Annotated in this window: 73 protein-coding genes, 3 pseudogenes and 1 riboswitch; of the genes and pseudogenes, 42 read left to right on the top strand and 34 right to left on the bottom strand. The window is 64.4% G+C overall.

Annotated features, from left to right (window positions below; all coding sequences use genetic code 11):
• Positions 1 to 76: 76 nt before the first annotated feature.
• Entirely contained in the window at positions 77 to 823 is a 747-nt protein-coding gene (locus V7Q53_RS05895; protein ID WP_333827535.1) for an SDR family oxidoreductase, read from the bottom strand.
• A 246-nt stretch (positions 824 to 1,069) separates the two neighbouring features.
• Positions 1,070 to 1,501 carry a DUF1489 family protein gene (locus tag V7Q53_RS05890; RefSeq protein ID WP_333827534.1) on the bottom strand — a complete coding sequence of 144 codons (432 nt, stop codon included), beginning with the start codon at positions 1,499 to 1,501 and terminating at the stop codon, positions 1,070 to 1,072.
• 181 nt (positions 1,502 to 1,682) lie between these two features.
• Here V7Q53_RS05890 and V7Q53_RS05885 point away from each other — a divergent pair, with 181 nt between their 5' ends.
• From V7Q53_RS05885 to V7Q53_RS05820, 14 genes are all read left to right on the top strand, one after another.
• The gene (locus V7Q53_RS05885; RefSeq protein WP_333827533.1) at positions 1,683 to 3,947 is read left to right on the top strand and encodes an adenosylcobalamin-dependent ribonucleoside-diphosphate reductase; all 2,265 of its coding nucleotides are present in this window, start codon (positions 1,683 to 1,685) and stop codon (positions 3,945 to 3,947) included.
• A gap of 160 nt (positions 3,948 to 4,107) precedes the next feature.
• Positions 4,108 to 4,596: a hypothetical protein gene (locus V7Q53_RS05880; protein ID WP_333827532.1), complete on the top strand. Its 489-nt coding sequence runs from the start codon at positions 4,108 to 4,110 to the stop codon at positions 4,594 to 4,596.
• Positions 4,593 to 4,679, top strand: coding sequence for a hypothetical protein (locus tag V7Q53_RS05875; RefSeq protein WP_333827537.1), 87 nt, complete (start codon positions 4,593 to 4,595; stop codon positions 4,677 to 4,679). The genes V7Q53_RS05880 and V7Q53_RS05875 overlap by 4 nt, the downstream gene beginning before the upstream one ends.
• Before the next feature lie 87 nt (positions 4,680 to 4,766).
• Complete coding sequence (locus V7Q53_RS05870; RefSeq protein WP_333827531.1) at positions 4,767 to 6,023, top strand: TRAP transporter large permease; 1,257 nt, start codon at positions 4,767 to 4,769, stop codon at positions 6,021 to 6,023.
• Positions 6,024 to 6,531: 508 nt separating this feature from the next.
• The gene (locus V7Q53_RS05865; protein ID WP_333827530.1) at positions 6,532 to 8,688 is read left to right on the top strand and encodes a TonB-dependent receptor domain-containing protein; all 2,157 of its coding nucleotides are present in this window, start codon (positions 6,532 to 6,534) and stop codon (positions 8,686 to 8,688) included.
• Positions 8,689 to 9,224: 536 nt separating this feature from the next.
• On the top strand, positions 9,225 to 10,310 hold the full coding sequence (locus tag V7Q53_RS05860; RefSeq protein WP_333827529.1) for an ABC transporter substrate-binding protein: 1,086 nt from the start codon (positions 9,225 to 9,227) through the stop codon (positions 10,308 to 10,310).
• Positions 10,311 to 10,411: 101 nt separating this feature from the next.
• Positions 10,412 to 11,851, top strand: coding sequence for an aldehyde dehydrogenase family protein (locus tag V7Q53_RS05855; protein WP_333827528.1), 1,440 nt, complete (start codon positions 10,412 to 10,414; stop codon positions 11,849 to 11,851).
• Complete coding sequence (locus V7Q53_RS05850) at positions 11,851 to 12,663, top strand: enoyl-CoA hydratase (protein WP_333827527.1); 813 nt, start codon at positions 11,851 to 11,853, stop codon at positions 12,661 to 12,663. The genes V7Q53_RS05855 and V7Q53_RS05850 overlap by 1 nt, the downstream gene beginning before the upstream one ends.
• Before the next feature lie 25 nt (positions 12,664 to 12,688).
• On the top strand, positions 12,689 to 13,570 hold the full coding sequence (locus tag V7Q53_RS05845; protein ID WP_333827526.1) for a sulfurtransferase: 882 nt from the start codon (positions 12,689 to 12,691) through the stop codon (positions 13,568 to 13,570).
• Between the two features lie 157 nt (positions 13,571 to 13,727).
• A complete protein-coding gene (locus tag V7Q53_RS05840; protein WP_333827525.1) occupies positions 13,728 to 14,546 on the top strand; it encodes an ABC transporter ATP-binding protein in 819 nt (272 codons plus the stop codon).
• A complete protein-coding gene (locus tag V7Q53_RS05835) occupies positions 14,546 to 15,334 on the top strand; it encodes an ABC transporter permease (protein ID WP_333827524.1) in 789 nt (262 codons plus the stop codon). Before V7Q53_RS05840 ends, V7Q53_RS05835 begins: the two co-directional genes overlap by 1 nt.
• Before the next feature lie 5 nt (positions 15,335 to 15,339).
• Positions 15,340 to 16,218 (top strand): IclR family transcriptional regulator domain-containing protein, encoded by an 879-nt coding sequence (locus V7Q53_RS05830; RefSeq protein ID WP_333827523.1) that lies wholly within the window; start codon positions 15,340 to 15,342, stop codon positions 16,216 to 16,218.
• A 48-nt stretch (positions 16,219 to 16,266) separates the two neighbouring features.
• Positions 16,267 to 17,151, top strand: a complete 885-nt coding sequence (locus V7Q53_RS05825) for a 3-keto-5-aminohexanoate cleavage protein (protein WP_333827522.1) — start codon at positions 16,267 to 16,269, stop codon at positions 17,149 to 17,151.
• 18 nt (positions 17,152 to 17,169) lie between these two features.
• The gene (locus tag V7Q53_RS05820) at positions 17,170 to 17,904 is read left to right on the top strand and encodes an enoyl-CoA hydratase/isomerase family protein (RefSeq protein ID WP_333827521.1); all 735 of its coding nucleotides are present in this window, start codon (positions 17,170 to 17,172) and stop codon (positions 17,902 to 17,904) included.
• A 120-nt stretch (positions 17,905 to 18,024) separates the two neighbouring features.
• On the opposite strand, the gene V7Q53_RS05815 is transcribed toward V7Q53_RS05820, so the two are convergent.
• The 10 genes and pseudogenes from V7Q53_RS05815 to V7Q53_RS05780 all read right to left on the bottom strand — a co-directional run bounded on the left by V7Q53_RS05815 (position 18,025) and on the right by V7Q53_RS05780 (position 26,129).
• Positions 18,025 to 19,470, bottom strand: coding sequence for an FAD-binding oxidoreductase (locus V7Q53_RS05815; protein ID WP_333827520.1), 1,446 nt, complete (start codon positions 19,468 to 19,470; stop codon positions 18,025 to 18,027).
• A 30-nt stretch (positions 19,471 to 19,500) separates the two neighbouring features.
• Positions 19,501 to 20,430, bottom strand: coding sequence for a DUF6282 family protein (locus V7Q53_RS05810; RefSeq protein WP_333827519.1), 930 nt, complete (start codon positions 20,428 to 20,430; stop codon positions 19,501 to 19,503).
• A 34-nt stretch (positions 20,431 to 20,464) separates the two neighbouring features.
• Complete coding sequence (locus V7Q53_RS05805; RefSeq protein ID WP_333827518.1) at positions 20,465 to 21,361, bottom strand: hypothetical protein; 897 nt, start codon at positions 21,359 to 21,361, stop codon at positions 20,465 to 20,467.
• Between the two features lie 38 nt (positions 21,362 to 21,399).
• Complete coding sequence (locus V7Q53_RS05800; RefSeq protein ID WP_333827517.1) at positions 21,400 to 22,176, bottom strand: HpcH/HpaI aldolase family protein; 777 nt, start codon at positions 22,174 to 22,176, stop codon at positions 21,400 to 21,402.
• Between the two features lie 30 nt (positions 22,177 to 22,206).
• Positions 22,207 to 22,428, bottom strand: coding sequence for a hypothetical protein (locus V7Q53_RS05795; RefSeq protein WP_333827516.1), 222 nt, complete (start codon positions 22,426 to 22,428; stop codon positions 22,207 to 22,209).
• Positions 22,429 to 22,555: 127 nt separating this feature from the next.
• Positions 22,556 to 22,687: pseudogene (locus V7Q53_RS23405) on the bottom strand (autoinducer binding domain-containing protein); the annotation flags it as partial.
• Positions 22,624 to 22,851 carry an autoinducer binding domain-containing protein gene (locus V7Q53_RS23400; protein WP_442954418.1) on the bottom strand — a complete coding sequence of 76 codons (228 nt, stop codon included), beginning with the start codon at positions 22,849 to 22,851 and terminating at the stop codon, positions 22,624 to 22,626. The gene V7Q53_RS23400 and the pseudogene V7Q53_RS23405, both read right to left, overlap by 64 nt.
• Before the next feature lie 439 nt (positions 22,852 to 23,290).
• Entirely contained in the window at positions 23,291 to 23,887 is a 597-nt protein-coding gene (locus tag V7Q53_RS05790) for a helix-turn-helix domain-containing protein (protein WP_333827515.1), read from the bottom strand.
• Between the two features lie 40 nt (positions 23,888 to 23,927).
• Positions 23,928 to 24,743, bottom strand: a complete 816-nt coding sequence (locus V7Q53_RS05785; RefSeq protein ID WP_333827514.1) for an N-formylglutamate amidohydrolase — start codon at positions 24,741 to 24,743, stop codon at positions 23,928 to 23,930.
• 3 nt (positions 24,744 to 24,746) lie between these two features.
• Positions 24,747 to 26,129 carry an aldehyde dehydrogenase family protein gene (locus tag V7Q53_RS05780; RefSeq protein WP_333827513.1) on the bottom strand — a complete coding sequence of 461 codons (1,383 nt, stop codon included), beginning with the start codon at positions 26,127 to 26,129 and terminating at the stop codon, positions 24,747 to 24,749.
• 138 nt (positions 26,130 to 26,267) lie between these two features.
• On the opposite strand from V7Q53_RS05780, the gene V7Q53_RS05775 reads away from it, so the two are divergent.
• From V7Q53_RS05775 to V7Q53_RS05740, 8 genes and pseudogenes are all read left to right on the top strand, one after another.
• On the top strand, positions 26,268 to 27,026 hold the full coding sequence (locus V7Q53_RS05775) for an SDR family NAD(P)-dependent oxidoreductase (protein WP_333827512.1): 759 nt from the start codon (positions 26,268 to 26,270) through the stop codon (positions 27,024 to 27,026).
• A gap of 149 nt (positions 27,027 to 27,175) precedes the next feature.
• Positions 27,176 to 27,949: an ABC transporter ATP-binding protein gene (locus V7Q53_RS05770; RefSeq protein ID WP_333827511.1), complete on the top strand. Its 774-nt coding sequence runs from the start codon at positions 27,176 to 27,178 to the stop codon at positions 27,947 to 27,949.
• Positions 27,950 to 27,966: 17 nt separating this feature from the next.
• A complete protein-coding gene (locus V7Q53_RS05765) occupies positions 27,967 to 29,118 on the top strand; it encodes an ABC transporter substrate-binding protein (RefSeq protein WP_333827510.1) in 1,152 nt (383 codons plus the stop codon).
• 24 nt (positions 29,119 to 29,142) lie between these two features.
• Complete coding sequence (locus V7Q53_RS05760) at positions 29,143 to 29,841, top strand: ABC transporter ATP-binding protein (RefSeq protein ID WP_333827509.1); 699 nt, start codon at positions 29,143 to 29,145, stop codon at positions 29,839 to 29,841.
• Between the two features lie 7 nt (positions 29,842 to 29,848).
• Positions 29,849 to 30,748: a branched-chain amino acid ABC transporter permease gene (locus tag V7Q53_RS05755; RefSeq protein ID WP_333827508.1), complete on the top strand. Its 900-nt coding sequence runs from the start codon at positions 29,849 to 29,851 to the stop codon at positions 30,746 to 30,748.
• A 3-nt stretch (positions 30,749 to 30,751) separates the two neighbouring features.
• A complete protein-coding gene (locus V7Q53_RS05750) occupies positions 30,752 to 31,852 on the top strand; it encodes a branched-chain amino acid ABC transporter permease (RefSeq protein WP_333827507.1) in 1,101 nt (366 codons plus the stop codon).
• Positions 31,849 to 33,246 (top strand): glutamine synthetase family protein, encoded by a 1,398-nt coding sequence (locus V7Q53_RS05745; protein ID WP_333827506.1) that lies wholly within the window; start codon positions 31,849 to 31,851, stop codon positions 33,244 to 33,246. Before V7Q53_RS05750 ends, V7Q53_RS05745 begins: the two co-directional genes overlap by 4 nt.
• 40 nt (positions 33,247 to 33,286) lie before the next feature.
• A pseudogene (locus tag V7Q53_RS05740) lies at positions 33,287 to 34,031 on the top strand (IS66 family transposase); the annotation flags it as partial.
• Between the two features lie 214 nt (positions 34,032 to 34,245).
• On the opposite strand, the gene V7Q53_RS05735 reads toward V7Q53_RS05740, so the two are convergent.
• The 4 genes from V7Q53_RS05735 to V7Q53_RS05720 all read right to left on the bottom strand — a co-directional run bounded on the left by V7Q53_RS05735 (position 34,246) and on the right by V7Q53_RS05720 (position 38,122).
• The gene (locus V7Q53_RS05735; protein WP_333827505.1) at positions 34,246 to 35,223 is read right to left on the bottom strand and encodes an NAD(P)-dependent oxidoreductase; all 978 of its coding nucleotides are present in this window, start codon (positions 35,221 to 35,223) and stop codon (positions 34,246 to 34,248) included.
• An 86-nt stretch (positions 35,224 to 35,309) separates the two neighbouring features.
• Positions 35,310 to 36,278 (bottom strand): Bug family tripartite tricarboxylate transporter substrate binding protein, encoded by a 969-nt coding sequence (locus V7Q53_RS05730; RefSeq protein ID WP_333827504.1) that lies wholly within the window; start codon positions 36,276 to 36,278, stop codon positions 35,310 to 35,312.
• 106 nt (positions 36,279 to 36,384) lie between these two features.
• Entirely contained in the window at positions 36,385 to 37,113 is a 729-nt protein-coding gene (locus V7Q53_RS05725; protein WP_333827503.1) for a FadR/GntR family transcriptional regulator, read from the bottom strand.
• Between the two features lie 25 nt (positions 37,114 to 37,138).
• Positions 37,139 to 38,122, bottom strand: coding sequence for a dihydrodipicolinate synthase family protein (locus V7Q53_RS05720; protein ID WP_333827502.1), 984 nt, complete (start codon positions 38,120 to 38,122; stop codon positions 37,139 to 37,141).
• A gap of 112 nt (positions 38,123 to 38,234) precedes the next feature.
• Between V7Q53_RS05720 and V7Q53_RS05715 the strand changes: the two genes are divergently transcribed.
• From V7Q53_RS05715 to V7Q53_RS05705, 3 genes are read left to right on the top strand one after another with little or no spacing between them, the layout of a single operon-like run.
• Positions 38,235 to 39,374, top strand: coding sequence for a mandelate racemase/muconate lactonizing enzyme family protein (locus tag V7Q53_RS05715; protein WP_333827501.1), 1,140 nt, complete (start codon positions 38,235 to 38,237; stop codon positions 39,372 to 39,374).
• Positions 39,367 to 39,840 (top strand): tripartite tricarboxylate transporter TctB family protein, encoded by a 474-nt coding sequence (locus tag V7Q53_RS05710; protein WP_333827500.1) that lies wholly within the window; start codon positions 39,367 to 39,369, stop codon positions 39,838 to 39,840. The genes V7Q53_RS05715 and V7Q53_RS05710 overlap by 8 nt, the downstream gene beginning before the upstream one ends.
• On the top strand, positions 39,840 to 41,372 hold the full coding sequence (locus V7Q53_RS05705; protein WP_333827499.1) for a tripartite tricarboxylate transporter permease: 1,533 nt from the start codon (positions 39,840 to 39,842) through the stop codon (positions 41,370 to 41,372). Before V7Q53_RS05710 ends, V7Q53_RS05705 begins: the two co-directional genes overlap by 1 nt.
• A gap of 51 nt (positions 41,373 to 41,423) precedes the next feature.
• Here the strand turns inward: V7Q53_RS05705 and V7Q53_RS23395 are convergent.
• From V7Q53_RS23395 to V7Q53_RS05695, 3 genes and pseudogenes are all read right to left on the bottom strand, one after another.
• Positions 41,424 to 41,513 (bottom strand): annotated as a pseudogene (locus V7Q53_RS23395) (integrase core domain-containing protein); the annotation flags it as partial.
• Between the two features lie 302 nt (positions 41,514 to 41,815).
• Positions 41,816 to 43,180, bottom strand: a complete 1,365-nt coding sequence (locus V7Q53_RS05700) for a voltage-gated chloride channel family protein (RefSeq protein ID WP_333827498.1) — start codon at positions 43,178 to 43,180, stop codon at positions 41,816 to 41,818.
• A 440-nt stretch (positions 43,181 to 43,620) separates the two neighbouring features.
• The gene (locus V7Q53_RS05695; protein ID WP_333827497.1) at positions 43,621 to 44,733 is read right to left on the bottom strand and encodes an SLC13 family permease; all 1,113 of its coding nucleotides are present in this window, start codon (positions 44,731 to 44,733) and stop codon (positions 43,621 to 43,623) included.
• 282 nt (positions 44,734 to 45,015) lie between these two features.
• Here V7Q53_RS05695 and V7Q53_RS05690 point away from each other — a divergent pair, with 282 nt between their 5' ends.
• The 8 genes from V7Q53_RS05690 to V7Q53_RS05655 all read left to right on the top strand — a co-directional run bounded on the left by V7Q53_RS05690 (position 45,016) and on the right by V7Q53_RS05655 (position 55,493).
• Positions 45,016 to 45,999, top strand: coding sequence for a GntR family transcriptional regulator (locus V7Q53_RS05690; RefSeq protein WP_333827536.1), 984 nt, complete (start codon positions 45,016 to 45,018; stop codon positions 45,997 to 45,999).
• 9 nt (positions 46,000 to 46,008) lie between these two features.
• On the top strand, positions 46,009 to 47,160 hold the full coding sequence (locus tag V7Q53_RS05685) for an ABC transporter substrate-binding protein (protein WP_333827496.1): 1,152 nt from the start codon (positions 46,009 to 46,011) through the stop codon (positions 47,158 to 47,160).
• Positions 47,161 to 47,643: 483 nt separating this feature from the next.
• Positions 47,644 to 49,080 (top strand): amidohydrolase family protein, encoded by a 1,437-nt coding sequence (locus V7Q53_RS05680; protein WP_333827495.1) that lies wholly within the window; start codon positions 47,644 to 47,646, stop codon positions 49,078 to 49,080.
• Between the two features lie 153 nt (positions 49,081 to 49,233).
• The gene (locus tag V7Q53_RS05675; protein ID WP_333827494.1) at positions 49,234 to 50,718 is read left to right on the top strand and encodes an ABC transporter substrate-binding protein; all 1,485 of its coding nucleotides are present in this window, start codon (positions 49,234 to 49,236) and stop codon (positions 50,716 to 50,718) included.
• A gap of 4 nt (positions 50,719 to 50,722) precedes the next feature.
• Positions 50,723 to 51,664 carry an ABC transporter permease gene (locus V7Q53_RS05670; RefSeq protein WP_333827493.1) on the top strand — a complete coding sequence of 314 codons (942 nt, stop codon included), beginning with the start codon at positions 50,723 to 50,725 and terminating at the stop codon, positions 51,662 to 51,664.
• A gap of 18 nt (positions 51,665 to 51,682) precedes the next feature.
• Positions 51,683 to 52,564: an ABC transporter permease gene (locus tag V7Q53_RS05665; RefSeq protein WP_333827492.1), complete on the top strand. Its 882-nt coding sequence runs from the start codon at positions 51,683 to 51,685 to the stop codon at positions 52,562 to 52,564.
• A 3-nt stretch (positions 52,565 to 52,567) separates the two neighbouring features.
• Positions 52,568 to 54,190: an ABC transporter ATP-binding protein gene (locus V7Q53_RS05660; RefSeq protein ID WP_333827491.1), complete on the top strand. Its 1,623-nt coding sequence runs from the start codon at positions 52,568 to 52,570 to the stop codon at positions 54,188 to 54,190.
• A 106-nt stretch (positions 54,191 to 54,296) separates the two neighbouring features.
• Positions 54,297 to 55,493: an MFS transporter gene (locus V7Q53_RS05655; protein WP_333827490.1), complete on the top strand. Its 1,197-nt coding sequence runs from the start codon at positions 54,297 to 54,299 to the stop codon at positions 55,491 to 55,493.
• A gap of 60 nt (positions 55,494 to 55,553) precedes the next feature.
• On the opposite strand, the gene V7Q53_RS05650 is transcribed toward V7Q53_RS05655, so the two are convergent.
• The 4 genes from V7Q53_RS05650 to dsbD are packed head-to-tail and all read right to left on the bottom strand — an operon-like array spanning position 55,554 to position 59,588.
• Entirely contained in the window at positions 55,554 to 56,180 is a 627-nt protein-coding gene (locus V7Q53_RS05650; RefSeq protein ID WP_333827489.1) for a DsbA family protein, read from the bottom strand.
• A gap of 21 nt (positions 56,181 to 56,201) precedes the next feature.
• Positions 56,202 to 57,017, bottom strand: a complete 816-nt coding sequence (locus V7Q53_RS05645; RefSeq protein WP_333827488.1) for a L,D-transpeptidase — start codon at positions 57,015 to 57,017, stop codon at positions 56,202 to 56,204.
• Between the two features lie 4 nt (positions 57,018 to 57,021).
• Positions 57,022 to 57,825 (bottom strand): TlpA disulfide reductase family protein, encoded by an 804-nt coding sequence (locus V7Q53_RS05640; protein WP_333827487.1) that lies wholly within the window; start codon positions 57,823 to 57,825, stop codon positions 57,022 to 57,024.
• Entirely contained in the window at positions 57,822 to 59,588 is a 1,767-nt protein-coding gene (gene dsbD / locus V7Q53_RS05635) for a protein-disulfide reductase DsbD (RefSeq protein ID WP_333827486.1), read from the bottom strand. Before dsbD ends, V7Q53_RS05640 begins: the two co-directional genes overlap by 4 nt.
• A gap of 89 nt (positions 59,589 to 59,677) precedes the next feature.
• Between dsbD and V7Q53_RS05630 the strand changes: the two genes are divergently transcribed.
• The 4 genes from V7Q53_RS05630 to V7Q53_RS05615 all read left to right on the top strand — a co-directional run bounded on the left by V7Q53_RS05630 (position 59,678) and on the right by V7Q53_RS05615 (position 64,150).
• Positions 59,678 to 60,343 carry a winged helix-turn-helix domain-containing protein gene (locus V7Q53_RS05630; RefSeq protein ID WP_333827485.1) on the top strand — a complete coding sequence of 222 codons (666 nt, stop codon included), beginning with the start codon at positions 59,678 to 59,680 and terminating at the stop codon, positions 60,341 to 60,343.
• Positions 60,340 to 61,686 carry an ATP-binding protein gene (locus tag V7Q53_RS05625; RefSeq protein WP_333827484.1) on the top strand — a complete coding sequence of 449 codons (1,347 nt, stop codon included), beginning with the start codon at positions 60,340 to 60,342 and terminating at the stop codon, positions 61,684 to 61,686. Before V7Q53_RS05630 ends, V7Q53_RS05625 begins: the two co-directional genes overlap by 4 nt.
• 103 nt (positions 61,687 to 61,789) lie before the next feature.
• On the top strand, positions 61,790 to 63,238 hold the full coding sequence (locus V7Q53_RS05620) for a DUF6880 family protein (RefSeq protein ID WP_333827483.1): 1,449 nt from the start codon (positions 61,790 to 61,792) through the stop codon (positions 63,236 to 63,238).
• An 84-nt stretch (positions 63,239 to 63,322) separates the two neighbouring features.
• Positions 63,323 to 64,150, top strand: a complete 828-nt coding sequence (locus tag V7Q53_RS05615) for an SDR family NAD(P)-dependent oxidoreductase (protein ID WP_333827482.1) — start codon at positions 63,323 to 63,325, stop codon at positions 64,148 to 64,150.
• Positions 64,151 to 64,200: 50 nt separating this feature from the next.
• On the opposite strand, the gene V7Q53_RS05610 is transcribed toward V7Q53_RS05615, so the two are convergent.
• From V7Q53_RS05610 to V7Q53_RS05595, 4 genes are all read right to left on the bottom strand, one after another.
• The gene (locus V7Q53_RS05610) at positions 64,201 to 66,714 is read right to left on the bottom strand and encodes a fused MFS/spermidine synthase (RefSeq protein ID WP_333827481.1); all 2,514 of its coding nucleotides are present in this window, start codon (positions 66,712 to 66,714) and stop codon (positions 64,201 to 64,203) included.
• A 24-nt stretch (positions 66,715 to 66,738) separates the two neighbouring features.
• Positions 66,739 to 68,262, bottom strand: a complete 1,524-nt coding sequence (locus V7Q53_RS05605; RefSeq protein ID WP_333827480.1) for a copper resistance CopC/CopD family protein — start codon at positions 68,260 to 68,262, stop codon at positions 66,739 to 66,741.
• A gap of 93 nt (positions 68,263 to 68,355) precedes the next feature.
• The gene (locus V7Q53_RS05600; RefSeq protein WP_333827479.1) at positions 68,356 to 68,910 is read right to left on the bottom strand and encodes a YcnI family copper-binding membrane protein; all 555 of its coding nucleotides are present in this window, start codon (positions 68,908 to 68,910) and stop codon (positions 68,356 to 68,358) included.
• A 293-nt stretch (positions 68,911 to 69,203) separates the two neighbouring features.
• A complete protein-coding gene (locus tag V7Q53_RS05595; protein WP_333827478.1) occupies positions 69,204 to 69,575 on the bottom strand; it encodes a hypothetical protein in 372 nt (123 codons plus the stop codon).
• Positions 69,576 to 69,747: 172 nt separating this feature from the next.
• On the opposite strand from V7Q53_RS05595, the gene V7Q53_RS05590 reads away from it, so the two are divergent.
• The 3 genes from V7Q53_RS05590 (at position 69,748) to V7Q53_RS05580 (ending at position 72,332) form a co-directional block, all read left to right on the top strand.
• Positions 69,748 to 70,869 (top strand): CobW family GTP-binding protein, encoded by a 1,122-nt coding sequence (locus V7Q53_RS05590; RefSeq protein WP_333827477.1) that lies wholly within the window; start codon positions 69,748 to 69,750, stop codon positions 70,867 to 70,869.
• Between the two features lie 55 nt (positions 70,870 to 70,924).
• Positions 70,925 to 71,130: riboswitch (cobalamin riboswitch) on the top strand.
• Between the two features lie 118 nt (positions 71,131 to 71,248).
• A complete protein-coding gene (locus V7Q53_RS05585; protein WP_333827476.1) occupies positions 71,249 to 71,551 on the top strand; it encodes a hypothetical protein in 303 nt (100 codons plus the stop codon).
• A 4-nt stretch (positions 71,552 to 71,555) separates the two neighbouring features.
• Entirely contained in the window at positions 71,556 to 72,332 is a 777-nt protein-coding gene (locus V7Q53_RS05580) for a cobalamin-binding protein (protein WP_333827475.1), read from the top strand.
• Between the two features lie 6 nt (positions 72,333 to 72,338).
• On the opposite strand, the gene V7Q53_RS05575 is transcribed toward V7Q53_RS05580, so the two are convergent.
• From V7Q53_RS05575 to V7Q53_RS05560, 4 genes are all read right to left on the bottom strand, one after another.
• The gene (locus V7Q53_RS05575; protein WP_333827474.1) at positions 72,339 to 73,385 is read right to left on the bottom strand and encodes an AbrB family transcriptional regulator; all 1,047 of its coding nucleotides are present in this window, start codon (positions 73,383 to 73,385) and stop codon (positions 72,339 to 72,341) included.
• A gap of 120 nt (positions 73,386 to 73,505) precedes the next feature.
• Complete coding sequence (locus V7Q53_RS05570) at positions 73,506 to 74,090, bottom strand: HNH endonuclease (protein WP_333827473.1); 585 nt, start codon at positions 74,088 to 74,090, stop codon at positions 73,506 to 73,508.
• 144 nt (positions 74,091 to 74,234) lie between these two features.
• A complete protein-coding gene (locus tag V7Q53_RS05565; protein WP_333827472.1) occupies positions 74,235 to 74,897 on the bottom strand; it encodes an alpha/beta hydrolase in 663 nt (220 codons plus the stop codon).
• Positions 74,898 to 74,909: 12 nt separating this feature from the next.
• Complete coding sequence (locus V7Q53_RS05560) at positions 74,910 to 75,542, bottom strand: DNA-3-methyladenine glycosylase family protein (RefSeq protein WP_333827471.1); 633 nt, start codon at positions 75,540 to 75,542, stop codon at positions 74,910 to 74,912.
• A 180-nt stretch (positions 75,543 to 75,722) separates the two neighbouring features.
• On the opposite strand from V7Q53_RS05560, the gene pgi reads away from it, so the two are divergent.
• A complete protein-coding gene (pgi, locus tag V7Q53_RS05555) occupies positions 75,723 to 77,345 on the top strand; it encodes a glucose-6-phosphate isomerase (protein WP_333827470.1) in 1,623 nt (540 codons plus the stop codon).
• Between the two features lie 112 nt (positions 77,346 to 77,457).
• Here the strand turns inward: pgi and purB are convergent, their stop codons facing one another.
• The 3 genes from purB to V7Q53_RS05540 all read right to left on the bottom strand — a co-directional run bounded on the left by purB (position 77,458) and on the right by V7Q53_RS05540 (position 79,837).
• Positions 77,458 to 78,765: an adenylosuccinate lyase gene (purB, locus tag V7Q53_RS05550; RefSeq protein ID WP_333827469.1), complete on the bottom strand. Its 1,308-nt coding sequence runs from the start codon at positions 78,763 to 78,765 to the stop codon at positions 77,458 to 77,460.
• Positions 78,766 to 78,868: 103 nt separating this feature from the next.
• Entirely contained in the window at positions 78,869 to 79,300 is a 432-nt protein-coding gene (locus V7Q53_RS05545; RefSeq protein WP_333827468.1) for a cupin domain-containing protein, read from the bottom strand.
• 42 nt (positions 79,301 to 79,342) lie between these two features.
• Positions 79,343 to 79,837, bottom strand: a complete 495-nt coding sequence (locus tag V7Q53_RS05540) for a D-galactarate dehydratase (RefSeq protein WP_333827467.1) — start codon at positions 79,835 to 79,837, stop codon at positions 79,343 to 79,345.
• Positions 79,838 to 79,937: 100 nt separating this feature from the next.
• Here V7Q53_RS05540 and moaA point away from each other — a divergent pair, with 100 nt between their 5' ends.
• Positions 79,938 to 80,942, top strand: coding sequence for a GTP 3',8-cyclase MoaA (gene moaA, locus V7Q53_RS05535; RefSeq protein WP_333827466.1), 1,005 nt, complete (start codon positions 79,938 to 79,940; stop codon positions 80,940 to 80,942).
• Positions 80,943 to 81,085: the final 143 nt, after the last annotated feature.

Below are 81,085 nucleotides of genomic sequence, written 5' to 3'. Positions count from 1 at the left end.
GGCGTTGCCCCCTCTTGGCCTGCGGCCAATTCACCCCCCAGGATATTTTTGAACAGATGAAGGGGCGGGCTGCGCTTTATTCCAGCCGCAACACCTGCCCGGTGACGGCGCCGCCATCGACCACAAACTCGCTGCCGGTGGAATAACTGGCCTCGCAGAGCATGAAACGCGCCATGCGGGCGACCTCGTCGGGTTCGCCAAAGCGGGGCATGGGCTGGGCGGCGGCGGTCTCGTCGGGCATCTTGTCGGTCATGGGCGTGCGGATCGGGCCGGGGTGGAGCGAGAGCACGCGGATATTGTCCGGTGCCAGATCGAGCGCTGCGGCTTTGTTCAGCCCGCGCAGGCCCCATTTGCTGGTGACATAGGCCGCAAGCCCCCCGTAACCCTGAAGCCCGGCGGTGGAGGAGGTGTTGACGATCACCCCGCCGCCCGCGCGTTTCAGTGCCGGGGCCACCTGCCGGATGCCCAGCCAGGCGCCGGTCAGGTTGATGTCGATGACACGGCGGAAATCTTCCGGTGTGCAACCGGTCACGGTGCCGAGCGCCAGGATACCGGCATTGTTGAAAAGCGCGTTGAGGCCGCCAAAGGCCGCTTCCGCTTCCGCGATGGCGGCGTCCCAGTCGGCTTGCGCGGTGACATCAAGGCGGCGGTAACGGGTGGGCGCGCTAAGTTCAGCGGCGAGCGCCGCGCCCTCGTCATCGATCACATCGGTGATCATCACGCGCGCGCCTTGTGCCGCCAGAAGCCGGGCGGTCGCCGCGCCGATTCCGCGCGCGCCGCCGGTGATGAGCAGTCTGAGGTCGCTGGGGGCGATCATGGGCATGGAAAATTCCTTTCGTCCTGAAAAATTCCGGCCAGCAGGCCGGGGTTGCAGGCAGATTCTACGCCGCTATCGTTCCGTGGCCCTTGATCTGTCGCAAGGCGCCGCCCCTTTTCATCTTGCCGGAAATACGCGGGGGTGAATGGGCCGCAGGCCCAGAGGGGGCAACGCCCCCTGATCTTTTCATTGAAATGAGAGGGGGCGCAGCCCTCTCAAGGGCGCGTGCGCGCCCTTCCTCCGCCCGGCGGGTCAGCGCAGGCCGAGATCGGCCAGCGCGGCGCTGAGTTCGGGGGGCAGGCTGTCATCGCCGGGGCGATGGGCGGGCAGATCGCGCGGCGCGTCCTCGCCCTTGAGGTAGCGCCAGCCCTGAAAGGGGCGGCGGGGCTGGGGTTCGGTGCGGATGATCGGCGCATCCATGACGATGCCGCAGCGGGTGATGCCGTCTTCCCCCTCCACCGCTTCCAGCCGCAGGATACGCTGACGCGCAAGCACCACGCCCTTGAACACCCAGTAAAGCGAGCCGCCCTCAAGCAGTTCCGCCTCGCGTTTTGGCCACATGCGGGTGACATGGCGCGTGCAGCCCTCGGGCCAGCGGTGGCGCTGGCTGTCCTGCCAGTGCACCAGATCCTCGACGCTTTCGGCGCCGACACAGAGTTTGAGCAGGTTGAGCGGGGCGTTCATGGCCCTGCTATCTAGGCCGCCGCACCGGCGGAGGCAACCGGGCGCGCGGCGTTTTCAGCCGGTTCTGCGCAGGGCGGCGCGCGGGCGCGGATTTTCCGCCGGGCACCCGCCTCAGGGTTTGACCCGCGCCCCGGGGGGGCCTATCTTGGCAGGTCTCTCACCAGCACCACAGGATTTGCGCATGAACCGCTTCGCCGCCCCCATCGCCGAGCAGATCTGGGACATGAAATACCGGCTGAAGGATGCGGCCGGGAAACCTGTCGATGTCACGCTGGAAGACAGCTGGCGGCGTATTGCCCGTGCGCTGGCCGAGGTGGAAGCCGACCCCGCGCATTGGGAAGAACGCTTTTACACCGCGCTGGAGGATTTCAGGTTCCTGCCCGCTGGCCGCATTACCGCAGGCGCGGGTACCGGCCGGGCGGTAACGCTGTTCAACTGTTTTGTCATGGGCACGATCCCTGACAGCATGGGCGGTATTTTCGACATGCTCAAGGAGGCCGCGCTGACCATGCAGCAGGGCGGCGGCATCGGCTATGATTTCTCCACCATCCGCCCGCGCGGTGCGCCGGTGACGGGGGTGGCGGCCGATGCCTCGGGCCCGCTGTCGTTCATGGATGTCTGGGATGCGATGTGCCGCACCATCATGTCGGCGGGTTCGCGCCGTGGGGCGATGATGGCCACCATGCGTTGCGATCACCCGGATATCGAGGATTTCATCATCGCCAAACAGGATGCCGCCCGGCTGCGGATGTTCAACCTGTCGGTTCTGGTGACCGACCCGTTCATGGAGGCGGTCAAGGCCGACAGCGCCTGGGATCTGATGTTCGGCGGCAAGGTCTATCGCAGCGTTCAGGCGCGCGATTTGTGGAACCGGATCATGCGCGCCACCTATGATTACGCCGAGCCGGGGGTGATTTTCATCGACCGGATCAATGCGGCCAACAACCTGAATTATTGCGAGACCATCGCCGCCACCAACCCCTGCGGTGAGCAGCCGCTGCCGCCCTATGGCGCCTGCCTGCTGGGTTCGGTCAACCTTGCGCGGCTGGTCAGCGAACCCTTCACCGGGGCGGCTGCGCTGGATATGGAAGCGCTGGACGATCTGGTGCGCACCGCCGTGCGGATGATGGACAATGTAGTTGACGCCAGCCGCTTCCCCCTGCCGCAACAGGCCGAAGAGGCGCGGCTGAAGCGCCGGATCGGGCTGGGCGTCACCGGGCTGGCCGACGCGCTGCTGATGCTGGGCCTGCGCTACGGATCGGATGGTGCGGTGGCGCAGACCGAGGACTGGATGAAAGCGATTGCGCGGGCGGCCTATCTGGCCTCGGTCGATCTGGCGCGCGAAAAGGGGGCTTTCCCGCTGTTCGATGCCGAGAAGTTCCTGAATTCCGGAAATATGCGCGCCATGGATGACGATGTGCGCGAGGCGGTGCGCGAACACGGGATCCGCAACGCGCTTCTGACCTCTATCGCGCCCACCGGCACCATCAGCCTTTATGCGGGCAATGTCAGCTCAGGCATCGAGCCGGTCTTTGCCTATGCCTACAAACGCAAGGTGCTGCAAAACGATGGCTCGCGCAGCGAGGAGGAGGTGGTGGATTACGCCGTGCAGATGTGGCGTGACCTGAAGGGCGATGCGCCGCTGCCGGAGTACTTCGTCAATGCCCAGACGCTGGCACCCATCGACCATGTGAAGATGCAGGCGGCGGCGCAGAAATGGGTGGACAGCTCGATCTCGAAAACCATCAACTGCCCGGAAGATATCACTTTTGATGCCTTCAAGGATATCTATCTGGCAGCCTGGGACATGGGCTGCAAGGGCTGCACCACCTACCGGCCCAATGATGTCACGGGTTCAGTGCTGACCGTCTCCGAGGCTACTGAGGCCGCGCCGCAGGCCGATACCGGCGCCGAGGTGATCTATCTGTCCGAGCCGCTGGGCCGGCCAGAGGCGCTGGAGGGCCAGACCTATAAACTGAAATGGCCGGTCAGCGAGCATGCGATCTATATCACCATCAACGATATCATCGTCGGTGGCCGGCGGCGGCCGTTCGAGGTGTTCATCAACTCCAAGAACATGGAGCATTACGCCTGGACCGTGGCGCTGACGCGGATGATCTCGGCGGTGTTCCGGCGCGGGGGCGATGTGTCTTTCGTGGTGGAGGAACTGAAGGCCGTGTTCGACCCGCGCGGTGGGGCGTGGATGCAGGGCCGCTATGTGCCCTCGATCCTTGCCGCGATCGGCGGGGTGATCGAGGAGCATCTGGTGCGCATCGGCTTTATCGAGGGCGCCGGTCTGGGCCTGAAATCTGACCCCAAGGCCAAGGTGGCGGCAATGGGCGCGGGCAAGCGCGGCGCGGCCTGTCCGTCCTGCGGGGCCTATGAGATGGTCATGATCGAAGGCTGCATGACCTGCCGCGCCTGCGGCCATTCGAAATGCGGCTAGTCCGGATGTGTGTGGGCCCTGTGTTCCGGCGGGTGCAACTCTGCCAGACGGGCCATTTCGGCGAGATGCGGGCGGGGGATTTCCTGCCACCACGTCGTGAATCGTTGAAATTTAATGGGCCTGGCTGACGGGAAAGGCGGCGCGCCTGTTTGGTCATGATGTGAGCACCTTCCCGCTGGACGTGCACACGACATCGCCAGCTGTTTCGCCTGAAGAGCGATGCCCCGTCTGCGAAATCACTTGGGAGCCCGCCGAGTTTCGCGCTGTGGTGGAGGCTCAGCGCGAGCAACTGCAGGCGGCAGTTGCCGATCGCAAACGGGTCGAGGAACTGATCCAACCTGTGGTCGTCGCGTTGGAAGGGCTGCGGCCGATGTTGCGCCAATTGGCGGTCTATGCCCGCGACCTGCCCACCCCACTCGCATTTGAGCCGTTCGCGGTAGTGGCCGAAGAATCGAGACTGGAACGCGGTCGAGATGCTGGAAGGATGGCGCGAGGACTTCGGGAAATGGGCTCCAAGCGGGCCATCTGCGCCTCGCTTAGCCAGAAGAGATCAGACATGTCACCGCTCAGTTTTAGGAGCGGTGAATCACGCGACGGACCAGAAATCGATGGGTCCTTTGCCTGGCGCACCTGGGCAATCCCGACATGAGCACAGCAGTCGGATATGCTCTGGCCTACCCGTCGCGTCCACAGCTCAACGTTCAACGGCTCGACTTCGCCAAACTTGGTTGACTCGATTTCGAAGCTCCTGATGAAGTTGCTTTCCCCGCCTTGCGGACTGCGCGACTTGCGCTCAACCGGGGCGGCCGACAAAGCGCGGTGTTTCTGTTCGCCATCGGCGTTCCCATCGCCATTTCCATCGGCCTGACCTGCCTTGCGGTGCTGGTGATCCGCGAGGGCATCACCGCCATCCCGGCCGAGTTGTTCGCGCTGCAGATGCTGCGCGGGCTCAACAACTTTCCCATTCTCGCCATTCCGTTCTTCATCTTTGCCGCCGCGCTGATGAATGTCGGCACCGTCGCCGCGCGGATATTTGATTTCGCCAATGCGCTGGTGGGGTCGGTGCGGGGCGGGCTGGGGCATGTGAATGTGCTGGCCTCGATGATGTTTTCCGGCATGTCCTCGACCGCCGTGGCCGATGTCGCCGGGCTGGGCCAGCTTGAGCTGAAGGCGATGCGCGAGCGTGGTTATCCGCGCAGCTTTGCGGTGGGCATCACCGGGGCCAGCGCGGTGATTTCGCCGATGATTCCGCCGTCGATCGCGCTGGTGGTCTATGGCTGGCAATCGGGCACCTCGGTGGCGTCGATGTTTCTGGCCGGGCTGGTGCCGGGGCTGATGGTGGGCCTGAGTTTCATGATCACCAGTTTCATCATGTCGTTCTGGCTGCCCATGCCGCTGTCGCCACGTCCCGCCGCACGCGAACTGGCGCGGCTGTTCTGGCGCGCGCTGCCGCCGCTTCTGACGCCGGGCATCATCGTCGGCGGCATCTGGACCGGGATGTTCACCCCGACCGAGGCCGGGGCGATTGCCTGTGTCTACGCGATGTTTCTGGGCACGGTGGTGTACCGGGAGCTGAACTGGAAGCTTCTCCTGGGCGTTCTGTCCAGCACCGTGCGCTTTTCCTCCATCATCCTCTTTATCATCGGCATCGCCACCTTCTATGGCTGGCTTCTGGTACGGCTGCGCATTCCGCAGGAACTGGCCATACTGATGACCGGGCTTGAGGTGGGCAACACCACGATCCTGCTGGCGATCGTGCTGTTCTTTCTGGCCGTCGGCTGTTTCATGAGCGTGGTCGAGGCGATCCTGATCTTCACGCCGATCTTCATGCTGACCATTCAGGCGCTGGGGATCGACCCGGTGTATTTCGGCGTGCTGATGGTGCTGACCCTGTCTTGTGGAGTGATCACGCCACCCTTCGGCAATGTGCTGTTCGTACTGACCGAAATTACCGGCCTGCCGTTTGAAAAGGTGGCGCTGGCGGTGGTGCCGTTTTTGTTGCCGATCTTTGCGGTCATCCTGTTGATGGTCTTTTTCCCGCAGATCGCCACCTTTCTGCCCGCGCTGGCGCGTTAGAGAAATTAAAAGAAGGCTGGCAGCGTTTTTTGGTTGGGGGGTTCGACAGGTCGGAAACAGATTACGCATCTTCTGATTCAACGAAAGCCGGAACACTGTAGAGCGGCCCCGTTTTTTCCTGCTGTTCCGCTGTTCTGGCCCGGTACCGGCGGGATCATCCGCTTGACATAGCTGAGTAATTCAGTCAGTAACTGCCCGGCAAGCAACAGGCCAGCTCAATTGCCCGCATAGCGGGTTCCGCAAGGGCGGCGGATCGCCGAAGAGCAGATTCCGCCAGCAGGTCTGGCCGACAGACTTGTATGCGGCGTGGATCTGTCACGTCTCCCCAGCCAATCAAAGGGTAAACGGGCCGTCAGGAATGAAGGCCCGCCGGATATGTCCGGCTGCACCCTTATTCACTTAACAGGCGGCAAGCGGTCAGGCGCATTGCCGTACACCCAGGAATGTATTGTGACCATTCACCAGACACACCAAGGCATCCCGTTTCCCGTAAACTCAGGAGGTCTGAATGTCAGGTCGTCTATCCGCATATTATTTGCGGGCATCCGCCATCGCGCTATTCGCGGCGGCAGCCATCCCGTTTCCCTTGCTTGCCCAGCAGGTTGACGAAGAAACCCGTGACGCCGCGCCAGAGCGCGGCCGGACCGTGCTTCCGCCGCTGGTTCTCAATCAAGCGCCGGGCACGGTATCCGGGCCCGGGCCGGTCAGTTCGACCGATGGCGAGGACGTGCAGCTAAGGTTCGGGGGCAACCCGCAGGAGGCGCTGCGCGCCACACCCGGCACCTTTACCCGGCAGGTCAGCAACCAGCCGGGGATCGAGGTGAATATCCGCGGGCTCAGCGGGTTCGGGCGGGTCAATGCCATGATTGACGGCGTGCCCCAAACCTTCAGGAACGTCGCGGGCCATGCCTCGTCCGGCGGCTCGATGCTGTATGTGCAGCCAGAGCTTCTGGGCGGTATCGATGTCGTCCGCGGGCCGGTTTCGGGGGCTGCCGGGGCCGGCACATTGGCAGGTGCCGCCAACTTCCGGACGCTCAGCGCCGATGACGTGCTGCTTGAGGGCCGTAACAGCGGTATATTGACGCGCCAGACCATTGGCACCAACGGCTATGATTATTCCGGCATGGTTGCGGGGGCGATGCGCGGCGCCCTGCGTGCGGATGGTTCGGGGCGGTTCAGCATCATGGCCGGGTTCGCCCGCTCGAACTTTTCGAACTATGAGAGAGGACGCGGCGATCGACCGGGCGACGGCGAAGAGCTGCCAGCGGGCCTGAACGCCGCCAACAGCCCGACGGGCGCCATCCTGAAAGTGGAAATCGCGCCGGACAGCCAGCATGAGTTCCGCCTTGGCTGGCGGGGATATGACAATGAATTCGATTATGGCTCTTACCGGCAGGGGCTGACAAATTCGACCTTCACCGCCGATTATTCATACCGTTCGGGGCATCCGCTTCTGAACCTTGATTTCAGCGCATATTATAACGACACCGATATGACCTATGACGGTGAGATCGGTGGCTCTTACCGGGGGCGCGAGACAGAGAACCTGGGATACGGCTTTAACCTGACCAACACCGCGCGTTTCTCGCTCGGCGGGGCATCCGGAACCATGGTTACGGGAATTTCCTATGGGGCAGATGATTACCGCGTGAACGCGCTGCGCGGCGGCAACCCGCCGGGAGAGCTCAGGCGTTCCAGCGCCTTCTCCGAGGCGACGCTGCAGAGCGGTATCTACACGCTGAACGCGGGTCTGCGCTATGACCATTGGCGCATGTCGGGCTATCAACCGCCGATTGCGCCCGGGGTTGGTGACTGCCCGCCGGGCGGTCCGACCTGCGGTGATGCGACGGTCAACCGCTCGGGCGGACGGGTGCTGCCGCGGCTGCAACTTGCTGCCGAGCCGATACAGGGATTGCAGTTCAGCGCAGGCTATTCGCATACCTTCCGGCCACCAACCGTGCAGGAGATGCTGTTCTCGCTCATTCCGATCGGCGCGGGTGTTGGCACGGGCGCTGCCAACAACCTGAACCTTGAGCCTGAAACTGCCCGAAGCTGGGAACTGGGCGCCAACCTTGCCCGGGATAATGTCTTCAGCCATGGCGATGCCCTGCGCTTGCGCGTCGGTTATTTCAGCAGCCGGATCGACAACTTCATTGTCAATGATTTTGTCAATGTGCCGGGGCGTGGCGTGACAGCGATGTGGGTCAACAGGCCCGGAACCACGCATATGCGCGGTTGGGAGATTGAAGGCAGCTATGATATGCGGAACGCCTTTGTGAATGCCTCCTTTACCAAAGCGCGGACCGATCAGCCCGTGGGGCAGGGCGCCGGTATCGGCAACGGCGACTCCGGTATCCTGCCCGATACCTATTACACCCTCGGCGGTGGTGTGCGCCTCTTTGACGAGCGGCTGACACTGGGCGCGCAGATGCGCTATGTCGGAGAAGGGCAGGCGGCCTATTTCGGCAGTGTCCAGCCGACAGATTCCTACCGGCTGTATGATCTCTATGCCTCCTATGACGTGACAGATACCATCCGCGCGCATTTCAGCGTCGAAAACGTGACCAACGTGGCCTATAGCTATGCCGGTTCCGGTATGGAGGCGCGTGAACTCCGCAGCGGGCGCGGGCTTACCGCCCGGCTGGGGTTCACGGCCCGGTTCTAAGGCGATTTCAGAAAAAGATCGCAGACTTTTTCGTTTGAAATCATGCCAATACAATAGCCTACAGCGCTTCTTCGTTTTCGGCGAAAAGGAGAAGCGCTGTAGCGCGTGTCGCGAAAGCACCGAAGCCGGATTGTCGCATAATATAAGCACTGGACAGAAGACAGAGCGGCCCTTGCCCAGGGGCCGCTCTGTCTGGTTTCCTGATGCGCCCGGTCCTCATGCAAGTGTTTGCCTGTCCCGGTTGAGCAACGTCATGGCTCCGACGGTTTTGACCCGGCCAAATGCCTCCTCGATCCGCTTTCGGTGCCTTTGAGACAGGGCGAAACCTTCGTGCCGGGCGGCGCGGTCAGCAATGGGCCCGGAACCTGATCTGGAGCATGAAGGCGCCGATGGCGCACAGGGCCGCGTGGCGGGCCGTTTCATGGTCAGAAACGGCGCAGTTCAGCCCTCACCCTTTCCGCGCGCACACAACTACAGTCAAATGCGCAGGAGCGGTCACTGACACCGCCCGCGCATATCCATTGGGAGGATCGACCATGTTCAATACGATAGCCAGAAGGCAGCTCTTCGGTGCGGCCCTTGTCTCTGGCATGGCCTGCCTGTCGGCGGCGCCCGGCGCGGCAACAGATCTGGAGACCGTCCGCATCGGCTGGTGCACGAATGTCATCAACAGCGGCGCCGTGCCCTGGGCGGTCGCGCAAAGCGAAGGCTACTTCGCCGAGGAAGGGCTTGAACTCAGGCTGGTGCCGGTCTCATCCGGCAATGACTGTGTGACCTTCGTGGCCAATGGCGAGCTTCCCTATGCGCTGCCCGCGCTGGAGCCCGTCGTGTCCATCGTCGCCCGGGGGTTTGAGGGCCGCAGCTTCTTTACCCTCTATAGCGGGCCGACATGGCGCGTGGCCGTCCCCGAGGCATCGGATGCGCAGGCCGTGGCCGATCTTCGCGGCAGGCGGGTCGGCGTTACCTCCATGTCTTCGGTCATGGTGACGCTTGTCAAAGGCCTGTTCACCAACGCCGGGCTTGATCCCGAAGCTGATGTCTCGCTGATCGCCGTTGGCGCACCGGCCAACGCGGCCCTTGCGCTGCGCCGCAACGAGGTCGATGCGATTGCCATGTGGGATATTGCCAATGCGGTGATCGGGCGTCTTGGCAGCCCGTTGCGCGAACTGGATGTGCCCGAGTTGGACGCACCCTCGCTGGCGTTATTCTCGTCAGCCGAGTATTTCGAGGCCAACAGGGACCAGGCGACGAGAATAGCGCGCGCCTATGCCAAGGGTGCGACCTTCACCCTCGCCAACCCCGAAGCCGCGCTGAACATCCTTTACGAGGTCTATCCTGAAACCCGCACGCCGGGGATGGACCGGGCCGAGCTGATGCAGAACGATCTGGATTTCATTGCGATGCGCCGCGCGATCTGGGAGCCGACCGAGGCGATGAACCATCAATGGGGCTATGGCGCCATACCGATGTATGGGGCCTATCTTGAGAATCTGGCCAACTGGGGGCTGGTGGACCGGGTTGTTCAGCCCGAGGAGTTCATCACCAACGAGCTGATCGACGAGATCAACAACTTCGACGCCGAAGCGATCCGCGCCGACGCCATGGCGCGCCAGCCCGGCTGACTCAGTCCGGCTCGGCCGTGACGCAGATCCCCGGTGGCCATCAAGCCGCCGGGGAACGGCCCCGGCCCCTTTTTCCCCTTTCCCACCCTCAAGGAGCGCAGATGCCCTGTGACCGCAGTTTCTTTGTCGATGGCGCCTGGCAGCGCCCCGCAGCGCCGGTGCCGTTCGATGTGACCGAAGCCGCAACCGGCGCCGTCCTGCAAACGCTGTCGCTGGCCGGAGAGGCCGAGGTCGCGGTGGCCTGTCTGGCCGCGCGGCGCGCCTTTGCCGGTTGGGCCGCGCTGCCGGTCGCGGTGCGGGTGGATTATCTGCACGCCATTGCCGACGCGCTGGAAGCCGGTCAGGACGATCTGGCCCGCGCCATCAGCCGCGAGACGGGGATGCCGCTGAAACTGTCCGTGCGCATTCAGGTCGCAGCCCCTGTCGCGGCGTTGCGCGCTTCGGCCAACGCTGCCCCGGCGTTTGCCTGGGCGGGGCAGTGCGGCCATTCGCTGGTAGAGCGGGTGCCGCTGGGGGTCGCGGGCTGCGTCACGCCCTGGAACTATCCGCTGCACCAGATCATTGCCAAGATCGCAACGGCGCTTGTCTGCGGTTGCACCGTGGTCCTGAAGCCCTCGGAAATCGCACCGTCAGCGGCCATCGCGCTGGCCGAGGCCGTGATCAGCGCCAAGCTGCCAGCGGGCGTGTTCAACATGGTGATCGGCGACGGCGCGGTCTGCGGTGCGGCGTTGGTCGCGCATCCTGAGGTTGACGTGGTCTCGTTCACCGGCTCCACCACCGTGGGCCGGCAGGTGGCGGCCAGTGCGGCAGGTGCCATGAAGCGGGTGAGCATGGAGCTGGGCGGCAAATCTGCGGCAATCCTGCTGCCCGGCTGCGATGCGCCGCTGGCCGTGCGCGCCACCCTTGGCAGCGCCTTCCTGAACGCCGGCCAGACCTGTTCGGCCATCACCCGCCTGATCGTGCCCGCAACAATGCAGGCGGCGATTGTGGAACTTGCGCGCACTGCGGCGGCGCGCTTCACCCCGGGTGATCCCCTCGATCCGGCAACGCGACTCGGGCCGCTGGCCACCCCTGCCCAGAAGGCACGGGTCATCGCCCATATCGAGGCCGCGCTGGCCGGGGGCGCCGAACTGGTCTGTGGCGGCACCGAGCCGCCCGAAGGGCTGGAAGCGGGCAATTTCGTCCGTCCCACCATCTTTTCCGGGGTCAATCCGGCCGCGCGCATTGCGCGGGACGAGGTTTTCGGCCCCGTCCTGTGCATCATCCCCTATGCCGACACGGATGAGGTCATCCGGATCGCAAACGGCACCGGGTTCGGGCTGGCGGGCGCGGTCTGGGGCCCCGATGATGTCAGTGCGATGGCGGTGGCCCGGCAGATGCGCGCAGGCCAGATCGACATCAACGGCGCCCCCTTCAACCCCGAGGCCCCCTTTGGCGGCTTCGGCCTTTCGGGGATGGGGCGCGAAAACGGCACCTACGGATTCGCCTCTTTCCTTGAATACCGCTCCCTGCAACTGCCCCCGGCCATTGGAACCGCATGATGAACCTGACCCAGCTCCGCTACACAATCGACGATCACGTCGCCGTCATCCGCTTCGCCCGCCCCGACCAGATGAACGGCATCACCCGCGTCATGGAGGGCGAGCTGCGCGCAGCGATGGCCGCCGCCGATGCCGATGACACCGTGCGGGTGATCGTGCTGACCGGCGAGGGGCGCGCCTTCTGCGCCGGGATGGACATGGGCGAGCTGGAAACCCTTGCGCCCGGCGACATCCATGATCCGGCCATGATGCGCCCCTTTGACACGCAGGCGCGGCCAGATTTTCAGGCGCGCTATCTGTATTTCCCCGCGCTCTCCAAGCCGGTGATCGCCGCGATCAATGGCGCGGCGGCGGGGCTGGGTATCGTGTTTGCGCTGACCTGCGACATGCGGTTTGCCTCGGACAAGGCGGTGTTCTCCACCGCGTTCTCGCGCCGTGGCCTGATTGCCGAGCATGGCATCGCATGGCTGATGCAGCACAGCATGGCGCCCGGGGTGGCCGCCGATCTGCTCTATTCCGCCCGCCGTTTCGACGCCGCCGAGGCGCTGCGCATCGGGTTGGTCGACCGGCTTTACCCGCGCGAGTCGCTTCTGGATGAAACCCTCGCCTATGCCCGCGACCTCGCCGCCAATGCGTCGCCGCGCTCGGTTCGGGTGATGAAACGGCAGCTCTGGAATGCCCGGTTCCAGACGCTGTGGGAAAACGTGGCCGAGGCCAACCGTGAAATGGTCGAAAGTTTTCGCAGCGAGGACTTCCGCGAAGGGGTCCGCCATTTTGTCGAAAAGCGCCCGGCCGCCTTTACCGGCCGCTGAGCCCGCTGCAACCGGAGTTGCCCGAATGGTTCCTGACCTTTCCCGAAACAGCCCGCTGATCAACCCGGCGGCGCTCTATGGTTCGTGGTCGCGCTCGGATGTGATCCTTGATGCAAGCTGGTATCTGCCCGCCCATGACCGCGATCCCGATGCCGAATATCTGGCCGGACACATCCCGCATGCCCAACGCTTCGATTTTGACTGGGTGGTGGTGGATCAGATGTCAGAACTGCCCCACATGCTGCCCTCGCCCGCCGAGTTTCAGAGCCACGCGCGCAGGCTTGGCATCTGCGCTGACAGCCGGGTCGTGGTCTATGACGGCGCGGGCATCTTTGCCGCGCCGCGGGCCTGGTGGATGTTCCGCGCCATGGGGCACGACAATGTGGTGGTGCTGGACGGCGGGTTGCCCGCCTGGAAGGCTGCGGGCTATCCGCTGCAGAAAGGAACGCCGGAACTTGTGCGGCTGGGCAGTTTCACCGCGCGCCCGCAGCGGGAGCGTGTAGCTTCGGCAGAAACGATCCGCCGGGCCATCGCGGAGGGCCAGCACCAGATTGTCGATGCGCGCCCGCCCGCGCGCTTTGCGGGCAGCGCGCCCGAACCGCGCGCCGGCCTGCGCCCGGGACATATGCCCGGCGCGCTCAACCTGCCCTTCGACCGGCTGCTTGAAAACGGGCGGTTTCGTGGCATCCGGGCGATCTCAGAGGCATTCACCGATGCCGGGTTTGACCCTGAACGCCCCGCTGTGGCGAGTTGCGGGTCGGGCGTGACGGCGTGCATTCTGGCGTTCGCGGGTGAACGCGCTTTCGGGCGCCCGTTCGCGGTCTATGATGGCTCATGGGCCGAATGGGGCGCAGGTGATCCGGCCACGATGCCGGTTGCCACAGCCGCCGATCTGTCCGAGAGTTGAAACGCAGTGTTTCATCTGCTGAAATGCTTCGACCCAGTTCTTTGTGTCAAAGCGCGCGGGTTCTAAGATCGGTTGCAGCAAGAGACGGCGTTTGACGCACCGCATTGGCCTGAGGAGGGGCCGCGGGCGGGACAGCGCCAGGGGGAGGGAGGAGACCATGGCAACAGCCGTGTTGAATGCGCCTGCGACGGAGAACCCGCCAGCGAGGGCCGAGGCGATCGGTATCCGTGACCTGACACGAAGGTTCGGCACCGGCGCGGATGAGGTTGTAGCGCTTGATCAGGTCAATCTGTCGGTCGCGGAGAGCGAGTTCATCGCCATTGTCGGGCCCTCGGGCTGTGGCAAGACCACCTTGCTCAAGATCCTTGCCGGGCTTGATCAGCCGACATCGGGCGAGGCCCGGCTGCGCGGCACAAAGATCACCGGCCCGCGCAAGGATATCGGCATTGTCTTTCAGTCGCCGGTCCTCTTTCCCTGGCGCACGGTGCTGGACAACGTGATGCTGCCGGTTGACGTGCAGAAACTCAACCGGAGCGAAGGCCGCGCCCGCGCCGAGGGGCTGATCGAGATGGTCGGCCTTTCCGGTTTCGCCAATCGCTATCCGTCGGAGCTGTCCGGCGGGATGCAGCAGCGTGTCGGACTGGCGCGCGCGCTGGTGCACGAACCCGCCATGCTGCTGATGGATGAACCCTTCGGCGCCCTGGATGCGCTGACGCGCGAGAACATGAACCTTGAACTGCAGCGCATCTGGATGGAACGCCCGCGCGCCGTGGTCTTCATCACCCATTCGATCTCGGAAGCGATCTTTCTGGCCGACCGGGTGCTGGTCATGACGCCACGCCCCGGCCGGGTCAGGATCGAGCTGGAAATCGACCTGCCGCGCCCGCGCGACCTGTCGGTGATGTCCTCGCCAAAGTTCGGGGAATACGCCGCCGAAATACGTAGTCTTCTGAACGCGAAAGGATCGGTGGGCTGATGCTGGTTCAAAAAATCAAGACTGTCGGCATCAGCCTCGTGGTCTTTGCCGCGCTCATGCTGACCTGGGAAACCGTGGTGCGGGTAAAGCAAATCCCGTCCTATCTGATCCCCACGCCAAGCGACGTCTACTTCGCGCTGGTCCGGGGGCTGGGCGAGGGGCTTTACACACGCCATATCGTCACGACGATGACCGAAGTCTTCGTCGGCTTCGGCATTGCGCTGGTGCTGGCGCTGGTGCTGGGGGTCTTCATTGCCCTCAACCGCACGATCGAAACCTATGTCTATCCCTACATCATCATGTTCCAGTCGATGCCCAAAGTCGCGCTGGCGCCGGTTCTGGTGATCTGGTTCGGTCTGGGCATCACCTCCAAGATCGTGACCGTCGCGCTGATTACCTTCTTTCCGATCCTGGTCAATACCATCGCCGGGCTGCGTTCAGCCGATCTGGACCGCATCAACCTCATGCGCTCACTCGGTGCGACACGCTGGCAGGTCTTCCGGATGCTGCAGTTTCCCGGCGCACTGCCCTTCATCATGGCCGGGATTGAGGTGGGCATCATCATGGCGCTTCTCGGGGCCATCGTGGCCGAGTTCATCGGGGCCGAGGCCGGGCTGGGGATGCTGCTGCAAAGCATGAACGCCACGCTTGATGTGGCCGGGCAGTTCTCGATCCTGATCATCCTGTCGGCCATCGGCCTGACAATGAACAAGGCCGTGGGCTTTCTGGGTGACCGGCTGCTGTTCTGGGATGCCTCGCGCAAGTCAAGATCGAAAAAAGTGATGTAAGCGTCATGTATCCCAATCCCGTCCCCTTGATCGACACCACTCAGGCGACCGATCCCGCCGATCAGCCACGCTCCTATCAGCCGGTTGAGGCGGTCATGCGGGCGCTGGCACTGCTCAAGCTGGTCAACATGCTGCGCGTCGCGTCAGTCAGCGACCTGCACAAGATCAGCGGCATCGCGAAGCCGACCGTGGTGCGCATGCTGGAGACGCTGATGGCCGCAGGCTATGTCACCCGCGACAAGGCCTTCGGCGGATACCGGGTTACCGCCAATGTGCAGCATCTGAGCGACGGCTATTTCGGTGCGCCCATGGTGATCGAGGCAGCCCATCCCCACGCGCTGGATCTGACCCTGCGGATCAAGTGGGGCGTCGGTGTCGGCATGCTGGAGGGGTATTGCATGCGCCTCCAGTTCACCACCGCGCGTCATAGTCCGTGGTCGATGCCGATGACCAGCCTGCGCATGAAACTGCCGCTTTTCACCAGCTCAATGGGCCGGACCTATCTGTCCTTCTGCCCTGACCACGAGCGGGAATCCTTGCTGGAATTCGAGCTGAACCGCGGGCCCGCAAATGAGCGTTCGGAACGCGAGAAAGCCATCCGGCACCTCATCGACCGCGTGCGCGCCAAGGGCTACGCGCACAAGGCCCCGCACCGCAAGCTGCTCAATGTCGATACGATCTCGGTGCCGATCCGGTTTCAGGGCAAGGTGCTGGGAACCATCGGGCTGGGCTATTTCACCTCTGCCGTCCCGCAAAGCGAGGTCGAAGCAACACTGTTCCGCCCGCTGCGCGACACCGCCGACGCGATCGAGCGTAGCGTTGCCGAGAATTACGGCACCGTCACGCCCACTGAGCCGAGGGCACCGGGCGAGCCGGATTTCTGACCCGGGCAGCCACCCGAACAATCTGAACCTGACCTGAACGGAGTGAACATGACACGCAACGTAATCATATCGTGTGCGCTGACGGGCGGTGCGCGCCTGAACGACCAGGGGCGCCAGTTCGTTCCGGTCACGCCGCGCCAGCTTGCCGATGAAACCGTCGCCGCCGCGCGTGCAGGCGCCGCAATCGCCCATATCCATGTCCGCGATCCGGAGACGGGCGCGCCCTCCATGTCGCTCGATCTCTACCGCGAGACGGTGGAGCTGATCCGCGCAGCCGGAACCGACATCCTGATCAACCTGACAACCGGGCCGGGTGCGCGCCATATGCCGCGTCTGGATGAGCCGACCTTGTCGCAGGACGGATCGGTGCCGCAGACGCCGCAGGACCGCACCCGGCATATCACCGAATTGCGCCCCGATCTGTGCAGCCTCGACGTGGCGACGATGAATTTCGGTGAGGCTGCCATCGTCAATCTGGGATCGCATCTGCGCCCGATGGCCGAGACAATCCGCGCCGCCGGGGTGAAGCCCGAGGTCGAGGTGTTTGATCTGGGTCACGTCTGGCAGGCGGCAGATATGGTCAGGCGCGGCGAGTTGCCGTCTGATGCACTGTTCCAGCTTTGCATGGGCATTCCCTGGGGCGCGCCGCCCACGGTCGAGGCGCTGTTGCAGATGCGCGCGCTGCTGCCCGAGGGTGCCGTCTGGTCGGCCTTCGGCATCGGACGTCACCAGATGCCGATGGTCGCGCAATCGGCGTTGCTGGGCGGGCATGTGCGCGTCGGGCTGGAAGACAATCTCTATCTCAGAAAGGGCGTTCTTTCCCCCGGCAACGCGCCGCTGGTCGAGCGTGCCGTAAGCATCATCGAAAGCCTTGGCCTTGATGTCGCCACCCCTGATCAGGCCCGCGACATCCTGAACCTTGCCAGAGCCTGAACCAACGGAGAAACCGCCATGTCCACCATCCAGATCACCGATACGGGCAAAGTCCGGCTGATCACCATCAACCGCCCGGAAAAGCTCAACGCGATCGACGCGCAGACGGCGCTGGACCTTCAGGCGGCCTTCGTCGCGTTCGAGGCTTCAGACCAGCGTGTCGCCGTGCTGACCGGCGCGGGCGAGAAGGCCTTTTCCACAGGCGCCGACATCAAGGACCCGCCCGAGATCTGGCGGATCATGCCCAATGTCGGCTTTGTCAGCGAAAAGCCGGTTATCTGCGCCGTGGCGGGCCATTGCATTGGCGGGGCGCTGATGACGATGGTGATGTCGGACCTGTGCATCGCCAGCGAAACCGCAAGTTTCTCCTATCCGGAAGCCCGCGTGGGCGTGACCGGGGGTGTCGCTGCGGCGCTGGCCACGCGCATCCCCCACAAGATTGCCATGGAGATCCTGTTTATGGGCGGCCGCATCCCGGCGCAGCGTGCGCTGGAAATCGGGCTGATCAACCGCGTGGTGCCGGAGGGAAAGCAGGTGGAGGCCGCGCTGGAGATGGCTGCCGAGCTTGCCGGGGCTGCGCCGATGGTGTTGCGCACGATCAAGCGCTTTGTCGCGCGGACCATGCCCCGGGGGCCGTCAGAGCTGATGCTTGAAGCGCAGCAGGAAATCTCGGCGATTTTCGCCAGTCAGGACAAGCGCGAGGGTGAGATGGCCTTTGCCGAGCGGCGCGCGCCGCAGTTCACCGGCAGCTGAGCGGGCGAGGGTGCAAAGCGCAAGCGGGGTCTGCGGGCCCCGCTTTTCACATAGCGTCTGTCGCGCAAAAATGGGGACTGGTTCTGCGCCGCCCGGTCACGCAAAATCAATAGTCGCCGGTCAGTCGGGATAGATCTTGCCGGGGTTCATCAGATTGCCGGGGTCGAGCGCCCGTTTGACGGCCGACATCAGACTGACCTCCAGCGGCGGGCGGCTGCGCACCAGCCGGTGGCGATAGGTCAGGCCGATGCCGTGCTCGGCGGTCACGCTGCCTCCCATCCCGACAAGGATTTCGTCGATCACCGCCTCGGCAGCAGCGCGGGTTGCCTGCCACGCCCCGGGGGCGGGGGCCGTAGGGCCGGGGCAACAGACCATCACATGCAGGTTGCCGTCGCCGATATGGCCAAAGACAAGGATCGTCAGCTCCGGCCACTGGCTGCCGAGGCGCGCGCGCAAGGTGGTGACGAAATCTTGCTGTGCGTCGACGGGCACGGAAATGTCGTTGGCAAACCGGGGGCCGCAATGGCGCATGACCTCGGATGTGTCATGGCGCAGTTTCCACAGCGCCGCTGACTGCGCCTGCCCCCGGGCGACCACCGCATCGCGCACCAACCCGGCCTCAAGGCCTTCGGCAAGTGCCTCTTCCAGCGCATCGCTCAGAAGCGCGGCGGGGTCTACATCGGCCAGTTCGATCAGCAGTTGCCACGGACAGAGCCTGTCAAACGGCAGGCGGCTGCCCGGTATGTGCTGATGCACCAGCGCTAGTGTCGCCTCGTCGATCAGTTCCAGGCTTGTCAGCCGTGTGCCGAACCGCTCCTGCAAATGCTGCATCAGCGCCAGCGCGTCACCGATGCTGCCAAGCCCCGCCATCGCCGTCGCCCCGGCCCGGTGCGCCGGGAACAGCTTCAGCACCGCGCCGGTGACCACGCCCAGCGTGCCATTGGCGCCGATGAAAAGCTGCTTGAGGTCAAGCCCGGCATTGTCCTTGAACAGCCGCCGGTTCATGTCGAGGATCTGCCCGTCAGGCAGCACCACCTCCAGCCCCAGCACCAGATCGCGCATCACCCCGTAGCGCAGCGCGTTGACCCCGCCGGCATTGGTCGAAATCGCGCCGCCGATCTGGCAGCTTCCCTCAGAGGTCAGGCTCAGCGGAAACAGCCTTCCCCGCTCCGCGGCGGCCTGCTGCACTTCGGCCAGAATGCAGCCCGCATCGACAGTGATGCTTTGGCCGGTCGGAGCGATCTCGCGGATGCGGCGCATCCGGCGCAGGGACAGCGTCACGCAGCGCCCGTCAGGCTGCGCCACCGCACCGCCCGCAAGCCCGGTGTTCCCACCCATCGGAACGACCGGCACACCATGGGCGGCACACAGGCGCACCACCTGCGCGACCTCCTGAGTGGTGGCAGGCGCGACCATGCAGAGCGGTGCGGTGCGATAAAGCCCAAGCACATCGCGCAGCGACTGGCGCAGTTCGTCGGCATCCGTCGTCACATGCCGGGCGCCGACGATTGCGGCAAGCGCGCTGGTCAGCGTTTCTGTTCTGCCATCCGGCGCGCTTGTTGTCATCGGCTCATTCCCCGGTCGCAGGCCTGCCCCCTATGCCAGGTTCAGCAGATGCAGGCCATTGGTGCTGATCATGGTGCGGATCTGCGCATGGGTGAACTGCTGATCCAGCAGCGTGTTCAGCACCCGGCGGAAGCCTTCGACCGGCCGGGGCGAGCCCGTCAGGCCCAGATCCGACGATAACACCGTCCTGTCGATCCCGGCCAGACCGATCAGTTCGGCCAGCCGGTCGCCCCCCCATTTGTAGCCGCGCCCATCCACGAACATGCAGATCGAATGCTCCATATGAACGCCCATGGACGCAAAGCTGCGGATATCCTCGTCGCTGCATTCGATCACATAGGTCGGATGGTTCACCAGCATCTTGCGCACACCGCGCGCAATCGCTTCCTCGAACAGCTTGACCTGCTCGCTCACATGCAGATGGCCGCCGGCAAGGATGATGTCACCCTCTGCGATAAGGTCAAGCACCTGCTTGGTTTCATCGGTCAGCGCGCCGTTGGCATCAAGCACCGTCAGCGGAATGGCCTTGAGCATCGGTTTGCTGGCAGAGGGAAAGTTCTTGGTCGCTTTGGCGCTCTGATCGATGTGGTTCTTCGCCGCGAGGGTCGGCATCCAGACGATCTTGCCGTCCAGCCGGATCGCATGATCGACCGCATGCGGATTGATGCCGCCGCAGGCGTTGTTGAGCGCGATCCCCGAGAACAGCCGCACCTTCAGGTCCGGCATCAGCTTTTCCATCATCGCGCAATGGTTGCTGCCTAGGTAGTAGTGATCCTTGAACACCAGCGCGCTGAATCCTGCCGCCTCGGCATCAAGCGTTGCTTCAAGGTGGTCAAGGATGCGCGGCATCGCGGCGGGGCCGCTGTGGCAATGCAGATCGACCGCATCCACCATCAGTGCGGCAATCTCGGCCTCGCGCGCGGGCGGAAAGACCTGTGTTTCATCAATCGGAGTGGTCATCTTGGTGTCCTTCGACAGGGCGAGGCGCGCAGCCTCAGGGCATCGGATAATCGGCAGCGTTCAGCACCCAGCCGGGCTTTTCGGAAAAGTCGCGGCGCGGGGGCGAGAAGATGTCGAACAGCCGGTTGCCATCCGCCGATATCCCCTGCGAGGTGTGCAGGCTGGGCGGCGGGATGATCGCCACCGAGGGCGAGGCACAATGCTCATGGTGGTCGTCGATCCACCGGGTGGAATCTGACACCCAGGGCCAGCGGATATGGTGGATATAGGCGCCGTCAAGCGCCAGCGAGCATTGCTCGAAATCCTCGTGCAGATGCGGCGACAGCGCGGTGACATCCCGCGGTGGTTTCACCTCGAACGCATTCACCATGAAGGTCGTGCAGCGGTAGATGCAGCCAAACCGCCCCCCCTCTGGTGGCACGTTCAGCGGATAGAGCCGCAGGGCAAAGCCCGCAGGCGGGTCAGGCCAGGGCACGAAGGGCGGAATATTGGGATGTGCCTGCGCATACTCCGTGGCATTGGCGCATTTTGCACAGAGATCCGGTGAGCGGGTGGTGAAAAGCAGCGTCAGCCTGCCCTGCCCACGCGCCGTCATGCGGCTGTCACCGGGCGGCACGACGAGCATTGATGCCGCGCGCGTCGCCTTTGTATCACCCCCCGCCCGCAGCTCGACATTGAGCGTTCCATCATCGGGAACCAGCACCACCCACTCATCCGGCTGGCCACTGCGCTCAAGGCTGGCCTCGCCCGATATCTCGACATAAACGACGATAAAATTCTGCGCCCGATGATACCAGAAGCGTCCGCCGTCGCGTTCCTCCTGCGGGGCGGTTTCATAGAACTTTCCATAGCTTGCAGGAACAAATTCTGTGGCTGCGGGGCTGGCGGATGCGGTGTTCAGCGCCGCGCGGGGGTCATTCTTGGCATACATTGATGGGTTCCTCCTCTGTGCGCCCGTGACGGGCGGCCTTAAAGTTCAGCAAAGTCGCGCAGCACCCGCGCGGCGGCCTGCTTCATCAGCCCCTGATCCGACGAGACGATGAAAGCGCTGGCCCCCATCGCGCGAAACCGCGCGCTGTCTGCGGCCGAGCCGACCATGACGGCGACCGGCTTGCCCCGTCGTTTTGCAGCGGCGCAGATCTGTTCGACCGCCGCCGTCACTTCGGGTGCATTGGCATTTTCGGCCTTCATCGCCACGGCCAGATCGCCCCGGCCGATGAACACGCCGTCCAGATCCTCCACCGCGAGGATCTCGTCGATCTCGTCCAGCGCCTCGACATCCTCGATCATGGCGATCAGGGTGACCGCCGCATCGGACAGGCGGATATGTTCGGCCATCGTGCGCGTGCCATAGCCCCCGGCGCGCGGACTGTTGGAAAAGCCCCGGTTGCCGCGCCCGAAGCGTGTGGCGGCGGCGATCTTACGCGCCTTTTCAGCGCTGTTGACATGCGGCACCAGCACTCCGGTCGCGCCGCAATCAAGCGCACTCAGGATTCTGGCCGCTGTCGGCTCGGACACCCGCACCAGACCCGCTATCCCGGAATAAAGGCAACCCAGCAGAATCGAGTCAATCTGGGCCCGGTCAAAGGGCGCGTGTTCCTCGTCGATGACGACAAAATCCATTCCGAGGGCGCCGAGTATCTCGCAGGCGTGGCTGGTGGGGGTCTTGATGAACGTGCCGACAAGGCGCTCTTTCGCGATGAGCCGGTCACGGAATCCGACATTTTCTGTTGATTGGCTGGCCATGGAAATCCTCATCTGTGCTCTGCGCCACTATCAGGCGTGCAGCACCGAGAGGCGCGGTGAATTTCGGCTCGTTTCTCTGACTGAAACGAGCGTTCGCGCGGCACGGGTGCTTCCGGCATGGACCCGGGTGATGGCGAGTTGGTAGGATTGCTGATGCGCAACCACGTTCTGGAGGTGCGCCGCCGCCTGCCGGCAGCGCTGAATACCGACCGCCAACCACATTTGCAGCAGGTAATGATGATGCAGGGGCATGCCGATGCGCCATTCGCCATCCCGCTGCGTGCCCGGTGTCGCCTGGCGCCGCTTCCAACCGAAACGCTCTGCCCCCTCCCGTGCGCTTGAGCCAGTGCGCGCTGTTCCCCTCGTCATGCTCCCACAATACGCGGCGGCCAAGCCCAACACCCGTCACGGTGGCAAAATCGCCCCCGGGCAGATGAATGGGAATGGTCACCCCTGAAAACACCCCATGCTCGCGCAGGAATTGGCAGGCGGGGCGCGTTTCATCGGACAGATGGGGGTGCTGGCTGATTCGATTGTGTCGTCATAGCGCCAGCCGAATGGAACCGTCGTGGTGGCCGCCAAGCGCTGCACGGGATCGATCTGAAAATAACTGCGGCTTCGGTGGTGCGGCTTTGCACCGTCCGTTCGCCGTCGTCCCTCTTGGCGGAGCGCCATTTTGAGGCGAAACCAGAACACAGGCAGGTTGCCGTCATCGTCGCCACTATCAAAGCTGTTTGCCCACCACACGGTGCAAAAAACGAAACAGCGGGCCGGTGACGAGGCAACAAGGTAGTCTGCCGGATTTTTCGGCAGCCGGAAAACGGCGTGCTGGCTGCTTGCCTAACGGTGATGCGGATATTGCGCCCGCCGTTCGAGAACACGTAAATCCCGAATACGGGTTATGACGAGCGGGGAGCCGTTGCCGGCGGTTACGTCCCGGCTCAGCACTTCGGGCAGTTGCCCGCAGCAAAGGCTTCACGGTTTCTGGCGCGAGGGCGCTTCTTTCAGGTTGCCGCCGCCGTTGCCGTCGCGGGCTCGGTGCTGAGAAACCCGCAGGCCGTCTCATCCGCACCGAGGTGAAGCGGGAGTGGACGGAACCACCTACGGGCAAGGGTCAGGCGTTGCGCGCGTCTTCCGGCATCAGCATCGACATCTCACGAAGTGTCGAGTTTGACATCAGAATTTCAGCCGGTTCTTCGCCGGTACTGACATAGGCATGTTCCATCTCACCGTCGAACAGGATGCTGTCACCCGGCGCCATCACCAGCGGCTCATAGAATGCGGTGTGCAGTTCAAGCTGACCGGCAAGAACATGAATGAATTCCTGCCCCGCATGGGCGCGCCAGCCACCGGCCTCGTCCAGCGTGCGCGCCCGCACGGTCACCCGCCAGAACAGATTGGCCTTGTCGCGGATATCATTGCACAGCACCTCGAATGTCAGGTTTCCGGCCTCATGGCGCAGGCCCTGCCCGGCGCGGGTGATGGCGCGGCGGGCTTGCGAATTGGGGCGGGGCGGCGACAGAAAGGTGGTGACCGGCACCCGCAGGGCCCCGGCCAGCTTGAGCGCCAGATCGACCGAGATGCGCTGCTTGCCGTTCTCCAGCTTCGACAATTGCGAGATCGACAGGCCGGTGCCCTCGCTCAGGGCGCGCAACGTCAGCCCCTGCTGCTTGCGCACCTTGCGTATCATCTCACCCAGCAACGGCTCCATACGGCTTTCCTTGATCCAACGCGGGTGTCATATCGGAGCATCAGCCCGCCCGTCCAGCACTTGTGCCCGAAGCGGCCACCGGATGCGACCGAAACCCGAGGTTTTCCACCACTTCCGCAAGGGTTGTGCCCATCAACGCGCGGATCGCGGCGAAAGTACCGGCATCGGCAAGCGCGGCATTGTTGAATTCCAGCGCGACGCAGGGCAGGGCGCGGGCCTCGGCGTGGTGATGCAGGCAAAACGCCTCCACCTGATGCCAGTCATAGGGCGCGTTCGCCGCCACCCGCAACCCGCCCGCCGCGCGCTGCAGCGCGTCAACCAGCGCGCGCAGAAAACGGCAGTCCCGCCGGCCCAGAACGCCGATATCCAGCGCCCGGGTATGGCCGTTCATCACCGGGGTAAAGGAATGCACCCCCACCATCGCCGCCCGCCCCTGCGCCGCACTGTCGATGGCGGCGGCCAGCGGGGCGGCTGCGATCTGGTGGCGCAGCGCGCGCTCGGCGTCATCCGGCGCCAGATTGCCGGGCACGGGAATGCCGCCCATGTCAGGGCGCATCTGCTCCCTGTCCTGCGGGTAGCGGTTGTAATCCAGAAACAGCCGCGAATAGCGCGCCAGCACCCCCGGCGCACCCAGATCAGCGCAAAGCGCGCGCGTCATGGCCCCCGCGCCGGGGTCAAAGGCGAAATGTGTTTTCAGATACGCCTTGTCGAGGCCCAGATCGCGCCAGGGCGCGGGCACCAGCGCTCCGGCATGTTCGCAGACCATGACCAGCGGATGCCCTGCCGCGCCGGGCAGGCATTCCACCGCCGCGTCGCGCAGCGCGTTCAGGTTGATGCCGTCCACATCAGGCGCCACCGCTCAGGCTCCCGGTTTGCGGATGTGGAATGCCTTGACATAGGTGGTTCCGGCCAGCCCCAGCCGCCCGTTGGTCCGCCCCATGCCCGAGGTCTTCACCCCGCCCCAGGGCAGGTAAAGATCGGCATGATCGCAGCGGTTCAGATAGACGGTCCCGGCCTCTACCTGATCCAGCAGCGCCAGCCCGCGTTCCTCATCGGCGGTCCAGATGCTGGCGCTCAGGCCATAGTCGCTGTCATTCATCAGGGCCAGCGCCTCGGCATCGCCACGCACCCGCTGCACGCAGGCGACCGGGCCGAACAGCTCGTCACGCATGATGGTCATCGAATGGTCCAGCCCGGCCAGCACCGTCGGCGCGACATAGGCAGGCCCCGGGGTTTCAGCGGTGGCCGTGACGCGCTGCGCCCCCTGGGCCACCGCTGCGTCGCACAGCGCGCGGATGCGGGTTGCGGCCTCGGGGCGCACCACCGGGCCCAGCATGGCGCGGTCTTCAACCGGGTGGCCAAGCGTCCATTTCGCGGTCTCGGCGTTCAGCGCCTCGACAAAGCGGTCATGCACGGCGTCATCGACATACAGCCGCTCAACGGAGCAGCAGGATTGCCCGGCGTTGGAATAACAGCCCTCGGCGATATCGGCGACGATCGCATCGACATCGGCATCGGCGCGGATATAGGCCGGGTCCTTGCCGCCCAGCTCCAGATGGACGGTGGTAAAGGTGCCCGCCGCCGCCGCATGCACCCGCCGCCCGCCCCCGACCGAGCCGATGAAGCTGACAGTATCGAACGCACCCGCGCCGATCAGCCTTTCAGCGTCAGGATGCGACAGATGCAGGCTCTGAAACACACCCTCGGGGCCGCCAGCAGCGGCAAAGGCGGCTTCGGCTATTTCGGCAATCAGCGGCGTCTGGGGCGAGTGTTTGAAGATCACCACATTGCCCGAAACCAGCGGCGCAATCACCAGCGAGCCCATCATCGCCGTCGGATAGTTCCAGGCGCAGATCGATAGTTGCAGTCCGCCGGGTTGCGGGCGCACGAAGCGGCGGATCTGAGCATCGCTTTCCAGCGGTGCATCGGTCAGCACCTCGGCGGCGAAACCCGCGATCTGGGTGGTGATCAGGCTCAACCGCCCGGTTTCATCCGCCTGCCAGAGGGGGCGGCCCATCTGCCATGTCACGGCCTGCGCCAGTTCATCCGCCTTGTCCCGCATCGCGGCATCAAAGCGCGCCACCACTTCCAGCCGCTCTTCCAGCGGGGTGCGCGCCCAGCTTCGCTGCGCCTTGCGCGCGCGTTCCAGCGCGGCGTCGATCTGCCGCGCGGTGGCATAGGGGCGCTCGGCATAGACCGACAGGTCAATGGGGGAGATGACGGTGAAACGATCTGTGTTCATCTGTGCTGTGTCTTTCGCGGAGGAGGGGTCCGGGGCCAGCATATGCAGATTTTCTATTTTGGCAAATTATTTCTCTTTTTGCTTGATGGAATTCGTTTCAAGGATATCCTGCATGAAATATCAAGAGATGAGGCAAGGATGATCCGATTCGATTTTACTGGCAGGTACGCCGTGGTGACCGGGGCAGGCGGCGGAATGGGCGAGGCGATTGCCCGTGAGCTGCTGAAGGCCGGGGCAAGCGTAACCGCGCTGGATCTCAAACCGCAGCCCGAAAGCCTTGGCGGTTTCGGCGCTGCGCTGCGCTACCGGCAGGGCGACATCGCGGATGACGCTTTCGTGGCCAGCGCGATATCCGAGGCCGGTGCGGCGCAGGGTGGGATCGATTATCTGGCCAATGTCGCGGGGGTGCTCTGGTTCGGGCGCGACCGTTCGGCGCTGGAAATGGATATGGATGTCTGGGACCAGGTCTTCGCCATAAACCTGCGCGCCATGGTGCTGACCGCCCGCCATGCCGTTCCTTTCATGCGGAAAACCGGGCGGGGCGGGGCGATGGTGCATTTTTCCACCGTCCAGTGGTATCGCGGCGATCCCAACCCGCAGGACGCCTATCAGGCGTCAAAGGCCGGGGTTTGCGCGCTGTCAAAATCGCTGGCGATGCAGTTGGCGGCTGAAAACATCCGCTCGAACGCGATCTGCCCGGGCATGGCGCTGACCCCGTTGCAGGCCCGCTGGGACACTGACGAAACCCTTCAGGCGGTCGCCCGCTACGCCCCCCTGGGCCGGATTGGCACGGCCCAGGACATGGCGATGGCCACGCTTTTTCTGCTGTCTGATGCCGCCAGCTATATCACCGGCATCGAACTGGCGGTGGATGGCGGGCTGCTGATGCGGATGTAACCACGGCCCCGGGCGGAAGGTGTTTTCACAAATGACAAAAGTTGCACTTTTAGAAAATATTTCTTGCCAGCCCGGAAGCCGCTGTCTAGTCTCCCTCAGACAGGGCGGCTTTCAACAGCAAGCTTCGCGCCCGGCACCGGGGGAAACGGATGCTTGAAGTCAGTGATATCGGCAAGCGGTTCGGCGGTGTTGCGGCGCTCTCAGGGGTTTCGCTCAGCTGCGCGCAGGGCGAGCTGATTGGGCTGATCGGCCCCAATGGTGCCGGGAAATCGACGCTGGTGAATGTCATCTCGGGGTTTCTGAAGCCTGACACCGGGCGCATCCGTGTCGATGGCGCCGAAGTGGCGGGGAATGATGCGATGGCCGGGGTGCGCGCAGGCATTGCGCGCACGTTCCAGACAAGCCGTCTGTTCGGTGACATGAGTGTGCGCCAGAACGTGGAAGTGGCGCATTCTCGCTGCCTTGAACTGCGCCGCTCCCAGGGCGCGGCCATCGATCCTGATGCACTGCTGGCCGAATGTGGCCTGACGCATGAGGCCGACACCCTTGCCGCCACGCTCGCCTATGGCAGCCAGCGCCTGTTGGAAATCGCCCGCGCGCTGGCGCTGGCCCCGGCCTATCTGTTGCTGGATGAGCCTGCGGCGGGCCTCAATGACGCAGAAACTGCCGCACTGGCCGGGCGGATTGCCGAAATCCGGCAGAAGCACGGCTGCGGGATCGTGGTGATCGATCATGACCTGTCCTTCATCAACACGCTGTGCGAACGGCTGGTGGTCATGGACCATGGCAAGGTCATCGCCAGCGGCCCGCCTGCGGTGATCTGGAAAGACCCGCAGGTGATTGAAATCTACGTCGGCGCATCGCCACCGACGACTCCGGCCGCGGCTCCGGCTGTATCCGGCAATACAAACAGAACGCATTGATCAACACGGAGGATGAGATGAAGGTACCCTACAAGGCAGTGCTGGCGGCATCGGTTGCCACGGCGGCGCTGGCAGCCCCGCTGAAGGCGCAGGACATCACCATCGGCATGGCCGTTTCGCTGACCGGCGCCTATGCGCCCTATGCCGAATCCGAGGGCGCGCGCTGCATGGCCGAGCGGCTCAATGCGGCGGGCGAGGGGCCGCGCATCCGCCTGCTGATCGAGGATACACGCTCGGACCCGCAACTTTCGGTGGCGCTGGCGCAGCGGTTTCTGGATGAGGGCGCGCAGGTGGTGTCCGGCATCCCTTTCCCTGACTCGCTGATCCCCATGACCCAGCTTGCCGAACCCTATGGTGCAACGGTGTTTTCGGCGCCCAACACGCAAGTCGAAATGCAGGTGGCGGGGTTTGAGAATTTCATCGCCGGGGCGGTGCCCGATCCGATCAACGCCGCCGCCACGGCGCAGGCCGCCTATAATGCGGGTGCCCGGCGCGCGGTGATCATCACCTCGGCCGATGCCGGATCCTGGAGCGAGATGCTGCCGCGCTGGTTCGGTGAGGCCTTCACGCATCTGGGCGGCGAGGTGGTGGGGCAACTGACCCATTCTTTCGGCACCTCGGACTGGTCGCCCCAGATCGCCCGCATCCGCGCCATCGACCCGGCCCCGGATGCGATCCATCTTTCGGCGATGCTGCCGGATGTCGGCATCCTGATCCGGCAGTTGCGCGCCAATGGCTATGAGGGCTGGGTTATCGGCTCTGACGGGTTCGACGACCCGTCGCTTGAGGGCACAGTGGCTGACCCTGCGGCGCTGGAGCGCGTAATGTTCGCCACCCATGGCATGACCGGTATGGACAGCGCGATTGATGCGTTTCTGGCTGAATGCGCGGCGGCAGGCTTCGGGGTCAGCGGGATATTCGATGCGCTGGGGGCCGATATGGTGCAGGTCATCCATTCCGCCGCCATGATGGCCAACAGCACAGACCCGCAGGCCCTGCGCACCGCCATCCGCGCCGAGGGCGGGCATGCCGGGGTCACCGCGCCGAATATCTCTTACGCCGAAAACCCCGGATTTCCGCTCAAATCGGTTCCGGTGATCGGCTTTCGCGAGGGCGCGCGGGTGCTGATCGGTGACGAGGCGCCGGCCTATGTTCCGGCCTGGAACTGAGCCGCTGATGGGCGGGGCAGCGCGGTGCTGACGCTGGAGAACCTTTCGGTGCGCTATGGTGCCGTGCAGGCGCTGCAGGGGCTGAACCTGACGGTCGGCGCGGGTGAGCTGGTGGCGCTTCTGGGGCCGAACGGGGCGGGCAAATCCTCGACCATCGGGGCGATTACCGGCCTCGTGCCGGCAACCGGGCGCGTGGTTCTGGACGGGCGGGACATTTCCGCCCTGCCGCCTGAATCGCGCGTCCGGCACGGGTTGGCCCTCTCGCCCGAGGGGCGGCGCGTGTTCGCCAACCTGACGGTGGCCGAGAACCTGCGCCTTGCCGCCGCCACACGGCGTGACCGGGTGGGCGTGAAGCGCGATACCGAGCAGTTTCTGACCCTGTTTCCGGTGCTGCGCGCGCGGCTGCGTCAATACGCGGGCACGCTTTCGGGCGGAGAGCAGCAGATGCTGGCCATCGCCCGCGCGCTGATGACCCGCCCGCGGCTTTTACTGCTTGATGAGCCATCGCTGGGGCTGGCGCCAAAGATCGTGCAGCGCATTTTCGAGGTCATCGCCGATCTGAAGGCCGAAGGGATGACCACGCTTCTGGTGGAACAGAATGCCGCCCATGCGCTGCGGCTGGCTGACCGGGCCTATGTGCTGGGCGCGGGCAGGCTGCGCTATGCGGGGGAAGCGCAGGCGCTGGCCCCGGACACGCTGATGACGCTCTATATCGGGGGATAGGCGGGCCATGGAATATTTCCTGCAACAGTTTCTCAACGCGCTGGCGTTTGGCGCTGAATATGCCCTTGTGGCACTTGGTCTGGCGGTGGTGTTCTCCATCATGGGGCTGGTCAATTTCGCCTATGGCGAGATCATCGCGGCCTCGGCCTATGCGGTGCTGCTGGCGGTGGCGGTGGGCCTGGCCTCGCCCATTGGGGCGATCGTGCTGGCGCTGGCGATGGGGGTTGCGGCCTCGGTCCTGCTGGAGCGGGTGGCGTTCCGCCCGGTGCGCAAGGCCCCGCTGACAACCGGGCTGCTGACCGCTTTCGGGGTCAGCATCATCCTGCAAAACCTGTTCCAGCTTCTGATATCGCCCCGCCCGCAGGCGATGCCGCTGCTCAACGGCCTGAATCAGACGCTGATGATCGGCCCCTATGCGGTGTCGTCGCTGCAACTGATGCAGCTTGCCACAGCGGTTGTCGCCGGGGGTGGGCTGGTGTGGTTTCTCAACCACTCCACGCTGGGCATTGCGATGCGCGCGGCCGCCGGTGATTTTGCCATGGTGCGCCTGCAGGGCATCCGCGCCAACCGGGTGATCGCGGGGGCCTTTGCGCTGTCAGGGCTGCTGGCCGGGGTGGCGGCGGTGTTCATTCTGGCGCGGCGCGGCAGCGTGGCGCCGGATATGGGCTTTGTGCTGGTGCTCAAGGCGTTTGTGGCCTGCGTGATCGGCGGCTTCGGCTCGCTGGCCGGGGCGGCGCTGGGGGGCATGGTGCTGGGCTTCATCGAGGTGGGGTTGCTGGTGGCACTGCCTGCCGAATACGGCGGCATCAAGGAAACCCTGACCTATTGCATCGTCATCGCGCTGTTGCTTGTTCGCCCTGAGGGGCTGATCGGCGCGCGGCGCGAACTGGGCGACAAGGAAGCCTGAGCGATGACAACATCCGCACTCTTCCCCGCTACGCGCCGCCGCTGGCTGAAGCGCGCCCTTGTCGGCGGGCTGATCACGGCGCTGCCGGTGCTGGCACTGGCGCTGCTGATCGACGTCGCGGCACCGGGCTATTACCGCCACCTTGCGGCGTCGGCGATGATCAATCTGATGATCGTGCTGGGCTTGCAGGTCTACATGGGCAATTCGGGCGTCGTGCATCTGGGGCACAGCGCCTTTGTCGGGCTGGGCGCTTACGGCGCGGCGATTCTGGCAACCCCGTTGGCGATGAAGGCGCTGTCGATCCCGAACGCACCCTTCGGGCTGGCACATGTCCAGTTTTCGCCGTTGATGGCAGCGGTTCTGGCGCTGGCGGTGGTGGGGGTGATTGCGCTGGTGAGCGGGCTGATCATCTCCCGGCTTTCGGGCGTGGCGGCAACCATTGTCAGCCTTGCCTTTCTGATCATCTGCCACGGCATGTTCCTGAACTGGCCCGCGCTGTTCAAGGGCAATCAGGCCTTCTTCGGCATCCCGCGGGAACTGGGCCTGTGGGGCGTGGCGCTTGGCGCGGCGGCTACCGTGGTGCTGGCGCGTGTGTTCCGCGAAAGCCGCTCCGGCATGCAGCTGCGCGCCACGGCGCAAGACCCGCAGGCGGCGCGCGCCATCGGGCTGGATGTTACCGGCCTGCGCCGCCGCGCGTGGATTGTCTCGGCGCTGATTTGCGGCGGGGCAGGGGTAATGTTTGCCTATCTGACCGGCACCATCAGCCCGCGCGCCTTTTACTTTCAGCAGGTTTTCCTGACGCTTGCCATGCTGATCCTTGGCGGGATGGGCACGGTCACCGGCGCGGTTCTGGGAACCGTGCTGCTGTCGGCAGGGCTGGAGGTGATCCGCCATGCTGAAAGCGGCGTCGATCTGGGGGTGATCGCACTGCCGCAGATGCTGGGCCTGTCAGGCGTGGCGCTGGGGTTCGTGATCGTGCTGGGCATGGCGCTGCGGCCGCAGGGGCTGGCCGGGCGGATGGAACTGGATGAGTACATACGCAGCAAGGCCGCGCGGCGCCGCAGCGGCAATGCCACACGCACAACGGGAGAGGCAGACCAATGAATATGGCCGAACAGGCAGCCGCCAATGCGCCGCAGATCGAGGCGCTGGTGAAACGGTTGAAAAACGACGGGGTGCAGTTTCTGCAAAGCCATGTGGTCGATACCAATGGCGGCCTGCGCTCCAAACTGTCGCCGCTCAAGGTGTCAGTCAGTGGCGATGCGCTCAATGCCATCCTCTATTGCGTGACCTATGGCGACGGCGAGCCCATCGGCGACACCGCTTTTCCCAGCCCGCTGGCCTGCGATGAGAACGGCTATCCCAACATCTGCGCCCTGTCCGATCCGTCAAGCCTGCGCCAGCATGGCTGGCAGCGCGATACGGCCTCGGTCATTTCCAGCGGCTATATGCTGGATGGCACCCCTTGCCCGATGGACCCGCGCCATATCCTGACCGCCGCTGATGCGCGGCTGCGCGCGCTGGGGTATGAGGCCCGGGTGGCGCTGGAATACGAATTCGGCATCTTCTTCGCTGATCAGGATCTGATGCGCGAGGGCCGGTTCAGCAGCCTGAAGCCCTGGGGCGGGACGCTGACCAATTATGATCTCGTGCGCTCGGGCGATTATCAGGATCTGGTGCGCGAATTCATGCTGCGGCTGGAGTCCCTGGGCATCGGCGTGGCCTCGTTCGTGACCGAATACGGCTACGGCATGTATGAATTCGCCCTGACCCCGAAACCCGCACTGGAGGCCGCCGATGACGCGGTTCGCGCCAAGCTGCATCTGCGCGAGTTGTGTGCCGAACGCGGGCTGGTCGCCACCTTCATGACCCGCTTTCAGCCGCCGGGCAAGCACAGTGCCTGCGGCGCGCATCACCACATCAGCCTGTGGCAGGGGGATAAGCCCGCGCTGGCAGCCGGGCAGGGCGCGATCAGCGCGCCGGGGCGGCAGTTTCTGGCCGGGATGCTGGCGCATATGGAGGAAACGCATGTGTTCTTCCGGCCCAACATCAACTCATACCGGCGGTTTGACCGGGGCGCATGGTCGCCGCAGGATGTGTCCTGGGGGTATGAGAACCGCATGACCGCCATTCGCGCCATCACCACCCCTAATGCCGGGGCCTGCCGGTTCGAGCACCGCCTCGCCGGGGCCGATGTGAACCCCTATCTGACCACCGCCGCCATTCTCCATGCCGGGGCAGACGGGATCGAACGCGCGCTGGAGCCTGCGCCCGCCTGCGCCGGTGATCCGCAGGGTTGCGAGGGCGTCACGCCACTGCCCGCCGATCTGGCCGGATCGCTTGCCGCCTTCGAGGCCTCCGCCTTCTGCCGCGATAGCTTTGGCCCCGCTTTTCACAGCCATTACGCCGCCAGCCGCCGCAACGAGATGGAGGCCTTTGCAACCTGGCAGGCTCAACGCATCACCGAATTTGAGTGGCAGCGCTATTTTAGCTGCTAACCGGGGACAAAAACCGCTTCTTGACGACGAGGAGGAACCGATGAGTCTGCATGCTCATTTCGCGGAGTGGGCACTGCATCCCGGCAACAACGCGCGCCTGGCGGTCAGCACCGGGCAGAGCGACGTCAGAGCCGTATTGCTGCGCTTCGTCGGCCGCAGGGGCGACCTGATTAAGCTTTTGTGGCAACTTCGGCGCGAGCAATATGGCCACAGCGCCGAACGTCATGCCCGGCTGTCGAGCAACTCGAAATGCAGCTTGAGGACCTCAAGACGGACCTTGAGCAGGATCGGGCAAAGGCGGATGCCGCTGCTGCGAAGACCACGGTCGCGGCTTTTGATCGCCACCGTCCCGCCCGCAAGCCGTTCCCCGAGCATCTGCCGGGATTGTGAGAGGATCAGCCAGCCGCCGGCGGCCATTCCACCCCACGGGGATGGGCCGGTCCCAGCCTGCCGGCCATGGTGCTGTTTGAGAAGTTTGGCCAGCACCAACCCCTGAACCGGCAGGCCGAGCGCTGCCGCCGGCAGCGCTCTATTCCTTCTCAATCGACCGCAGGAAAGAACACCCAACCCGTCATCTGGCGGGCCGGACCGGCACCCTGCAAGCCGATGCCTACGGCAGTTACAACGATCTCTATCATGCCAGCCACAGGCCCGCGCCGGTCCTGAGCGCGCTGTGCTGGTCGCATGCACGGCGCAAGTTCTTCGAACTGGCCGACATCAAGGCCACAGCCCGCAAGGGCAAGAAGGGGGCCGAAGAGATCTCGCCTATCGCGCTGGAAGCGGTCGGCTGCATGCGGTGGTCCAGGCGGCAATGGGCAGGGCCGGTGGCGCCGGCTTCCGCGGCCCGGCAAACCCAAAGCGCCCAAAGGCACACCCTGAGCACCGCCACCGTCCACGGCCTTGGCCGGATGCTTACGCCTTTCGGGGTGTAGCTCAACAATGCCGGGTCAAATTTCAGTGGCAATCAACAGATGCTCGACCGGTTGTCGCGGGGTGGTTCTATCTTTCATGCCATCTCGCGGTGATCTGCTCCCACGCGTCTGGGTTCACGAGATTAATGGGGCGCTTCAATTTAAGAACGCGCATTGCTTCTTCGACCGACAAATCGCTCATCCTGCGCATCGCTTCACGGGTTATGCCTGCGGTATGCGGTGACATCACGACATTTTCCAGCGCGAGCAACGGATTTTGCGCATGAGGCGGCTGTTGGTCGAAGACATCCAGCGCCGCGAAGGCCAGATGTTTGGTGCGCAGCGCCGCAATGAGCGCGGCTTCGTCAACAACCGGTCCGCGCGCGATATTGATCAGCGCCGCCCCTCGCTTCATGCGTGCGAGGGCTGCGCCGTCGATCATTCCGCGTGTCTGATCGTTGAGGGGGCACGCAAGAATGATGACATCGCTGCTGGACAGGACGTCATCCAGGTTTGTCGCGCGCGCAATCGCAGTCTCGGTGTGCCCCGACCGGCTGACCGCGCTCACCTCCATACCGAAGCCAAAATGGGCGATCCGCGCGATTTCGCGGGCGATGGCGCCATATCCAACAAGCCCAAGCTTCATTCCGGAGATCTCGCGCTCGTGGAAAGCGGCCTGCCGCAAGTCCTGCCATTGGCCGACACGGATCATCCGGTCCTTGTGTGCAAGGCCGCGAAAGCCTGCCAGCATCAAGCCGATGCTGGCCTCGGCAACACTTCTTGCATTGACGCCGGGCGTATTGACCACCGCGATGCCTTGCCTGGAGGCAAGTTCGACCGGAATGAAATCCAGTCCGACACCGTTCCTGATCAGCGCGCGCAGGCGCGTCGCGCTCGCGAGGGTCTCAGGCGGTATGTTCCTGCGCACGATCACCACCTCCGCCTTCGGCATGGCGCGATCGAACGTTTCAAAGCCGGGCTCCCCCAGCGTGACAACCGTCGCAATCGCCTTGAGCGGCGCGATCGCGACGGAGTCTATCGGGTCGGTCAAGAGGACGATCGGCATGGTGGGGCGCCCGCCCGGCCTGTCGTGGCTGATCTGTGATCCGTTCACTTCATGGTCCTCTCGATGTCCGGTTCAGGCGGATCGGTTCAGTCGACGGACATTTCGACTTCTTCAGCGATCGGGCGCCACTGCTCGACCTGCCTGCGCACATAGGCTTCCGCATCTTCCGGGCTGCCACCGATGATGGTTGCGCCTTCGCGGGCAAACGCCTGGATGGTGGATTCGGCCTGGAGGAACGCGTTCAGCGCCTGATTCAGGGTGCCCATGGCTTCCTCGGAAAGGCCCGCCGGTGCGAGGACGCCCCACCAGGTTGTGACCTCGTATCCTTCCAGAGCATCAGAAACCGGCGCAATTCCCGGCATGAGATCGCTTTCTTCCTGCAGTGTGATGCCGAGCGCCTTGATATCGCCGTTGGCAACGAGTTCGGCAAGGTTCGTGTAGTTGTCGAACATCACGTCGACCCGCCCTGCGATCAGGTCTGTGCGCGCGGGCGCGCTGCCACCGTAGGGAATATGGACCATGTCGGTCCCTGCCAGATAGTTGAAGAGTTCAGCGGAAAGGTGGTTTGAAGACCCGTTTCCGGCTGAAGCATAGTTGATGTCACCAGGATTTTCGCGCGCATAGGCGACCAACTCGGCAGTATTGTCCGCCGGGAAGTCATTGCGGGCGGCCAGGACGTTAAACGAATCCCCCAGTATGATGACGTGATCGAAGTCCGTGTCAGTGTCATAGGGAAGATCGTCGAACAGGCCGGGGTTCACGGCAAAAGCGAAAGGCGAGATGCCGATAGTGTATCCGTCGGGTGCGGCCCGTGCCACAACATCCGTTCCCACAACCGTGCCACCACCGGGTCGGTTATCGACCACGGTTGACACACCCAGCGTTTGACTGAGGCTTTCCGCGATCATCCGGGCCACGGTATCGTTGAAGCCGCCGGGTGGGTAGGCCACGACGACGGTTATGGTGTCATTCGGAAAATTCTGCGCCACGATGGGCGAGCCCGCCAGCATGGCAATCCCCGCCAGCACGCCAAGAAATGGCTTTCTGTATGTCATTATATTTCCTCCCGCTGATGTCTTCATATGGTTCGCCTCCCGCGCCCCTAAAGCTGTTATCTGTTATTACAGCTTTGACGTCAACAGCCCTGTGGCTTAAGGACTCTCAATAGGCAGTCGCACCCACCGCCTCGCCGCGAGCGATCACCCGGGCCTGAGCATACTCCAGATGGCGGAGCATGGCGGCCTCAGCCCCTTCAGGGTCCTGATTGCGGATCGCATCGACGATGGCCTTATGCTCGACAAAGATGGCGCGGCGACGCTCCTCATGGCCGATCTTGCTGAGATGTGTGGCAAGCGTGATGCCCAGATCGATATCATAACCGATCAGTGCTATCGCCTGAACGAAGTGATCATTGAGCGAGGCTGCCGCCACAGCCGTGTGGAAAAGAAAATCGACACGCGATGGATCCGGTCCACTCACGGATGTCCTGAAAGCATCGAGGGCCTTGTCAAGGGCGCGCAACTCATCGCTGCCGCGGCGCAGCGCCGCATAGCGTGCGGCCGCCGGTTCAACGCTTCTTCGGTATTCGAGCGCATGGAGCGTCAATTTGAGACGCAGTGCTGCGGCATTGGGTGGCTCATGAAACGGCCTGTCGGTCGAAACGAAAGACCCGGAGCCCTTGCGTGATACGATAAAGCCCTGTTCACGCAATTGCTTGAGCGCCGCGCGCACCACAGGCCGCGACACTTCAAACCGATTGCTCAACTCTTCTTCCGAGGCCAGCTTCTGGCCCGCGCGCAACTCACCGTTTCGGATCAGGCGCTCAAGTGCTTCATAAACCGCATCACCGAGGCGTCGCTGTTGAGCCGGCTTTATACTTGTCCATGTCAACGTGGCATACCTCGCCAAGGTCTGGTTACCGATGCAGATAGCCCGCCTCTGCAAGGTCGATCATTTCAGCACATATGTCTGCAGCCTGTGCAATCAGGCTTTGCGACAGGCGTTCACCGTTTTGCTTATAGGGCGCGGGTGCGGATTTCCAGCTTTTCCCATAGGCGCGAAGATGGTCAGCGGCCCTGTTCGCGTTGGAGAATGCATTCGCCCCACTCTCATCGCTGGCTGCGGCAAAGAGGCGTGAAATAAGTTTGCCCAAGGTGTCAGACAGGCGCGTTGCCTTTTCCATGTCACCCTGGCGCAGTGCCGCCTCGATTTCGCGCAACTCTTTGCCAAAGGCATTGGCGGAACTCAGAAGCCAGCCTCCGTATCCCTGACCACTGACAGCCTCTGCGTAACCTCCTTCGGCGCCGCGAAGCATGGACACCTGCCCGCAATCCGCCACACTTTCGGCAACCTCATCAGAGCCGCCACTATCCTTGAACATGATGACACGCGGGTTGGTTGCGAGCTTGCTGAACGTTTCAGGCATGATCGTGCATCCGGTTACCTGCGGCAACTGATACACCGATACCTGACTTGATGTGCGCGCGAACACCGCGTTGTAATGCGCCATAATCCTCTCCTGATCTGCACCGGGCTCAACCGGCGGGCAAACCGTAACCCCTACAAAACGCTCAGCAAGGGCAGGGTCGGCGGCAACCTGGCTTTCAACAAGATTGACGCGCGCAATAACATCATCGGTGCCCGGCGCCAGCGTTCCGACCATCAGGCGCGTGCCTGCGCCCATCGCGCGCGCCGCGAAATCGACCAGTGAGGAAAGGCGGTCGTTTCCGATCTCCCAGCCATCTCCGGTTGAGCCTGCCAGCATGATCTGCGTCACGTGCGCGGCAAGTTGATCCAGATGCGCTTTCATGCGGTCATGATCAATGCTGCCATCGTCGCGATAATGCGAGAGCAACGGGACCCATAAGGGATCGCGCTTCATCAGGGTCTGTTTGGGCATCGAAGAACCTCGCTGTTTTGTCTTGCTAAAGCTGTTATGGAATATTACAGCTTTTGGCAAGAGAGACTTTGCGGAGCCGGAAAATGCACCGCGACAACATGAGGGAACGGATATGAAGATAACGCGAATCGATGTGTTTCCGGTTTCGCATCTGATGCCTGAAAACGCCGAATTCAGGATGGGGGTCGGTCGCATGGTCAAGCGCGACGCCGTTCTGGTGAAGGTGAGCGGCGAAGATGGCCTTGTCGGCTGGGGAGAGGCCCATCACGGTCGCTCACCCGGCGCCATTGCCAAGCTTATCGAGACGACCTTGGCGCCAATGATCATCGGCAAGGATGCTTTTGATGTGGTGGGTGCCTGGACGACCTTGCATCGTGGCCATCTTTCATCCCATGGCTTTGGGGCAGGGACCGCAATTGCCATGAGCGGCATCGATATGGCAATCTGGGACCTGCGCGGCAAGGCTGTCGGTTGGCCTCTCTACCGGATGCTCGGCGGTGGGCGGCGGGCTGTGAAAGCTTATGGCGGGGGGCTGAGCCTCGGATACCAGGCTCCGGAAGCACTTCTGGATGAGGCGAAGCAGCACATCGCCAATGGTTACCGTGCGCTCAAGCTGCGCGTTGGCGACAGGATCGACAGGGATGCACAACGCATCAACTTCGTGCGCAATGGCATCGACGACGGGATCGGACTGCTATGCGATGCGAACACAGCGTATAGCATATCCGATGTGCGCGCTATGGCGCCCGTTCTGGAAGGGGCCAATATCGGCTGGCTCGAAGAGCCATTCTCACCGTATGACGACGACGCCTACGCCCGCGCGGCAAGGGCCACAACGGTGCCTATCGCCGCAGGTGAGAACCACTACACCCGGTTCGAGTTCCAGCGTCTGTTCGATCAGGGCGCCGTGCAGATCATTCAGCCTGACATCTCTAAATCGGGAGGCGTAACCGAAGTCATGCGTATTGCAGCGATGGCCTCGGCCAAAAGTATGGCCCTCAATCCGCACAGCTCGATGACCTCGCTCAACATGGCTGCTTCGCTGCATGTTCTGTCCGCGATCGACAATCCAGGCTATTTCGAAGCCGATGTGTCCGGTCATAACCTGTTCAGGACGGAACTGGCCGATACGAGGTTCGATGTCGATGCGGAGGGGCTTGTGCTTGCACCCGAAGGGCCCGGCCTGGGCGTGGAGGTCGATGAGGACTTCGTGCGCCGTCACCCGCTGATCGAAGGACCCTGCTATGTCTGAGGGCGGACAGGCCTGGTCAATGAGATTGCGGAGCAAGGACTTCGCAGCAGGCCTCGTGTTCGCCTTTATCGGTCTTTCATTTGCCTACATGGGCACCAGCTATGGTTTAGGTACTGCAAGGCGGATGGGTCCCGGCTATCTGCCGGTCGGTATTGGCGGTGTATTGTGCCTCGTGGGCACCGCGATGATGGTGAAGGCGCTTGTGCAGGCCGCAGCCGGCACCGCCGTTCCGCGGCTTTATCTTCGCCCGCTCATATTGCTTACCGCGTCGGTATTTGCCTTTGCGTTGACGATCAACAGGTTCGGCTTGGTGGTGGCCTGTGTCCTGTGCGTCGTTCTGGCGGGTGCCGCCAGCACCACGACGCGCTGGCGCGAGATTGTGCTGGTTGCAATCGGCATGGCGGCGTTTTCATGGGTGGTTTTCATTGAACTGCTTGGTTTGCCCATGCGCATCTGGAGGTGGTGATGGAACTCGTCGACAATATCGCACTCGGCTTCACCGTCGCGCTCAGTTGGGAAAACCTGTTCTATTGCCTGGTTGGCGTCGTCGTCGGTACGCTGGTCGGTGTGCTGCCCGGTCTGGGCGCCGTCACCGCAATCTCGATGCTGCTTCCCTTCACCTTCGGGCTGGATCCGGTCGGTGCGGTGATCATGCTTTCGGGCATTCTCTACGGGGCACTCTACGGCGGTTCAACATCATCCATCCTGCTCAATATGCCGGGCACCCCGGCCTCGGCTGTGGTGTCTCTGGATGGCTATCCGATGGCCCAGCAGGGGCGCGCAGGGGTTGCGCTGTTCATGACCGCCGTGGCCTCATTCGTTGGCGGATGCGTGGCGCTGCTGGCAGTGTTCCTCGTCGCGCCGTCCATCGTGCGCGTGGCGCTCAGCTTCGGTGCGCCCGAATACTTCAGCATGATGCTTCTGGGGCTTGTTGCGGCGGCAGCGGCGGCAAGCGGTGATCTGTTGCGTTCGATCGGCATGGTGCTTCTGGGCTTGCTGATGGGTCTGGTGGGCACGGATATCGTTTCCGGTGCGCGCCGCTTCACCTTCGGCACGCCCATTCTGTCTGAGGGGCTAAGCTTCATCGTTGTCGCGATGGCATTCTTTGGCCTCACCGAGGTCATCAGAAACCTTGAATCGAATCAAGAGCCGCGAAAGATCAGGCCGGAACTGAACTGGCGCGGTTTACTGCCCAGCCGTGACGAGGCCCGGCGCTCGGTCGGTGCGATGTTGCGCGGGACCGGTGTCGGCGCCTTTCTGGGGGCGCTGCCCGGCGCGGGGCCGACGGTATCTTCGTTCATTGCCTATATGGTCGAAAGGCGCGTCTCATCCAGACCCGAAACATTCGGCACGGGCGCGATTGAGGGAGTGGTCGCACCGGAAGCGGCAAACAACGCCGCCGCCCAGACCGGATATGTCCCGACGCTGACGCTTGGAATTCCCGGGGACGCTGTCGGCGCCCTCATACTCGGTACGCTGATTATGCACGGCATTGCGCCGGGCCCTCGCGTTATTTCGCAGCATCCTGAGCTTTTCTGGGGTCTGCTCGCCAGCATGCTTGTTGCAAACATCCTGCTGCTCCTGGTGAATATTCCCTTTATCGGGATTTGGGTGCGCATCCTGTCGATCCCGTACCGGCTGCTTTTTCCCGCGATCATGGTCTTTCTGTGCATCGGCGTGTTCAGCGTTGCGAACAGCCCGTTTCAGGTCATGCTTCTCGCTGGCCTCGGCGCGGTGGGATATCTTCTGTCGAAGCTTGACTGCCCCGCTTCTCCGCTCCTGCTCGGCCTCATCCTCGGCCCGATGATGGAGGAAAACCTCAGGCGGGCGCTTTTGATCAGCCGTGGCGATCCTGTTGTGTTTCTGACCTCTCCGGTCAGCGCATTGTTTCTGGCGACAGCCGTGCTTGTCGTCGTCCTGAGCGTGCTGTCAACGATCCGACACAAGCGCCGGACAAGTGCGGAAGATTTACGTCGGGCTTCGCGCGGCACACGATAGCAAAGTCAGACGATGGTGCGCCGTTGCCTTGCCGCTAGGACTGAACTTATCGCCAACGCGGCTTGAATGCGGGCGGTGATGGTTGAAGCCGTCGCGCCATGCCGCCACTAAATTGCGAGCATGGCGCAGGCTTCGTAGAAGCACTTTGGCACAACCGCAGCGAATTTACGCTAAATCCGCAAAACCGCCCTCCGTCAAGCCAGGGTCACGTGAGAGTGCTTGCTGGCGGCAATTCGCCTATCAGAGTGGCTTCATTGTTTCTGCGGACGCATCGTCGTGGCAGAAAATGACCCGACGAAGTGGCAAGACTGTCCGCCGCCGGAGCGACATAACCTCAGAAAAAATATGGGTGCTGCAGGTTCGCGATGGCAGAGATGGACCCGTCGCGACAGTAAGGACAGGCTGTCGGCGTTTTCTGCGATCCACCCTGCCGGGTCGGAAGATCAGTCATCGGCCGGATCCTTTTTGTTCGCGCCAGACCGGCGCGAGCGGCGCCATTGGTTGAGGGGTGTTGCGGTGTCGGGCTGCCGGGCGATGCGCGTCTTGGGGACCGCGATCCGCTGCGTGCCATAAATCGACGCATGGCCGGAGGCGGCATAGGCCACGAAGCAGCCGATGGCCAGCGGCACGGCGTGAGTTGCGCCAAACAGCTCGATCCCCATGATCACGCAGGCCAGCGGCGTGTTGGTGGCCCCGGCAAAGACGGCAACAAAGCCGATGGCGGCCATCAGATCGGTGGGCACCCCCATCAGCGAGCCAAGCGCCACACCAAGGGCGGCGCCGATGAAGAACAGGGGCGTCACCTCGCCACCCTTGAACCCGGCGGACAGGGTGATCACGGTGAAGAGGAACTTCCAGAACCAGCTGGTGTAATCTGTCTGGTCCGGCTGCAGAAACCCGATCAGCGTGGGGTCGCCGGGGATCGCGCTCCAGACGCCAAGGCCCAGGTAGGCGCGGGTGTCCAGCAGATAGACCAGGCCGATGATCAGCACCGAGGCGATGACCGGGCGCAGCGGCGCGTAAGGCACGAACCGCGACCACAGTGCCGTCAGCCCGTGCGATACCTCGGCAAAGGCGCGTGCGCACAGGCCGAAGATCAGCCCCGCCACGGCGACCTTGGACAAGAGCAGCATGTCCACCCCGAACCAGCCGACCACATCGGTGGGGATGAAGCTGATCTCGTAATGCACATGGCCAACGCCCCATGCCAGAACCGTCCAGTCGCCGATCAGCGCCGCCAGCAGCGCGGGCAGCAGCGCGTCATACTGGATGCGCCCGATCATCAGCACCTCCAGCGCAAAGATAGCGCCGGCCAGCGGCGTGCCGAAGACCGCGCCAAAGCCTGCCGCGATCCCGCAGATCAGGAGAATGCGCATGGTTGGCGCGTCCAGATGAAGCCACCGTCCGAGGCCCCCGGCCAGTGCGCCGCCGATCTGGACCGCTGTCCCCTCACGCCCGGCCGAGCCGCCGACCAGATGGGTCAGCACCGTCGAGACCAGAATGAAAGGTGCCATGCGCAAGGGCACGCCGCCGCCGGGCTGGTGGATTTCATCGACAATCAGGTTGTTGCCGCCGCCCGAAGCGCCGCCGAACCGCTGATAGGCCCAGACCATCGCAAAGCCTGCCACCGGCATCAGAAAGATCAGCCAGGGCAGATCAAACCGCGCCTGCGTCGCCCGCTCCAGCGACCACAGAAACAGCGCGACCGCCGATCCGATCGCCACCGACAAGGGCAGCAGAACCGCCAGCCAGAAGGCCAGACGTGACACCTTGAGCCATTGCCGCTGAAGAAAGCTGTGATTGTGCAAGAGCGGGTCTCCGTCGTTCCGTGCAGCCCCGTTTTTCCGGGACTGCCCTTTTGTTCTAACCGCTTGGCCTTCGGGCACAAGGCCCCGACGTGAACGGACACCGCTTCACGCCGTGTCACCGGGCAGTGCCAGACCGCAGAATTTGTCGCGCAACCTTGACCACGTGCTCACGGAGGCGACCCCGGCTCATGTCCTCGTTGCAACCCGCCGCATGCGACAGCGGTGGCCGAAGGTAACGGGCAGGTATCTGCTTCCGTCTTCCCTCATGGCCTCCGTTGACGCGCCAGCGTCGCTTGGCGCGATGAACGGCGCCGCCTGAACGGACAGGCGCCGCATGTCAAGGCAAAGGCGGCGCAGGGGCACGTCTGCCGCCGTGCTGCATCCCGGACTGCATGCGCGCGTTGCCGCGTTGCCCTGCAGGTCCGTTGCGGCGGGATCTTTTAAAGCGCGGTCAGGAGCAGTCCGGCAGCGAAGCTCAGGGCGAACATCGGCACTGACCAGAGGTGGAACTGCCGCCACAGACCCGCCTCCCGCACAAGGCGCAGTGCGATCAGGTTGGCGAGCGAGCCGATCGCCAGCCCGAAGCCGCCGACGCTGACGCCCCATGCCAGCGCGCGCCAGTCCCCGGTGAATGGTGCCAGGAAGATCGCGGCCGGCACGTTTGACATTCCCTGTGACAGCGCCGCGCTCACCGCATAGACGCCGCCGGGCAGTTCCAGCGCCGCCGGCACCGCTGCGGCAATGGCGGGCATCCGGCCCAGAAGACCCAGATTGACGAACATCAGGAAAAAGACCAGCAGCAGCGGCCAGTCCACCCAGCGCAGCACCGCCCGGAAGGCGATGAGGTAGAGCACGATCACGACCCCGGCAGCCGGTACCGCCAGGCCTGCGTTCACCAGAAACAGGAACAGCGGATAGGCCGCCAGCGACACTGCCATCAGCCCTGGCTGCAACGCCAGCGGCGTCTCCATTCTGGTCAGGGCCAGTTGCCGTCTGCCGAAGGCCAGAGGGACCAGCGCCAACAGGATCGCCATCATGACGGTGGTCAGCGGCGCCATTGCCAGCAAAAACTCTCCGAACCCAACGCCCGAGACCTGCCACAGGAACAGGTTCTGCGGGTTGCCCACCGGCGAGAGGGCAGAGCCCGCATTGACCGCCAGTGCCTGAAAGATCACCAACCGTCCGGTCGGCAGGGCCACGTGGCGCGAAAGGGCAAGCGTCAGCGGCACAGTGACAAAAAGGGCAACGTCATTGGTCACCACTGCCGAAAGCATCGCCGCGAACAAGACCAGTGCTGTCGCCAGCCTGCGCTCGCTGCGCAATCGCGCGATAACCGTCCGGCCGGCCCGGTCAATCAGCCCACTCGCCTCAAGCCCTCTGCTGAGCACCATCAGCCCGGCAAGCGCGCCGATCGTCTTCCAGTCCACCAGCGCGACAATTGCCCTGGGTCCGGTCGGCACCTGCCACAGCATGACCGGCAACAGGGCAAGAAGCAGCACGAGCAGCCACTCCTCCCGCAGCCAGCGGCGGGTCAGGATCAGGCGGACAGACATGGCACGGACCTGCCCGAAGGCGTGGCGTCGAATACTTCCGGGCGGTTCAAAACGGACACAATCCTTGACAGCTGCGCGCAGCAGACTGCCACTTTCGCCGCGCGCGCAACAGCGCTAATCGCGCAGGGCGCCCGACGGCAGAAGGACCCTGAGGGGCGCGTCTGGTTGCACCGCGCGGCCTGGCGCGAGGATGGCCCGCGCAATGTGCGGTTGCGAGGCAAATGACAACTGTCATCGCGCATGCTAGACGCGCAGAGCTAGTTGCTTAACACCGGGCTTGCCATGCGCCAGAACTATTATGAGATGGTCAGGGATGTCTTGGCTCATAACATCACAATCGGAAAGCTTCCGCCGGGGATGCGGTTGTTCACGGCGGCTGTGGCCGAGCGCCTTGGCGTAAGCCGTCCGCCTGCGAAACGCGCAATGGAATTGCTGATGCAGGAGGGGATGTTGAGCGCCCTTCCGGGGCAGGGGTATTGCGTCGGAAGCGCCGATTTCCAGACAGCGCTCGTGCGCGAGAACCTGCATCTGCTCGACCTTGATCTGTCGATGATGGACAATCTCAACAGCACGCCTCTGGCGCCGCGCTGGGGGCAGGTGCATGAAGAGCTCAAGGATCAGCTTCTCAAGGTTATTCCCTTCGGGAAGTTCCAGATTTCTGAAAGTGCCGTCGCCGAGGCCTTTGGTGTCTCGCGCACGGTGGCACATGAGGCGCTGGCGCGGCTGGATTCCGAAGGTCTGGTCAGCAAAAGCCGGTCCTCGCACTGGACGACGGGCCCGCTTTCCGTGCAGATGCTGGATGATGCGCATGCCGTGCGCATTCTGCTTGAGCCTGCCGCCCTGGCGCAAGTCGCGCGAAACCTGCCGCGTGCCGAGCTGGTGAATATGCGCACCGTCCTGCGCAATGCCGCGAATGAGGGACCGGCGCTTTCGCCGCCGAGACTGATGGAGCTTGAGAGCGCGCTGCATATCAGTTGCCTTGAAGCGCTGAAAAATCGCCAGATGTTCGATATATTGATGCGTCTGCAACTGGATCATGTCGTGAATGACTCCTTTCGCAAGTATGTCACCACGCCCGATGATCGTGACATGATCGCCGAGCATCTGCTGGTGGTCGATCATCTGTTGCTGGGTGACGGGTGCGGCGCGGCAGCGGCCCTGCGCCATCATCTGCATGAAGACCATGCGCGCACCCGGTCGCGGTTGAAGGTTCTGTCGCTGTTCGAGGACAGCAAGACGCCGTCGTGGCTCAGTCTTTCGAACTAAGGAGTTGTGATGAACACCCGCCAAAGACCCGCGCTGCGCATCATCGTCCGCAGTGAAATGGTCGCGCAGCCGATCATGGACCGTGCGAAGAGCGAGCTGCCGTTTCCGATCCAGTTCGAGATGATCGACAGCCTGAAAGGCCTGCAAAGGGTTGTCAGCCAGCCGGACAGTTTTGACGTTTATCATCAGTGGCATACGGTTGACCTGATGTGGACTGCCAAGGCCATTCAGCCGTTTGATCTGGACAAGCTCAGGTTCGGAAAGGCGCTGCTCGCAAGGGCGCGGCGCCCGCTTGGCGCCCATCCGTTCGCGGGGATATTCGTTCAGCCGGACGGACGGCTCGGAAGTGCGCCGACCAGCCGCACGGCGATCCTGCCGATCACGCAGGGGGTGGACTGCTTCGGCTACCACCGCTCGCTACGCGAGAAAATCGGAGCGGATGAACCGGAAAGCTGGAGCTGGCTGCTGGATTCGCGCCTGCGCGGGCATGTGGCTTTGGTCGCCGACCCGGTTCTGGGCATGATCGAGGCGGCACTGGCAACCGAGGCTGCTGACGGGATCCAGTTCAGCAACCTCGCCAATCTTGCGATCGAGGAAATTGATCATGTCGTTGACGGCCTGATCCAGCGCAAGAAGCAGGGCCATTTCAAAGGGTTCTGGGCGGATTCCGAGGAATCGGCGCGGTTGATGCGCCGGGGGGGCGTTCTGGCCCAGAGCATTTTCGGGCCGACCGTGCAGCGGCTGCGCGGCGAAGGGTATCCGTTGGTGATCGCCAATGCTGTCGAGGGCGGGCGGGGATGGCACAGCGACCTGTGCATCTCGACGACGACGCGGGGTGAGTTGCTGGAAGCCGCCTATGCCTATGCCGACTGGTGGCTTTCCGGCTATCCGGGGGCCGCAGCATCGCGGCAGGGTTACTACACGATCCTGCCGGAAACCGCGAAGCCTTATCTCAGCGCGGCGGAATGGGGCTACTGGTATGATGGGCAGGAAGCATCCGAGGCGTTGAGCGATGTCTATGGACGGCCGGTGATCGCCCGGGGCCAACGGCGCGATGGTGGTTCCTACAGCGAACGGATGGCCAGTGTCCGCGTCTGGAATGCGTTCATGGATGAGCACACCTACCTCACCCATCGCTGGCGCGAGTTCATGGAAGCCTAGGGTTCCCTCTCGTGATTCCCGCCGCAAACAGGGCACGGATGCGGTGCGCCTATGCCCGCGATTCGCGAAACAGTCGGTATGTTCCGGTTTTTCTATTTCTGATTTCGGTGCGCATTGTGCACAAATATTCGCCAGCGCCGCCTGTGTGAGGATTCTTTGACCGGGCAGCCGGGGCGCATGTCGGCTGCCTTTAAGGCGCATCCTCGGGCCGCCGCTGGGCGATAGCCTGAAAGGCCACCCCTCGCTTTCCGCAACGTAAGCAGTTGATTTTGAGGTTTTTTGCGCGATTTTCCGCTTTCTGAGCGACCCCGTGCTCTCGTCGCATCTGTCTCCGGCGGTGCGGCAGGCTTCAGGGCGGGCTGGGGGCAGGCGGTGCCGCAAGGGGAGGCTCAGCGGCGCAAATGGCTGCAACCTGAAATAAAAGTGTTGATCGAATGCAAACTGCATTTTAGGCTCCGTTCGAACAGGACAGGAGATCAGGGAATGACAGTTAAGCTCATCAAGGCAGGGCACATCGTCGCCTACCAGAACGGCACCCATACGCATCTGCGCGACGGGGTGATTGTGGTAGAGAATGACAGCATCACTTTCGTCGGCAAAAGCTTCGACGGGCACGCCGACGAGATCATTGATGCCAGCGACAAGATCGTGACGCCGGGCTTCATCAACACCCATGTCCACATGAGCGAGAGCCCGCTTGACCGCTCCTTTGTCGAGGATCGCGGGCCGCGCAATTTCTATCTGTCGGGCCTGTTCGAGTTCCTCACCGCCCGTGACGGCGCCATCACCGACCAGGCGCGCCGTGCGTCAGTGGCCATGTCGGTGCCCGAGATGATCCGCACGGGCACGACCACTGTCGTGGAAATGGGAAGCCACGGCGACTACGTTGCAGAGCAATGCGAGAAGGTCGGTCTGCGCGCCTATATCGGTGAAATGTACCGCTCCGGCCGGTGGTTTACCGATGACGGGCGCAGCGTGAAATACGAATGGGCGGAAGATGACGGCCGCGAGCGGATGGACCACGCGGTGCGCTTCATCGAAAAGCTTGAGGGGCGGGCGAATGGCTTGCTCAAGGGCTTCCTGACCCCCGCACAGGTCGATACCTGCTCGGCGGCACTTCTGCAGCGTACCGCCGAGATCGGGCGCGACATGAAGGTACCCGTCGCCCTCCATGTCTCGCAATCTGTGCCGGAATTTCAGGAAATGGTGCGCCGGAACGGGTGCTCACCCGTGGAGTGGCTGCACCAGCTTGGCTTTCTGGGCGAAAACGTGCTGCTGGGTCATGTCATCATGCCCACCGGGTCAAGCTGGGTGAATTACCACGGCAATGATCTTGAACTGCTGGCGGAAACCGGCACGCATGTGGCACATAACGTCTGGGTCTTTGCCCGTCGCGGTATCGCGATGGAGAGCTATTCAAAGTATCTCGCCAAAGGGATCAACATGGCCCTTGGTACCGATACCTGCCCGCAAAGCATGATCGAGGCCCTGCGCTGGACGGCGGTCATTTCAAAGATCCAGGATCGCCGTACCGAGGTTGCCACGGCTGCCGATGTCTTCAACTCGGCCACGGTCGGAGGGGCGAAGTCGTTGGGCCGCGACGATCTGGGCCGGATCGCCAAGGGTGCGAAGGCGGATCTGCTGTTCTGGGCGGGCCGCGGCCTGTTCATGACCCCGATGCGCGATCCGATCCGCAATATCGTCTATTCGGCGACGCCCGAGGATCTGCACTCCACAATGATCAATGGCCGGATGGTGATGGAAAACCGCATCATTCCGGGCGTCGATGTTGAAAAACTTGCGTCAGACCTTCAGGCCGGCGCCCAGCATATGTGGGAGCATATGCATGTGACCGACTGGGGCAAGCGCGATATCGAGCAGCTCTCACCCTCCAGTTTTCCCGAATTCCGCGCGCTCTGAAGCGCGAAATCGTTGCCGCGCCGCCTGACCGGCGCGGCGAAATCATCTGTCCAACCAACAGGGAATGAAAAGATGAAACGCACCGGTATTGCCGCAATCCTCATGTCTACCTGCTTTTGGGGGGCGGCGTCTGCGCAGGATCTCAGAATTGCGATGGAAACGCGTCTGGGCAACCTTGACCCGATTCTTTCGGCAGCGCACCAGACCCGCGAACACGGTTACATGATCTACGACACGCTGTTCAGCGAAGACGCTGACGGCACGCCGCAGCCCCAGATGGTCGAAAGCCACACTCTTTCCGAGGATGGCAGAACCTACACGTTCACCCTGCGTGAGGGGCTGGCGTTTCATGACGGCTCGCCGGTGACCAGCGAGGATGTGGTGGCCTCCATTCAGCGCTGGGGGCAGCGTGACCGCATGGGCATGGCGATCATGGGCCTGACGGACAGCATCACCGCCGAGGATGATCTGACTTTCGTGATGGAGCTGAACACCCCTTCCGGTGTCGTCATCGAGGCCTTTGCGAAACCCAGCGGGGTGCCGCTTTTCATCATGCCGGCGTCAGTTGCGGCGACCCCGGTGACTGAGGCGATCACGGATTACACCGGCTCAGGGCCTTTCATGTTCGTCGAAGCCGAATATGTGCCGGGCGTGAGAAGCGTCTATCAGAGGAATGAAGCCTACCAGCCGAGGTCGGAAGAGCCGAGCGGAATGGCCGGTGGCAAGGTGCCGCGGGTAGAGCGGATCGAACGCATCGAGATTGCCGATGCGCTGACGGCGGTCAATGCGCTCAATGAAGGCGAGATCGACTTTGTTCAGACCGTGCCGCTTGACCTTGCCCCTCTGGTAGAGGCCAACCCTTCCATCACGTCCGGGCATCTTGATGAGAACGGCTATCAATACGGCTACCGGCTGAATTTTCTGCACGCGCCATTCGACAACCGGCTTGTGCGGCTTGCAGCACTGAACGCAATCGGACAGCGTGAAATCCTGCAAGCCCAGTATGGCGATGCCGAGAACCACATGGTCTGCGGCGCGGTGTTCGGCTGTGGCACGACCTACGAGTCTGACGAACTGGCCGAGATCGCCATTGAGGCCAACCCCGAAGAAGCGAGGGCACTGCTGGAAGAGGCAGGATATAACGGTGAACCCGTGATGATCCTGCATGTCACCGACAGCGAGGCGATGGCTGCTGTCGCGCCGGTCATGGCGCAGCAACTGCGCGCTGCGGGGTTCACTGTCGAGATGCAGGCGATGGATTTCATGTCCATGCTCTCGCGGCGAGCGTCGCAGGAATCGGTGCAGAACGGAGGGTGGAGCATTTTCGTAACCTCTTGGCAGGTCAACGAAATCTCTGACCCGCTGCGCTCCTTCATGATCCTGGCAGGCGGTGAGGAAAGCTACGCAGGCTGGGGCGATGTGCCCGAGATTCAGGAAAATATCGATGCCTTCCTGACCGAGCCGGACCTCGACGACCGCCGCGAAATCGCGGCGCGTATTCAGCGGATCGTCTATGAAGAGGGTATCTATGCGCCGCTGGGTCAGAGCAGCCGCCTGAACGCATGGCGGACCGAAGTGGAAGGGCTGATTCCGAACGGCCCGACCGTGTTCTGGAACGTTTCCAAGGCTGCGGAATAAACGGATGATTTTCTATATCCTTCGCAGGATCGTCGCGACCATCCCCGTCATGGGGGTGGTCGCGCTGCTGGTCTTCAGTATGCTTTTCCTGGCGCCGGGCGATCCGGCGGTCATCATCGCCGGTGAATCCGCCAGCGCCGAGCAACTGGCGCGGATGCGTCAGAATATGGGGCTGGACCAGCCGCTGCCTGTGCAGTTCGCCAGATGGGTGGGGCGGGTTGTGACCGGCGATATGGGCACGTCGCTGCATTCGGGCAGGCCCGTCACCGAGATGATCGGGGCGCGGGTCAGCACAACGCTTTCACTGGCGATCGTGACGATCATCTTCTCGTTGCTCCTTGCGATTCCGATGGGAATCCTTGCGGCATGGGCGCGCGGGCGGTTCATCGACAAGGCCGTGATGTCTGTCGCGGTTCTGGGCTTCTCCACGCCGGTGTTTGTGGTCGGCTATGCGTTCATCTTCATTTTTGCCGTGAAGGCAGGCTGGTTTCCGGTGCAGGGCTTCACGCCACTGGCCGATGATCCGCTTCGCTTTGTGCGCACGGTGACGTTGCCTGCCATCACGCTCTCGCTGGCCTATATCGCGCTTGTTTCGCGTATCACGCGCTCCAGCCTGCTTGAAACGCTTGGCGAAGATTTCATCCGGACTGCACGCGCGAAAGGCGCTACCGAGCGCCGCGTTCTGTTGCGCCATGCGCTGCGCAATGCCGCGGTGCCGATCATAACCGTTGCCGGGTCTGCTGCTGCTTTTCTTATCGGCGGGGTGGTGGTTACGGAAAGCGTGTTCAACCTTCCGGGGATGGGGCGCCTTGTGGTCGAGTCGGTTCTGGCACGGGACTATCCCCTGATCCAGGGGCTGATCCTGCTGCTCTCGCTGATCTACATCGGCATCAATCTTCTCACCGACATTCTCTACTCGGTGTTCGATCCGCGCATCCGGTATTGAGATGCGACTGGGGGACAAATGACTTCGATTTCTCATCCGCAAGGCGGCGAGGGGCAGAATATCCATGCCATTCGCCTGCGCCGCGTCGGGATGTTTCTGCGGCAGAACGTGTTCGCCGTAACCGTGCTCGGACTGGTGATTCTGGCGGGTATCTTCGCGCCCATGCTCAGCTCGACCGATCCGCACTTCATCAACCCGGCGGTGCGTCTGCGGCCACCCTCGGCAGAGTTCCTCTTTGGCACAGATCCGATGGGGCGCGATATCTGGGCGAGGGTTCTTATCGGCACCCGGGCGTCGCTGGCCGTCGGCCTTCTGGTGGCCCTGATCGCGCTGGTGGTGGGGCTCATGATCGGTTTGGTGAGCGGTTACTTCCCGGCGCTGGACGGGGTCATCATGCGGCTGATGGACGGGATTATGGCCATCCCCGCGATCATTCTTGCGGTGGCACTGGTCGCCGTCATGGGGGCCAATTTTACCACGGTGGTCACCGCGATCGTGGTGCCCGAGGTGCCGCGCGTTGCGCGCCTTGTGCGCTCAGTGGTGCTGTCATTGCGCAGCGAACCGTTTGTCGAGGCGGCCATTTCGATGGCCACGCCGACATGGCGGATACTGTTGCTGCACATGCTGCCCAACACCCTGGCTCCGCTGACCGTTCAGGGCAGCTTCATCATTGCCTCGGCCATCCTGACTGAATCAGCGCTCAGCTTCCTCGGTGTGGGCCTGCCGCCGGAAATTCCGACCTGGGGCAATATCATGGCTGAGGGGCGCCGGTTCTTCCAGCTTTTCCCCGGGCTGGTGCTGTTCCCCGGCATCTTTCTGTCGCTAACGGTGCTGGCGATCAATCTGCTGGGTGATGGCTTGCGCGACACTCTTGACCCCAAGCTCGTGAAACGGATCTGACACATGACCGCAGCCAAAGAACAAGACGTGGTGCTGGAAGTTGAGAACCTCTCGGTTTCGCTGCATGGCGGGCCTGAAATCGTCTCGGGAATCAACTTCAAGGTCCACGCGGGCGAGACCCTTTGCATTGTGGGCGAAAGCGGTTCGGGGAAATCCGTAACCAGCCTTGCGGTGATGCAGATTCTTGACGCCGCCGCTCTTCGGGCCAGCTCAGGATCAATTCGCCTTGAAGGCGTGGATCTTCTGAAAGCAAGCCCGGCCAAGCTTCGCAGCCTGCGCGCGGCGCGGATGTCGATGATCTTTCAGGAGCCGATGACCGCCCTCAATCCTGTCGAAAGGATAGGCGATCAGGTCCTTGAGGTGCTCGACATCCATAACGACGGGGACCGCAGGGGCCGTCATGAGCGGGTGCTGGAGATGTTCCGCTCGGTAAAGCTGCCAGACCCTGAACGGATATTCAGCTCCTACCCGCACGAGCTTTCGGGCGGCCAGCGGCAGCGCGTGGTGATCGCCATGGCGCTCATTCTGCGGCCCAGGCTGCTGATTGCCGATGAGCCCACAACGGCGCTGGATGTGACGACACAGGCGCAGATCCTGCATCTGATCTCTGAGCTGCAGCGCGAGATGTGCACGGCGGTGCTTTTCATCACCCATGACTTTGGCGTGGTGCATGATATCGCCGACCGCATTCTGGTGATGAACAAGGGGCATGTCGTGGAAGAGGGCGCCCGGCTCGACATTCTGACACGCCCCAAGGACGACTACACCCGCATGCTGATTTCGTCTGTGCCAAGTCTCGTGCCGGTGCCGCCGCGTGACATGGCGGAAGATCTGGTGCTCGAAGTTGCGGGCATGGCCAAGCAATACACCATCGGAAGCTTCGGCAAACGGCGGCAGCTCAACGCCCTGCATCCCACAGACTTTTCGCTGCGCAAAGGCGAAATTCTGGGCGTTGTCGGAGAGAGCGGTTCGGGCAAAACCACGCTGGCGCGCTGTGTTGCGCGGCTGGTCAAGGCTAGTGCGGGAAGTGTGCGGCTGGTCGGCACCGATATTGCCAGCCTCTCGGCGGCCAAGATGCGCAGTGCCCGGCGGGATGTTCAGATCGTGTTTCAGGATCCCTACCGCTCGATGAACGCGCGCATGAAACTGCGCGATGTGATCGCGGAAGGGATGGTCAATTTCGGTGTTCCGGCTGCTGAAATCCGGCGGCGCTGCGTTGAACTGATTGAGGCGGTGGGCCTGCAGGCGGCGATGCTTGACCGCTATCCACATCAGCTTTCAGGGGGACAGCGCCAGCGGATCTGCATTGCGCGGGCACTGGCGCTTGATCCATCGGTGCTGATCTGTGACGAGGCGGTCTCGGCCCTTGATGTCTCGGTGCAAGCTCAGGTGATCCGCCTGCTGCTTGATCTGCGTGATCGCCTGGGCGTGTCCATCCTGTTCATCACCCATGATCTGCGTGTGGCCGCCCAGCTTTGCGACAGCGTTATTGTCATGCACAACGGGCAGGTGGTTGAAGCGGGGCGCGCGGTCGATATTCTGACCACGCCTGAGCATGAATATACCCGCTACCTGATTGATGCGGTGCCCGCACGCGGCTGGAATTTCCAGGAACGCGTCGCCTGAGGCCAGCGAACGGCCCTCAACCTAAAGCCCTGATCTGCTCCTGAGCGTCTTTCCGACGGTCAGGAGCGTGATCAATGACGCGCCTGTTTTCAGGCCGGGAGCCCCTATGACCACCACCGAGGCTTACTTTCCGAAATCCGCGCAGTTGCAGCGGACGTCATGGGGTGCCGTTCTGGCGCTGGCTTTCGGGGCCGCAAGTCTTGTCACATCAGAACTGCTCCCCGCCAGCCTGCTCAGTCCCATGGCGCAGGGCCTTGGCGTGTCGGAAGGTATGGCGGGGCAGGCCATCTCGATGTCCGCTTTCGTGGCGATCTTCGCCAGTCTCTTCGCCTCCACCCTCACCCGCAGACTGGACCGGCGCATCGTGGTGCTGGCCTGCACCGGCCTTGTTGCGCTGGGCGCGCTCACCGTCGGGCTGGCGCCGGGATATGGTGTCATGCTGGCCGGGCGCGTGCTGTTCGGCCTTGGCCTTGGCGCATTCTGGGCGATGTCTGTGTCGCTGGTGCTGCGCCTGACGCTGCCGAGGGACGTGCCGAAGGCGCTGTCGCTGATTTTCGGTGCCGTGCCGGTAGCGATGATGATTTCGGTGCCCGCGGGTAGTCTTCTGGGTGAGCTTCTGGGTTGGCGCGGCGTCTTTCTGCTGGCGGCGGCCTTCGGCGCGCTCTGTCTGCTGTTGCAGACCCTGACCCTGCCTCCGCTCCCCGCGAAGCATGGAGGCAATATTGCCGGAATCTATGCCTTGCGCAGGCACAAAGGGCTTGCGCTGGCCATGGCGGCCTTGTTCTGCACCTTTGCGGGCAAATTCTCGCTTTTCGCGTATATCCGCCCGCTTCTGGAGCAGTATGGCGGGTTCGGGATCGCTGATATCTCCTCGGTTCTTCTTGTATTCGGGGCGGCCAATTTCATTGGGACGGCGATTTCCTCATGGATGATCGTGCGCAATCTGAAGATGACTCTGGCGGTGCCACCGGTTCTGGTCGCTCTTTGCGCCATCGGGTTCCTGCTGGGAGAGCCGACATTCGGGCTTTACTGCGGGCTTATGGCAGCATGGGGGTTTTCGGTTGGCTTTATTCCGGTGGCCTGGACAACCTGGGTAACGCGCGAGCTGGGGCATGACGCCGAAAACGCCGGATGCATGCAATTCGCGATCATGCAGAGCGCGATTGCCACAGGCGTGCTCTGCGGGGGATTTCTGATTGATCTGGGCGGCCCGCAACTGCCCTTTCTTTTCGGGGCGGCTTTGCTGACAATGGCCGGGTTGCTGGTCGCTCTGTGTCTGCGCGCAAAGGGTGATCACGCGTAGTCGCCTGCGCGGGTCCGGCACGCGGAAAACGCGCAACGCCGGGGAGGGAGCCAGACAGGATCACCCCCGCGCCTCACGGATGGCGCGATCCAGATCATCGGCGCGCATGGCACCGGGATAGATTACCGGGCCGATAATGAAGGCCGGTGTGCCGGAGAGGCCAAAGGCCGCGGCCTGCCGCGCGTTGCGGATCAGCAGCGCATCGAGGCGCTCACGCGCGCCACGATAGCCATTTTGCAAGGTATCGGGCGAAAGGCCCGCGGCCTGAAGCGTGTCATCAACCTGCCGGAAGCTCAGCCGCCCTTCGGTAGCCATCAACGCGTCGTGCGCGCGGGCATAGCTGCCATCAGCGAGTCCGCCGAGTGCAAGCTGTGCTGCGCGGGTCGATGTGGCGCCGAAGATTGGCCAGTCCTTCATCAGAAGCCGGATATTTCCGTCGCGTTCCACCGCGCGCATCAGGTCGGGGTGGTATCGTTTGCAGAACGGGCATTGATAGTCGAAATACTCGACGATGGTCAGATCACCCTCCGGGTTGCCCAGCACCGGCTGGTCGGGGTCATGCAGGACCTCCTCAACCGTCGGGCCCGCGCCAGCCTCGGCGCTGTTCTGGGCAAAGCCCCGCAGGGCAAGCGCGCCGCCCACAAGTCCGGTCGCGGCGGCAAGGGCAAAGGTCCGGCGTGTCAGCATGTCATTCTCTCCGTCTTGGGGTCAGTCGCTGCCAAGCAGCATGTCGAGTGTCAGATCGTTCTCATTGGCCATGCGCTGCAGGGTCTGTGCTTCGGCCATGGGAATTGTGCCTTGGTTGGTGTCGGGCGGCCGGGCTCCCGGCGGCACGGTGCCGCGCCCTGCCTGATCTTCGCGCAGGACGGTGACGCGGGCGCGCGCTGTGCCGACGCGCCCATACAGGTCGATCACATCTTGCTGGAACATGCGGATGCAGCCCGAGGAACTCGCCTCGCCCACCGTCCAGGGATAGGGCGTGCCGTGGATGCGATAGAGCGTGTCGCGCCCGCCGCGATGCAGATAGAGCGCGCGCGCGCCCAGCGGGTTGTCAACGCCGCCTTCCATACCGTGCCGGAAACGCTCATTCGTTTCGGGGTCACGCCTGAGCATGTTCTCGGTTGGCGTCCAGCGCGGCCATTCGCGCCCGTAGGGAATGTGGGCATCACCCGCGAACTGGCGGCCCTGATCGCCTACGCCGACTGTATAGCGCATCGCCCGGTTGCCCCCGAGGATCAGGTAAAGCCGTCTGTCCCAAGGGTCCACGATGATGGAACCGGGGCGGGCGTCGGTCCAGTAATCGACCTCCTGGCGGATTGTGTCCATCGTCAGGTAGCGCGGATCGACCGGTTCGATCCAGATGTCGCCGTCCTGGCGACCCGCATACATCGCCAGCACGTCGGGCGGCAGGGGTTGAGGGGCTTGGACAACGGGTTCATCCGCTTGCATGGGTGGGGTCGGTGCGGCGCATGCGGAAAGCAGCGCGGCCAGCGCTAGGCCGATCAGGGCAGGGTGGTGTTTCACGAAATTACCTCAGGGATTGCAGGCGCGACTGGAACGCCGCGCGCGAGATCTCGCCCAGATGCACGTCTTCGAGCGTGCCATCGGATGAGAAGAAAAGGGTGGCGGGCAGGCCCGGCGTTTCAAAATGCGCCATGGCCTCGCGCGCAGGGTCCAGAAGCACGCGGTCGGTGGCGAGGTCTTCGCGCAGCAGATATTGGCGCACGTCAGGGCCGAACTCGCCTTGATTGAGGAAGACCACCCGCACCTCTGGCTGGGCCTCGGCAATTTCCATCATCATCGGCAGTTCGCGCCGGCAGGGCGGGCACCATGTGGCCCAGAGGTTGATGACGACCGGACCGCCCGCCACGCCCGCCAGTGTCGCGGGCGGACCATCGAGCGCGGCGAAACGGGTGGCGGGCAACGGCATATCCGGCGCGGGGGCCATCTGCAGGATACCCTGCCAGACCAGCAGGCCCGCAAGGCTTGCCGCCACCAGCCCCTCGGCGACGCGCGTTCGCCGCCGCAGCGCCAGAACGGCAAGCAAAAGCGCCACCGCCCCCAGCCCGGCCAGAGCATCGAAGCCGCCTTGCCAGAAGGCAAAAGCGGTCAACGGGTCTTGCGCATAGACATCGAGATTGCGCGCGACATGGCTCAGCCGTGCTGCGAAGGCGCCGGTCAGCAGGGTCAGCGTTCCCCAGCCGTCCAGCCCCGGATCGGCGTGGCGGAAGCGCCGGATGAGGTTGATCACCATCAGAAAGGCGACGGCCCCGGCGATGAAGGCAAAGCGATCCACCGACAGCACAAGCGGCCCAAGGGTGATCCCGCTCATGGCGTTACCCGCTGCGCTGATTGGAGCACCGGGGCAATGCGGGTTTCGCCCACCAGCCGGGTTCCGGGCAGCTCGCGCCGATCGGCATCAAGGAAGATCATGGTCGGCGGCCCCGCTGCACCCAGAAGGGCCATAAGCGCCTGAGCGTCGCTGTCAAATTCGGTCAGATCGACCTTGATGCGGCGCAGGGGCGTGAGCGCGGCGACGACATCCGCATCGGGCAGCACCCGGCGGTCAATCGTGCGGCAGGTGATGCACCAGTCGGCGGTGAGATAGATCACGGTCGGGCCTTCCATGGCTGCAAGCGCGGCCTCAAACCCGGCACCAGCAGAGACCGTCTGCCAGCGCAGGGGTGCCACCTGTCCGTTTGAAGCGGCGTCGAAAGGGCGCAACGGGTCTTGCGCACCCCGCGCGGCCATCACGCCCAGCAGCAGCGCGGGCACCAGCACCAGCGCCGCCAGCAGCCGCACCGCTCCACGCCCGACCGGCGTTTGCGCATCGGCCAGCACGGCGCGCAGCAGGAAGATGCCGATTGCGGCCAGCCACAGCGCCCAGAAGGCCACCAACCACGGGCCGGGCGCGACGCGTTCCGCCAGCCACAGCGCGAGGCCCAGAAAGACAAAGCCGAAGCCCTGTTTCACGCGCACCATCCACGGGCCGGAGCGCGGCAGGTAGCGGCCCCCCAGCGTGCCAAAGATGATCAGCGGCGCGCCCTTGCCCAGCCCCAGCATGAACAGCGCAGCGGAACCCAGCGCCATGTCGCCCGTCTGCGCGATGTAAAGAAGCGCTGCGGCCAGCGGTGCCGTTACGCAAGGCCCGACCACCAGTGCCGAGGTGAACCCCAGCCCCAGCGCGCCGCCCAGCGTGCCGCGCCGCGCACCGACCGGGCCTTGCAGCCGTGCAAGCCATGCACCCGGCAGGCTGACCTCGAACAGGCCGAACATCGACAGGGCAAGGACCGCGAACAGGCCGATGATCAGCCCCAGCGCGACGGGCGATTGCAGCGCCATCTGCAGGTTCTGCCCCGTCGCCGCTGCCGCAAGCCCGAGCAGGCCAAAAGCGCCCGCCATGGCAAAGACATAGGCCGAAGACAGCATGAACCCGCGCCGCCGGGTCAGCCCGGCACCATCGCGCGCCAGCAACCCGCCCAGGATAGGCACCATCGGCAGCACGCAGGGCGTAAAGGCCAGTGCCAGCCCGAAGCCGAAGAACGCCGCCAGAAGGATCGGCAGGCCCCGCGCGCCCAGCCGGTCTATCAACCCCGGTTCGTCGGCCAATGTCATCGTAGTTTGCGTAAGGCTTTGTGGGGCGGTCGAGGCGCTGGCAAGGCTGATCTCGGCCGATTGCGGCGGATAGCAGATGCCGCCGTCCTGGCATCCCTGCCATTCAACGGTCAGAGTGCCTGCTTGGGATGGCAGCGTCAGAAGAACGTCGTCGCGATAGACCCATGTTTCGCCAAAGGTCAGGTCCTCGGTCGTCTCGGCTTGCGGCAGATCAAGCGCAACTGGCCCGTTCGGGCCACTGACCTGAAGCGAATCCTGATAGAGGTAATAGCCCGGCGTCACCGACCAGCTGAGTTGCAGCGCGCCGTCCGGCATCACCGCATGCTCATGCACGAAGGCTTCCTGCGGGGGCAGGGGGGCCCCGCCGGCGGGCGTGGACCATTGGATCGGCTGGGCTGCCGCGGCACCGGCAAGGAGCACGATACCAAGGAGGGCAAAGCCAAGACGCTTGATCTGGGGCAGGCGTGGTTCATTTGTCATGCCGCCCCGATCAGGGGCGCAGCTTAAGGCAGGCTTAAGCTGGCCGCGCCACATCTGGCCCTCGTCCGGGAAAGCCGATACGAGGTTTCATGAGAATTCTGATCGTCGAAGATGATGAAACGCTGGCCGACGGGCTGGTCGCCGGTTTGCGCTTGGGCGGATTTGTCCCTGAATTGACAGGCACTTGCGCGGATGCCGACAGCGCCTTGCGGGCTGGCGGCTTTGCGGCGGTGGTGCTGGATCTGATGCTGCCCGACGGCTCTGGCCTCGATCTTCTGAAGCGCTGGCGGCAGGCGGGGCTTCACATCCCGGTGATCCTGCTGACCGCGCTGGATAGCGTGGCCGACCGGATTGCCGGGCTCGATCGCGGTGCGGATGATTATCTGGGCAAACCGTTCGATCTGGACGAACTCGCCGCCCGCCTGCGCGCCATCGCCCGCAGGCAGGAGGGGCGGGCCGAGCCGGTCATGCGGTTTGGCACCCTGGCGCTGGACCCAGCGCGGCAGGTCGCGTTTCGCAAGGATCAGCCGGTCAGCCTGTCGCGGCGCGAGTATGCGCTGCTGGCGGCCCTGATGGAACGGCCCGGCGCAATTGTTGCGCGCGCCCGTCTGGAAGACCGGCTGTATGGCTGGCAGGAGGGCGTGGAAAGCAACGCGCTGGAAGTGCATGTGCACAATCTGCGCGCCAAACTGGGCGCCGGGGTGATCCGCACGGTGCGCGGCGTGGGCTATCAGTTGCAGGGGGGCGCGCTGTGACATCCATAAGGTGGCGGCTCTTTGCGATCCTGCTTCTGGCGACAGGGGTGATCTGGCTTTCGGCAGTGGTCTGGCTGCAGCATTCGACCCGCGCGCAGATCGAGCGTGTGCTGGATTCGCGGCTGGCCGAGGCGGGGCATATGGTGTCCTCGCTTTTGTCCGATCAGGGGCTGGCGCAGGCTGTCAGCCAGGACGTCGAGGGCGCGCTGGCGCTGCCGGATTTCCGGGTGTTCAACGGCGGGATCGAGAGGCAGTTGCATTGTCAGGTCTGGTCACTGCGCGGCACGTTGCTGGGCCAATCCGGCGGCGCGCCGCAGGTGCGGCTGGCCGAAGCGGTGGAAGGGTTCAGCGAGGCCCGGACGCAAAGCGGCAACTGGCGCGTCTATACCGTCATCAACCATGATCTTGGCGTCGAGATCGTGGTAGGTGAAAGCCTGAACATGCGCGAAAATCTGGTGGCCGATGTGCGGGCCGGGCTTCTCTGGCCCATCGGGGTGATCGCGCCGTTGCTTGCGCTGGCGATCTGGCTGAGCGTCGGGCGGGGGCTGCGCCCGCTGAGTGTGTTTGCCAGCGCGCTGGCGGGCCGCAATGATGACAATCTCGCGCCGGTCGCCCCGGGCCCGCTGCCGCCTGAAATTCAGCCGATGGGCGCGGCCCTGAACGGGCTTCTGGCACGGCTGGCGCAGGCGCGGCAGCGTGAGCGCGATTTCATTGTCTATGCGGCGCATGAGCTGAAAACGCCGCTCGCCGGAATCCGCACGCAGGCGCAGGTTGCAAGGACGGCACCCGAAGGCCCGGTGCAGCAGCATGCGCTGGATCAGCTGGTCGGCGCGGTGGACCGCACGGCGCGGCTGGTGGGCCAGCTTCTGGATCTGGCGCGGGTGGAGGATGATCAGCCCGCGCCCGTCCTGCCAGAGCGGCTGGAGACCATCGCCGGAAGGGTGGTGAACGCGTTGCAGGATCTGGCGCGCGGCCGCAACGTTGTCTTGCAGATCAGTGGCGGTGCCAGCAACCTGACCGCCGACCCGGTGCATCTGGGGCTGGCGCTGCGTAATGTGGTTGAAAACGCCGTGCTTGCCGCGCCCGCCGGTTCTGCGGTGGATGTCGTGCTTTCACAAAACGGGGTGACGGTGCGCGATTGTGGGCCGGGCATTGCCCCCTGCGACCTGCCGCATGTGACAGCCCGCTTCTTTACCGGCACGAACAGCAAGGGCAGCGGGCTTGGCCTTGCAATCGCCGAGGCCGCTCTGGCGCGGGCAGGCTGGTCGCTGACCTTTCCCGCCGCCCGGCCCTCAGGCCAGAGTGTGCACTTGTCAGCGCCGCGCGACACTGTCATTTGCTGAGCGCTTCGCCCGTTCCCCTTTGCGCATACGGCTGCCCTTGCGCGTTGACATTGCTCCCTGTCGCCCGCCAGTTAGGGCACTCCTGAAACAGTGGGCCGCGTTCATGTCCAAGAAGACCCTCAACAAGGCGAATCTCGAAAACCTCGGCGCGGAAAAGCTCGCCGCGCTGGTGATGGAACTGGTGCAGGGCAGCGCGGCGCTTCAGCGGCGCGCGCGGATGGCGCTGAGCGCGGCGCAGGGGCCGAAAGAGGTGGCCGATGATATCCGCAAGCGGTTCGTGTCCCTCCGGCGCGCGACCAGCTCGCTGAACGGGCGCAAGCAGCGCGCGTTGGTGAAGGATCTTGAAGCCACGCTGGCAATGATCGCGAACACCATCGCGCCGCAAGATGGCGCTGACGCGTTTGAACTTCTCTGGTCATTTCTGCAACTCGCCCCCGCGCTGCTGGCGCGCACCGATGACAGCAACGGGGCGATCGGCGGTGTGATGGATCAGACCATGGCGCTCATCGCCAGCCTCGCGCCCCGTATTTCGCAAGATCCGGAAATACTGGCCGCCCGTATTCTTGAGGCCGTGGCCGATGCCGGTTACGGCGAGTTCGACGGCATCATCCCCGCAACCGCCGGGGCGCTGGGCGCTGAGGGCCTTGAGCACCTCAAGCAGATCACCAACGCATGGGCCGCGCAGCCGCCGACGGCGCAGGAGCTGGCGCGATACCGCGAGAGCGGTCTGTCAGCCGCGCCGGGGCAGAGCATTCAGCGCAACAGGCAGGCCATCCGGTCAATCATTCTGGCCGATATTGCCGACGCGCAGGGCGATGTTGACGCCTATATGGCGCGCTACACGGCAGAACAGCTGACCTTTGGCACCATCGCGCCGGATGTTGCACGCCGCCTGCTGGATGCAGGCCGGATCGACGAGGCCTTTGGCATCGTCACCCGCGCGCGCGCGGCGGAAGAGGGAAAGCCGTTCAGGATGTTCCGCCATGATCTTGATGTGGTCTATGAGGAATGCCTTGAAAAGCTGGGCAGGGTGGATGCGCTGAAACAACACCTGTGGCAGACGTTCCATCAGACCCTGAACGCGCGCAGCCTGCGCAAATACCTGAAACTGCTGCCGGATTTTGATGATATGGAGGCCGAGGAAAAGGCGCTGGATTTCGCTGAGACCTTCCCCCACCCCGGCGCCGCGATCAGTTTCCTGATCGGCTGGCCCGCCCACGCGCATGCAGCAAGGGTTGTGCTGGCGCGCGCAGGGGCGCTGGACGGCAATGCCTATGACACCCTCTCAACCGCCGCCACTGCGCTGGAGACCGGGCATCCGCTCGCCGCCACCCTGATGCGCCGCGCGATGATCAAAGACACCCTCGATGGCGCGAAATCGAAACGCTACCGCCATGCCGCCCGCCATCTGGCCGAATCCCGGTTCTGCGATGCGGCCATCAGCGATTATGGTGATTTCCCCACGCATGATCAGTTCGTGGAGGCGCTGCGGCAGAAGCACGGGCGCAAATACGGCTTCTGGAGGCTGGTGGACGGGCAGGGCGCGCGGTAGCGCGTGGCTACAACGGAACGCCCTTGATGCTCCGGGCGGTTCGTGTAGCGATGCCCGGGTAATTCCACTCCGGGGGACTGTGAGATGAGACCACTGGAAGGCAAAGTCGCGCTGGTGACAGGCGTATCCGCGCCACAGGGAATTGGCCGCGCCATCGCCCGCAGACTTGCGCAGGAGGGTGCCGCCGTCGTTGTGACGGATGTTGGTGGCGTCATGGATGTTGACGGAAAGGCCGTGTCGCGGTCTGATCTGCTGGCAGGGCTTGTGTCCGATATTGTGGCGGGTGGTGGGGCGGCACTTGCGCTGGCCCTTGATGTCACCAGCGCCACGGATATCGCGGCGGCCATTGAAAAAACGCTCTCGACCTTTGGAAAGCTTGATATCCTCGTTAACAATGCCGGGTCGCTGGCCGGTTCAGACAGCTTTCTGTCCACCACGCCGGAGCAGTGGAAGCTCAGCTTCAGTGTCAATCTGCTGGGCCCGATGATGCTTGCACAAGCGGCAATCCCGGCCATGCGCAAAGCCGGGGGCGGGCGGATCATCAATATCGGATCGACGGGCAGCCTTGGCGCCGAACCGGGTTTCGGTGCCTACACGGCGATGAAACATGGCCTCGTCGGCCTGACAAAAACCCTCGCGGCCGAGTTCGGGCCGGATGGCATTTTGTGCAACATCGTTTGCCCCGGGTATATCGCGACCGATATGCACAGGGCCGCGAATGTCCGCTTGGCGAAAGAGCGCGGCCTGTCGGTGGCCGAGGTTCAGAAAGAGCGGTATGCGCATGTGGCGCTGCGCGATGCAGGCCTGCCCGGGGATGTGGCCAATGCCGTGGCCTATCTGGCCGGGCCGCAAGCCAATTACGTCACCGGCATCAGTCTTCCCGTGTCCGGCGGCGTTCCCTTCGGTATCTGAGCGTCCGGGAGGCCAGGAACCAGCGCGCCGCCGTCCTGATTTTCAGTGCCTCACTCCACCGCATCGCCGAACGCCATGCCACCCCGCGCAACCTGTCCGGCCGGGCTGTCAGGGTTGCGGGCATGGGGCGTGGTGAGGGACAGGAAGGTCTGCCATTCGGCGGGTGCCTGCGGGTCGTTGGCGGCGCGCAGGCCGCGCCATTGCGCGTAAACGGCCCCGGCGCGCACAAGGTCACGCTGCGCGGGGGTGAGTTGCGCCAGATAGGGGTCCTCTTCGGGCGGCAGGGCGCTGAGCAGTTCGGCATAGAGCCGGTCGCGCTGTGCACCCGTCAGCCAGCGCGCGCGCCCGGCGATCACCGCGCGGTGGGTGCGCGGCGCGAGGTATTCGATCAGCGGACGGTCGTCGGTATTGACGGGTGCCTCCGCGAACAGCCCGGATGCCGCATTGCCCGCGTAGAGTTTCAGTGCGCGGTCGCTCAGCACTGCGTCCGGGGACGCGTCGCCTGTCATCGCGCGCCATTGTGCGGCCAGCGTCCCCGGATCCAGCGGTGCGGCGTCATTGCGCCCCACCAGCGCGAGGATCGAGCGCTCAGGATACAGATCGCCGCGCCACAGCGTCAGTTCCGGGAAGACCTGCGCCATGGTGTTGGCGATGATGGCAAATTCAGCGCGCGAGACCTGATAGAGCGGCATCCATTGCACATAGGCGCCACCCGGGTTCAGGCGTGAGGCCGCCAGCCGGTAATGCTCAACCGTATAGACATTGCCCACCCCGGTGCGCCAGGGCGTGAACAGATCGGCGATGATCATGTCATAGGTTGCGCGCGAACGGGTGAGGCACTGGCGCCCGTCCTCAGGGTGGATGGTCACGCGCGGGTCACTGAACAGCCCGTTGACATAGGGCGCGAACCAGTCGCGCGCGAAGGTCACCACATCGGGCAGCAGTTCACAGACCGTTATCCGCTCAGGCTCTGCAAACAGCCCCGCGCCCGCTGAAATGCCGGTGCCCATGCCCAGAAAGAAAATCTCGCGCGGGGCGGGGTGGGTCAGAAGCGGGATCATGGTCTGGTTGCGCTCAGGCACCAGCGCGCCGGAGCCGCCCAAAGTGTAGAAATTGTTGACCCGCAGAAAGCGCGCCTCTCCGCGTTCCACTTCGGCGACATGGGCCGAGGGGCCTTCGCGGAAGGCCAGCAGGCTTTCGCCGCTGTTGAGCCGCGTGGCCTGCAACCCCGGCTGGCCCGCCAGCAGCACAACCGCCCCGGCCAGCGCCGCAAACCGGGCAAGCCGCGCGGCCGGTCCGTAGCCCGGGCGCCAGAGCGCGAGCACCAGCAAGCCATAGACCGCGCCCAGCAGCCACAGCCCCTTCCACGCGCCCGCCAGCGGCAGGATCACGAAGCCCGCCGCCAGCGCGCCCAGAATCGCCCCCGTGGTATTGACCGCGATCAGGCGGCCCAGCACCGCGCCCGGCGCGGCCCCGCCCTGCATCAGCCGCAGAAGATAGGGCAGCACGGCGCCCAGAATGGTGCCGGGAATCAGCATGGTCAGCACCGCCACGCGCCCCACCTCCCAGACATAGCCCGCAAAATCGGCCCGCCCGCCGAGATAGGCCATGCCGCCGGTCAGATGGTGGAACAGATGCGGCGTGGCGGCGATCACCGCGCCGGAGGCCAGCAAGAGGCCCGTCATCACCCCTTCAGGGCGCAGAGGCAGGCGTCCCAGCGCATTCGCCAGCGCCGCACCCAGCGAGAGCGCTGCCAGAAACACCGTCAGCACCAGCGCATAGGTATAGACCGAGTTTTGCAGCACCTGCGCGAAAGCGCGGGTCCAGATCACCTCAACCCCGAGGGTGGCAAAGCCCGAGGCGAAGGCAATCAGCCACAGGCGCGTGGGGATGGAAGCGCGGGCAGGCGCGGGGGCGGCGATGAGCGGCAGCGCCCGGCGCGCAAGCAGCAGCGCTGACAGGCCTACGAACAGATCGAACCCCACCGCCAGCAGATAGGCGCCCGAAAACCCCAGCCACATCGGCAGGAAAAAACCCGCCGCCAGCGCGCCCATCGCCCCGCCCGCGGTGTTGAGCGCATAGAGGAGGGAACCCATCCGCCCCAGATCGGCCCGCGCGCGGATGACGTGCTGGCCCATCAGCGGCAGCGTGCCGCCCATCAGGATGGCCGAGGGCAGCAGGATCGTTGCCGCCACCCCCGCCTTGAGCGCGATCTCCAGCACCGGCACGCCGCCGACCACCGCATAAAGCGCGGGGTAGAGGCTGACATAGGCATCCGCCACCAGAAAATGCCCCAGCGCCGTGGCCGCCACACCCACCTCCACCAGCCCGAAGGCGCGCAGGGGGCGTCGCATGCGCCCGGCCCAACGCCCGAACAGCCAGCCCCCCAGCGCGATGCCGGTGAAGAAGATGGCGATGGTCAGTGCCGCCGCCTGCGCCGTGGAGCCAAACAGCTGCCCCAGTTCGCGCACCCAGAGCACCTGATAGATCAGCGCCGCCGCCCCCGAGAGGGTGAAAAGCGCGCCAAGGGTGGCGGTCTGGCGGAGGGGAAGGGGCAGGGTCATGGCGGCGCTGTTACAGTATCACATTCAGGGCAACAAGCGTATCTCGCCGCCGATCAGCGCCTTGCGGAAATCGCTGATCAGGATATCGGCGACCACATCCCATGCACCACCCTGCGGCAGATGAAAGGGGGCCGCATGCCAGATGCCGTCTTCGCCCGGCTCGGCGCGTAGTTCTATCGGCTCCAGCCCCTCGGCAGGACGGCTGAGGAAGAGGGTGATTTCCAGCGGCGTGAAGGGCTGGAAATCACCGTCCAGCGGCACAATCTCGGCGCGGTTGGGGCCGGGGCGACCGGGGATCAGGGTGATATCGGCCATGGCATCAATGCCATGCAGATGTACCTCTGCGCGCGTCTCAGGCAGAGTGCCCAGTGCGCGGGGCGGGGGTGTCAGGCGGAAGGCGGCGGTCAGCGCGAGGATTGCCACCATCAGCCAAAGCTCCAGCCGCAATGAGCGGTGAAAGGCCGGGCGGGCGCGCGCCGGGTTGCGCGCCAGCGCCGGGGTCAGCACCAGCCGGTGGCGGGCGGCCAGCGCCAGCACCACGGCCACCAGCACCAGTTTTGCCAGCAGCACAGTGCCATAGGCGGTGCCGGTCAGCGCGGCGGGGGTTTCCAGCTGCCGCCATGCAAGCAGGCTGCCGCTGACCACCAGCAGCGCCACCATCGGCAGCGCCAGCCGCGAAAACCGCGCCATCTGCGCCGCTGCATCCGGCCCGCGCAGCGCCATGATCAGCCCCGGCAACGCGCCCGCCCAGAAGATCAGCGCCGCCGCATGGGCAAAAACCAGCGCCCCCATCAGCGCCACCGGCTCAGCCCGCGCAGCATGGCCTGCAACGGCGAAAGACAGTGCTGCCAGTCCCCATGCCGCGAAAGCCATGACCCGCAGGTCGCGCGCGCCAAAGGCGATCAGGCCCGCGAGCGCTGCCAGCAGCGCGGCCAGCCCATAGGGGCTGTGCAGCGCCACGGACCATGCCGCCGGGCTGGCCAGCGCCGCCGTGCCCTGTCCCGCCATGTCCATCGCCTGCGCGGCCAGCATCAGCGCGGCGGCGGGCAGGGCGGCCAGTGCCAGAATGCGCGCCCGCCGCCCGGCCCGGCGCGCCAGCGCAGACCAGAGCACACCGCCCACGCCAAAGGCCAGCGCCAGCGTCACCAGCCCCCGGGCAATCGCGGCGGGCCAGGGGACGGGGGCGGTGGCGGTGTCCGGCGCGCCGCTCTCGAACCCGATGGAAAAGACATGCGTGCCACCCACCGGGTGCCCGTCGGTGGAGACCACCCGCCAGCTCAGCGCATGGGTGCCCGGGCTCAGGCCCGGGGGCGGGGCGATGATCAGCGCCGTGTTCTCGCTGCGCGCCTCCGCCTCGGTGGCGGTGCCGTCGGGCGCAAACCAGCGCGCCTGCAACAGGGCCACGGGTTCGTTGAAGGTGAGGGTCACCTGCGCCGGGGCCACGGCCATCAGCGCCCCTGCCGCAGGGTCTGCGGATTGCAGTTGGGCATGGGCCGCAGCCTGCTGGGGCAAGAGGGCAAGCAGGGTCAGAAGAAGGATGCGCAGCATGATGTGTTGATCCGCAATAGCCCGCCGGTCCCGGTGTTGCGCCCGGCGGGGAGGGAGGCGCGCAGGGGAACGGGTGCCTGCGCGCCTCTGCATTCAGTTTCCGTGGGTATGGCCGTGCGAATGACCGTGATCATGGTCGGCGGCGGTCACCACCATTACCCCCGGCGCGGGATAGCGCAGGTCGTCGCCTGATTCCCCGGCGGCGGGAATTTCGATCCAGCGCTCGGCAGCGCTCGCGCATTCCTGTACGACGGGAATATAAAGGGTCTCACCCGCAGGGACATCGCTGGTGACATAGGCGCGGAAGATGAACTCGTCGTAGAAATCGCTGCGCAATTCGCCCGCCCAGACGATCTCGCGCACGCCCTCAGTGATCTCGCGGCCATAGCGCTCATAGGTTGCGCCCAGCGGGCCGCGGACTGTCTCAAGCGCCCAGCCGCCCTTGGGCATGGGCTGGACGGAATGGATGCCGTCAGGGATAGCGATGCGGACCCGCAAGGTGGCCTCGGCGCCGCAGCCATGGGGTACGCGCAGAACCATGCGCGCGGTTGCATCCTGCGTGACCTCGGTCTGCTCGAAGGTCGCATGGGCAAGGGCGGCGGGTGCGGAAAGCGCCAGAATGGCAAGCGTGTTCAGGGTTTTCTTCATGGTTTTTCTCCTGTTCATGAAGGGTTTGTATCGGGCGGGGCCAAGGCCCCGGCATGGACCGGACCGGCAAGGAAATCCTTGTCGGGCTGGCGTTCTGGTGAGCCGATCATCAATGTGAAAGGGAATGCACCGGGCGCGCGGGTGATCTTATCGAGAGCGGCCTGTCGCAGGCGCGGCAGCAGCCGGCAAAGCCTGTGCATCGGGATCACCGGCCATCAGGCGGGCGCAATGCGCCGCCAGTGACGTGCTGAACCTGAATGCGACGGGCCGCAGGGCCGCGCCGGTGTCAGGTTTCAGACGAAAGAGGCAGGAGGGCCGCGTGCAGGTGGTGCGCGGGGGGTATGGCCGGCGGTGAGAGGCGCAACTGCATGCGGCAGAGGCATCGCGACAAGGCGGGTGCCGGGCCGGGGTGCCGTGGTGGAGGCGGCCAGCGCGAAAGCCTTGGTCAACGCGCAGACCGGGCAATCCTGATACAGGTTGTGATCAGAATTGCCGGGGTCGGCAACGCAGAGATCGTCCAGCACTCCGCCCGCCTGCAGATACGCCGCCATCATCGGGTCGGACGGCGCTGCCGGTGCGGGGCTGTGCGCAAAGCCCAGAACAGCCAGCGCCAGCGCGACAAGCGCGGCGGCAAGGCGGTTTGCAAGGGGCTGCTTCACGGACATGGGCAATGCTTAGCAGCGGGGTCAGCTTTGGTCAATCGGCAACCATGCGGCGCGGTTTTCTGGCAGTCCGACGGGCGAGGAAGCGGAGGAGGGGCCACGGGCGGGCTTGTCGATGTTAGTGTAATAATATAACAATATCACCCGTGCCCCGCTACAGGAACCGATGCCCGCCATGTCCGATCCGATCCCTGTCACCCTGCTCACCGGCTTTCTTGGCGCAGGAAAGACAACGCTTCTGAACCGGCTGCTGCATGACCCGGCCGCCGGGCGCGTCGCCGTGGTGGTGAACGAATTTGGCGAGGCCGGGCTGGACCATGACCTGATCGAAAACGCCGCCGAGGATGTGGTTCTGATGCCGGGCGGTTGCCTGTGCTGCTCCATCCGCGGCGATCTGTCGAAAACCCTGATCGGGCTGCTGGAGCGGCGGCGGCGCGGGGAGCTGGCCTTTGACCGCGTGGTGATTGAGACCACCGGCCTTGCCGACCCGGGCCCGGTGCATCACACGCTGCTGGTCGATCCGGTGCTGGCGCCCAATTTCGCGCTCGACGGGATTGTCACCGCGGTGGATGGCGCGCTGGGGCTTTCGACGCTGGCGCGGCATACCGAAGCGCAGGCGCAGGTGGCGATGGCCGACCGCCTTGTGCTGACCAAGCGCGACCTTACCACCGCCGCCACCCGCCGGGCGCTGGAGGCGCGGCTTGCACAGTTCAACCCCGGCGCGGGGCGGATATGGGCCGAGAGGGGGGCGGTGCCCTCGGGCGTGTTGTTCGGCCTGGGCGCGATGCGCAAGGCGGTGGCGCATGATGATGCGCTGGCGTGGCTGGGCGCTCCGGCGGCTGCTGATCCGCTCGCCGGACTGTCTGGTCTGGCCGTGCCGAAAGCGCCTGCGGTTGATCTGGTCGCGCCGTCGCACCATGCCACGGATGACCGGATCGCCACGGCCTCCATCATCATCGACGCGCCGATCGAGGCTGCGGTGTTTGATTTCTGGCTGGAAACGCTGATCGGCCTGAAGGGCGCCGATATCCTGCGCCTGAAAGGCATCGTGCATCTGGTGGGAGTGGCGAATCCGCATGTGTTCCACGGGGTCCAGCATATCTTTGACGCGCCGGTGCCCCTGGAAAACTGGCCCGAGGGCGACCGCACCAGCCGCGTGGTCATCATCGCGCGCGATATTCCCCGATCCGAGTTGCATGAGAACCTTGCGATGCTGCGCATGCGTCTGAAACCGGGTGAGGGTGCCGATAACCCGGGACAGGGCATGACCCTTCAAACGCTGGAAATGCCGTTCTGATCGCGGAAAACGAAGCCTGCCCAGGCGGATCGTGTTGGACATCGATGCGCGGATATGGGATGTTGCGGCTGATGGTGTCCGGCCCTCGCGGGTCGGCTGAAAAGGGAATGTGGTGCGGGCTTCTGGCCCTAATCCACGACTGCCCCCGCAACTGTAAGCGGTGAGCGACCCCGAGAAAGACCACTGGGCAGATGCGCCCGGGAAGGGTCGGGGAAGCGATGATCCGCAAGTCAGGAGACCTGCCATCTCAGGCGCAAGCCTTGCGCCGTCGTCACCACAACCCGGGCGGGGTGCCTTGGGACGGAGAGACCGGGATGGACCGCCTTGGCCCGACGTATTCGCCGTTTCCGCTGCACCACGCCCTTGCGCGGAGGGCGCGATGCTGCTGGAACGGACGATAAGGCAACTGGATATCGGCCCCCTACCGCCCGCCCGGGCGCAGGAGCTTGGCCAGCTGGGTTATATGCAATGGCTGGGCGCCTTGCCCGGCGGTGCCGAATACCGGGGTGAGGCAAGGCGCGCGCATGCCATGGCCGCCCCGCTCATTCACCGCTCACCTGCGCTGGGCGTGTTCTGCGATCTGCTGAGCCTGTCCATGACGGTGCCGCCCGGACCGCTGCCGCTTTGCCTGCCGGTGCTGCGCAGGCGCGGCGGTGCACGGGCGCGGCGCGCGGCGCGGTGAGCGCATGAAAGCTTTCCCGCCCGGGCGCATTGTCTGCCTGACCGAAGAAACGGTCGAAACCCTGTATCTGCTGGGCGAGGAAGACCGCATTGTCGGTGTCTCGGGCTATGCGGTGCGGCCGGCGCGTGTGCGTCGGGAAAAGCCCAGGGTATCGGCCTTCACCTCGGCGGATATCCCGAAGATTCTGGCGCTTGAGCCGGATCTGGTGCTCACCTTCTCGGACCTTCAGGCGGATATCGCCGCCGCACTGATCCGCGCCGGTGTCGCCGTCATGGCCTATAACCAGCGCGATATCGCCGGGATTCTGGCCATGATCCGGCATCTGGGCGCTATCGTGGGCGCAGCCGCGCGCGCCGAAGCGCTGGCGCAGCGCTATGAGGCCCGGCTGGCCGCGATTGCCGCGCAGGCCGGGGCGGGCGCGCGCCCGCTGGTCTATTTCGAGGAATGGGACGAGCCGATGATCGCAGGCCTTGGCTGGGTGTCTGAACTGATCGGCATCGCGGGCGGGCGCGATGCTTTCCCGGCGCTTGCCGCGCAAAAAGCGGCGCGCGACCGCATCGTCACCTCCGCTCAGGTAATCGCGGCCCGGCCCGACGTGATCCTTGCGTCATGGTGCGGCAAGAAGGTGCGCCCTGAGAAGATCGCCGCGCGCCCGGGCTGGGCGGCGATACCCGCGGTCCGCGACGGGCGGATCATCGAGATAAAATCACCGGTGATCCTGCAACCGGGGCCAGCGGCGCTGACCGACGGGCTGGATGCCATCCTTGCCGCGCTGGCCTGAGGTGCCTCATTTCACCAGCAGGGCGACCCAGCGGGTGAAGAGCGGGGCAGTGGGCAGGATGATGAAGATCCGCACCAGATGAAAGGCGGTGACCAGCGCGATATCGGCATGCAGGAGTTTGGCGGTCAGGGCCATTTCGGTGACGCTGCCGGGCGCGAAGGCCAGCACCATCGTGCTCCATGAAAACCCGGTTGCCGCCGCCATGGCCAGCGCCATGGCCACGCAAAGCGCGATCATCAGCAATGTTGAGGCCACAGCCGCCGCCACGAAGCCGCCCGCGCGCTGAAACAGCGTCCGGTCCATCGCCGCGCCCAGCCAGACCCCCAGCAACACCTGCGCCCCCGCCAGCATCCAGTAGGGCACCGACGTCACCGGCAAGCCCACTGCCGATGCTACGGCAGAGGCCGCCAGCGGCCCCAGAAAAAACGGGTTGGAGAGCCGCACCAGCTTCATCAGATAGGCCCCCGCCACCGCCAGCGCGATCAGGAGCGTGGCGCCCGGCGCGGTCCAGTGCAGCGAGCGAAGGGCGTTGTCCGCCCCGCCCAGCCCGCCATTGAAATACAGCACCACCGGCGGGATCAGCAGAATCAGCGCCATGATCCGCAGCGTCTGCGTAAAGATCACCGGCCCCGGCGAAACCCCGTAGTGCCGCGCCAGATTGGCCGATTCCACCGGGCCCATGGGGATGGAGGCAAGGCTGGCGGTCACGGCATCAACCCCGGCCAGCCGGGTCAGCACCCAGGCCACGAAAAAGCCCGCGATGAGCGTGGCCAGCGCGGCAAGGACCATCGGTATGAACATCTGCACCACGCTTTCCAGCGCCGCCGCCGTGAAGGCCAGCCCCACCGAGCCTGCGATCACGATCTGCCCCACCGGGCGCGTGATCTGCGGCACGCGGACCACCACGCCCGAAAGGCTCAGCCCCGTGGCAAAAACCAGTGCGCCGATCATCCATGGCAGCGGCAGGTTGATCAGGCTGCCGATCCAGCCACAGCCGATCGCCCCCGCATAGACCAGCGCCTGTCTTGCCACCCGGTCTGCCGACAACTGCATAGTGCACTCCCTTCGCTTCCGGCCATCATAGCCCCTTGGGGCGGAAGCGCCAGACGAAGTTACACCTGTGAAGGAATTTGCGGGCCTGTCCCGGCCGGAAAGGGCAGGAAGCGCCGGGGCTTACGCCTCCAGCTCAGCGTCCCAATAGAGGAAATCGGTCCAGCTTTCGTGAAGGTGGTTTGGCGGGAAGCGGCGGCCGATGTCGATAAGCTCCTGCGCGCCGGGGCGGCGGGGCGCGCGGCGCAGGCTGAGGCCGGACTGGCGCAATGTCTTGGAGCCCTTCTTCAGGTTGCAGGGGGCGCAGGCGGCAACCACGTTTTCCCAGCTTGTCACACCACCCAGAGCGCGCGGAATCACATGATCAAAGGTCAGGTCATGGCGCGCGCCGCAATACTGGCAGGCAAATTCGTCCCGCAGAAAAAGATTGAAGCGCGTGAATGCCACGCGCTTCCTGGGTTTGACATAATCCTTCAGCACCACGACCGAAGGTATTCGGATTTCCATCCGCTGGCTGCGCACCGTCGTCTCATATTCGGCCACGATATCAACCCGGTCCAGCCAGACGGCCTTGACGGCCTCCTGCCATGGCCAGAGGGAGAGCGGGAAATAGGACAACGGGCGGTAATCGGCATTGAGAACCAGTGCCGGGTACCTTTTCAGTGCTGCCGGTTCGTGTACGAACTCATGCCTGAAATCGCCGTCCATCCGCCGTCGCTCCCCTGTTTGCGAAACAGTGCCCGGGCCTTCTGCGAACAGACTATATCCAGCGTTCGCGCCCTGACAAGCCTCTTGATGTAGGGGTTTAGTGTCGCAGGGTAACAGTTGCGCGACAGGGTGCTTTAACGAGCGCTATTTTGGCAGCCGCTCGTGCAGAAAACTGAGCGCCAGCGACAGCCCGTCCTGCGCAATACCATGCGCCATTCCCTTGGAGACATGCGCATAGGTTTCAAACCCCGCCGCCACCAGCGCATCCCCGGCCTCGGACAGGGCGGCAATCGGCACCATTTCATCGGCATCGCCATGGATCAGCAGAACGGGAAAGCGGCTGATGGTTTCATCGGCCAGCGCTTCGGGCTGAAGCAGGCGGCCCGAAAAACCCACCACGGCGGCCAGCGGGCGGGCGCGGCGCGGGGCGACATGCAGGCTCATCATCGTGCCCTGCGAAAAGCCGACCAGCGCCAGCGCTTCGGGTTCCAGCCCTTCCTGCGCAAGCACATGGTCAATATAGGCGTTCAGATCGGCGACGGCGGCGCGCATCCCGGTTTCGGCGTCTTCCTGGCTGGAGCCGTCCAGCCACGGGATGGGAAACCACTGATAGCCGAAGGGGTTGTTCACGCAGCGCTCAGGGGCGTTGGGGGCGTGAAAGGCGGTGTAGGGCAGGTGGGGCGCCAGCGGATCGGCAAGGCCCATCAGGTCGGCGCCATCGGCACCATAGCCGTGCAGAAAGATCACGGCAGAGCGCGCCTCGCCCTTTGCCACGCCCTTGCGGGTTGATTCGAGTGTGCGGACCATGAATTTTTCCCTTCAGACGACGCCTTCGCGTTCTTTCGCCACATGGTAATAGGCCCAGAGCAGACCCGCCGCAACCGTGCGCCACGGCGCCCATGCCTCGGCCATGCGGCGCAGCGTTGCCTCGCGCGGGCGCTCGGGCAGATCAAACAGAACGCGCGCCGCCTCCTGCAGGGCCAGATCGTTGGGCGCGAAGACATCGGCGCGGCCAAGGCTGAACATGGCGTAGATCTCGGCGGTCCAGCGGCCGATGCCGGGCAGGCGGATCAGTTCCTCCACCACCTGCGCATCGGGGGCGGTGCGCAGCGCGTCAAAATCAAGCCCGGCCTCGGCCAGCGCCCGGATATAGCGCACTTTCTGGCGCGACAGGCCGCCCGCGCGCAACGCCTCATCCCCGGCGAGGGCGATGGCGGCGGGGGTTGTCAGGCCCGCCCCTTCCAGCCGGGCCAGAATGGCGCGCGCCGACGCGACCGAAACCTGTTGGCTGACGATCGCCCCCATCAGCGCCGCAAACCCGTCGTCGCGCCGCCGCAGGGGCGGGGGGCCGCAAAGCGCCAGCGCATGGGCAAAGCGCGGCTCCTGCGCGCCCAGCCAGGCGGCGCCCTCGGCCATGCAGGCCTCACTGTGCAGAATGCGTCCGATGCTCATGCGCTGCAAAATGCACCGCTTTCGTTCCGGATCGCAAGGGGGGCGGTACGCTGGCGCCATGGGAAAACCCGGCGCAGCTTCCCGGACAGCTTCCCGGTCAGCGGGATTGGCTGATTTTATACTGGGCAACGGCTGCGCTTACTGGCATGAAGGGGCGAAGAAAGAAATTCAAGGCTTGCCATGAACAGCTGGACGGCGCTTGCAGCGCGGTTTGAAACGGTATCTGACCGGCCAATCGCTTCCCTTTTCGATGATCCCGCCCGCGCGGGCGCCTTCAGCGTAACGCTGGGCGCCGAGCCGTTTGGCGAGATTCTCTTTGACTATTCAAAGACCGGGATTGATGCCGAAACCCGCGACCTGCTGGTGGGGCTGACCCGTGAAAGCGGGCTGGAGGCGCGGCGTGAAGCCATGTTCACCGGCGCGCGCATCAACGAGACCGAGAATCGCGCCGTTCTGCATACCGCACTGCGCACAATGGGCAGCCCGGTGGTGGTGGACGGCGTCGATGTCACCAAAGGGATCCGCGAAACCCTCACCCGGATGGAGGCCTTTGCGCGCGACCTGCGCGACGGGCGCATCCGTGGCGTGGGCGGGCGGATCAGCGATGTGGTGAATATCGGCATCGGCGGCTCGGACCTGGGCCCGGCGATGGCGGTTGAGGCGCTGAGGCCCTATCATGACGGGCCGCGCTGCCACTTCGTGTCGAATGTCGATGGCGCGCATATCCATGACGTGCTGGAGCCGCTGAACCCCGAAACCACGCTGATCATTGTCGCCTCAAAAACCTTCACCACGCAGGAGACGATGACCAATGCCCAGACCGCGCGTGACTGGATGTCGCGCGGCCTCAGCGACCCCACGCGCCAGTTTGTGGCGCTGTCCACCGCGCTGGAGCGGACCACGGCCTTCGGCATCGACCCGGCGCGGGTTTTCGGATTCGAGGACTGGGTGGGCGGGCGCTATTCGGTCTGGGGCCCCATCGGGCTGAGCCTGATGATTGCGATCGGCCCTGACCATTTCCGGGCCTTCCTGGCCGGGGCGTCGGCGATGGACAGCCATTTCCGCACCGCACCGCCAGAGCGCAACATGCCGGTGATGCTGGCGCTGACCGGCATCTGGCACAACCAGATCTGCGGCTACCCTTCCCGCGCAGTCATTCCCTATGACCAGCGGCTGGCGCGGCTGCCTTCCTATCTGCAACAGCTTGAGATGGAATCGAACGGCAAGAGCGTGGCGATGGATGGCAGCGACCTTGTGCGCCCCTCGTCGCCGGTGGTCTGGGGGGAGCCGGGCACCAACGGGCAGCATGCATTCTTCCAGATGATCCATCAGGGCACCTGCCCGGTGCCGTGCGAGTTTCTGCTGGCGGCCAGCGGGCATGAACCCAACCTCGCGCATCATCACCGGATGCTGGCGGCCAATTGTCTGGCGCAGGCCGAGGCGCTGATGCGCGGCCGCTCGCTGAAGGAGGCGCGCGCGCTGATGAAGGCGCAGGGGCTGTCGGGCAAGGAACTGGAACGGCAGGCACGCCACCGGGTGTTTCCGGGCAACCGGCCCTCGGTGATGCTGCTCTATCCGCGCCTGACCCCGGCCACGCTGGGCGCGTTGCTGGCGCTCTATGAACACCGGGTGTTTGTCGAAGGGGTGGTGCTGGGCATCAACTCGTTCGATCAATGGGGGGTGGAGCTGGGCAAGGAACTGGCGCGCGAGCTGTTGCCGATGGTCGAGGGACGGCAAAGCCCCGAGGGGCGCGACGGGTCAACCCGGCAACTGATCGACACCATCGCGCGGCTGGCGGGCTAACCGGGATCGACGGGGACTGACCGGCGCAGTGCGCGCCGCTGCCACCGAGCCAAAGCGCGTTCGAAGGCGCTGGGAACGCGATTACTTGATCGCGTTCCCCCGGGCGCCTGGCTCAGGCCTTGCCAAAGACGCGGGCAAAGATCGTATCGACATGTTTGGTGTGATAGCCCAGATCGAATTTCTCCTCGATCTCGGCGGGCGACAGGGCGGCGGTAACTTCCGGGTCGGCCAGCAGCTCGGTCTTGAAATCCTTGCCCTCTTCCCAGACCTTCATCGCATTGCGCTGCACAAGGCGGTAGCTGTCCTCGCGGTTCACCCCGGCCTGGGTCAGCGCCAGCAGCACCCGCTGGCTCATCACCAGCCCACGGAATTTGTTCATGTTCGCCAGCATGTTGTCCGGATAGATCACCAGCTTCTCAATCACCCCGGCCAGCCGGTGCAGCGCGAAGTCCAGCGTCACGGTCGCATCCGGGCCAATCGCCCGCTCGACCGAGGAATGCGAGATGTCGCGCTCATGCCAGAGCGCCACATTCTCCATCGCTGGCACCACCGTCATGCGCACCAGCCGCGCCAGCCCGGTCAGGTTCTCGGTCAGCACCGGGTTGCGCTTGTGCGGCATCGCCGACGAGCCCTTCTGCCCCGCGCTGAAAAACTCCTCGGCCTCCAGAACCTCGGTGCGCTGCATGTGCCGCACCTCGATGGCGATATTCTCGATGGAGGAGGCAATCACCCCCAGCGTGGCAAAGAACATCGCATGCCGGTCGCGCGGGATCACCTGTGTGCTGATCGGCTCGGGCACCAGCCCAAGCTGCGCGCAGACATGCTCTTCCACACGCGGGTCGATATTGGCGAATGTGCCCACCGCGCCCGAAATCGCCCCCGTCGCCACCTCGGCCCGTGCCGCCTCCAGCCGCGCGCGGCCCCGCGCCATCTCGGCATAGAAGCGCGCAAAGGTCAGGCCCATGGTGGTGGGTTCGGCGTGAATGCCATGGCTGCGCCCGATGCGCACGGTATCCTTATGCTCAAGCGCGCGGGTTTTCAGCGCCGCCAGCACCCGGTCCATCCCGGCCAGCAGCAGGTCGGTGGCGCGCACCAGCTGCACATTCAGCGTGGTGTCCAGCACGTCAGAGCTGGTCATGCCCTGATGCACGAACCGCGCAGCGTCACTGCCCACGATCTCGGACAGGTGGGTCAGAAAGGCGATGACATCATGCTTGGTGACGGCCTCGATCGCATCAATGCGGGCCACGTCGAATTCCACATCCTTTGCCTTCCACACCGCCTGCGCATTCTCGCGCGGGATCACGCCCAGATCGGCCATGGCATCGCAGGCATGCGCCTCGATCTCGAACCAGATGCGGAACTTGGTCTCGGGTGACCAGATGGCGACCATTTCGGGGCGGGAATAGCGGGGGATCATCGGATATCCTCAGGGTTTCTGGCGGGTTTTCAGGGTTGACGCCTGATAGACCGCGCGCGGTTCCGGTGCAAGGCCGGGGCAGACCGGCCCCCCGGGGAAGGTTTCAGGCCACCGGAATGTCGAACCCCGGTGCGGCCAGTTCGAAATGCTCAAAGCGGAAGGCGGGCGAGACAAGGCAGCTCACCAGCGACCAGTCCCCCAGCGTGCGCGCCGCCTGCCAGTGCCGCGCGGGCACGATGACCTGTGGATGATCGCCGCGCACGATATCGCCGCCCAGCCGCCAGTCGCGCGCCGGGCCTGTATCACTGGCCGAAACCGACAGCGCCAGAGGGGCGCCCGCGTTGAACAGCCAGATTTCGTCGACATCAATGCGGTGCCAGTGGCTGCGCTCCCCGGCCCTGAGCAGGAACAGAATGCAGCTTCCCGCCGGGCGCGCATCGCCGCTGGCCGGGGCCAGCCATGTCTGGCGATACCAGCCGCCCTCGGGATGCGGCTCAAGGGCGAAACGCGCGATCACGCTTTCGGCGCTGGTCATGATGCCCTCCTTCCTGAACGCTCTCCGCTTCGCGATCACGCCCTAATCAAGCGCGAAGACCGTCAGCGGTGCAAGCTGGGTCAGTGGCAGGCCAAGGGCGCGCAGCGCGGCGAGCGAGATCTGACTGCCCGCCCCGGCACCGCGCCCGGAGGGCCGCAGTTCAACGGCAACCGCGGTGCCGCCCGCACTGAGCACACGGCCCGCGCGCGTGTCGCTGACCAGCCCGGTGCGTAGCCAGAAACCGGCCTCACCCGGCGGGCCAAGCCCCGCCAGCGTCTCACCCAGCGCGTGCCCGCCGGTGGGAGTGCTGACAGCGGCGGCGCGCTCAGCCGCGCTGCTGGTGTCCAGCGCATCGGCCGTGCGGCCCTGCGCGCGCAGCGGCGCGGCGGCGGTGCCGGGGCGCGGGGCAGGGCGCAGGACGTCTTCGTCCGGGCCATAAGTCACTGCCACCGGCACCTCAGGCGCCGCCGGGCGCAGGGAAAGTCCACCGGCGCAACCGGAGAGGGCGAGAATGAGTGTAGGAACCAGTATCCGCATGCGTCAGACCCTAGCCCCGGCACGCGAATGTGGCAACGCCTTCCCTTGCCAGCACCCCCTCTTCTCACTAGCTTGTCAGCCAATGGAGGAGGCCCGTCCCATGCAAGCACCCTTGATCGACCCGTTCCACCGTCCGATCAGCTATCTGCGGGTGTCGGTCACCGACCGCTGCGATTTCCGCTGCACCTATTGCATGGCCGAGCATATGACCTTTCTGCCCAAGAAAGAGTTGCTCACGCTGGAAGAGCTGGACCGCCTGTGCTCGGCCTTCGTCGGGCTGGGGGTGGAAAAGCTGCGCATCACCGGCGGTGAGCCGCTGGTGCGCAAGGGAATCATGACCTTTTTCAGGGCGATGGCCCGGCATCTGGAAAGCGGGGCGCTGAAAGAGCTGACACTGACCACCAATGGCTCGCAACTGGAGCGTTTCGCGCCGGAACTGGCGGCGATGGGGGTGCGACGGGTCAATGTGTCGATCGATACGCTGGAGGAGGCGAAATTCGCGGCCATCACGCGCTGGGGTCGGCTGCCGCAGGTGCTGAAAGGGATCGCGGCAGCGCAGGCGGCGGGGATGCGGGTGAAGATCAACGCGGTGGCGCTGAAAGGCTTCAACGAGGATGAGCTGTTCACCATGACCGAATGGTGCGCGCGTGAGGGCCATGACCTGACCTTCATCGAAGTGATGCCGATGGGCGAGATGGGCGAAGAGACGCGGCTGGACCAGTATTGGCCGCTCAGGGACCTGCGCGCGCGTCTGGCCGAACGCTACACCCTCACCGATCTCACGGAGCGCACCGGCGGCCCGGCGCGCTATGTGCGGCTGGAAGAGACCGGCTCGAAAATCGGCTTCATCACGCCGCTCACGCATAATTTCTGCGAAAGCTGCAACCGGGTGCGCCTGACCTGCACGGGTGAATTGTATATGTGCCTCGGGCAGGAAGACATGGCCGATCTGCGCGCGCCGCTGCGGGCAAGCCCTGACAATGCGGTGCTCGAACACGCGATCCGCGATGCGATCGCCCGCAAGCCCAAGGGGCATGATTTCGACTATTCCCGCCAGCGCGTCGCCGGTCAGGTCAGCCGCCACATGAGCCATACGGGCGGCTGAGCGTTCTGTGCGCAGGGCTTGCGTATTGACCCGGGCCGGGCGCGCGGGCCTCGCCCCCATCGAGGGGGCTCGGCCCGCCGGGGGGCTCTGCCCCCCACGGCGCGTTCCGCGCCTCCCCCCGGGATATTTGTGAACAGATGAAG

Origin of the sequence: Pararhodobacter sp., assembly GCF_036802785.1 — a bacterium.
Classification (GTDB): Bacteria; Pseudomonadota; Alphaproteobacteria; order Rhodobacterales; family Rhodobacteraceae; genus Pararhodobacter.
Note: the sequence above shows the minus strand (reverse complement) of the source record. Positions and strands in the feature narration are given on the sequence as shown.

Coding starts and splice junctions, on each gene's coding strand:
- V7Q53_RS05765 (WP_333827510.1), top strand. CDS start 27,967: ATGAAGGTACCCTACAAGGCAGTGCTGGCGGCATCGGTTGCCACGGCG.
- V7Q53_RS05675 (WP_333827494.1), top strand. CDS start 49,234: ATGGAAACGCGTCTGGGCAACCTTGACCCGATTCTTTCGGCAGCGCAC.
- V7Q53_RS05590 (WP_333827477.1), top strand. CDS start 69,748: ATGTCCGATCCGATCCCTGTCACCCTGCTCACCGGCTTTCTTGGCGCA.
- V7Q53_RS05560 (WP_333827471.1), bottom strand. CDS start 75,542: ATGAGCATCGGACGCATTCTGCACAGTGAGGCCTGCATGGCCGAGGGC.
- V7Q53_RS05775 (WP_333827512.1), top strand. CDS start 26,268: ATGATCCGATTCGATTTTACTGGCAGGTACGCCGTGGTGACCGGGGCA.
- V7Q53_RS05600 (WP_333827479.1), bottom strand. CDS start 68,910: ATGAAGAAAACCCTGAACACGCTTGCCATTCTGGCGCTTTCCGCACCC.
- V7Q53_RS05540 (WP_333827467.1), bottom strand. CDS start 79,837: ATGCGGATACTGGTTCCTACACTCATTCTCGCCCTCTCCGGTTGCGCC.
- V7Q53_RS05810 (WP_333827519.1), bottom strand. CDS start 20,430: ATGACCACTCCGATTGATGAAACACAGGTCTTTCCGCCCGCGCGCGAG.
- V7Q53_RS05855 (WP_333827528.1), top strand. CDS start 10,412: ATGCCCTGTGACCGCAGTTTCTTTGTCGATGGCGCCTGGCAGCGCCCC.
- V7Q53_RS05790 (WP_333827515.1), bottom strand. CDS start 23,887: ATGGAGCCGTTGCTGGGTGAGATGATACGCAAGGTGCGCAAGCAGCAG.
- V7Q53_RS05685 (WP_333827496.1), top strand. CDS start 46,009: ATGAACACCCGCCAAAGACCCGCGCTGCGCATCATCGTCCGCAGTGAA.
- V7Q53_RS05835 (WP_333827524.1), top strand. CDS start 14,546: ATGCTGGTTCAAAAAATCAAGACTGTCGGCATCAGCCTCGTGGTCTTT.
- V7Q53_RS05710 (WP_333827500.1), top strand. CDS start 39,367: ATGTCTGAGGGCGGACAGGCCTGGTCAATGAGATTGCGGAGCAAGGAC.
- pgi (WP_333827470.1), top strand. CDS start 75,723: ATGAACAGCTGGACGGCGCTTGCAGCGCGGTTTGAAACGGTATCTGAC.
- V7Q53_RS05715 (WP_333827501.1), top strand. CDS start 38,235: ATGAAGATAACGCGAATCGATGTGTTTCCGGTTTCGCATCTGATGCCT.
- V7Q53_RS05570 (WP_333827473.1), bottom strand. CDS start 74,090: ATGGACGGCGATTTCAGGCATGAGTTCGTACACGAACCGGCAGCACTG.
- V7Q53_RS05705 (WP_333827499.1), top strand. CDS start 39,840: ATGGAACTCGTCGACAATATCGCACTCGGCTTCACCGTCGCGCTCAGT.
- V7Q53_RS05595 (WP_333827478.1), bottom strand. CDS start 69,575: ATGTCCGTGAAGCAGCCCCTTGCAAACCGCCTTGCCGCCGCGCTTGTC.
- V7Q53_RS05825 (WP_333827522.1), top strand. CDS start 16,267: ATGACACGCAACGTAATCATATCGTGTGCGCTGACGGGCGGTGCGCGC.
- V7Q53_RS05565 (WP_333827472.1), bottom strand. CDS start 74,897: ATGGTCCGCACACTCGAATCAACCCGCAAGGGCGTGGCAAAGGGCGAG.
- V7Q53_RS05860 (WP_333827529.1), top strand. CDS start 9,225: ATGTTCAATACGATAGCCAGAAGGCAGCTCTTCGGTGCGGCCCTTGTC.
- V7Q53_RS05610 (WP_333827481.1), bottom strand. CDS start 66,714: ATGACCCTGCCCCTTCCCCTCCGCCAGACCGCCACCCTTGGCGCGCTT.
- V7Q53_RS05695 (WP_333827497.1), bottom strand. CDS start 44,733: ATGTCTGTCCGCCTGATCCTGACCCGCCGCTGGCTGCGGGAGGAGTGG.
- V7Q53_RS05720 (WP_333827502.1), bottom strand. CDS start 38,122: ATGCCCAAACAGACCCTGATGAAGCGCGATCCCTTATGGGTCCCGTTG.
- V7Q53_RS05665 (WP_333827492.1), top strand. CDS start 51,683: ATGACTTCGATTTCTCATCCGCAAGGCGGCGAGGGGCAGAATATCCAT.
- V7Q53_RS05670 (WP_333827493.1), top strand. CDS start 50,723: ATGATTTTCTATATCCTTCGCAGGATCGTCGCGACCATCCCCGTCATG.
- V7Q53_RS05865 (WP_333827530.1), top strand. CDS start 6,532: ATGTCAGGTCGTCTATCCGCATATTATTTGCGGGCATCCGCCATCGCG.
- V7Q53_RS23400 (WP_442954418.1), bottom strand. CDS start 22,851: ATGGCGCTCCGCCAAGAGGGACGACGGCGAACGGACGGTGCAAAGCCG.
- V7Q53_RS05730 (WP_333827504.1), bottom strand. CDS start 36,278: ATGACATACAGAAAGCCATTTCTTGGCGTGCTGGCGGGGATTGCCATG.
- V7Q53_RS05885 (WP_333827533.1), top strand. CDS start 1,683: ATGAACCGCTTCGCCGCCCCCATCGCCGAGCAGATCTGGGACATGAAA.
- V7Q53_RS05895 (WP_333827535.1), bottom strand. CDS start 823: ATGCCCATGATCGCCCCCAGCGACCTCAGACTGCTCATCACCGGCGGC.
- V7Q53_RS05745 (WP_333827506.1), top strand. CDS start 31,849: ATGAATATGGCCGAACAGGCAGCCGCCAATGCGCCGCAGATCGAGGCG.
- V7Q53_RS05840 (WP_333827525.1), top strand. CDS start 13,728: ATGGCAACAGCCGTGTTGAATGCGCCTGCGACGGAGAACCCGCCAGCG.
- V7Q53_RS05830 (WP_333827523.1), top strand. CDS start 15,340: ATGTATCCCAATCCCGTCCCCTTGATCGACACCACTCAGGCGACCGAT.
- V7Q53_RS05575 (WP_333827474.1), bottom strand. CDS start 73,385: ATGCAGTTGTCGGCAGACCGGGTGGCAAGACAGGCGCTGGTCTATGCG.
- V7Q53_RS05815 (WP_333827520.1), bottom strand. CDS start 19,470: ATGACAACAAGCGCGCCGGATGGCAGAACAGAAACGCTGACCAGCGCG.
- V7Q53_RS05640 (WP_333827487.1), bottom strand. CDS start 57,825: ATGAGCGGGATCACCCTTGGGCCGCTTGTGCTGTCGGTGGATCGCTTT.
- V7Q53_RS05585 (WP_333827476.1), top strand. CDS start 71,249: ATGCTGCTGGAACGGACGATAAGGCAACTGGATATCGGCCCCCTACCG.
- V7Q53_RS05890 (WP_333827534.1), bottom strand. CDS start 1,501: ATGAACGCCCCGCTCAACCTGCTCAAACTCTGTGTCGGCGCCGAAAGC.
- V7Q53_RS05770 (WP_333827511.1), top strand. CDS start 27,176: ATGCTTGAAGTCAGTGATATCGGCAAGCGGTTCGGCGGTGTTGCGGCG.
- V7Q53_RS05780 (WP_333827513.1), bottom strand. CDS start 26,129: ATGAACACAGATCGTTTCACCGTCATCTCCCCCATTGACCTGTCGGTC.
- V7Q53_RS05795 (WP_333827516.1), bottom strand. CDS start 22,428: ATGCCCCTGCATCATCATTACCTGCTGCAAATGTGGTTGGCGGTCGGT.
- V7Q53_RS05875 (WP_333827537.1), top strand. CDS start 4,593: ATGAGCACAGCAGTCGGATATGCTCTGGCCTACCCGTCGCGTCCACAG.
- V7Q53_RS05580 (WP_333827475.1), top strand. CDS start 71,556: ATGAAAGCTTTCCCGCCCGGGCGCATTGTCTGCCTGACCGAAGAAACG.
- V7Q53_RS05820 (WP_333827521.1), top strand. CDS start 17,170: ATGTCCACCATCCAGATCACCGATACGGGCAAAGTCCGGCTGATCACC.
- V7Q53_RS05690 (WP_333827536.1), top strand. CDS start 45,016: ATGCGCCAGAACTATTATGAGATGGTCAGGGATGTCTTGGCTCATAAC.
- purB (WP_333827469.1), bottom strand. CDS start 78,765: ATGATCCCCCGCTATTCCCGCCCCGAAATGGTCGCCATCTGGTCACCC.
- V7Q53_RS05545 (WP_333827468.1), bottom strand. CDS start 79,300: ATGACCAGCGCCGAAAGCGTGATCGCGCGTTTCGCCCTTGAGCCGCAT.
- dsbD (WP_333827486.1), bottom strand. CDS start 59,588: ATGACAAATGAACCACGCCTGCCCCAGATCAAGCGTCTTGGCTTTGCC.
- V7Q53_RS05605 (WP_333827480.1), bottom strand. CDS start 68,262: ATGCTGCGCATCCTTCTTCTGACCCTGCTTGCCCTCTTGCCCCAGCAG.
- V7Q53_RS05650 (WP_333827489.1), bottom strand. CDS start 56,180: ATGCTGACACGCCGGACCTTTGCCCTTGCCGCCGCGACCGGACTTGTG.
- V7Q53_RS05615 (WP_333827482.1), top strand. CDS start 63,323: ATGAGACCACTGGAAGGCAAAGTCGCGCTGGTGACAGGCGTATCCGCG.
- moaA (WP_333827466.1), top strand. CDS start 79,938: ATGCAAGCACCCTTGATCGACCCGTTCCACCGTCCGATCAGCTATCTG.
- V7Q53_RS05630 (WP_333827485.1), top strand. CDS start 59,678: ATGAGAATTCTGATCGTCGAAGATGATGAAACGCTGGCCGACGGGCTG.
- V7Q53_RS05845 (WP_333827526.1), top strand. CDS start 12,689: ATGGTTCCTGACCTTTCCCGAAACAGCCCGCTGATCAACCCGGCGGCG.
- V7Q53_RS05660 (WP_333827491.1), top strand. CDS start 52,568: ATGACCGCAGCCAAAGAACAAGACGTGGTGCTGGAAGTTGAGAACCTC.
- V7Q53_RS05735 (WP_333827505.1), bottom strand. CDS start 35,223: ATGCCGATCGTCCTCTTGACCGACCCGATAGACTCCGTCGCGATCGCG.
- V7Q53_RS05750 (WP_333827507.1), top strand. CDS start 30,752: ATGACAACATCCGCACTCTTCCCCGCTACGCGCCGCCGCTGGCTGAAG.
- V7Q53_RS05655 (WP_333827490.1), top strand. CDS start 54,297: ATGACCACCACCGAGGCTTACTTTCCGAAATCCGCGCAGTTGCAGCGG.
- V7Q53_RS05805 (WP_333827518.1), bottom strand. CDS start 21,361: ATGTATGCCAAGAATGACCCCCGCGCGGCGCTGAACACCGCATCCGCC.
- V7Q53_RS05800 (WP_333827517.1), bottom strand. CDS start 22,176: ATGGCCAGCCAATCAACAGAAAATGTCGGATTCCGTGACCGGCTCATC.
- V7Q53_RS05620 (WP_333827483.1), top strand. CDS start 61,790: ATGTCCAAGAAGACCCTCAACAAGGCGAATCTCGAAAACCTCGGCGCG.
- V7Q53_RS05755 (WP_333827508.1), top strand. CDS start 29,849: ATGGAATATTTCCTGCAACAGTTTCTCAACGCGCTGGCGTTTGGCGCT.
- V7Q53_RS05850 (WP_333827527.1), top strand. CDS start 11,851: ATGAACCTGACCCAGCTCCGCTACACAATCGACGATCACGTCGCCGTC.
- V7Q53_RS05680 (WP_333827495.1), top strand. CDS start 47,644: ATGACAGTTAAGCTCATCAAGGCAGGGCACATCGTCGCCTACCAGAAC.